General features: G+C 43.5%; 95 protein-coding genes, 1 tRNA gene and 3 pseudogenes (1 of these 99 running past the window's edge). 52 read left to right on the top strand and 47 right to left on the bottom strand.

The genetic code is table 11. From position 1 onward, the window contains the following. The 3 genes and pseudogenes from BQ8014_RS05585 to BQ8014_RS05575 form a co-directional block, all read left to right on the top strand. On the top strand, nucleotides 1–893 hold the 3' portion of the coding sequence (locus BQ8014_RS05585; RefSeq protein WP_080903508.1) for an acyl-CoA carboxylase subunit beta. The gene continues 661 nt to the left of window position 1, outside the view; only the last 893 of its 1,554 coding nucleotides appear in the window; its start codon lies beyond the left edge, outside the window; the stop codon is at nucleotides 891–893. Nucleotides 894–944: 51 nt separating this feature from the next. Then, nucleotides 945–1,103, top strand: a pseudogene (locus BQ8014_RS05580) (lamin tail domain-containing protein); the annotation flags it as partial. Nucleotides 1,104–1,132: 29 nt separating this feature from the next. Beyond that, the gene (locus tag BQ8014_RS05575; protein ID WP_080903506.1) at nucleotides 1,133–1,564 is read left to right on the top strand and encodes a biotin/lipoyl-containing protein; all 432 of its coding nucleotides are present in this window, start codon (nucleotides 1,133–1,135) and stop codon (nucleotides 1,562–1,564) included. Nucleotides 1,565–1,619: 55 nt separating this feature from the next. Here the strand turns inward: BQ8014_RS05575 and tsaB are convergent, their stop codons facing one another. Beyond that, a complete protein-coding gene (gene tsaB / locus BQ8014_RS05570) occupies nucleotides 1,620–2,315 on the bottom strand; it encodes a tRNA (adenosine(37)-N6)-threonylcarbamoyltransferase complex dimerization subunit type 1 TsaB (RefSeq protein ID WP_080903505.1) in 696 nt (231 codons plus the stop codon). A 161-nt stretch (nucleotides 2,316–2,476) separates the two neighbouring features. On the opposite strand from tsaB, the gene BQ8014_RS05565 reads away from it, so the two are divergent. From BQ8014_RS05565 to BQ8014_RS05510, 12 genes are all read left to right on the top strand, one after another. Next, nucleotides 2,477–3,349, top strand: coding sequence for a YicC/YloC family endoribonuclease (locus BQ8014_RS05565; protein ID WP_080903504.1), 873 nt, complete (start codon nucleotides 2,477–2,479; stop codon nucleotides 3,347–3,349). Nucleotides 3,350–3,352: 3 nt separating this feature from the next. Next, entirely contained in the window at nucleotides 3,353–3,919 is a 567-nt protein-coding gene (gmk, locus tag BQ8014_RS05560) for a guanylate kinase (protein ID WP_080903503.1), read from the top strand. Beyond that, complete coding sequence (gene nadD / locus BQ8014_RS05555; protein ID WP_080903502.1) at nucleotides 3,916–4,494, top strand: nicotinate (nicotinamide) nucleotide adenylyltransferase; 579 nt, start codon at nucleotides 3,916–3,918, stop codon at nucleotides 4,492–4,494. The genes gmk and nadD overlap by 4 nt, the downstream gene beginning before the upstream one ends. 134 nt (nucleotides 4,495–4,628) lie before the next feature. Then, nucleotides 4,629–7,217 carry an ATP-dependent chaperone ClpB gene (clpB, locus tag BQ8014_RS05550; RefSeq protein WP_080903501.1) on the top strand — a complete coding sequence of 863 codons (2,589 nt, stop codon included), beginning with the start codon at nucleotides 4,629–4,631 and terminating at the stop codon, nucleotides 7,215–7,217. Between the two features lie 137 nt (nucleotides 7,218–7,354). Beyond that, the gene (locus BQ8014_RS05545; protein WP_080903500.1) at nucleotides 7,355–7,702 is read left to right on the top strand and encodes an ArsR/SmtB family transcription factor; all 348 of its coding nucleotides are present in this window, start codon (nucleotides 7,355–7,357) and stop codon (nucleotides 7,700–7,702) included. A gap of 21 nt (nucleotides 7,703–7,723) precedes the next feature. Next, nucleotides 7,724–8,761 (top strand): ACR3 family arsenite efflux transporter, encoded by a 1,038-nt coding sequence (gene arsB, locus BQ8014_RS05540; protein WP_080903499.1) that lies wholly within the window; start codon nucleotides 7,724–7,726, stop codon nucleotides 8,759–8,761. Further along, complete coding sequence (locus BQ8014_RS05535; protein ID WP_080903498.1) at nucleotides 8,748–9,170, top strand: arsenate reductase ArsC; 423 nt, start codon at nucleotides 8,748–8,750, stop codon at nucleotides 9,168–9,170. The genes arsB and BQ8014_RS05535 overlap by 14 nt, the downstream gene beginning before the upstream one ends. A 12-nt stretch (nucleotides 9,171–9,182) precedes the next feature. Continuing rightward, on the top strand, nucleotides 9,183–9,869 hold the full coding sequence (locus tag BQ8014_RS05530) for a VIT1/CCC1 transporter family protein (protein WP_080903497.1): 687 nt from the start codon (nucleotides 9,183–9,185) through the stop codon (nucleotides 9,867–9,869). A 262-nt stretch (nucleotides 9,870–10,131) separates the two neighbouring features. Beyond that, a complete protein-coding gene (locus BQ8014_RS05525) occupies nucleotides 10,132–10,962 on the top strand; it encodes an ABC transporter ATP-binding protein (RefSeq protein WP_080903496.1) in 831 nt (276 codons plus the stop codon). Nucleotides 10,963–10,975: 13 nt separating this feature from the next. Continuing rightward, nucleotides 10,976–11,806: a hypothetical protein gene (locus BQ8014_RS05520; RefSeq protein ID WP_080903495.1), complete on the top strand. Its 831-nt coding sequence runs from the start codon at nucleotides 10,976–10,978 to the stop codon at nucleotides 11,804–11,806. 3 nt (nucleotides 11,807–11,809) lie between these two features. Beyond that, nucleotides 11,810–12,208, top strand: a complete 399-nt coding sequence (locus BQ8014_RS05515) for a GntR family transcriptional regulator (RefSeq protein ID WP_080903494.1) — start codon at nucleotides 11,810–11,812, stop codon at nucleotides 12,206–12,208. After that, entirely contained in the window at nucleotides 12,192–13,001 is an 810-nt protein-coding gene (locus BQ8014_RS05510; RefSeq protein ID WP_080903493.1) for a hypothetical protein, read from the top strand. The genes BQ8014_RS05515 and BQ8014_RS05510 overlap by 17 nt, the downstream gene beginning before the upstream one ends. Here the strand turns inward: BQ8014_RS05510 and BQ8014_RS05505 are convergent. The 3 genes from BQ8014_RS05505 to BQ8014_RS05495 all read right to left on the bottom strand — a co-directional run bounded on the left by BQ8014_RS05505 (nucleotide 12,991) and on the right by BQ8014_RS05495 (nucleotide 16,164). Beyond that, complete coding sequence (locus tag BQ8014_RS05505; RefSeq protein WP_080903492.1) at nucleotides 12,991–13,590, bottom strand: aminotransferase class IV; 600 nt, start codon at nucleotides 13,588–13,590, stop codon at nucleotides 12,991–12,993. The genes BQ8014_RS05510 and BQ8014_RS05505 overlap by 11 nt on opposite strands. Continuing rightward, on the bottom strand, nucleotides 13,587–14,570 hold the full coding sequence (locus tag BQ8014_RS05500) for an aminodeoxychorismate synthase component I (protein ID WP_080903491.1): 984 nt from the start codon (nucleotides 14,568–14,570) through the stop codon (nucleotides 13,587–13,589). The genes BQ8014_RS05505 and BQ8014_RS05500 overlap by 4 nt, the downstream gene beginning before the upstream one ends. A gap of 445 nt (nucleotides 14,571–15,015) precedes the next feature. After that, on the bottom strand, nucleotides 15,016–16,164 hold the full coding sequence (locus BQ8014_RS05495; RefSeq protein ID WP_080903490.1) for an aminodeoxychorismate synthase component I: 1,149 nt from the start codon (nucleotides 16,162–16,164) through the stop codon (nucleotides 15,016–15,018). 279 nt (nucleotides 16,165–16,443) lie between these two features. On the opposite strand from BQ8014_RS05495, the gene BQ8014_RS05490 reads away from it, so the two are divergent. Continuing rightward, on the top strand, nucleotides 16,444–17,535 hold the full coding sequence (locus BQ8014_RS05490) for a phosphotransferase enzyme family protein (RefSeq protein ID WP_080903489.1): 1,092 nt from the start codon (nucleotides 16,444–16,446) through the stop codon (nucleotides 17,533–17,535). A gap of 167 nt (nucleotides 17,536–17,702) precedes the next feature. Here BQ8014_RS05490 and BQ8014_RS05485 read toward each other — a convergent pair whose 3' ends face one another. From BQ8014_RS05485 to BQ8014_RS19115, 10 genes are all read right to left on the bottom strand, one after another. Beyond that, nucleotides 17,703–19,001, bottom strand: a complete 1,299-nt coding sequence (locus tag BQ8014_RS05485; protein ID WP_080903488.1) for a sensor histidine kinase — start codon at nucleotides 18,999–19,001, stop codon at nucleotides 17,703–17,705. A gap of 7 nt (nucleotides 19,002–19,008) precedes the next feature. Further along, nucleotides 19,009–20,382, bottom strand: coding sequence for a sigma-54-dependent transcriptional regulator (locus BQ8014_RS05480; RefSeq protein ID WP_080905834.1), 1,374 nt, complete (start codon nucleotides 20,380–20,382; stop codon nucleotides 19,009–19,011). A gap of 168 nt (nucleotides 20,383–20,550) precedes the next feature. Continuing rightward, complete coding sequence (locus BQ8014_RS05475) at nucleotides 20,551–21,036, bottom strand: hypothetical protein (protein ID WP_080903487.1); 486 nt, start codon at nucleotides 21,034–21,036, stop codon at nucleotides 20,551–20,553. An 11-nt stretch (nucleotides 21,037–21,047) separates the two neighbouring features. Further along, nucleotides 21,048–21,347: a peptidase associated/transthyretin-like domain-containing protein gene (locus BQ8014_RS05470; RefSeq protein ID WP_080903486.1), complete on the bottom strand. Its 300-nt coding sequence runs from the start codon at nucleotides 21,345–21,347 to the stop codon at nucleotides 21,048–21,050. Nucleotides 21,348–21,383: 36 nt separating this feature from the next. Further along, nucleotides 21,384–23,570 (bottom strand): peptidase domain-containing ABC transporter, encoded by a 2,187-nt coding sequence (locus BQ8014_RS05465; RefSeq protein WP_234997991.1) that lies wholly within the window; start codon nucleotides 23,568–23,570, stop codon nucleotides 21,384–21,386. Between the two features lie 51 nt (nucleotides 23,571–23,621). Continuing rightward, a complete protein-coding gene (locus BQ8014_RS05460) occupies nucleotides 23,622–25,922 on the bottom strand; it encodes an outer membrane beta-barrel family protein (protein WP_160150037.1) in 2,301 nt (766 codons plus the stop codon). Between the two features lie 122 nt (nucleotides 25,923–26,044). Beyond that, nucleotides 26,045–27,328 (bottom strand): radical SAM/SPASM domain-containing protein, encoded by a 1,284-nt coding sequence (locus BQ8014_RS05455; protein WP_080903483.1) that lies wholly within the window; start codon nucleotides 27,326–27,328, stop codon nucleotides 26,045–26,047. A 50-nt stretch (nucleotides 27,329–27,378) separates the two neighbouring features. Then, nucleotides 27,379–27,555, bottom strand: coding sequence for a hypothetical protein (locus tag BQ8014_RS19340; protein WP_160150036.1), 177 nt, complete (start codon nucleotides 27,553–27,555; stop codon nucleotides 27,379–27,381). A 94-nt stretch (nucleotides 27,556–27,649) separates the two neighbouring features. Further along, entirely contained in the window at nucleotides 27,650–27,817 is a 168-nt protein-coding gene (locus BQ8014_RS19335; RefSeq protein ID WP_160150035.1) for a hypothetical protein, read from the bottom strand. A gap of 120 nt (nucleotides 27,818–27,937) precedes the next feature. Beyond that, nucleotides 27,938–28,060 (bottom strand): TIGR04149 family rSAM-modified RiPP, encoded by a 123-nt coding sequence (locus BQ8014_RS19115; RefSeq protein ID WP_139785086.1) that lies wholly within the window; start codon nucleotides 28,058–28,060, stop codon nucleotides 27,938–27,940. 138 nt (nucleotides 28,061–28,198) lie between these two features. Between BQ8014_RS19115 and BQ8014_RS05450 the strand changes: the two genes are divergently transcribed. Further along, complete coding sequence (locus tag BQ8014_RS05450; RefSeq protein ID WP_080903482.1) at nucleotides 28,199–29,524, top strand: sensor histidine kinase; 1,326 nt, start codon at nucleotides 28,199–28,201, stop codon at nucleotides 29,522–29,524. Continuing rightward, the gene (locus BQ8014_RS05445) at nucleotides 29,502–30,194 is read left to right on the top strand and encodes a response regulator transcription factor (RefSeq protein ID WP_080903481.1); all 693 of its coding nucleotides are present in this window, start codon (nucleotides 29,502–29,504) and stop codon (nucleotides 30,192–30,194) included. Before BQ8014_RS05450 ends, BQ8014_RS05445 begins: the two co-directional genes overlap by 23 nt. Here BQ8014_RS05445 and BQ8014_RS05440 read toward each other — a convergent pair. Together BQ8014_RS05440 and BQ8014_RS05435 are read right to left on the bottom strand one after the other, a co-directional pair. Then, nucleotides 30,172–30,438, bottom strand: a complete 267-nt coding sequence (locus tag BQ8014_RS05440) for a hypothetical protein (protein WP_080903478.1) — start codon at nucleotides 30,436–30,438, stop codon at nucleotides 30,172–30,174. The two genes, BQ8014_RS05445 and BQ8014_RS05440, sit on opposite strands and share 23 nt — an antisense overlap. A gap of 364 nt (nucleotides 30,439–30,802) precedes the next feature. Beyond that, nucleotides 30,803–31,801: pseudogene (locus tag BQ8014_RS05435) on the bottom strand (TolC family protein); the annotation flags it as partial. Nucleotides 31,802–31,803: 2 nt separating this feature from the next. On the opposite strand from BQ8014_RS05435, the pseudogene BQ8014_RS05430 reads away from it, so the two are divergent. After that, a pseudogene (locus BQ8014_RS05430) lies at nucleotides 31,804–31,965 on the top strand (winged helix-turn-helix domain-containing protein); the annotation flags it as partial. Here the strand turns inward: BQ8014_RS05430 and BQ8014_RS05425 are convergent. Together BQ8014_RS05425 and BQ8014_RS05420 are read right to left on the bottom strand one after the other, a co-directional pair. Next, entirely contained in the window at nucleotides 31,943–32,209 is a 267-nt protein-coding gene (locus tag BQ8014_RS05425) for a hypothetical protein (RefSeq protein ID WP_080903478.1), read from the bottom strand. The pseudogene BQ8014_RS05430 and the gene BQ8014_RS05425 sit on opposite strands and share 23 nt — an antisense overlap. Nucleotides 32,210–32,573: 364 nt before the next feature. Next, nucleotides 32,574–34,061, bottom strand: coding sequence for a TolC family protein (locus BQ8014_RS05420; protein WP_080903477.1), 1,488 nt, complete (start codon nucleotides 34,059–34,061; stop codon nucleotides 32,574–32,576). A gap of 211 nt (nucleotides 34,062–34,272) precedes the next feature. Between BQ8014_RS05420 and BQ8014_RS05415 the strand changes: the two genes are divergently transcribed. The 15 genes from BQ8014_RS05415 (at nucleotide 34,273) to BQ8014_RS05345 (ending at nucleotide 49,359) form a co-directional block, all read left to right on the top strand. After that, the gene (locus BQ8014_RS05415; protein ID WP_080905833.1) at nucleotides 34,273–35,517 is read left to right on the top strand and encodes an HlyD family secretion protein; all 1,245 of its coding nucleotides are present in this window, start codon (nucleotides 34,273–34,275) and stop codon (nucleotides 35,515–35,517) included. Nucleotides 35,518–35,535: 18 nt separating this feature from the next. Beyond that, nucleotides 35,536–36,801, top strand: a complete 1,266-nt coding sequence (locus tag BQ8014_RS05410; protein WP_080903476.1) for an ABC transporter permease — start codon at nucleotides 35,536–35,538, stop codon at nucleotides 36,799–36,801. A gap of 22 nt (nucleotides 36,802–36,823) precedes the next feature. Then, nucleotides 36,824–38,086 (top strand): ADOP family protein, encoded by a 1,263-nt coding sequence (locus tag BQ8014_RS05405; RefSeq protein WP_080903475.1) that lies wholly within the window; start codon nucleotides 36,824–36,826, stop codon nucleotides 38,084–38,086. 25 nt (nucleotides 38,087–38,111) lie between these two features. After that, nucleotides 38,112–38,774 carry an ABC transporter ATP-binding protein gene (locus tag BQ8014_RS05400; protein WP_080905832.1) on the top strand — a complete coding sequence of 221 codons (663 nt, stop codon included), beginning with the start codon at nucleotides 38,112–38,114 and terminating at the stop codon, nucleotides 38,772–38,774. A gap of 27 nt (nucleotides 38,775–38,801) precedes the next feature. Further along, nucleotides 38,802–40,124 carry an ABC transporter permease gene (locus BQ8014_RS05395; RefSeq protein ID WP_080903474.1) on the top strand — a complete coding sequence of 441 codons (1,323 nt, stop codon included), beginning with the start codon at nucleotides 38,802–38,804 and terminating at the stop codon, nucleotides 40,122–40,124. Nucleotides 40,125–40,132: 8 nt separating this feature from the next. After that, complete coding sequence (locus BQ8014_RS05390; RefSeq protein ID WP_080903473.1) at nucleotides 40,133–41,398, top strand: ABC transporter permease; 1,266 nt, start codon at nucleotides 40,133–40,135, stop codon at nucleotides 41,396–41,398. Between the two features lie 15 nt (nucleotides 41,399–41,413). Next, nucleotides 41,414–42,703: an ABC transporter permease gene (locus BQ8014_RS05385; protein WP_080903472.1), complete on the top strand. Its 1,290-nt coding sequence runs from the start codon at nucleotides 41,414–41,416 to the stop codon at nucleotides 42,701–42,703. 1 nt (nucleotide 42,704) lies between these two features. Continuing rightward, nucleotides 42,705–43,973, top strand: coding sequence for an ABC transporter permease (locus BQ8014_RS05380; RefSeq protein ID WP_080905831.1), 1,269 nt, complete (start codon nucleotides 42,705–42,707; stop codon nucleotides 43,971–43,973). Between the two features lie 148 nt (nucleotides 43,974–44,121). Next, complete coding sequence (locus BQ8014_RS05375; protein WP_080903471.1) at nucleotides 44,122–44,499, top strand: diacylglycerol kinase family protein; 378 nt, start codon at nucleotides 44,122–44,124, stop codon at nucleotides 44,497–44,499. After that, nucleotides 44,496–45,050, top strand: coding sequence for a phosphatase PAP2 family protein (locus BQ8014_RS05370; protein WP_080903470.1), 555 nt, complete (start codon nucleotides 44,496–44,498; stop codon nucleotides 45,048–45,050). Before BQ8014_RS05375 ends, BQ8014_RS05370 begins: the two co-directional genes overlap by 4 nt. 271 nt (nucleotides 45,051–45,321) lie before the next feature. Further along, nucleotides 45,322–45,939 (top strand): outer membrane beta-barrel protein, encoded by a 618-nt coding sequence (locus tag BQ8014_RS05365; RefSeq protein ID WP_080903469.1) that lies wholly within the window; start codon nucleotides 45,322–45,324, stop codon nucleotides 45,937–45,939. A gap of 37 nt (nucleotides 45,940–45,976) precedes the next feature. Continuing rightward, the gene (locus tag BQ8014_RS05360) at nucleotides 45,977–46,324 is read left to right on the top strand and encodes a peptidase associated/transthyretin-like domain-containing protein (protein ID WP_080903468.1); all 348 of its coding nucleotides are present in this window, start codon (nucleotides 45,977–45,979) and stop codon (nucleotides 46,322–46,324) included. 5 nt (nucleotides 46,325–46,329) lie between these two features. Further along, nucleotides 46,330–46,788, top strand: coding sequence for a DUF4249 family protein (locus tag BQ8014_RS05355; RefSeq protein ID WP_080903467.1), 459 nt, complete (start codon nucleotides 46,330–46,332; stop codon nucleotides 46,786–46,788). A gap of 122 nt (nucleotides 46,789–46,910) precedes the next feature. Continuing rightward, nucleotides 46,911–47,744: a 4,5-DOPA-extradiol-dioxygenase gene (gene ygiD, locus BQ8014_RS05350; protein ID WP_080903466.1), complete on the top strand. Its 834-nt coding sequence runs from the start codon at nucleotides 46,911–46,913 to the stop codon at nucleotides 47,742–47,744. 229 nt (nucleotides 47,745–47,973) lie between these two features. After that, on the top strand, nucleotides 47,974–49,359 hold the full coding sequence (locus BQ8014_RS05345; RefSeq protein ID WP_080903465.1) for an NAD-dependent succinate-semialdehyde dehydrogenase: 1,386 nt from the start codon (nucleotides 47,974–47,976) through the stop codon (nucleotides 49,357–49,359). Nucleotides 49,360–49,448: 89 nt separating this feature from the next. On the opposite strand, the gene BQ8014_RS05340 is transcribed toward BQ8014_RS05345, so the two are convergent. Further along, nucleotides 49,449–50,882 carry a Gfo/Idh/MocA family oxidoreductase gene (locus BQ8014_RS05340; protein ID WP_080903464.1) on the bottom strand — a complete coding sequence of 478 codons (1,434 nt, stop codon included), beginning with the start codon at nucleotides 50,880–50,882 and terminating at the stop codon, nucleotides 49,449–49,451. Between the two features lie 312 nt (nucleotides 50,883–51,194). On the opposite strand from BQ8014_RS05340, the gene feoB reads away from it, so the two are divergent. Both feoB and BQ8014_RS05330 read left to right on the top strand, forming a co-directional pair. Next, the gene (feoB, locus tag BQ8014_RS05335; protein WP_080903463.1) at nucleotides 51,195–53,657 is read left to right on the top strand and encodes a ferrous iron transport protein B; all 2,463 of its coding nucleotides are present in this window, start codon (nucleotides 51,195–51,197) and stop codon (nucleotides 53,655–53,657) included. A gap of 12 nt (nucleotides 53,658–53,669) precedes the next feature. Then, nucleotides 53,670–53,936, top strand: coding sequence for a hypothetical protein (locus BQ8014_RS05330; RefSeq protein ID WP_139785085.1), 267 nt, complete (start codon nucleotides 53,670–53,672; stop codon nucleotides 53,934–53,936). Here the strand turns inward: BQ8014_RS05330 and BQ8014_RS05325 are convergent. Beyond that, nucleotides 53,911–55,224 (bottom strand): UDP-glucose dehydrogenase family protein, encoded by a 1,314-nt coding sequence (locus BQ8014_RS05325; protein ID WP_080903461.1) that lies wholly within the window; start codon nucleotides 55,222–55,224, stop codon nucleotides 53,911–53,913. The genes BQ8014_RS05330 and BQ8014_RS05325 overlap by 26 nt on opposite strands. 213 nt (nucleotides 55,225–55,437) lie before the next feature. Between BQ8014_RS05325 and BQ8014_RS05320 the strand changes: the two genes are divergently transcribed. From BQ8014_RS05320 to BQ8014_RS05305, 4 genes are read left to right on the top strand one after another with little or no spacing between them, the layout of a single operon-like run. Continuing rightward, nucleotides 55,438–56,280 carry a polysaccharide biosynthesis/export family protein gene (locus BQ8014_RS05320; RefSeq protein WP_087880545.1) on the top strand — a complete coding sequence of 281 codons (843 nt, stop codon included), beginning with the start codon at nucleotides 55,438–55,440 and terminating at the stop codon, nucleotides 56,278–56,280. A gap of 17 nt (nucleotides 56,281–56,297) precedes the next feature. Then, complete coding sequence (locus BQ8014_RS05315) at nucleotides 56,298–57,881, top strand: GumC family protein (protein ID WP_080903459.1); 1,584 nt, start codon at nucleotides 56,298–56,300, stop codon at nucleotides 57,879–57,881. Nucleotides 57,882–57,916: 35 nt separating this feature from the next. Then, complete coding sequence (locus BQ8014_RS05310; protein ID WP_234997989.1) at nucleotides 57,917–59,155, top strand: hypothetical protein; 1,239 nt, start codon at nucleotides 57,917–57,919, stop codon at nucleotides 59,153–59,155. After that, a complete protein-coding gene (locus tag BQ8014_RS05305) occupies nucleotides 59,142–59,900 on the top strand; it encodes a glycosyltransferase family 2 protein (protein ID WP_080903457.1) in 759 nt (252 codons plus the stop codon). The genes BQ8014_RS05310 and BQ8014_RS05305 overlap by 14 nt, the downstream gene beginning before the upstream one ends. 58 nt (nucleotides 59,901–59,958) lie before the next feature. On the opposite strand, the gene BQ8014_RS05300 is transcribed toward BQ8014_RS05305, so the two are convergent. The 9 genes from BQ8014_RS05300 to BQ8014_RS05260 all read right to left on the bottom strand — a co-directional run bounded on the left by BQ8014_RS05300 (nucleotide 59,959) and on the right by BQ8014_RS05260 (nucleotide 69,367). Then, nucleotides 59,959–60,825 (bottom strand): hypothetical protein, encoded by an 867-nt coding sequence (locus BQ8014_RS05300; RefSeq protein ID WP_200814355.1) that lies wholly within the window; start codon nucleotides 60,823–60,825, stop codon nucleotides 59,959–59,961. A 1-nt stretch (nucleotide 60,826) separates the two neighbouring features. Further along, nucleotides 60,827–61,843, bottom strand: a complete 1,017-nt coding sequence (locus tag BQ8014_RS05295) for a Gfo/Idh/MocA family protein (RefSeq protein WP_080903456.1) — start codon at nucleotides 61,841–61,843, stop codon at nucleotides 60,827–60,829. 7 nt (nucleotides 61,844–61,850) lie between these two features. Further along, complete coding sequence (locus BQ8014_RS05290) at nucleotides 61,851–62,924, bottom strand: DUF1972 domain-containing protein (RefSeq protein WP_080903455.1); 1,074 nt, start codon at nucleotides 62,922–62,924, stop codon at nucleotides 61,851–61,853. A gap of 11 nt (nucleotides 62,925–62,935) precedes the next feature. Then, complete coding sequence (locus BQ8014_RS05285; protein WP_080903454.1) at nucleotides 62,936–64,282, bottom strand: glycosyltransferase; 1,347 nt, start codon at nucleotides 64,280–64,282, stop codon at nucleotides 62,936–62,938. 230 nt (nucleotides 64,283–64,512) lie between these two features. Then, nucleotides 64,513–65,424: a glycosyltransferase family 2 protein gene (locus tag BQ8014_RS05280; protein ID WP_080903453.1), complete on the bottom strand. Its 912-nt coding sequence runs from the start codon at nucleotides 65,422–65,424 to the stop codon at nucleotides 64,513–64,515. Nucleotides 65,425–65,585: 161 nt separating this feature from the next. Beyond that, nucleotides 65,586–66,980 carry an O-unit flippase-like protein gene (wzx, locus tag BQ8014_RS05275; RefSeq protein WP_304528736.1) on the bottom strand — a complete coding sequence of 465 codons (1,395 nt, stop codon included), beginning with the start codon at nucleotides 66,978–66,980 and terminating at the stop codon, nucleotides 65,586–65,588. Between the two features lie 85 nt (nucleotides 66,981–67,065). Further along, nucleotides 67,066–67,713, bottom strand: a complete 648-nt coding sequence (locus BQ8014_RS05270; RefSeq protein ID WP_080903452.1) for a class I SAM-dependent methyltransferase — start codon at nucleotides 67,711–67,713, stop codon at nucleotides 67,066–67,068. Nucleotides 67,714–67,936: 223 nt separating this feature from the next. After that, complete coding sequence (locus BQ8014_RS05265) at nucleotides 67,937–68,923, bottom strand: glycosyltransferase family 2 protein (protein WP_080903451.1); 987 nt, start codon at nucleotides 68,921–68,923, stop codon at nucleotides 67,937–67,939. A 180-nt stretch (nucleotides 68,924–69,103) separates the two neighbouring features. Then, nucleotides 69,104–69,367: a hypothetical protein gene (locus BQ8014_RS05260; RefSeq protein WP_080903450.1), complete on the bottom strand. Its 264-nt coding sequence runs from the start codon at nucleotides 69,365–69,367 to the stop codon at nucleotides 69,104–69,106. Between the two features lie 661 nt (nucleotides 69,368–70,028). Here BQ8014_RS05260 and BQ8014_RS05255 point away from each other — a divergent pair. After that, a complete protein-coding gene (locus tag BQ8014_RS05255) occupies nucleotides 70,029–70,880 on the top strand; it encodes a hypothetical protein (RefSeq protein WP_080903449.1) in 852 nt (283 codons plus the stop codon). Between the two features lie 146 nt (nucleotides 70,881–71,026). On the opposite strand, the gene BQ8014_RS05250 is transcribed toward BQ8014_RS05255, so the two are convergent. Next, nucleotides 71,027–72,169: a glycosyltransferase family 4 protein gene (locus BQ8014_RS05250; RefSeq protein ID WP_080903448.1), complete on the bottom strand. Its 1,143-nt coding sequence runs from the start codon at nucleotides 72,167–72,169 to the stop codon at nucleotides 71,027–71,029. Nucleotides 72,170–72,263: 94 nt separating this feature from the next. Here BQ8014_RS05250 and BQ8014_RS05245 point away from each other — a divergent pair, with 94 nt between their 5' ends. Next, entirely contained in the window at nucleotides 72,264–73,094 is an 831-nt protein-coding gene (locus BQ8014_RS05245) for a CvfB family protein (RefSeq protein ID WP_080905828.1), read from the top strand. On the opposite strand, the gene BQ8014_RS05240 is transcribed toward BQ8014_RS05245, so the two are convergent. After that, nucleotides 73,091–75,235, bottom strand: a complete 2,145-nt coding sequence (locus tag BQ8014_RS05240) for a KamA family radical SAM protein (protein ID WP_080903447.1) — start codon at nucleotides 75,233–75,235, stop codon at nucleotides 73,091–73,093. The two genes, BQ8014_RS05245 and BQ8014_RS05240, sit on opposite strands and share 4 nt — an antisense overlap. Nucleotides 75,236–75,392: 157 nt before the next feature. After that, nucleotides 75,393–76,661, bottom strand: coding sequence for a hemolysin family protein (locus tag BQ8014_RS05235; RefSeq protein WP_080903446.1), 1,269 nt, complete (start codon nucleotides 76,659–76,661; stop codon nucleotides 75,393–75,395). A 283-nt stretch (nucleotides 76,662–76,944) separates the two neighbouring features. On the opposite strand from BQ8014_RS05235, the gene pheS reads away from it, so the two are divergent. Beyond that, nucleotides 76,945–77,964 (top strand): phenylalanine--tRNA ligase subunit alpha, encoded by a 1,020-nt coding sequence (gene pheS, locus BQ8014_RS05230; RefSeq protein WP_080903445.1) that lies wholly within the window; start codon nucleotides 76,945–76,947, stop codon nucleotides 77,962–77,964. A 74-nt stretch (nucleotides 77,965–78,038) separates the two neighbouring features. Beyond that, nucleotides 78,039–78,686, top strand: a complete 648-nt coding sequence (gene nth / locus BQ8014_RS05225) for an endonuclease III (RefSeq protein WP_080903444.1) — start codon at nucleotides 78,039–78,041, stop codon at nucleotides 78,684–78,686. On the opposite strand, the gene BQ8014_RS05220 is transcribed toward nth, so the two are convergent. Both BQ8014_RS05220 and murB read right to left on the bottom strand, forming a co-directional pair. Continuing rightward, nucleotides 78,676–79,431 carry an MBL fold metallo-hydrolase gene (locus BQ8014_RS05220; protein ID WP_080903443.1) on the bottom strand — a complete coding sequence of 252 codons (756 nt, stop codon included), beginning with the start codon at nucleotides 79,429–79,431 and terminating at the stop codon, nucleotides 78,676–78,678. The two genes, nth and BQ8014_RS05220, sit on opposite strands and share 11 nt — an antisense overlap. Continuing rightward, a complete protein-coding gene (gene murB / locus BQ8014_RS05215; RefSeq protein WP_080903442.1) occupies nucleotides 79,431–80,441 on the bottom strand; it encodes a UDP-N-acetylmuramate dehydrogenase in 1,011 nt (336 codons plus the stop codon). Before murB ends, BQ8014_RS05220 begins: the two co-directional genes overlap by 1 nt. Nucleotides 80,442–80,546: 105 nt before the next feature. Between murB and BQ8014_RS05210 the strand changes: the two genes are divergently transcribed. Genes BQ8014_RS05210 through BQ8014_RS05200 form a run of 3 tightly spaced genes read left to right on the top strand, consistent with a single transcriptional unit; the run spans nucleotide 80,547 to nucleotide 87,263 of the window. Beyond that, nucleotides 80,547–82,301 (top strand): DUF6057 family protein, encoded by a 1,755-nt coding sequence (locus BQ8014_RS05210; protein WP_080903441.1) that lies wholly within the window; start codon nucleotides 80,547–80,549, stop codon nucleotides 82,299–82,301. 9 nt (nucleotides 82,302–82,310) lie between these two features. After that, the gene (locus BQ8014_RS05205) at nucleotides 82,311–83,783 is read left to right on the top strand and encodes a TolB family protein (RefSeq protein WP_080903440.1); all 1,473 of its coding nucleotides are present in this window, start codon (nucleotides 82,311–82,313) and stop codon (nucleotides 83,781–83,783) included. 39 nt (nucleotides 83,784–83,822) lie between these two features. Beyond that, complete coding sequence (locus tag BQ8014_RS05200; RefSeq protein ID WP_080903439.1) at nucleotides 83,823–87,263, top strand: DUF3472 domain-containing protein; 3,441 nt, start codon at nucleotides 83,823–83,825, stop codon at nucleotides 87,261–87,263. A gap of 164 nt (nucleotides 87,264–87,427) precedes the next feature. Here BQ8014_RS05200 and BQ8014_RS05195 read toward each other — a convergent pair whose 3' ends face one another. From BQ8014_RS05195 to BQ8014_RS05175, 5 genes are all read right to left on the bottom strand, one after another. Further along, the gene (locus tag BQ8014_RS05195; protein ID WP_139785084.1) at nucleotides 87,428–88,660 is read right to left on the bottom strand and encodes a BACON domain-containing protein; all 1,233 of its coding nucleotides are present in this window, start codon (nucleotides 88,658–88,660) and stop codon (nucleotides 87,428–87,430) included. Nucleotides 88,661–88,674: 14 nt separating this feature from the next. Continuing rightward, nucleotides 88,675–90,243, bottom strand: coding sequence for a SusD/RagB family nutrient-binding outer membrane lipoprotein (locus tag BQ8014_RS05190; RefSeq protein WP_080903437.1), 1,569 nt, complete (start codon nucleotides 90,241–90,243; stop codon nucleotides 88,675–88,677). Between the two features lie 17 nt (nucleotides 90,244–90,260). Next, nucleotides 90,261–93,587 carry a SusC/RagA family TonB-linked outer membrane protein gene (locus tag BQ8014_RS05185; protein ID WP_080903436.1) on the bottom strand — a complete coding sequence of 1,109 codons (3,327 nt, stop codon included), beginning with the start codon at nucleotides 93,585–93,587 and terminating at the stop codon, nucleotides 90,261–90,263. 24 nt (nucleotides 93,588–93,611) lie between these two features. Further along, complete coding sequence (locus BQ8014_RS05180) at nucleotides 93,612–95,570, bottom strand: calcineurin-like phosphoesterase C-terminal domain-containing protein (protein WP_080903435.1); 1,959 nt, start codon at nucleotides 95,568–95,570, stop codon at nucleotides 93,612–93,614. A 200-nt stretch (nucleotides 95,571–95,770) separates the two neighbouring features. Then, complete coding sequence (locus BQ8014_RS05175; RefSeq protein WP_080903434.1) at nucleotides 95,771–96,694, bottom strand: helix-turn-helix domain-containing protein; 924 nt, start codon at nucleotides 96,692–96,694, stop codon at nucleotides 95,771–95,773. Nucleotides 96,695–96,838: 144 nt separating this feature from the next. Here BQ8014_RS05175 and BQ8014_RS05170 point away from each other — a divergent pair, with 144 nt between their 5' ends. The 3 genes from BQ8014_RS05170 to BQ8014_RS05160 are packed head-to-tail and all read left to right on the top strand — an operon-like array spanning nucleotide 96,839 to nucleotide 100,822. Further along, nucleotides 96,839–98,158, top strand: coding sequence for a TolC family protein (locus BQ8014_RS05170; protein ID WP_080903433.1), 1,320 nt, complete (start codon nucleotides 96,839–96,841; stop codon nucleotides 98,156–98,158). A 27-nt stretch (nucleotides 98,159–98,185) separates the two neighbouring features. Next, the gene (locus BQ8014_RS05165; RefSeq protein ID WP_080903432.1) at nucleotides 98,186–99,220 is read left to right on the top strand and encodes an HlyD family secretion protein; all 1,035 of its coding nucleotides are present in this window, start codon (nucleotides 98,186–98,188) and stop codon (nucleotides 99,218–99,220) included. Between the two features lie 3 nt (nucleotides 99,221–99,223). Further along, on the top strand, nucleotides 99,224–100,822 hold the full coding sequence (locus BQ8014_RS05160; protein WP_080903431.1) for an efflux MFS transporter permease: 1,599 nt from the start codon (nucleotides 99,224–99,226) through the stop codon (nucleotides 100,820–100,822). Nucleotides 100,823–101,341: 519 nt separating this feature from the next. Here BQ8014_RS05160 and BQ8014_RS05155 read toward each other — a convergent pair. Genes BQ8014_RS05155 through BQ8014_RS05140 form a run of 4 tightly spaced genes read right to left on the bottom strand, consistent with a single transcriptional unit; the run spans nucleotide 101,342 to nucleotide 108,233 of the window. Further along, entirely contained in the window at nucleotides 101,342–102,130 is a 789-nt protein-coding gene (locus tag BQ8014_RS05155) for a hypothetical protein (RefSeq protein ID WP_080903430.1), read from the bottom strand. A gap of 12 nt (nucleotides 102,131–102,142) precedes the next feature. Beyond that, nucleotides 102,143–103,627, bottom strand: coding sequence for a SusD/RagB family nutrient-binding outer membrane lipoprotein (locus tag BQ8014_RS05150; protein ID WP_200814353.1), 1,485 nt, complete (start codon nucleotides 103,625–103,627; stop codon nucleotides 102,143–102,145). 44 nt (nucleotides 103,628–103,671) lie between these two features. Next, nucleotides 103,672–107,115, bottom strand: a complete 3,444-nt coding sequence (locus BQ8014_RS05145) for a SusC/RagA family TonB-linked outer membrane protein (RefSeq protein ID WP_200814352.1) — start codon at nucleotides 107,113–107,115, stop codon at nucleotides 103,672–103,674. Between the two features lie 35 nt (nucleotides 107,116–107,150). Beyond that, nucleotides 107,151–108,233, bottom strand: coding sequence for a FecR family protein (locus tag BQ8014_RS05140; protein WP_080903429.1), 1,083 nt, complete (start codon nucleotides 108,231–108,233; stop codon nucleotides 107,151–107,153). A 300-nt stretch (nucleotides 108,234–108,533) separates the two neighbouring features. On the opposite strand from BQ8014_RS05140, the gene BQ8014_RS05135 reads away from it, so the two are divergent. Next, nucleotides 108,534–109,184, top strand: coding sequence for an RNA polymerase sigma factor (locus tag BQ8014_RS05135; protein ID WP_080903428.1), 651 nt, complete (start codon nucleotides 108,534–108,536; stop codon nucleotides 109,182–109,184). A 97-nt stretch (nucleotides 109,185–109,281) separates the two neighbouring features. Here BQ8014_RS05135 and BQ8014_RS05130 read toward each other — a convergent pair. From BQ8014_RS05130 to BQ8014_RS05115, 4 genes are all read right to left on the bottom strand, one after another. Then, a tRNA-Thr gene (locus BQ8014_RS05130) sits at nucleotides 109,282–109,354 on the bottom strand. A gap of 31 nt (nucleotides 109,355–109,385) precedes the next feature. After that, the gene (locus BQ8014_RS05125; protein WP_080903427.1) at nucleotides 109,386–109,844 is read right to left on the bottom strand and encodes a hypothetical protein; all 459 of its coding nucleotides are present in this window, start codon (nucleotides 109,842–109,844) and stop codon (nucleotides 109,386–109,388) included. A 68-nt stretch (nucleotides 109,845–109,912) separates the two neighbouring features. Continuing rightward, complete coding sequence (locus tag BQ8014_RS05120) at nucleotides 109,913–110,944, bottom strand: DUF6340 family protein (RefSeq protein WP_139785083.1); 1,032 nt, start codon at nucleotides 110,942–110,944, stop codon at nucleotides 109,913–109,915. A gap of 43 nt (nucleotides 110,945–110,987) precedes the next feature. Beyond that, the gene (locus tag BQ8014_RS05115; RefSeq protein ID WP_080903425.1) at nucleotides 110,988–113,612 is read right to left on the bottom strand and encodes a valine--tRNA ligase; all 2,625 of its coding nucleotides are present in this window, start codon (nucleotides 113,610–113,612) and stop codon (nucleotides 110,988–110,990) included. 261 nt (nucleotides 113,613–113,873) lie between these two features. Here BQ8014_RS05115 and BQ8014_RS05110 point away from each other — a divergent pair. Beyond that, nucleotides 113,874–115,343: protein-disulfide reductase DsbD family protein (locus tag BQ8014_RS05110; RefSeq protein ID WP_080903424.1), on the top strand; the 1,470-nt coding region annotated here is incomplete at its 3' end.

Genomic DNA, 115,343 nt, shown 5'->3' with positions numbered 1-115,343 from the left:
TGACGAAATCGGGCGTGGCTCATTTCGCCCTGGATTCGGAAGAAGAGGGATTGCAATTGATCCGTAAACTGATCAGCTATCTTCCCCAAAACAATCTGGAAGAAACGCCTTGGCTGGAATGTGACGATCCGACGGATCGCCTGGATGATTTCCTCAATGACATTATCCCCGATAACCCGAACAGATCCTATGATATGTACGAGGTCATCGGAACGATCGTCGACAAAAACGAATTCCTGGAAGTCCATGCGGACTATGCCAAAAACATTATCGTCGGTTTTGCCCGCTTTAACGGACAGGCTGTAGGGATTGTGGCGAACCAGCCGAAAGTGATGGCCGGATGCCTCGATTGCAATGCGTCCCGTAAGGCCGGACGTTTCGTCCGTTTCTGCGATGCATTCAATATTCCGCTGGTAACATTGGTAGACGTTCCGGGATTCCTTCCGGGAACGGGACAGGAGTACAACGGCGTGATCCTGCACGGTGCTAAGTTGCTGTACGCTTATGGCGAAGCGACTGTTCCGAAGATCACGGTCACCCTACGCAAGTCTTACGGAGGCGCCTATTGCGTCATGAGTTCCAAGCATCTTCGCGGAGACGTAAACTATGCCTGGCCTACGGCCGAAATCGCGGTCATGGGCGCCAGCGGAGCCGTTGAAGTGATTTTTGCCAAAGAGGTAGCCGCCAGTCCCGATCCGCAAGCCTGCGTCGCAGAAAAGGAAGCGGAGTACCAGAAAGCATTTGCCAATCCGTATAATGCCGCCCGCTACGGTTATATTGACGACGTGATCGAACCGCGCAACACGCGTTTCCGCATTATCCGGGCGCTACAACAACTGGAAACCAAGAAATTGATTAATCCGCCCAAGAAACACGACAACTTACCTCTTTAAAACAGAATGATTATGGCAGAAGAAAACAGAAAGAAAAAATTCGAAGAGGTTCCCAGTGAAGTGATGGCCGCGATCTCCATGGCGCTCTTCGAATTGGGAGAAGAAGCCCACGACATCGAAAATACGGTGCTCACCATCCGTAAGGTAGACCGCCGTTATTCTCCGTGGAGTTCCAAGATTTTCGGATTAAGGCAAATGCCCAGGAGGTAATTATAAATCCAGTAATCGCTAATACAGATATGAGACAATTTAAATATATAATCAATGGTCATGAGTACGAAGTACAGATTGACAATGTCGGCGAAACAGTTGCCGACGTAGAAGTAAACGGGGAACGCTATAAAGTTCAGATGGAAGCGACGGAGAAAAAGCCGGCGTTCAAGATCAGGCGGCCTGCCCAGCCGCCGACCACCGCCGGAGGCGATCCGATCGTTACCCGCCAGGCTGCGGCAATCACCCAGGGAGCAATCAAGACGCCACTTCCCGGCGTCATTATCCAAGTGAATTGCAAAGTGGGAGATTCCGTAAAAAGAGGACAGACGGTAATCGTACTGGAAGCCATGAAAATGGAAAACAACATTCCTTCCGACCGGGAAGGCAAGGTCCTTGAGATCAAAGTATCGCAAGGCGACTCGGTACTGGAAGGGGATGATCTGGTAATTATCGGATAAACAACGCAAAACCGACTTTTTCAGGATGAGGGTGGGCTTTATGCCTGCCCTTATTTCATTTTAGCACTTTGTTTTTTGCAATGGTGGCGATAAATTCCTTTAGGTAGAAAGGTTCGAAATAGACGGTATCGACAAACCGGGCATCCGCATAGGCCAGCTCTGCCAACGGTATCATCTCGACCGCCATAGGATGGATCCCATCCAGGAAAACGGACCGGTCCGAAGTGATCACGTCTTTGCATTTGTTCGCCCCGTTTCCGAAGAAACAGACTTTTCTTTGGGATAAATAAGGCGCATAGGTTGCCGCATCGACAACCTCGGCTTGCGTCTCACGGATGACTTGCCCGGTCGAATCATAGATTGCAGCATAGACCTCCATCCGGCGCGCGTCCAGCATGGCGCAATAGAAGAAATCGTCGGAAGCCTTGTTCAGCCGGATCGCTTTGGTGGCAAGGATATCGAGCGTAGGAATACTGATCAAAGGGATTCCGTAACCGAAACACAATCCCTTAGCTTCCGAAACGCCGATCCTCAAACCGGTATACGAACCAGGGCCGCTACTCACGGCAACCGCATCCAATGTCAGATGTTCTCCTTTGGCAACCTTCACCGCCTGCGCAGCATAGACGCCCAAGAGGGCAGCGTGCGAAGGTCCATCGAAAGATGCTTCTTCGAACAATATTTCCCCATCATTTGACAAAGCGACCGAACAAACGGAAGTCGCCGTTTCTATAGATAATATACAGGCCATAATTCTTTCCTCCTTACAAAAGTGCAAAATTAGGGAATTTCAGGTTACTCTGTTTCCCGAGCGGGAAGAAAAACAAGGGAAACGAACGGAAATACGCTTTTCTTCCTTTCGATTCATTCTTTTTCATTCGAATAATATACCTTTGCAAAAACAGAAAAACGATGATACAATCAATGACCGGCTTCGGTAAGGTTACCGTAGAGCTGCCTTCCAAGAAAATCACAGTTGAAATAAAAACACTCAACAGTAAACAGTTGGATCTGTCCATGCGCATTCCTTCCATCTATAAGGAAAAAGAGATGAACCTCCGCAGTCTTTTGCTCCAAACCCTCGAAAGAGGGAAAGTCGATTTTTCCATCTATGTTGAGAATATCGGGGCGGATACAAGCATTAAGATCAACGAAACCGCTGTCGAGAATTATTATCAACAGATCCGGGAGATTGCGTCTCATCTGAAAATCGACGTCCCTTCGAACTGGTTCGAAACGCTGCTCCACTTGCCGGACACCGTCAAGACGGAAATGGTCGAAGCCGACGAGGAAGAATGGACGGTTGTCAGCCAAGCGGTATCGGATGCCATCGAACATCTTCGCGCTTTCCGCACGCAGGAAGGGCAAATGTTATACGACCTGTTTTCCCAAAAGATAGTCAATATCACCCAATTGCTCTCCCAGATCGGAGTCTATGAAGGGGAACGGTTAGAGAGAATCAAAACCCGGATTACCGAAAACCTGCAGAAGATCGCCGGCTTGGATTACGACAAAAACCGTTTCGAACAGGAAATGATTTATTACATCGAAAAACTGGACATCAACGAAGAGAAGAACCGGTTGGACAACCATTTGAAGTACTTCATCCAGAGCATGGAAAACGGTAAGGGACAGGGTAAAAAACTCGGATTCATCGCCCAGGAAATGGGCCGTGAAATCAATACGCTCGGCTCGAAAAGCAATTTAGCTGAAATGCAGCAGATTGTCGTCCAGATGAAAGACGAATTGGAACAGATTAAAGAACAGGTATTAAACGTATTATAAACGATGAGCGGTAAACTTGTCATATTCTCCGCCCCCTCCGGCTCCGGTAAATCCACTATCATCAACTATTTGCTCGGACAAAACCTGAATCTCCGGTTTTCCATCTCAGCGACCAGCCGCCCTCCGCGGGGGCAGGAACGGGATGGCGTGGAATATTATTTCCTGACACCCGAAGCTTTCCGTGAAAAAATAGCCGCCGGCCTTTTCCTTGAATATGAAGAAGTATATAAAGACCGGTACTACGGCACACTGAAAAGCGAAGTTGACCGAATCTTCCATGCGGGCGGCCATGTGGTCTTCGACGTGGATGTCGTCGGCGGCTGCCACATCAAGGAATATTATGGAGACCGGGCCCTGTCTGTCTTTATCCAGCCTCCCAGCCTGGAGGTCTTGCGCCGGCGCCTGGAAAGCAGGGGAACCGACAGCCCGGAAGTGATTGAAAGCCGTCTGGCAAAAGCAGAATATGAATTGAGCTTCGCTCCGCGCTTCGATGTCGTCATCATCAACGACCGGCTGGAGAAGGCGCAAGCCGAAGCCCTCCGGATCGTACAAGATTTCCTTAAGAGATGAAGAAGACCGGCATCTATTCAGGTTCATTTAACCCGATCCATATCGGCCATCTGGCCATAGCAAACTGGATCTGCGAATATACGGACACGGAAGAAGTCTGGTTTTTGGTTTCGCCTCGGAATCCGTTGAAAGAAGCCGGTGAGCTTATGGAGGAAAAGCTCCGTCTGGCAATGGTAGAAGCGGCCATCGGTGACTATCCGAAGTTTAGCGTCAGCGACATTGAATTTTCGCTTCCCCGCCCCTCCTATACCATCGACACCCTGCGAACGCTCCGCAGTACCTATCCGGATCGTTCCTTCCAGTTGATTATCGGCTCCGACAGTTGGGCCCAGATCGATCGATGGAAGCAATACGACGAACTGATTCGCGAGTTTCCGCTCCTCATCTATCCCCGCAAGGATTACCCGATAGAAATACCGGAAGGCTGCCCGACAGTCCGCGGGGTCGATGCCCCTCTTTTAGAGATTTCTTCTACCCACATCCGCCAGGCTCTCCGGGCCGGAAAAGACATCCGTTTCTTCCTTCCTGAGCCCGTCCGTCCCTTCCTGATCGAACAACTCAGGTTGCCCGAATAACCGTCGGGCAACGAAGGTTAGCATAAAAATCACGTAATTTCATCCTCCCTTATACTGCCATCTTGTCTGAAACAAAGAATGGTATTGGTTTTGCATGGATATCCATAAAATAAGAATAAACAGAAAACGATATAATGAATTTAAACAATTTTACAATCAAATCACAGGAAGCAGTACAGCAAGCTGTACAATTGGCTTCCCAACGCAGCCAACAGGCAATTGAAACGGCCCACTTGCTGAAAGCGGTCATTATGACAGGCGAAAGCATTGTGAATTATCTGTTTCAGAAGTTGGGTGTGAATGTACAGAACCTGGACGCCCAATTGGAAAAGGAGTTGAATTCCTATCCCCGGGTGTCAGGAGGCGAGCCTTATCTGAGCCGGGAATCGAACGCCATCCTGCAAAAGGCGGTCGAAACGAGCGGGAAGATGGGCGATCAATATGTTTCGCTGGAACATATTATTCTGGCCTTATTAACTGAACCGAGCCCCGCTTCACAAATCCTGAAGGATGCCGGCGTAACCGAAAAGGAACTCCGGTTGGCAATCGAAGAACTGCGGAAAGGCAACAAGGTGACGAGCCAGTCGGCGGAAGACACCTACGACTCATTAAGCAAATATGCAATCAACCTGAACGAACGCGCCCGCTCCGGGAAATTGGATCCGGTGATTGGACGGGATGAAGAGATCCGGCGGGTCTTACAGATCCTGAGCCGGCGTACGAAAAACAACCCGATCCTGATCGGCGAACCGGGGGTAGGTAAGACGGCGATCGCCGAAGGCCTGGCACACCGTATTGTGCGGGGAGACGTACCGGAAAACCTGAAGAGCAAGCAGATCTACTCTTTGGATATGGGAGCCCTGATAGCCGGAGCCAAATACAAGGGAGAATTCGAAGAACGTCTGAAATCGGTAGTTAATGAAGTAACCAAAGCGGAAGGAGAAATCATCCTCTTTATCGATGAAATCCATACGCTGGTAGGAGCCGGAAAAGGCGAAGGTGCCATGGATGCAGCCAATATCCTGAAACCGGCCTTGGCCCGTGGGGAACTGCGCGCCATTGGTGCGACAACGTTGGATGAGTATCAAAAATATTTTGAAAAGGATAAGGCGCTCGAACGACGTTTCCAAATTGTGATGGTGAATGAGCCCGACGAGGCAGATACGATCTCGATCCTGCGTGGACTGAAGGAAAAGTACGAGAACCATCATAAGGTGCGGATTAAAGACGACGCCATCATTGCAGCGGTACAGTTGTCTACTCGGTACATCACCGACCGGTTCCTTCCGGACAAGGCCATCGACCTGATGGATGAGGCCGCCGCACGGTTAAGGTTACAGGTGGATTCCGTACCGGAATCGCTGGACGAGGTTTCCCGCCGGATCAAGCAATTGGAAATCGAACGGGAGGCAATCAAACGGGAAAATGATCCGGACAAACTGGGGCAATTGAATAAAGAAATAGCCGAACTGAAAGAAGAGGAAACCAAGCAGAAAGCACAATGGCAAAGCGAAAAAGAGCTGATCAACCAGATCCAACAGAATAAGATAGAGATCGAGAACATGAAGTTCGAGGCGGAAAAAGCCGAGCGGGAAGGCGACTATGGTAAAGTAGCCGAACTGCGCTACGGAAAGATCAAAGCCAAAGAAGAGGAGATCAACGAGATACAGGCAAAGTTACATAAAATGCAGGGAGCTTCCGCCATGATCAAGGAGGAAGTGGACAGCGAAGATATCGCCGACGTCGTTTCGCGTTGGACCGGGATTCCGGTTCAGAAAATGATGCAGAGCGAACGGGACAAACTCCTTCATTTGGAAGAAGAATTACATAAGCGGGTCATCGGGCAGGATGAAGCCATCCGCGCCATCGCCGACGCCGTACGCCGGAGCCGCGCCGGACTGCAAGATCCGAAACGACCGATCGGTTCTTTTATCTTCCTCGGCACGACCGGTGTGGGTAAGACGGAACTGGCCAAGGCATTGGCCGAATACCTGTTCGACGATGAGAATATGATGACGCGTATCGACATGAGCGAATACCAGGAGAAATTCAGCGCAACCCGTCTGATCGGGGCGCCTCCGGGATACGTCGGTTATGACGAAGGCGGCCAGTTGACGGAGGCCATCCGCCGGAAACCTTATTCGGTCGTCCTGTTCGACGAGATCGAGAAGGCGCATCCGGACGTATTTAACGTTCTGCTGCAAGTGTTGGACGATGGTCGGTTAACGGACAACAAAGGCCGGTTAGTCAATTTCAAGAACACGATCATCATCATGACCAGCAATATCGGTTCGTCCTTGATTCGTGAAGAATTTGAGAAGATGACTCCGGCCAATCACGACGAAGTAGTCGAAAAGACGAAACGGGAAGTGTTGGATTTGTTGAAAAAGACCATTCGTCCGGAATTCCTGAACCGTATCGACGATATCATCATGTTCACTCCGTTGAATGAAAATGAGATTCGCCAGATTGTCGCCCTGCAACTGAACGGCGTCAAAGCCATGTTGCAGAAGAACGGCATCACACTCGAGTTTAGCGATAAGGCGTTGGCCTTTATTGCCGACAAGGGATACGATCCTCAATTCGGTGCGCGTCCGGTCAAACGGGTCATCCAACACTACGTATTGAACGAACTGTCCAAGGAGATTCTGGGTGGTAAAATCGACCGGAGTCACCCGATTGTTATCGACCGCAGCAACGACGGTTTGGCCTTTAAAAACTAAATATTTTCTTTTTCATGATAGATAATTAATTGTTAAGTCCCCGAATTCCATCTTGGAGTTCGGGGATTTTTTATTTCCCGGATTATTTCCCGGATTCGATTATTTATCGTAATATTGCGATATTAAGATAAACAAGTATGGGAGCAACAAAAACAGAACATTTTACTGACAGTCAAAACAACATTGCTTTAATAGCTAAGGCTTTGGGGCATCCGGCAAGAGTTGCAATTATCGATTATCTACTGAAAGTGAACAGTTGCATAGGTGGTGATATTGTAAACGAGCTGCCATTGGCACAGCCAACAATTTCGCAACATTTGAAAGAATTGAAGAATGCAGGGTTAATAAAAGGGAGTATCGAAGGAACCTCAATTTGTTATTGCATCGATGAAAAATCGATCGTACAAATGCAAAATTATTTCACTCAAATTTCAGAACGATTAAAGCGGCAAAGCCATTGTTCGCCTGACTCGGGCTGTTGCTGATAAATATTAATAGATAATACGATGCAACCGAAATTAAAACTCTTAGACCGATATCTCACATTGTGGATTTTCCTCGCAATGGCTTTAGGGATTGCTTTAGGATATTTCTTTCCGAAAATTCCCCGCTTAACTCACTCGCTTTCTGTCGGCACAACCAACATCCCATTGGCTATCGGCTTAATACTGATGATGTACCCTCCGCTTGCAAAGGTGAATTACGCTTTGCTACCTAAGGTATTCCAGGACAAAAAGATGCTGTCCATTTCTCTGTTTCTGAATTGGATAGCGGGACCATTATTGATGTTTGCCTTGGCAATATTCTTCTTACGGGATAAACCCGACTACATGATTGGTTTAATCTTAATCGGCTTGGCAAGATGTATTGCGATGGTCATCGTTTGGAATGATTTAGCGAAAGGGAATAGAGAATATGGTGCCGCCTTAGTTGCCTTGAATAGCATTTTCCAAGTCTTATTTTATAGTTTTTATGCTTGGCTATTCATCCATTTTTTGCCGGCTAAATTAGGATTGGGTAATTTCGACATATCGGTGCCGATGAAAGATGTTACCGAAAGCGTTTTGATTTATTTGGGAATACCATTTTTTGCCGGCTTTTTAAGCCGTTATTTTTTAACCCTATTCAAAGGTATAGAATGGTATAATAGAAAGTTTATTCCGTTTATATCCCCCATTACCCTCTATGCTTTGCTATTCACAATCATACTGATGTTCAGCTTAAAAGGGGATAAAATAGTAGAACTGCCCGCAGATGTGATCAGAATAGCAGTTCCACTGATTATCTATTTTGTATTGATGTTTTTCTTAAGTTTTTTCATCAACAAATCGCTTAAAGTTCCTTACGATAAAAATGCGTCCATTTCTTTTACTGCCACAGGCAACAATTTTGAATTAGCAATTGCGGTTTCTATTTCCGTTTTCGGCATCCATTCGTCACAAGCCCTTGTCGGTGTAATAGGCCCTTTAATAGAAGTTCCGGTTTTAATATTATTGGTAAAGATAAGTTTATATTTCAAAACAAAGTTTTATGGAAAAGATTAAAGTATTGGTATTATGTTCCGGGAATAGTTGCCGAAGCCAAATAGCGGAAGGTTATTTACGACATTTTGCAAGTAATAAAGCGGAAATTTACAGTGCCGGCGTGGAAACTCACGGAGTAAATCCGAAAGTAATTGCCGTCATGAAAGAAGACGGCATCGATATTTCCAGCCATACCTCTAACAATATAGACGAATACAGCCATATAAACTTCGATTTTGTGATTACAGTTTGTGATAATGCACGTGAACGCTGTCCATTTTACCCTACGAAAGCAAAGAGATTCCATCAAAATTTTCCCGACCCGGCCAAAGCAACAGGAACAGAAGAAGAAGTCCTGGCCAAATTCCGAAAGGTTCGTGAGATGATTAAAGAATACTGTAAAAACTTTGCAAAAGAATATTTAGAATAAAACAAAGGCCCCATGCAAAACGAAAATCATTACATCCACCGGAACAATTGGTTAAGAGCTGCCGTATTAGGCGCAAATGACGGAATTATTTCAACGACAAGCCTTGTGATAGGGGTTGCTGCCGCAGGTTCGTCACGGCAAGTAATCCTGCTTGCCGCTTTGGCGAGCCTGGTAGCCGGAGCCGGCTCTATGGCCGCCGGAGAATATGTGTCGGTATGCTCCCAAACGGATCTGGAAAAAGCGGATCTGGAAAGAGAAAAAAACGAATTAGAGGCAACGCCAAAAGAAGAATTGGAGGAATTGGCGGATATATACGTAAAAAGAGGGCTTGATAAACAATTGGCAAGGCAAGTCGCAACCCAGCTAATGACACATAATGCCTTGGACGCACATGCCAAAGACGAGTTGGGAATCAATGAGATGACCACTCCGAGACCGTTGCAAGCTGCCATGGCATCAGCAGCTTCCTTTCTGATTGGAGGTTTGCTGCCATTGTTGTTTACCATTATAATATCCATTGAAAAAATGGTCGTTTCTCAATACCTCTCGGCAATCGTTTCCTTAGCCATATTGGGAGGGATTGCCGCTAAAATCGGCGGTTCCAATATCAAAAAATCGGCTATGAGAATCTGCTTCTGGGGAACGGTCGCTATGTTGTCATCCGCTCTTGTCGGTTCTATTTTCGGAATGAACTCATAAGAAGATCTATCAAAAGAAAATCCCCTGTAAAAATTCATAACTATAAATACACACAATCATAGTTATGGCTGCGTTCATTCATAGTTATCAATTTTTTAAGTTGATAAGCGATGACTTTTGACATATCCCCCTTCCTGCTTTTTTAGATTCCTAATAAAAAACGAGTTTTTTTATTGGTAATCTAAAAAGAATATCTACATTTGCGTGTAATAGGCAACTATTACACATATGATGTTATGTAATTAATAAAAAGAGGCGATTTATGATCAAACTGGAAGAAGTATCGTTCGGATACAAAAAGAAAAAGCAGATACTCCATGATTTCTCTTTGAGTCTGGAAAAAGGAAAGATCTATGGATTATTGGGAAAAAACGGAGCCGGAAAATCCACCCTGCTCTATCTGTTGGTCGGCTTGCTGGCCGCTCGCAAAGGAAAGGTGCTGTTCAGCGGAGAGGATGTCTCCAAGCGGCTTCCTTCCGTCTTAAAAGAGATGTTTATCGTTCCGGAGGAAATCGACTTCCCCCGCGTTTCCTTAAAGCGGTACATCGAATGCAATGCGCCCTTCTATCCGAAATTCAGCCGGGAATCGCTGGATAAATACCTGCAGGACTTTGACCTCGATCTTGACCTGCAACTGGATGCGCTTTCCATGGGCGAAAAAAAGAAGGTTTATATGAGTTTCGCCTTGGCAACCAATACCTCCCTTTTGCTTATGGATGAACCGACAAACGGGCTGGATATACCTGCCAAAAGCCAATTCCGCAAGTTTATTGTCTCCGGGATGAGCGACGACAAGATCATCCTGATCTCTACCCACCAGGTACGCGACGTGGATAAACTGCTGGAGCAGGTCATCATCCTTGACGAAAGCCGGATACTACTCAACCAAACGGTAGAACGCATTTGCGAAAAACTCTATTTTACCGAAACAAACGACAAGCCGGAAAAAGACGTGCTCTATTCCATGCCTTCCCTTCAGGGAAACAGCCTGATCCTTCCGAACAGGCAGCAGAAAGAGACCGTACTCAACCTGGAGTCGCTGTTTAACGCCGTTTTGTCCGAAAGAGAGAAAATCACTGGTTTATTCAATTAAATAGAAAGGATTTATGGAAAATAACACTTTTAGCTTCCAACGTTTTCTTCTGGTACTCCAAAAGGACATCATGGAGAATTGGAAAAAGAACCTGCTTCTTCTTATTACCGGTTACGGGATTTTTTCGATCACCCTTATCTGGAACTCCTATCTATATTATGATAACCAGCCTTCTACGGCGGAGGCACATAATATGCAACTCGTGCTAGTTTCCGGCCTTCTGTTCTTCATCTTGGGAAGCGTCTATGCCTCCACCCTGATGAATCCGATGAGTACGAAAACCAAACGGACGACTTTCCTGATGAATCCGGCTTCCTCTTTGGAAAAATATCTTTCACGCTGGATGCAGGTTGTCCTTCTCTACCTGATCGTCTACTTTATCTTATTTTTCCTGGCGGACGCCACCCGTGTCATCTACTGCTCGATCCGGTTTCCTCATGAAGATATCGATTTTATCCATTTAAGTGCATTGGTAAATTGGACAGGGGCGAAAGATTCAACCCATTTTTTCCCTTATTGGCAGGGGTTGTTCTTTGCTTTCTCTGTTTATCTTTTTATCCAATCCGTGTTTGTCCTTGGAAGCACTTTCTGGGAGAAGAATTCATTTGTCAAAACGTTTGCAGCCGGCATTGCCTTTCTATTGATTTATTATAGCATTTGCACCGGGGTTTTGACTCTCGTATTCGGTAACCTGAAAGAGGCGCAGATTCCTAATATTTTCAATGGTTTCGATGATAAGATCCTGCTTGTGGCGATCGGCGCACTACTCTATGCAGTCAGCCTGTTCGATTGGATTTTAGGCTATTTCAGATTTAAAGAGTCGGAAATAATAAAAAGATGGTAAACGATGAATTTTAAAGAAAATAAAGCCATCTATCTGCAAATAGCGGATAGATTATGCAACGAAATCCTGCTGGAGCAGTATAAGGAGGAAGAGCGCGTCCCCTCGGTTCGGGAATATGCCGCCGTCGTGGAAGTCAACTTCAACACGGTCATGCGCTCGTACGACTATCTGCAATCACAGGGAATCATTTACAACAAACGGGGTATCGGTTACTTTGTATCGACAGGTGCAAAGCAACACATCCATTCTTTCCAGAAAGAGAACTTCATGCAGAACGAGTTAACCGGCTTTTTCCGTCAGCTCGACCTGCTGCAAATACCTCTGTCGGAGATAACAGTATTATATAATGAATATAAGAAACAACAGTCTTTAAACAGTAGAAGCAATGAGACAGACAACTAAAATAACGATCGGAGTGTTGGCGGCATTTATATTACTTTCCATCCTGTATATCTTTTTCCTGTCCACCCTTGAACCGGAAGGTAAAGAGAAAATAAAGACAGAAATCAGGCAGACCTTCGGCCAAACAGAAGTGAAGCCCTATAAAGTCGCACTGATCAAAGCAAAAGCGATTGGAAAAGACGAACTTTCGGCTGTATTATACGGTGATCTCCATTTCATAAATGATACGTCGGGGCGCTATAAAATCGAATACCCGGAAGGAGTCCTCCCTTATCTGGCTTTCCAACCGGAGGGAGACACCTTGAAGGTCATCGTCGACCAGGTGGCCTTGGCAGAAGCCTTTCACTTGAAATCGAACGGAAGGTTCTCTCCGATGAGAGGGTTTAACCTGAAATTTACGACAGACTCTTCCCTGCAAGTCATCAATGAAATGCCTTGCCTCGAAATGAGATTCGACAAGCAAACCTTCGGAAATCTGGATATAAAGACCTCCAAGGGAGTAAAAATAGGCAGCTGTACGATCCGGGACCTGACCGTCCGGAGCGGCTGCCGTTCGTTTGAAGCAGCCGGCAGTACGATCCAAACTCTCAACCTGGATTTGGACGACAATGAAAAATGGAGGATCAAAGACTGCCAGGTGGAAACGGAAAACCTCACCGGAAGCCAGACCCATTACATCGAATTGTCGAAGGACGAATGCCGGCGGATGAACTGGATTCCTAAAAACGAAAAAGCCCGGTTATCCATCCAGTTGAAAAAGGGTGAAGCCTTCGGAATGGAATTCAAAGAGTAATGGCGCTTATAGGCAAGCAAACCCGGTCTTCCGGATCGATCAAAGCGTTGATGAGATAAATGCGGACAAAGCCTTTCAGATCTTCCACGGAGACAGGTATCTCCCTGATCCGGCCGGTCCGGAGCAAAGATTCGCGCTTTACGCCCGGAAGAAGACAGGTATCCGGCGTAAAGAGGCCGCCTTCGGAGGATTCGAGAACGACATTGGCATAGGACGTATCGGTGATCCTTCCTTGCTTGGCAATCAATACATCATCACAGTTCCCGCGCCGTTCCATGAGAGCGGCAATCGCGGAACGGTCAGCCGATTTATAGTCATAGGCTATCCGGTCGGCCGTCACCAGCGCTAAGCTCCGAACCGGCCGGAAAGTATAGGGTGCGAAACTGATTTCACGGATGGAAGCGTCATATACGACACGGCATTTGACCAACCCCGTCCGCAATTCCTCCGGGACCAGGGAAAGGGATAACTCCAACTCCGGGATGCGGCCGAAAAAGCGACGGGCCGTACGCTCCATCCGTTCCCGGTGCAACGGAAGGTTATAAAACCGGCCGTCCTTCACTTTGATCGTTTCGATAAATTCTTTCATCCGACCGGAATATATATTTTATCCAAGACCTCCTGATACTCATTCTCCCAACGGCTGTAAGCGGTAATTCCGCCCCCGCTCCGATAAAAATACTGTCCGTTTCTCTCCTCGATGAAACGGATCATCACGGCCGAATCGAGCGTACGGCCGTCAAAATAGCCGAAGACTCCCGTATAATATCCGCGCGGTTCGCTCTCCGCCTCTCGGATAATTTGCAGCGTTGAGTGCTTAGGAGCGCCGGAAACTGAACCGGCGGGAAGCAGTTTCAGGAAAAGGTCTCCCAGACGTCCTTCGTATTCGGGAAAGAGCCGGCCGGTAATTTCCGAACTAACCTGTAACAACGTCCGTTCCTTCGATTGAATACGGTCAAGATAACGGAAACGGCCGACCTGTACGTCTTTGGCAACGATGCTCAGGTCGTTGCGCAGCAAATCGACGATTGTACAGTGCTCCGCCGTCTCTTTCGGATCATTCAGGATGACTTCCGCCGCATCCGGCACGGAAGCGTCGATCGTTCCCTTCATGGGATTTGTAGAAATCCCTCCGCCTTTGATCCGGACAAATCGCTCCGGTGAAAAGCAGACGAACCGTCCGGGCAGATAAAGTTGATAAGGCGCGTCGGCACAGGAAAACACATCTGCCAAGGTCGCTTTCATCGCGACAGGCGTACAAACCGTAAGATTCGTCAGAAACGAATCGCCCTGTAAAAGCCCCCGCTGCACCCGGTCGAATTTAGCTTTGTATGCCTCAACGCTAAGCACAGAAGGGAAAAGTGTGGGCGGTTGAAGTATTTTTGCCGGTGGAAAAGCATTCTTATTCCCATTCTCTCCCACTTGAAACCAGCATCTGTTTTGCTCCAGAGGCGACTCGACAAACAAGGCTTCATTCATCTCAAAGCTGAAAGCAAACAAAAAAGGCGCCTGATCCCGCCCGGCCTCATTCATCCGTTTCCTTACTTCTTCTATTTCATTACCGCCCATTTTATCCTGTTTTGAGAGTCCAAAATTAAACTATATTTCGTTGTCCGCCCTGTTTTTTTTAGCTTGAAAAACTCATAGTTATGAACGAATCGAATCATAACTGTGAATTTATCCGTTCATAGTTATGAAATCATTCAATGATAGTTATGATTTTTCACCTGGATAAAGCCTTATAAAAGAGCTTAGTTTCTCCGGTTTAAAGCTTATTTAACGGGAAGAAATACAAAGTTGCCCGGATTCTTGTAAATTTGTAACCATAAATTTATATTAACCCATATCATGGCAACAAGCAAAGACTATCTGCAAATTCTGACAAATTTCAAAATCGACGAACCCCTTGCTTCCGCTGAACCTTTCGGCAACGGACATATCAATGATACGCTTAAAGTTAAAACGGCGCAGGGAGAAACAAAGTATATCCTGCAACGTATCAATCATTTGATATTTAAGAACGTGGATATGTTGCAACACAATATCCAAACCGTGACCGAACATATTCGCGAGAAATTGGAAGCCCGGAATACACCGGATATCGATCGCAAAGTCTTGACTTTTCTTCCGACCCGGGACGGGAAACCTTATTACTTCGATGGGGAGAACTATTGGCGGGTCNTCCGACCGGAATATATATTTTATCCAAGACCTCCTGATACTCATTCTCCCAACGGCTGTAAGCGGTAATTCCGCCCCCGCTCCGATAAAAATACTGTCCGTTTCTCTCCTCGATGAAACGGATCATCACGGCCGAATCGAGCGTACGGCCGTCAAAATAGCCGAAGACTCCCGTATAATATCCGCGCGGTTCGCTCTCCGCCTCTCGGATAATTTGCAGCGTTGAGTGCTTAGGAGCGCCGGAAACTGAACCGGCGGGAAGCAGTTTCAGGAAAAGGTCTCCCAGACGTCCTTCGTATTCGGGAAAGAGCCGGCCGGTAATTTCCGAACTAACCTGTAACAACGTCCGTTCCTTCGATTGAATACGGTCAAGATAACGGAAACGGCCGACCTGTACGTCTTTGGCAACGATGCTCAGGTCGTTGCGCAGCAAATCGACGATTGTACAGTGCTCCGCCGTCTCTTTCGGATCATTCAGGATGACTTCCGCCGCATCCGGCACGGAAGCGTCGATCGTTCCCTTCATGGGATTTGTAGAAATCCCTCCGCCTTTGATCCGGACAAATCGCTCCGGTGAAAAGCAGACGAACCGTCCGGGCAGATAAAGTTGATAAGGCGCGTCGGCACAGGAAAACACATCTGCCAAGGTCGCTTTCATCGCGACAGGCGTACAAACCGTAAGATTCGTCAGAAACGAATCGCCCTGTAAAAGCCCCCGCTGCACCCGGTCGAATTTAGCTTTGTATGCCTCAACGCTAAGCACAGAAGGGAAAAGTGTGGGCGGTTGAAGTATTTTTGCCGGTGGAAAAGCATTCTTATTCCCATTCTCTCCCACTTGAAACCAGCATCTGTTTTGCTCCAGAGGCGACTCGACAAACAAGGCTTCATTCATCTCAAAGCTGAAAGCAAACAAAAAAGGCGCCTGATCCCGCCCGGCCTCATTCATCCGTTTCCTTACTTCTTCTATTTCATTACCGCCCATTTTATCCTGTTTTGAGAGTCCAAAATTAAACTATATTTCGTTGTCCGCCCTGTTTTTTTTAGCTTGAAAAACTCATAGTTATGAACGAATCGAATCATAACTGTGAATTTATCCGTTCATAGTTATGAAATCATTCAATGATAGTTATGATTTTTCACCTGGATAAAGCCTTATAAAAGAGCTTAGTTTCTCCGGTTTAAAGCTTATTTAACGGGAAGAAATACAAAGTTGCCCGGATTCTTGTAAATTTGTAACCATAAATTTATATTAACCCATATCATGGCAACAAGCAAAGACTATCTGCAAATTCTGACAAATTTCAAAATCGACGAACCCCTTGCTTCCGCTGAACCTTTCGGCAACGGACATATCAATGATACGCTTAAAGTTAAAACGGCGCAGGGAGAAACAAAGTATATCCTGCAACGTATCAATCATTTGATATTTAAGAACGTGGATATGTTGCAACACAATATCCAAACCGTGACCGAACATATTCGCGAGAAATTGGAAGCCCGGAATACACCGGATATCGATCGCAAAGTCTTGACTTTTCTTCCGACCCGGGACGGGAAACCTTATTACTTCGATGGGGAGAACTATTGGCGGGTCTGCCTTTTCATTCCCCGCAGCCGGAGTTTCGACGAAGTGACTCCCGAACTGTCCTGCGAAGCGGGAAAAGCTTTCGGCGAGTTCCAGTCGATGCTTTCCGACCTGCCCGAGGGAGCGTTGGGCGAAACAATCCCAAATTTCCATAATATGGAATTCCGCCTGCAGGAATTTCACGAAGCCGTTGAAAAAAACGCAGCCGGCCGGGTGGACGAAGTAAAAGATTTGATCGGGGAAATTGAGAAGCGCGCAAAAGCGATGTGCATCCAGGAAGAACTCTACCGCGAAGGCAAACTGAAGAAGCGCACGAACCATTGCGATACGAAAGTGAATAACATCCTCTTCGATGAAGACGGTAAGGTACTTTGCGTCATCGACCTCGATACGGTCATGCCTGGATTTGTTCTTTCCGACATCGGCGACTTTATCCGCACGGCCGGCAACACCGGAGCGGAGGACGACGAGAATCTGGATAATATCAATGTCAACCTTCCGATTTTCCAAGCTTATACGCGCGGCTATATGGAAACAGCCAAGAAATTCCTGACGCCGCTTGAAATCAGTCTCCTTCCCTATGGCGGCCGGTTATTGACCTATATGCAAACCGTTCGCTTCCTAACGGATTACCTCAATGGCGACACCTATTACAAAATCCATCACCCGAAGCATAACCTGCAACGCACCCGCGCCCAGTTCCGTTTCCTTCAATGCCTCGAAGCCAAAGCGGAAGAAATGGACGCATTCATGAAAGAATGGTTATAAAATATAAGGTCAACGGCAAATGTCATGAGCAATATTGAACGCCTATATAATGAATGACAGTCTTTGCAAAAAATCCAGAACGCGATAAATGCAAAATAACCAGCCTGGCACCAGGGTTCATTGGGTAATTACGACCTGCATTCGATTGTCCGGTATATAACCATTTGTCAGAAAACAATACGGAAATGGGTCAATCCTTCAGCATCGGTATGCAATGAAAAAGTGCAATGGTGTTTCTGGAGCACTTCGCGGATAAAGATCAATCCGATGCCCTGACCGTTGGGTTTTGTGGAGAAAAAAGGAGTAAAAAGTTTGCCGGCCGTATCTTTGTCGATGCCTCGTCCGGTATCCGTAATCTGAATGGAAGGCGGATCGGCAAAAGTCCGGATTGTAACCGTACCGTTGCGGTCGATCGACTCGGCGGCATTTTTAATTATATTCAGCAACACCTGTTCGAAAAGGGAAGCATCGATCTGCACTTGCAAATCCGATTCGGAAAGCTCCGTCAATAACTTGATATTGCGGTTCCGGCAGATGGTTTCCATAAAGCGTTTGCTGGAAACGACTAAATTATTTAAAGAGACGTTCGTTAACTGCGGTTCGGGGATACGCACTACATCGGCATAGTCGGTAACAAAACGGCTCAGGCGGTAGCATCGCTCGATCAATACCCGCAGGATCCCGCCGACCTCCTTCTCCTGTTCCATGCCCGTTAGGCCGCTTTCCAAGGTATCGAGTGTGGATGTGATGCCGGCCGTCGTATTGTTTACTTCATGCGAAATCATGCGGATCACTTTCTCATATGCCTTCTTTTCCGCAATGGAAACCTCTTTTGTTAACGATTCTACTAGATAGAAAGAATGTTGGAAACCTTGGTTGACAAAGGAAGAATGGGTACATTTATAGATATTGGCGTCGCTGAGACGGATCGTCTGCGACTCATGCAAAGGAATCAAAGCCAACTCGGCAGCCAAAGGCGAAGTGATCTGTGTCAATGGCTTTCCGATAGCTTCTTCGGGAGAAGCCAATCCCAACATCTTATAGGAGGCCGCATTCAACGAAAGCACCTCCTTGTCGAGGTTCAGGATAATCACGCCCATCGGCGAAGCCTTGATCAGCAAGTCGAGGAAATGGTTCTGTTCGCGTAAGCGAAGCCTTTCGTTCTTGAGTTGTCCCATCATCCGGTTGAATACGTCGACAATTCGGTCGGCATCCGCCTGACCAACCGGCCGGAGGCGGGAACTGAAGTCCTGTTCTTTCAACAATTCCATCCCGCTGCCGATAAGGTAAATCGGTTTGATAATCCGATGGTAGAAAAAGATCAGATAGACCAAAGCCAAGAGGATCACTCCCTCCATTCCGAGGAAAAGAAGCAGAGAACTCCCACGAAAGACATAATAGGAAAACGCCGCCAGAATCGACAGCAATAGAATCGTCCAGATCCAAAACCAACCTCTTAACCGCATCGTTCCGTTATTTATCCGTCGTTATATGATATTTCTCCAACCGGCGGTACAAGGCGGCGCGACTGATGCCGAGGGCGGCGGCTACCTGTGATAAATTGCCGGCATATTTCTCGATCGCCCGAAGAATGCTTTGCTTCTCCAACTCATCCAAAGTCATTCCCTCAAAGGATGGGGATGCTGCTCTCGGATGCAAGGGAGAAGCAGTTTGTTGCGTCTCGAAATCGGAAGCATCCAACCGTTGTTTTCCGGAAACAAGGAGCGTCCGTTCGATCAGATTCTTCAACTCACGGATGTTTCCGGGATAAGGCAGGCGTTGCAGGAAAGTCAGGGCTTCCGAAGAAAACTCAACCGGCGGCATTCCGTTCTGCCCCGTTTGCCGGTCGGCGAAATGACGCGCCAGCAAGGGAATATCCTCTCTCCGTTCCCGTAAAGCCGGCAAATGGATCGTAATCAGATTGATCCGGTAAAACAGATCTTCACGAAAACAATGTTGCTGCACCCGCTCCGCCAGATTGGCATTCGTGGCGCTCACCACCCGCACATCGACTTTGACCGGCCGGCTGTCACCCAAGACTTCGAAGGTCTGATCCTGTAAAACACGTAACAATTTTACCTGACAGGATAGATCCAATTCACCGATCTCGTCCAGAAAAATGGTACCCTTATCGGCTATTTCAAAACGTCCCGTGCGATCCATATACGCATCTGTAAACGCGCCCTTCCGATGCCCGAACATCTCGCTTTCGAAAAGGCTCTGCGACAATCCACCCAGATTTACCTTGACAAACGGCTCTTTAGCGCGGCGGCTGTTGGCATGGATCGCCTCGGCAATCATCTCCTTCCCCGTACCACTTTCGCCGGTGATCAGGACGGAAGCATTGGTTGGCGCAATGCGCGACACTGTTCCGAGTAATTCCATCAACCGGGGACTCTGTCCGATAATCCGGTCGAAATGGAACTTCTGATCCGCTTCATTCCGGCTGATAGGTGTCACCGAATCTTTCTTCTGTTCCGTCAGGTCGAGTGCCGTACGAACGGTCTGAAGCAGTAATTGATTATTCCATGGTTTAGTGATAAAATCGAATGCACCGGCGCGCATCCCCTGCACCGCCAACTGGATACTTCCCCAGGCAGTCATCAAAATGACAGGCACGTCGGGTCGAAAAACCTTTACCTGCCTGAGGAGTTGTATTCCCTCCTCACCGGTAGTCGTCAACGTATAGTTCATATCCATCAGTATCAGCTGGGGAGCTGCTGACTGCCGAACCCGCTCGATCGCCTCTTGCGGAGTAGCGACGGCTTCCGTTTCATAACCAGCCCGTTTCAACAGGAACAGCAGCGACGAGCGAACAGAGGCATCATCATCAACAATTAAAATCATATCGACATTTGTATTTAAGTTCAAAGATAAGGATAAAAATGGCAGAGCAATACGGAAAAGGCTATTGCAAATAAGTCAATTAAGTATTTATTAGCAAATAAAATGGAAACGGCAAGGCATCCGAGTAGGAAATCTGAAGCTATTATCAGGCGGTAATTCACAAAGTAATTATTCCTTACTCAGGACATATTTGAGAAGATTGGTTGTTGGAAATAGAATTTCTCCAGAAACAGAAAATGTGTTTTTTATTTTGACCTTCGACTGTTTTGTCGTCAAAGGTTGTAAATAGACTATCTGGTAAGCCTCTTCGTTTGTTATCACAATAGTATCGGAAATTCTTTCAAACTTAAACATTGAAGGCAATGCATCTTGATAGTTATCATTGATTTTAAATAGAAGGCTTTGCACACTATCAAAAGGAATCCTGCAAGGAACATTAGCTTCAAAATATAATTTACCCGAAACATCTTGGTTGACTGTTATTTGTGTTGCTATAGATGGCTGATATGGGATTAACAATGAAGCTAAAATCATTACGATAAAGGCGATTACGATGATACTAAGGCCATAGCGTAATAATATTGGAGGAACCTGTCCGATAATGTTCCTCACTTTTTCACTGCGAAGTTCAATGGGTTTAACTGCTTTCTTCATAGCACAATTATTTATCTTAAACGGTTGATTTCATCTGTTGCCTGCTTATCCCTTGTATTTACCATAGCTCCGTTTTCACTTTTGAATATTCTTTGTGTGACCGGAATTACTACTTGATTAATGTGTTCCCCTTTTTCTTCAGTTACTGTTCCTGTAACAAAAGAAGAATCCGACAACGTATGAAGCATTACGTTGGCAAAAGAGATGGTTAGTTTGCTATCATCTATCACCTTTCCGGTAATTGTTCGAGCATAAACAGAGATACCGAGTGTTTCAATAAATAATACGAATAACCAAATTAGTTTTTTCATACGAATAATTTCATTATAAAGATTTATACTGTTATTTTAATTACCCAACTCAAGTTGGTTTTTTATCAATTCAAAATATTTTCCTTTTTGTTGTACTAATTCAGCATGTGTCCCAATTTCAGCAATTCTACCCATATCAAGAACCACAATCTGGTCTGCATTTTTCACCGTGCTTAGGCGATGCGCTACCACGACTACCGTTTTTCCGTTATAAAAATCTTCGAGATTTTCAACGATTGCCTTTTCATTTTTGGCATCTAATGCATTGGTTGCTTCATCAAAAAAAAGGAAACTCGGATCTTTGTACACAATACGAGCAATCAAAACACGCTGTCTTTGACCTTGACTTACACCTTGCCCATCTTGTCCGATTGTAGTATTATAGCCGAGAGGAAGTGCTTCAATATACTCCGCAATATTAGCAACTCTTGCTGCATTTCTAAGACGTTCCAAATCTACTTCGTCATCTGATACAGCGATATTCCGGGCAATGGTATCGGAAAACAAAAATCCGTCTTGCATTACTGCTCCACAAATTCCCCTCCACCAAGTTAGATCTGTCTGCTCCAAATTCATCGTCCCGATTCTAATTTCACCTTCATTCGGAGAATAAAACCCAAGTAGCAATTTTATGAGAGTAGTTTTTCCGCTTCCGCTCGCACCTACGATAGCTGTCACTTTTCCTTGCGGAATATGCAAGTCTATATCATTTAATATATAATTCGGACGAGCTCCATCATATTTGAAACTAACTTTGTCAATATGTATGGAGTGTTCCGAGGGCAATGAACGAATAAACCGGTTTTCATTTTCTTCATTTTTTTGACGATGTATCTCGTTCATACGATCAAGGCTTATGCTCACATCTTGCCATTGGTAAATAAAGTTCATCAGTTGTTCGACCGGGCTGTTCAGTTGGCCTATTATATACTGTATTGCCAGCATCATACCCAGTGTAAGTTGTCCATGAATTACAGCTGATGCAGCGAGAACTGTTATTAATACGTTTTTCAGTTCATTGATCAATATGCTGCCTGCCTCCTGGTTCTGCTGCAGGGAAAGGGATTGAAGATTCACATCGAACAAATCCGCCTGCACATCTTCCCATTCCCAACGTTTGCGTTGCTCACATCCTTGCAGTTTGATTTCCTGCATACCATTAATCAGTTGATAGGCAACATTCCGGTTGATTCCTTGTTGTTCGAAGTATTTGTAATCAAGAATCCGTCGCCTCTTTAAGAACAATTGTATCCAAACGCCATAGATCACGCTTCCTGCAAGAAAGACTAAGAAAACGGGTAGATTGTATACCAGCAATACAATACCAAAGACGATAAAGCTAAAGAGAGAAAATAAGAGGTTTAAAGATTGAGCCGTAAGAAATGCCTCGATACGGCGATGATCTTCAATTCTCTGCATGAGGTCTCCCGTTAGTTTTGTATCAAAAAACTGCATCGGCAACTTCATCAGCTTGATAAAAAAGTCTGAGATAAGAGATATATTGATCCGGGTACTGATGTGCAATAGAATTCTTTTTCGGATGAAATCAATAGCAGTCCGGCTGAAAATCAGCATAAGCTGGGCCAGCAATATCAACCATACAAAGCTGATATCTTTTCCATTAATTCCCCTGTCAACAATGGATTGCGTAAGAAACGGCAAGGCCAATTGAAGTATGCTACCCAAAAACAAACCGAATACCAGCTGCCCATAAAAATGTTTGTACTTAGCAAAATAACGGCCTAAAAATTGCAGCCGGTTTTCGGGTGATCCTTTTTCTTCAATTTGCTCATAAAACAACTTCGTCGGTTCCAGTAGTATAACAACCCCCTTTTCAGCCCCGTTTGTCTGGGTACTAATCCAGTGGGAGCAGAATTCGTCTTTGGTATAGGTCAGGATTCCCTTTCCCGGATCAGCAACAAATAAAATAATTTTACCTTTTCGACCTTTCTTTATATTATATAAAACAATGAAATGATTCTGATCCCAATGAACAATACATGGCAGGGGAGCTTTCTCACACAATTTGTCAAACGTGATACGTCCACCCATTGTATGGAATCCAATCTTCTCGGCAGCTTTGCTAATTCCGGATAGCGACACGCCGTCTCTGCCGATAAAAGAATTTTGCCTCAGGTTGTCTATTGCCAACTTCTTTCCATAATATTTCGCAATCATGCAAATACATGCCGGTCCACAATCCATGGCATCAAACTGTTTCATGAATGAAAATTTCATAAATTCTTGGAAGTTATATAGATTATTATCATATACCTATCTCAATCGGTTGATTTCATCTATTGCCTGGCGCCCTTTGTATTTACCTTTGCTTTGATTGAAGCGGTAAGTTAATGTCAGATAAATCTGGCGAGTATGCATATTAGAGTCATAGTCCATAGAAATATTTTGATAAATCATATTCCATTTAGTGCGGTTCGAATTGAAAACATCGTCGACTCCAAGCATGATGCTTAAATTTTTATCAAGCAATTCTTTTGTACATTTTATATCAACTCCCCAAAATCTTTTTGTATACACTGGTCCAAAATTACCGGATGATGCATAATAGATATTTGCGCGGAAGATATAATTCTTTACAAGTGCGAATGTATTATTCCATTTAGCCATCCATCTTCCATGCGAATATTGGTTATCCGTATCGGACAAATGCAACCATTGATTTGAAACAGCCATTTCAAAACGAGGATTCCACAAACCGATGGTTGGATTGTACGACAAACCTATGTTCATACTTTCGCTTGATGGAATGTTTTCCACTTTAAAGAGAATAATAGGACGATCTTCATACTGGGAAAACAAACGTTGTATTTCATCCTTTTTTCGAGAATAATTTGCAAAAAGAAGCCAGTTCCGCCAGGATACATTCCCTGTTAATTCATTGGAAATCGAGGGCTTTAAGTTGGGGTTACCTCCCTGATACAGAAAAGGAGATGAATATTGTATATTACTACTCAATTGGGAATAAGAGGGATAATTAATCTTACGTTCATATCCAAAATTCAGACGCAGTTTAGCCGAAGAATACGACAGAAACATGCTGGGAAAAAGCTCATTGTATTTTTTGGATTGTTCATCGTTGCGTATACCATTGCTATAATAATCGAAATCCACATGTTCATATCTCAAGCCGATCTTCATTCCATATTTGCCGAACTGATACTGATAAGATGCAAATAATGCGTTCTTGTTCTGATTCAATTTGGAATCCGAATCCGTTATGCCCAGATCGCTCTGATTAATCGTATAAGTTTGTTTGACCTCAGTCTTGGAGAAATCATTTCCGAAAGTGACATTTCCTCTTCCCAAATTATATGTAAAAATATCTTTGACTGCAAACAGATTGTTTTTCTGAATATTGAATGTGTTGATAACATCGACTTGGGTTGATGTCAGGGATGTATTCTGGTCCGTTGTATTTTTACTATTGAGATAGTCCAAACTAATATTCAAATAGAGCTTGGATTCAATTAATTCTCCGTCAAAATATCCATTCAATTGATTCAACTTGTTTTTGGTTTTAAGGTTTGCATCTTCATTCATCGATTCTATCGTAGAGGGAGTAATACTCTCAATAGGAGAATTTCTGTAAACGTGATATTTTCTCATGGAGCCATTATATTTAATCCCTGCTGATATTTTTTTTGTAGGATTGTAATTTACTCCAAATTCAGGTTCGAACGAATTTATATTCATCCGGCTTTGCACAAACATAGATTGAGTAATTGTGCTATCCTGAAGATTTATGTATTGCCTGGTGTTTGTTTCATTTTTACTTTTTCCTGATAAAAAGTCAAGTGTTCCGAAAATATCCCAAGCCCCTTGTCGATAGGTCAAGACTGCAGTTTCATTCCCCAAATAGCGATTCGAATAAGCTTGCTTGGTAAACAGTGTTCCTCCAAGCCCTTCTCCTACAGGTCTATCTGTTACGATTTTAATAACAGACTTCACTGAAGCATCATATTCTGATCCGGGCATAGTGATAATGCGAATAGATTTAATATCCTTAGGTGACAATTTATTAAGCTCATTATTATCTCTAACCAAGCGGCTATTGATATAAATTATTGGCGTCCCTTTCCCAAAAACAGTGAATGCCCCATTTTCTTCTGATATTAATGGCATTTGGGCTATCACCTCATTTGCTGTAGGCAAGGTTGCCAATACCGTGTTTTTTACATTAGCAACGATGGCTCCATTTTCACTTTTGAATATCTTTGGGCTAGTGGTGACCACCACTTGGGCAAGTTCGTTCCCACTGGGAAGAAGGATGATTCTTTGTTTATTGATTGCATCCGATGTATTCGTTTCATAACCGACAAAAGATGTTCTCAGGAAACATTTTGTATTTGAAATTCCATTTAAAGAGAATTCTCCTCTTTCATCAGTTACCGTTCCTGCCACAAAAGAAGAATCCGGTAATGAGTAAAGCATCACGTTGGCAAATGGAATTGCTTGTTGGTTAGCATTTGTCACGGTGCCCGTTATGACTTGGGAAAAACCTGTAATTATACTTACCATTGCAAATAATGCAGTTAATAAAATGTTCTTTTTCATATACATATATTTTTAGATAGATTTATAGAAAAAATGTTATCTTTTGTACGGAAATGGTCTCAAAACTGATAAATCCTTGTCAAGTACAAGCTTGCTTCATATGTAAAATCCGTTTAATGAAATTACTTGCAATATGCGATAATTAAATCTTTAAAGTTTGAGATCTTTTTGAGTTTACAACTAAATTCCGGTACGACGAGATTGTTTTTTTCAAAATTTTTATTGCATGGCCCCATGCAAATAGGCAGGTAAGCACATTTGCCGCATTTTTCATTTTTAAACAAGGGGGTATAATAACTTATATCGAAATCTGTTTTATTCCAAACAATATTGCCGTTAGACGTTAACCGGCCAAGATAGTCATCTTTCATATCAGCTTTTGCCGTACATTTAAAGACCTTGCCGTTATACGATATAGCATTATAGTACTTTTTATTAGCATAGCATGGAATAAAGTTCAACAACAAATCTGAGGGTGATTGGTATCCTTTATTTATAAGTAAATTTCTGGCTTCATTCAACTTATTCTGTTCATCCGCAAAGTGGCTTATTTGCCAGACTTTTCTAAAATAAATTTTGATCTTACTTTTGTTTTCCGGTAATATTTTCCCATCAATTTGTTCAATAATATCTATCGGATTGAGGTTGTGATCGTCATAGTTTACACGCATCAATATCTCTACATTAGCAATACTAAAGCATAGATTATTAATGTTATCTAAAATCACGTCAAAAGAGGATTCTCCTTTGGCCTGCCTGATATTGTTATGATAATTTCTATCTCCATCAAGCGTGATGTGAAAGACTTTAAAATTAAGATCTTTGGCTTTATCAATAATTTCTGGACTTATTAAATAACCATTCGTAGTTGTCGTTGATATAAACGGTATATTATGTTTACGACATATTTCCTTTGCATAATTTGATATTGGAATCATGACTTCATTAAAATATTTAAATGGTTCCCCTCCAAACCAATCTATATTTAAAGATTCGATATGCTTTTTTGTTATCATAAAATCGATATGCCTGCATATTCGATCTTGTACATCTTGGTTCATGCAACCGCTTATATGATCATGATCCTGCACGCAATACCAACATCTGAAATTGCACTCTAAAGTAGGTAACAAGACTAATTTATATGCCTTTTTATCAATATTCTCTTGAAATTTTCGAGAAATAATTTCAAGCTCGTCAAGCTCATCTTCAACAACAAAGCCCTGGTCTTTAATAGATCTACAAAACTGCGGTATTTGATTACTATAAATGTCTACATTGCTCAAGACATTCTTAACAAGATCTTTTTTGTTTTCTGACACCCTGAAATAGTTCCGGGTTAATGCATTAAAAAAAAGGACTTTAGAACCTTCAGATAAAATGACATTATATTTACTTGGTTTCATGAGATTGTGATTATTAAATTAGAGCAGGATTTCTCCTGCTCTAAGATTGATTAGCATAAGAATCCGCAAATGAAATTGTCCCATATCGGGCTTTCACCATTGACACTATCAGTGTTTCCCCCTCTCAATTCTACACCCTCAAGTTCATTCAGAGCTTCTAAGTCCTGGCTGGACAAGATTTGATTTTCCAATACATCCTTCTTTTTTTTCAATTCTTCCGGTTTCATAATACAATAATTTTAATAGTTTTAACTGCCTACTCTGTCTAAAGTTTTTCGGCCTCCCCTTCGTTATTTATTGATCAAAAAAATAATTTTCGTTTCAAGACAACAGCCTTTTACGCGTTGAATTCTGTTCACTTTCATCCAAGCTGTTATTTTTGTGAAATCCCTGGTAAGAGACATTGTAAATAATTCCTCCCTGGATCATGTATAATCCGGCCTCTTCCATCAATTCAAAATTATTTGTCGTAAGATTCGTTAGTTTCATCGTGATATTGTTTTTTAATGTTTAACTATTTGTTTCATTCTGATATTACAAATATCAGCACTCTTTTATTCCAACTTGGTTATTGAAATGCGATCTTTAGGTTAACAAAATGTTATTAGTTTAATCATCAAGCCAAACAAATGTACCATCGGGTAATTCTTTCCAATGTCCTCCACCTTTAATTTGTGACATCATTTCTTCACTCATTTCATACTCGCTAAATTTTTCAAATTTTGTTTTCATAATTATATTGAATTTGTTGTTAATAATTATCTATTGCAAAATAACAGAGATAAACGCCATTAATATGTTATTGAAAAATTATATAAGGTTATCAGAATGTTATTATATTTGTATTGTCTAATTCAATAAATACAAAAGATGAAAGTCGGTTATATAAAAAATATTACCTTGGTTGCTTTAATTTCAGTTTTAGCACTTCAAGCGATATGGCTATACAACACATATGCCCTCTTTCAAAAAGAGTTCAATGAAAAATTAGATGTAATATTTAGAGAATCTATTGAAAAAGAAATATATTACCGGTTAAATGATCCATTAAGGAAACCAACCGGCGGAGTTGTTGAAGGAGCAAAACCGGAATATGACTCTTATACAAATGCTTTAGCCTTCAATAAATATTTAGAGAAAACGGGAAGCCCGTTTTCAATATCTTATATAGATACAATATTTAAGAAAGAACTTACTAATAGAATCGGAAAATTGGATTATCTTCTTATCCACAAGGATGGTCAAGGAAAGGTTATTACCCAGTCAGGTAATTCTAAGGACAATCATCTACTAAGCAATAGTATTTACTTAATGCGTCCGTTAAACACCGATCACGCCGACAATATTGAACTATATGTTTCGTCTCCTTACCGGATCATTTTCGGGCGTATGTTCTTATTGCTTATTGCTTCCGCGATAATTGCTCTGGTAATTATCTATTGCCTTTACTGGCAGATGAAGATCATTGCACGTCAAGATAGAATTGCCGAAATACGCCGTGATTTTACCAATGCCATGATCCATGACATGAAAAATCCGATTATGACCATTCAAATGGGAATCAGTGCATTGAAAGGAGGAAAGCTTGATGATAAGGAACTAATGAAGCAGCAATACTTCGACATTGTTTCCAAAGAAAGCGAACATCTGTTGTCGTTGGCAAATAAGGTTTTGGCTATTGCAAAATTCGAAGAGAAGCGGATTACGTTGTCAAAGCAAAAGGTTGACCCTAAACTCATGTTTGAAGGTATTGCGGGAAAATACCGTGTAAATACAGATAAGCAACTTGAATTCGATTTGGATTTCGAAGGGCTTCCCAGCATTTATGCAGATCCGGAATATATCTACGAAGCTTTCAGTAATGTGATTGATAATGCGGTAAAGTATTCAGGAAAAGAGGTGAAGATTCGTGTTGTGGGTTCGTATGACGAAAACGGCAATAGCATCATTAGGATTCGCGATAATGGATTCGGCATTTCATTAAAGGACCAGAAAAGAATCTTTGAGAAATTCGAACGGGCAGGATTGAACAAAAAAAACTCCGGAATCAGCGGTTTCGGATTAGGGCTCAATTATGTCTATCAGACGGTGACAGCGCATAGGGGTATTGTAAAGGTGGACAGTGTCTTGAATGAGTACAGTGAGTTTACAATAATTTTACCGGATAAAGAAAATGATAAAACTACTCCTGATTGAAGACGATATAAACCTAGGCTATATCATAAAAAGCAGCCTGGAAGAAATTATAGGCGGCTATGAAGTGGTTACGGCTTCAAACGGTGAGGAAGGTTTGGAGGATTTGAAAGAATATTCTCCCGATTTGATTGTATCGGATATCGACATGCCGGTGTTGAATGGCTTGGAAATGGTTCGAAAAATACGACAAACCGATCAGCAGATCCCCATCGTTTTTGCAACGGGCAAAACATCTTCCAAAGACGTAACTATTGGTTATGAAGCCGGAGTCAACAATTACATCAAGAAACCATTTTTACCTGAGGAGTTGGATGCCCATATCAAAGCTCTATTGCAATATGCCCAAGGAAAGCGAACAAAACCGGTTCAGGAAGTTTACAACCTTGGCCGATTTGAATTCACTCCGAAACTTTATTTGCTTAAACACGATGATATGAAGCAAAATCTAACAGCCCGCGAATCGCAGATACTGGAAGAACTATGCAAGAGAAAAGGCGAAGTTGTCCTGCGGGAAGAATTGTTGAAAAAATTCTGGGGAACAGATGATTATTTCACTTCCAGAAGTTTGGATGTATTTATTTCCAAAATGAGGAAATATTTATCAGGGGACTCCACCGTGTCAATCAAGAATATCAAGGGAGTGGGACTTATTCTGGAATGTCTTTCATGAGAAGGCCTAATTCTGCTGATTTAGCACGGAGTTCTTCTTTGAGTGAAGCATTAACAAATGAATCAAAATAAAGTAATTTTGTCAACAGACGCATCCTTAAGAGTAAATTTTCACCCCAGAATTTTGCGCTCAACTCCTTCAATATAGTCTGAGTATCGTTATAATAGAAAAATTCAGCCTCTTTTTCCATTACCAACGAATAGATCGTTCTATAAAACTCTTTTTCCGACTTTTGAGTAATCATCTGTTTGACTTTTGGGGACAAAAGTATCCTTTATATACTCACAAGCTTATTTTTCTATGTTATCATAATGTTATAATTTATAATGAATACTCCATATTTTATCTAAATACAGGGCAACCATTTTGTTTTCGCTGTTATGCCACCTTCCCGTTTTCGCAGGTCCCATAGGTATGGAGGATACATCAAAAGTCATCGCTTATCCACTAAAAAAATTGATAACTATGAATGAACACAGTCATAACTATGAACGAACGCAATCATAACTGTGACTGTGCGCAGTCATAGTTATGAATTGTTAGGCATAATCTTGAGTAATCATTTTATTTATTTCCGAAAGGAAAATCCAGACTCAAAAAAATATATTTTACCGACGGATGATCCGTTCAAAATCGGCATCCAGCGTATCGTTACGGATAAAATCAAAAAGAGTCACACTGCGAATATTATAATAGTAATTCCAATAGAGGTATAATTCCTGGATATGCTTTTGCCGGGCATCATCCTTCGACTGTCGGGCATCATTCAGGTCGAGCACGGAGATTTTCCCGATCATAAATGTCTCGATAGAGGTCTCGTAGCGCTTTTGGGCGATCCGGTCGGCCTCGCCGGCAATCGCCAACTGTCCGGCCTGGTTATTAAAATTCTCTACCAACAAGAAAATATCCTGGTTGAAATTCATCTGCTCCTGCCGCGTCTTCGATAGGACTACCTCCCGGTTAGATTCCGCCACCTTCACCTGTCCCTTCCGTTTTCCCCAGTCCAAAAGGGGAATGCTAACCCCTATCTCCACGATCTGATTGCCTTTTAAATGATTGTAGGCAGCTCCCATCGCCAGGTCTTTCCCCGTAAAACCAACCGAAGCATAAAGATTAATGCTTCGCCGGTGACCTTTAGCCGTCGCCACGGCATAATCGGCTTCCAACTGGCGACGCAGTATATTTTTAGCAAAGGAATTATGCTCCTGTGCTTTTGCCAACACCGTTTGGTATTCCATCCGCAGCGAGGGTGCCGACTCCGGAACAACCGGTTCGATCTGTTCCTGCTCACTCAATCCCAAGAAAGCACGAAGGCGGAACATTTGTGCATTCAGGTTCGACTCCGCTTCCGTCAGTTTGCCTTTCATCTGCAAGGCGGCCAAATTCAACTGCATCAATTCGCTTTCGGAGATATGTCCGATCTTCCGCTTGGCTATCGCTATTTCGTACAATTTATCGGCATTTTCAAGATTCTGGCGGGCGATCGTCCGGTTCTCGCCGGCCAAAATCAAGTTGAAGAAATAGGAAATTGTAGAAAGCGTAACATCCTCGACCGCCTCGATGTAGGCGGCCTTTGCCTCCTGATAACGCACCGGTTCGATACGGCGNGCGGGAAGAATTGTTGAAAAAATTCTGGGGAACAGATGATTATTTCACTTCCAGAAGTTTGGATGTATTTATTTCCAAAATGAGGAAATATTTATCAGGGGACTCCACCGTGTCAATCAAGAATATCAAGGGAGTGGGACTTATTCTGGAATGTCTTTCATGAGAAGGCCTAATTCTGCTGATTTAGCACGGAGTTCTTCTTTGAGTGAAGCATTAACAAATGAATCAAAATAAAGTAATTTTGTCAACAGACGCATCCTTAAGAGTAAATTTTCACCCCAGAATTTTGCGCTCAACTCCTTCAATATAGTCTGAGTATCGTTATAATAGAAAAATTCAGCCTCTTTTTCCATTACCAACGAATAGATCGTTCTATAAAACTCTTTTTCCGACTTTTGAGTAATCATCTGTTTGACTTTTGGGGACAAAAGTATCCTTTATATACTCACAAGCTTATTTTTCTATGTTATCATAATGTTATAATTTATAATGAATACTCCATATTTTATCTAAATACAGGGCAACCATTTTGTTTTCGCTGTTATGCCACCTTCCCGTTTTCGCAGGTCCCATAGGTATGGAGGATACATCAAAAGTCATCGCTTATCCACTAAAAAAATTGATAACTATGAATGAACACAGTCATAACTATGAACGAACGCAATCATAACTGTGACTGTGCGCAGTCATAGTTATGAATTGTTAGGCATAATCTTGAGTAATCATTTTATTTATTTCCGAAAGGAAAATCCAGACTCAAAAAAATATATTTTACCGACGGATGATCCGTTCAAAATCGGCATCCAGCGTATCGTTACGGATAAAATCAAAAAGAGTCACACTGCGAATATTATAATAGTAATTCCAATAGAGGTATAATTCCTGGATATGCTTTTGCCGGGCATCATCCTTCGACTGTCGGGCATCATTCAGGTCGAGCACGGAGATTTTCCCGATCATAAATGTCTCGATAGAGGTCTCGTAGCGCTTTTGGGCGATCCGGTCGGCCTCGCCGGCAATCGCCAACTGTCCGGCCTGGTTATTAAAATTCTCTACCAACAAGAAAATATCCTGGTTGAAATTCATCTGCTCCTGCCGCGTCTTCGATAGGACTACCTCCCGGTTAGATTCCGCCACCTTCACCTGTCCCTTCCGTTTTCCCCAGTCCAAAAGGGGAATGCTAACCCCTATCTCCACGATCTGATTGCCTTTTAAATGATTGTAGGCAGCTCCCATCGCCAGGTCTTTCCCCGTAAAACCAACCGAAGCATAAAGATTAATGCTTCGCCGGTGACCTTTAGCCGTCGCCACGGCATAATCGGCTTCCAACTGGCGACGCAGTATATTTTTAGCAAAGGAATTATGCTCCTGTGCTTTTGCCAACACCGTTTGGTATTCCATCCGCAGCGAGGGTGCCGACTCCGGAACAACCGGTTCGATCTGTTCCTGCTCACTCAATCCCAAGAAAGCACGAAGGCGGAACATTTGTGCATTCAGGTTCGACTCCGCTTCCGTCAGTTTGCCTTTCATCTGCAAGGCGGCCAAATTCAACTGCATCAATTCGCTTTCGGAGATATGTCCGATCTTCCGCTTGGCTATCGCTATTTCGTACAATTTATCGGCATTTTCAAGATTCTGGCGGGCGATCGTCCGGTTCTCGCCGGCCAAAATCAAGTTGAAGAAATAGGAAATTGTAGAAAGCGTAACATCCTCGACCGCCTCGATGTAGGCGGCCTTTGCCTCCTGATAACGCACCGGTTCGATACGGCGTTTCCATTTTTGGTCATTCACGCCGAAAATCGGCTGTGTAAATGTAACGCCGACCGGCACGCTCATATATTCATTGAAAGCGCCGCTTCCCAACTGGCGGGTAAAGTCGAGGGAAGAGTTAAGGGCGATTGTACCCCCCGTCAAGGCAATACGCTGTTCGATGGAAAAGGATCCGGTCAGTCCCAGGGAATTATTGCGCACATAGGTATAAGAGCCGTCTCCCTGTTGGTATTTGGAATACTGGCGGTCATAGGCGGGCAAGGTCCCTGTGAAAGTCACTTCGGGCAGCTGGTCCGCCCGATACGTCCGATATTCCCAATAAGCAGTCTTCAGTTCATTGAGGGCTACGGCCGCATCTACCGACCGTAACTGGGCCAGTTCGATTGCCTCTTGCAAGGTCAGCCGCCGGATAATTTCCTCCTTTTCTTCCCCCGGAAGGGAAGCGCTCAGGAAAAACAGACAGACAAAGATAACATATCCTTTTTTCATGATTTTCAGTTTGCCAGCCCGGGAGCAAATGCCATGCCAAACAGACAGACGGCTATCATACAATAAAATAGCAAAACAATCCCTGTCCGATACCGGACAGCCTGTTCGATATCGGACACTCGGTTGCATGGATACAAATCGACAGATCAGCCTGTTAACTTTCTGGCACATCCTTTGCTTTGGGAAAAAGCATACGAAAAACGATTCAGAAATGGACAGGGAAATATCAAAAGAGGTTCGGAGAAAGGAACAACGGAAACAGATTATAAGATACGGAAGCATTGCCGGAGGAATCGTACTTTTGCTGGCAATCGGCCTTTCCTTTTTGCAAACCTCTCTGAAACGGAAGGATTTGAACTTTTCGACAATTGATACGGGCACGATCGAAGTCTCCGCTAATGCATCCGGAAAGGTTATCCCCGCTTTCGAAGAAATTATCAATTCGCCGATACCGTCCCGTATCATGGAAGTTTATAAAAAAGGGGGCGATCCGGTAGAAATGGGTACGCCGATTCTGAAGCTGGATCTGCAAAGCGCCGAAACGGAAGTAGGCAAGCTGGTGGATGAAGGGAGGATGAAACAATTACAGTTAGAGCAATTGCAGGTCACCAGCCGGAACAAACTGTCCGAAATGGAGATGAAACTGAAAGTCTCGCGTATGGAACTAAACCGCAAAGAGGTAGAGCTTCGTAACGAGCAATACCTGGATAGCCTGGGCGCCGGGACGACGGACAAGGTTCGCCAAGCGGAACTAAATTACCACGTAGGCCTGCTGCAGTTGACGGAAGACGAGCAGAGATACCGCAACGAACAAGCTTTGGTAGAGGCCGATCTGAAAGTGAAAGAATTGGAATTGAGTATTTTCAGGACAAGCCTGGCCGAAGCGAGGCGCACTTTGGAAGATGCACAGATCCGCTCTCCGCGCAAAGCGATCCTTACTTATGTAAATAACGAAATCGGCGCACAAGTTCCACAGGGTAGTAAAGTGGCGATCGTCTCCGACCTCTCCCATTTTAAGATTGAAGGTGAGATTGCCGATACCTACGGCGACCGGATCGCTGTCGGCAGCAAAGCCGTTGTGAAGATCGGTAACGACCAATTGAAAGGGACGGTGAGCGACGTAACACCCCTATCGAAAAACGGCGTGATCTCCTTCACCGTACAATTGGAAGAAGACAACCATCCCCGGCTGCGTTCGGGTTTAAAGACCGACGTCTATGTGATGAATGCGATCAAAGACGGAGTGATGCGGATTGCCAACGGTTCCTACTATATCGGCAAAGGGGAATACGAACTTTTTGTCGTCAAGGGAAATCAATTGCTGAAACGCAAGGTACGCCTGGGAGATAGTAATTTCGAATACGTGGAGGTCGTCAGCGGATTGCAACCCGGCGATGAAGTCGTCGTATCCGACATGAACGACTTTAAGCATAAACAGAAAATCAAACTGTTATGAACAATAAACAATGATAATATGTGGAAACAATATTTCAAACAAGCCATTCAGTCCATCCGGGAAAACCCGCTGGTAAGTACGATTTCTATAGCGGGAACCGCCCTTGCGATTGCAATGATAATGGTAGTAGTACTGCTCTTTCAGATTAAGAATGCCAATTACGAGCCGGAGACCAAGCGCGACCGGATGTTGTATGTTCAAGGGACGCGTGTATCTTCCATTTCTGGGAATAGCCATAATAATGGCTCCATGTCTTCGGAAGTAGTAAAAGAATGTTTCTACAACTTGAAAACACCGGAGGCAGTTACAGCCTCTCATACACGGGATCGTTCGGTATCCTTACCGGACAAACGTCTTTACAACAGGTATACTATCAGATATACCGATCCGGGATTCTGGAACGTCTTTGAATTCCGCTTTCTCAACGGGTATCCTTTCAGTCAGGAAGACTTTACCTCCGGATTATGCAAAGCCGTCGTTACCGAACGATTCGCCCGGGAAATTTTCGGCACGAAAGAAGCCTTGGGAAAAACCTTCGTTGTTGATTTTATCCCGTATACGATTACCGGCATCGTACGTCCGGTGAGCTTGGCCGCCAGGGATGCTTACGGAGATATCTGGGTGCCTTATACTTCCAACACGACGCTTACCAAACCTCTGCCGATTCTGGGAAATATGGCCGGTCCGTTTACCGTATCTATTCTCGCGAAAAACAAACGGGATTTTGATATAATTAAGGAAGAGTTGAAGAAACGGACGGAAATGTATAATGCGGGGAAAAAGGATTATAATGTCAATTTTATGGAAAATCCGATTACCAAATTCGATATCGCCATCGGTTCCACGGGATTTCAAAAAAAATCAGTAAAAAGCTATTTGATTTCCACCGGTTCACTACTACTTTTTCTCCTCCTCCTTCCGGCACTGAATCTGACCGGTGTCGTCCAATCCTCCGTTCAGAAACGAAGGGAAGAAATCGGTACGAGAAAAGCATTCGGCGCCAACCAAGGGCAATTGGTCCGGCAGATATTATATGAGAATCTGATATTGACACTGATTGGAGCGCTGTTCGGCTTACTCTTGTCCTTCGCCTTCTTGTTTATTTTCAAAAGCTTTTTGTTGAATAAAGAGACCTCGCTGACTTGGGATATGTTGTTTAAGCCGGAACTGTTTGCGACGGCTTTGCTGTTTACCATTTTGTTGAATTTTTTCAGCGCCGGGATTCCGGCCTGGCGGATTGCACGGCAATCGATTGTAGAGTCCTTGAACGGCCAGGAAAAATAAAACGAGTAAAAGAAGAATAGTTATGATTCGACATTTATTAAAAATCATTTGGGCCCAGCGAAAGACTAACGGCTGGATATTCGCAGAGTTAGCCATAGTAGTCGGTGCCGTTTGGTATATGATAGACAATCTTTATGTAGACACTTATACATACTACTCCCCGATGGGATTGGATATCGATAACGTTTGGCAATTCAAGCTGGACAACCTCAGCGAATCGGCACCCGGATATGTACCGGAAGAGCAGCGAACAACCGACGAAGCGGCCGATTTGCACCAATTGGAAGAACATATTCGCCGCCATCCGAAAGTAGAATCCCTTTGTGTGGCTTATTATTCCGCTCCCTATTCCTGGGGAAACTCCTGGAGGGGCATCCAGCCTATAGATGGAGATACGACCCTTTCTTCCAAACAATCGTTTCAGATGCGCCGCGTCACGCCGGACTATTTTACCGTATTCCGTATTAAAGATACGGAGGGAAAGCCAATCACTCCCCAAGTTACCGGCGTACACCAGCCTTTAGTCATTTCAGCGGAGATGGAGCGTGTCTTTTTTCCCGGACAGAAGGCTAAAGGGAAAAAGGTTACTTTTGGCGAGGAACAGGAATATCCGATTACTGCCGTTTGTGCTTCGGTACGTTCCAATGAATTTGAAAAACCCGAACCTTTCTTCTACCAATGTCTGGAGGGAGCGGGATATAACGAATGTGTCCTTTCCATGGGCGCCGCCAGCGCAGAACTCTGTGTGCGGATGCAAGAAAAACTGTCGATTCCTGAGATGAACAAATTGCTGGAAGAGATGGGGGAAAGCCTTACCGTTAATAATCTGTACGTGTATAGCGCCCGCCCTATCACAGAACAGCGGGGGGAAGCCTTAAAAGCAAAACAGGATGAAATGAAGATACAGACCTCCATGATGGCATTCGTTTTACTGAACGTATTGTTCGGAATCATCGGAACCTTCTGGCTGCGGACACAGTCGCGCCGTGGGGAAATCGGGCTCCGCATCGCCTTGGGAGCCGACAAACCATTGCTGAAAAGGTATTTGTATATCGAAGGGCTTTGCCTGCTGGCTCTGACTCTTCCGTTGACAATCTTCTTTGCGGTCAACTCTATCTATTTCGATTTGCTGGATTCCAATCGGTTACCGCTTTCCATCGGCCGCTTTCTACTTACTTTCGGCGGAACTTATCTGCTGATAGGCGGAATGATTTTGGCCGGCATTTCCTTGCCCGCACGGAAAGCGACGCAAATGGAACCGGCCGAGGCTTTGCACTATGAATAAATCAATAATTAATAACTATATAATCATGATTAAATTAACGGGTATTAATAAAGTGTATCGTACGAAGGAGATCGAAACACAGGCTTTGGAGAATGTAAATCTGGAAGTAAGAAAGGGTGAGTTCCTTTCCATCATGGGGCCTTCAGGTTGTGGCAAATCAACGTTGCTGAACATTATCGGATTGCTTGACAATCCGACCTCCGGTACAATTGAAATTAATGAGACACATACCGAAAAGATGAATGACAAAGAACTGGCCGCCTTTAGAAACCACAATCTCGGCTTTGTATTCCAAAGTTTCCATCTAATCAACTCACTGAATGTAATCGATAATGTGGAGCTTCCGCTGTTGTATCGTAAAACTTCCGCCGGCGAACGCCGCAAGGCTGCGGAAGCGGTATTGGAAAAGGTCGGGCTGAGTCATCGGATGCGCCATTTTCCGACGCAGCTCTCCGGCGGACAGTGCCAACGGGTTGCCATCGCCCGCGCTATTATCGGCAATCCTGAAATTATTCTCGCCGATGAACCGACCGGTAACCTGGACAGTAAGATGGGAGAGGAAGTCCTTGAGATCCTTCATACCCTCAACAAAGAAGGCCGTACAATCGTCATGGTGACCCACAACGAATCGCAGGCCAAAGAAACAAGCCGTACTATCCGCTTCTTCGACGGCCGACAGGTACAATAAAAAGAAAATGTAAAAAAGGAAGATGCGATGTTAAAACAATATCTAAAACAGGCTTGGCAATTAATAAAGCAGAACCGCTTCTATACGGCTGTTTACATTATCGGAACCGGACTTGCCATCGCCATGGTCATGGTGATGGCTATTGTCTACCATATCCGAACGGCCAACATCGCCCCGGAAGTCAACCGCGACCGGATGCTGATCGTCTCAAGAGCGACTGCGTCGAAAAAAGGGACAGAATATAACAGTAACTGGGGACTATCTTATGAAACATTAAAGGCATGTTATTATACCCTTGAAACTCCGGAAATGATTGCTGCAGCAGTAGACGGGGACAATTTAATATTTGGAGTAGGAGATTTTTATACCTGCCTACCGGGAGGCAAGGATCTATACAAAAGTTTTATCCAATGTACGGATGCCAACTTCTGGAAAATCTTTCGCTATGATTTTATCCAGGGGAAACCTTATACGGAAGAAGATTTCCAGAGCGGAATGCGCCAAGCGGTACTCTCCGAATCGCTTGCCCGCCGTCTGTTTCACTCGTCTGAGGCGGTAGGACGTTCCTTTATGTTGAACGATGTAGAATACCGGGTGTCGGGAGTCGTAAAAGACGTCTCTCCAGTGATGCCTCATTCCTATGCAGAACTATGGGTACCCTTCACTTCCATTTCCTCCGTAGCAGACTATGCGGGCGAAGAAAATATCGTCGGTATGTTTACCGCTTACCTGCTTTACAATAAACCGGAAGATATTCCTTTGATCGAGAGGGAAATCGAACAAAAGCGGATAGCATACAATCTCGGAAAAAAGGAATGGGAATATAGAACGGAATGGAAATATAAAACAGACAAGTATAGTACTATACTTACTTACAAACGATGGGTGTTCCGTCAATTGGATTTCAACACTGATTTCCATCGTTTGATCATACGCTACGGATTGATAGCTTTTATGTTCCTATTGATTCCCGACGTTAATCTATCGGGACTTACCTCTTCAAGGATGCAGGAACAAATAGGTGAATTAGGGATAAGAAAAGCATTCGGAGCGACACGTTCGACTTTGATGGGACAAGTCCTGACGGAAAACTTCCTGCTCACATTCTTCGGTGGGATAGCAGGTCTGCTCTTTTCTTATTTAATCGTATGGAGGGTGAAAGACACTCTATTAAGTCGGCCTTACAGTGTGATCGATTCAGGGATGGATGTCTCCGGGGGTATGTTGCTAAACCTACCGGTTTTCTTCTATGCTTTGGGATTCTGTTTTGTACTGAATTTCATTTCTTCCTATATCCCGGTCCGACACGCTGCAAGCCGGCCGATTGTCGATTCCATTCATGATAAATAAAGACAACTATGATGATAAAACATGCTCTCAAATTGATATGGACACAGCGGAAGAAAAACGGATGGATTTTACTGGAATTATTCCTTGTCTTTATCCTACTTTGGTATATTGTAGATTTCTTCGTTGTTTTAGCAGGAAATTCTTTAACTCCCCAAGGGACGGATATCCGTAATACTTATCTGGTTACATATAATATGAAAAGAGTGGACAATCCCGGTTATATCTCTTATGGCGAAGGGAGCGAAGAGCCGGGAAAGAACTTTTTGAGAATGGTCAGCCGCATCCGCCAACATCCGGATGTCGAAGCAGTCAGTATAGGAAAAAATGATTATCCTTATTGTCCATCCAGCCACTATTGGCCTTTCCAGAGGGACTCCTTCAAAACCGGATGCCAGGTATTAACCATTACTCCCGAGTATTTCCATGTATTTAAGGTGCGGCCGGAGAACGGAGGCAGTCCGGAAGAATTAAGAAAAAAGCCTTTTGAAAATAAGGATGAGGTCATCCTGACCAAAGAAGTAGAACGCAAATTATTTCCCCAAGGCTCTGCCATAGGCAGGTACATTATGGATAATGATAGTAGTCGCTACCGGGTAGTCGCCGTCACAACGGATATTAAACCACATGACTATACCCGCTCTCATACTTTTCTATATAAGCCGGTAGATATGGCCAATCTTCTGAAACAAGACGACTCCGGTCTATGGTACAGCATGGATATTTGTATCCGAACGAAGGCCGGTGTTTCCGCACGGGACTTTCCCGAACGTTTCAAGAAGGAAATGAAAGAATCCTTAGCTATCGGGAACTTCTTCCTGACCGATGTCATTCCTCTTTCCAAAATACGGGAATTTTATCTTAAATCGTATGGTATTATCAGTTCCCTGCAATATCACATCGGATTTGCCTGTTTCTTTCTCATCAATATTTTCCTCGGTGTTTTGGGAACCTTTTGGCTCCGCGTAGAAAGGCGGCGTTCGGAGATCGGTTTGCGGATGGCCGTCGGCTCCTCACGGAAAAGCGTTTTGGCATTGATGCAAACGGAAGGATTTTGCCTGTTGCTTTTGGCAAGCATTCCCGCCTTGATCGTCTGTATCAATCTGGCAGCCATGGATATCATGCCAACGGATGACATGGATTTCACCTCCCTGCGATTCTTGACGGATACATTACTCACCTATCTCCTGTTGGGCGTTGTCATTCTATTCTCCACCTGGTACCCAGCCCACCGTTCGGCCAAAACCGAACCGGCCGAGGCTTTGCATTACGAATAATAAAAAGATAAAACAATGTATAAACAGTACTTTAAACAAGCGGTTCAATTGCTGAAAGAAAAACCTTTTTTTAGTGTGATCTCTGTCTTGGGAACCGCACTGGCGATTACCTTGATTATGGTGGTGGTGTTGGTCTATCAGGTACAGAACAGCAACTATGAACCGGAAGTAAATCGCGGCCGGATGCTCTTCGTGAATACGCTTCTTTTGGAACGTTCAAATGGTTCCAGTTATTCTTGCTTATGGGCTCCGAGATTGGCAAAAGAATGTTTCTTCCCATTGAAAACACCGGAAGCCGTGACACTTATTTCTACCTATAAACAGATATTGGCAACGAATACGGATCAGACCAAGCGATTCAAATGTGATCAGGTACAGACAGACGAGGCATTCTGGAAAGCCTTTCGTTTCCGTTTTTTAGCCGGGAAACCTTTTACCCAAAGCGATGTAACCGGTAATATCAAGCAGGCCGTACTTGCGGAAACAACGGCACGTACGCTCTTTTCTTCTGCAAAAGAAGCCATTGGCCAAACGGTTGTACTCGCCCGCAAACCTTATACCGTCTGCGGTGTTGTCCGTGACGTCTCTCCGATAGCCCAAAACGCATATGCACAAGTATGGATCCCTTGTCCGGCATCAGCGCTGACAGAGGTGATCAACGAAGAAACGATGCAGGGTTTATCCGGCGCTTATCACGTGATGATTTTAGCCCGGTCTTCATCGGACTTCCCGACGATACGTACGGAGATCAACCGGCAGATCCAACGGGAGAACGCCGGGCTCCGGACATGGAAAATCAATCTACTCGGCCAACCGGATACCCAATTTACCCAAAGGTTGCGCATTTGGTCAAACATAGCCCTGGATGTTACCAAAGCAATCCGTCCCTATCTCATCGCCTTGCTCATTATTTTACTTGTACCGGCGATCAATCTGAGCGGATTGACTTCTTCCGGCATGCAGGCGCGGATGAGTGAGCTGGGGATTCGTAAAGCATTCGGCGCTACCCGGGGGATGTTGTTCCGCCAAGTGATTACGGAAAACCTGGTTCTGACACTCTTGGGAGGTATAACCGGATTAGGACTTTCCTATCTTGCGATCTACTATTTAAAGAACTGGCTCTTTAATTCATACGACTTGGCCTATACCAACAGTGCGCTTTCCCTGGAAAGCGGCATGCTGATCCAACCGCTGACTTTTTTCTATGCATTGCTGCTTTGTCTTCTGCTAAATCTATTGAGCGCCGGGATACCGGCTTGGTGGGCTTCCCGCCAATCGATTGTAAACTCCTTAAATGAAAAGTAAAATGATCAGACATCTTATAAAAATCATCTGGAACCAGCGGAAAAAAAACGGTTGGATTGCAGCCGAACTCTTGCTGGTCTTTGTCGTACTGTGGTTTCTGACCGACTTGCTATTTGTAACAGGCACCGTTTACTTTTCTCCTCAAGGATATTCAATAGATCATGTTTATCTGGTAAACATCGGAATGGAAGAGAATGAAAATGGCACCGGACCGGATACAACCGGAAATAAATTATCCGTAGGGGAAAGCACTTTGCTCCTTTTTGACCGTATCAAAACATGCCCCGGCGTAGAAGCGGTTTGTGCCGGAGAAGCCGCAATGCCTTATGACGGAAATAATAGGTATAACTCTTTATTCATAATATCCGACACCATCCAGAGCAAAAACTTTAAATCGGTAACCGTCACTCCGGAATACATGGATATTTTTGGTTTTAAACCGGGTAAGGAAGAGAAAAAGAGTTGGGACGAGATGCTTGCCGGAGGGCAGGTCATCCTATCGGGTGATTTATTCACAGAGATCAAGGAATTAGGAGGCAGCCGCAACAAACCCCTGTATAGAAGTTCTGAAGGAGGTGCTGAAAATGAGATCCGGGTGGGCGGCGTGACGGAACCTTTTCGTGGAACCCGCTTTAATAAAAAAGCACTCTGGATGTTTTCCGAACTTACGAGAGACGATATCATCCAGGCGAATAATCCTTATTATACCTCTATTAAGATAGCGATCCGCGTAAAACCGGAAGCCGACCGCGATTTCGAGTCGTTTTTCATTAAAAACATGGAGAAGCAGCTTTCCGTCGGGCCGTTCTATCTGATTGATCTCACTTCTTTCAAAGATAAACGGGATGCCTACGAACTTCTGACCGGAGAGAAAAGAGAAACACAAAATGCCATTGCCATTACCGTCTTTCTTTTCTTCAACATCTTTCTGGGTATCTTCGGGACATTTTGGTTTCGCACCGAACGGAGAAAAGAAGAGATGGGACTTCGTATTGCGGTCGGTTCCACTCCCGGAGGGTTAAAACGGTTGATGACAGGCGAAGGGCTTGTTTTATTGACACTCGTTGCGATCCCGGGGATCATCCTATGCCTGAACCTGCAATTACTTGAAGTCACGAATGGTTATTATATGGATTATACTGCCAGCCGATTCCTGATTGGTATAGCCTTGACCTATTTGCTCATCGCCGGAATGATCGTGCTCGGCATTTGGTATCCGGCTCATCAGACGATGAAAATGAAGCCCGCCGAGGCTTTGCATTACGAATAAATACTTTTTTCAAATACACACATGAATGCAACCGGCGAAGCAGTGATGCCTCGCCGGTTTTCTTTTCCCGACGGCTTCAGGAAAGAATGATTGTAAAAAGAAAGAATATTGTAACTTTGTCCGCAACGAACCTACGGACGCAAACGATATGCAAAAAGAACCTTTCTCCATCAAGAAACGACTGGCCAGCTTCCGGTATGCATTTAACGGAATCTCGTTGTTGATACGCAACGAACATAACGCCTGGATACACTGTGCCATTGCCGCAGGTGTCCTGCTGGCCGGCGTCTGGCTGGAGATTTCCGTTGTCGAATGGATTATCGTAGTCATACTGATTGGCGCCGTACTGGCGGCGGAAGCCATCAACACGGCCATCGAGGCATTGGCCGACAAAATTTCCCCCGGAGAGGATCCGCTTATCAAAAAAGCCAAAGACTTGGCTGCCGCGGCCGTTTTGCTGATGGCTATCGCCTCTGTTGTAATCGGATTAATTATTTTCATTCCCAAGATAATCGCTCTTTTATGAAACGACTTCTCTGTCTAATCCTTTGCCTGTTCAGTTTCTATGGGCAAACCCAAGAGATAGAAATCAGCGGCAGCCGGAAAACGGTACGCACTTCCGGAGACATTACGGCAGCTCTGATACCGGCAGCCTGCCTTGTTACGACACTCGCATTGGAGGATTATGAAGGTTTGAAACAAGGAGCCATCGCAGGCGTAACGACCCTCGGATTATCTTATGCCTTAAAGTATCTGGTAAAAAAGGAGCGACCGGATCATAGCGACCGGCATTCCTTTCCTTCTTCCCATAGCTCGGTGTCTTTTGCCGGCGCCACATTTTTGCAGCGGCGTTATGGATGGCAATGGGGCGTCCCGGCTTATGTCGTAGCCTCTTATACCGCCTGGAGCCGTGTATATGGAAAAAAACACGACGTATGGGACGTTGGCGCCGGAGCGCTTCTCGGCGTCGGTTGCGCCTATTTATTCACGACTCCCTACCTGAAAAACAGAAACTTGTCCCTCGCTCCCGTTTTCTCCGACAACTATGCGGGAATCGATATGGTGATGCGATTTTAATCCATCCCCTTTCAACAGAAAAAGCATTTCAACGCTAATCCCTGTTATAATCCTATTAATAAAATATTTACAAGGAGTCGGCATAAATTTATTTTTGACTATAGCAACACAACAGGTTTATTGTGATATGAATATAGATTTGAAATATGATAGCTATCTGTCAAAATAGTTTCGGATATGTTAAATATATCTTAAATGATGCGCGAATTGACTTAATTTATTTTTTATTTTGTTACGTTTACTAAATATGTCTCACCTAAATTTTGTAATTATGAAGCGTTATTTATCTTTATTGTTCCTTATTCTGCTGACAGGAGTGCTGTATGCTCAAGAAAACACCTCAAAGCATGAACTATTTGTTGGTTATGGTTTTGCACCGATAACATCTATTCCCGAGCCGGACCTTCCGATTGATGTAATGGTAAATGCCCCATATTCCACTAAGAACAAAAGATTCTCCGGCACAATCAATATAGGTTATCTGTTTCATGTTTCCGATCCTTTGGCGATAGGACTTTCATACTCTTACAGTACAGTGAAACGGGATGTTGTTTTGGGGTCGTCTATACCATTGGCTGAAATAAAGAACACATGCCATACTGTGATGGTTACCGGTAAGTATTCCTGGCTTCGTCTGCAGCGATTTTCTTTTTATTCACGCGTAGGTGTCGGAATCATGTCGGTGGAGAAAGGAAAGATGGATCTTTTTAAAGTTGCTCCTGAGTATATGGATTTATCCTCCGTTACTATGGAAAGCGATAAGTGCATCGCTTGGCAAGTAATGCCGATAGGCATAGAATGGAATTTTGTGAAACATTTGGCTCTCTTTACCGAAATTGGCGCGGGTAGTGCAGGTTGTGGTATAGCAGGCGTGAAGATACTGTTTTAAAAAAGAAATAAAGAGCAAGAACTGACTCTAAATAGCGATGAAACCGGGAATTTTAGCCGCATGGCTGTTTTTCTTGTGCAGTTTGTGGATCAGTGCACAAACAGTTACCGTCAGCGGATATGTGAAAGATGCAGCATCCGGTGCAGTTTTGCAGGGTTCCAACATCCATTCTAAATCCGGCAGATATGGGCAAACGACGGATGAAACAGGATTCTTTAGTTTTCGTTTTCCGGTACATAAGGCGGAGGGTTTGGAATCCGTTTCGGCAGAAACGATTGTCCCCAATGCTCAACGATTGGAAATACTGGGCTATGAGAAATATTATAAAAAAGGGTATGTAAGTGAAGGTTCTCTGTCTGATATGTCGCAAGACACTGTAGCGTAGCGTACATCACACTCCGCCTGACGGATCCGGGCGATGAACGTAATTACTATCGTTTAAAGGTGAGAAGCATTGCACACGATAAAAGGGCGGGTAGTTCCGAGACAATATTGCAATATAGTGATATTTATACTTCGTCCGATGTCATTTTTATGGACGAACAGTTGACACAGAGCTATGGTGGATGGGCTGCTCACTTTTCCAATATATTTGATGACCATTTGTTTGACGACAAAGAATATACTTTTTCGGTAGAGACTCATTTAAGGTATGGAGAGTGCCCTCATGAAGTCATTGGATTACAGCCCATTAAACGCGATCTGTGCTATTATCTCAAGTCCATGATGGTTTATCGGATAACAGATCAAGATGCTTATACAGAAGCCATACAGATATATTGTAATATAAATAATGGTTGGGGCATATTGGGTGGATTGAGTACGGAGAAACATATAGTATATTTTTGAGATATCCCTACCTTTATTTTTTCTTTTATGATTATCCGCATAATCTCCTATTGAAGTCTGAATCCATGAACAAAAAGTCGGTGAGAAGGTTTTTATTTTATCACATTATTATAATCCTAAAAATGACGCTTAAAGATTTACATAATAACATTTCACTCTTTGAGGATACAATTCCGATGCCGGTCATGTTCATCGGACACGGATCACCGATGAACGCAATCGAAGACAATGAATTTTCGAGGGAATGGAGTTCCATAGGACGTTCTTTACCAACCCCGCAGGCCATTGTTTGCATTTCGGCCCATTGGGAAACAAAAGGGACTTCCGTGACAACCAGTAAACATCCACAGACCATACACGATTTTTACGGCTTTCCCCGTGAGTTGTATAAAGAAGAGTATCCGGCGCCAGGCTCTCCCGAATTAGCGAAAGCTGTGATTAAAAATATACAGGATATTCCTATAAGCGAAGATAACAAATGGGGACTCGATCATGGGGCCTGGAGCATTTTGAAATATACTCATCCGAAAGCGGATATCCCGGTTATTCAGATAAGTCTCGATCACAACAAAGACGCAGAATGGCATTACCAATTAGGCCGGGAATTGGCTTTCCTCCGTACCAAAGGCGTGTTGGTCGTCGGTAGCGGGAACACAGTACATAATTTGCGAATGATGCGTGTCGCGGGAGATGATTTCAATGCCGAATACGGATACGATTGGGCATTTGAAATAAACGATATTATAAAAAGGAAAATTAAAGATGGAGATTCCAAATCGCTTATCGACTATCCGTCTTTGCATAAAGACGCCAGACTGGCGGTACCGACTCCGGAACATTATATTCCGATGTTATATGCCTTAGCCATGAAAAAACCGGACGAAGAAATAAAAATATTCAATGATAAAGTGATTGCCGGGTCATTAAATATGACCTCTTTCATAATTGGAGGCTAACAACCTGTTTAAATTTTACCGAATCACAAAACAAGCGAACTGATAACAAATGTCTATGATATAGATAAGAAACTTCTATGATGTAAATATTGTTTTATATATAACCCCTCGGATTTATTAATTCAGTCATATCCAAAAAGATTGGATTGAATCCAACGAAAAACAGGCAAAGGTTTACGATAAGATATAAAATCGCAAATTAATTTGAGGAATAATAAAACAAAAAATTATGTCAAGTATTAAAACAATTAATCCTACGACCAATCAGGTTGAAAAGGAATACGCTGAGATGAGCGATCAACAAATAGATGCTATACTTGCCGATGCCGACAAAGCATTTAAAACATGGAAGAAAACACCGTTTCCCAAAAGAGCCGAGCTGCTGCATAACGTTGCCCGGATATTGCGGGAACGTAAAGAGGAATTAGGGAAATTATGTTCTATTGAAATGGGAAAACTCCTTCGCGAAGGCATTGGAGAGGTCGAACTGTCAGCCGATATTTTCGATTATTATGCAGACAACGGGGAAAGGTTCTTGAAAGATGAGCCGCTCGACACTCCTCAAGGAAAAGCTTTTCTTAGCTACGAACCGATCGGCGTACTGTTAAGCGTACAACCGTGGAACTTTCCTTTTTATCAAATCACCCGTTCAGCTGCGCCTAATATCATGGCGGGCAATACCGTGGTACTGAAACATGCATCAAATGTACCGCAAGCAGCTGAGTTAATGGAGAAAATATTCACCGAAGCCGGAGCGCCGAAAGGAGTTTATACAAACTTGTTCGTACCCGGATCGAAAGTATCCGGATTGGTTGCCGATCCCCGGATAAAAGGCGCTTCACTGACAGGTAGCGAACCTGCCGGATCAAGTTTCGCTTCTATGGCCGGAAAATATTTGAAGAAATCGACGCTTGAACTTGGCGGTAGTGATCCTTTTGTTGTACTCGAGGATGCAGACATAGACAAAGCGGTGGAAACGGCTGCATTCGGAAGGCTTTGGAATGCCGGACAAGTATGTGTCTCTCCGAAACGTATTATTGTTTTAGAGTCGGTAGCCGATTCATTTATTGAAAAGGCAAAAGCAATCTATGATAAGGTGGTAGTCGGGGATCCGCTCGATCCGAAAACCCAACTGGCTCCGTTAAGTAGCGAAAAAGCATTACAAGACGTCATTAAACAAGTGGAAACGGCCGTACGACAAGGAGCTAAACTGATAAGGGGCGGAAAGCGTATCGATCGTCCGGGAGCATTTATGGAACCCACGATCCTGACCGGAATAAAAAAGGGCATGTCAGCCTATTCGGAAGAAATATTCGGCCCCGTACTTGCTATCTATGCCGTTAAAGACGTGGATGAAGCGGTGGAAGTGGCTAACGATACCGATTTCGGACTGGGAGGCACGGTGTTTGGTACGAATACAGACAAAGCGGTGGAAGTGGCCCGTCGCATTGATACCGGTATGGTATATATCAATCATGTTACCGGCATTGCTCCCGAATTACCTTTCGGAGGAACGAAAAGGTCCGGATATGGGCGCGAACAATCACCTGCCGGAATATATGAATTTGTGAATGCAAAACTGATCCGTGTAACTACGCCGGATGCGGCATACTAAATCCATCCTATAAAAGGTTAAGCCACATCGGAAAACCTCCGGTGTGGCTTATTTTTCATAGTCCCCTCCAAAGAAGAGAACCCTGATTATTATAATTTATAAAATTCTTCCCAACCCTTACGCGGTGGTATACCCGTCAACATGGCGTTGGCAAAAGGATTGTTGGTTATCTGCTTCGTTTTCGTATCGAACAATAATTTTGTATTTAATCGTTGCGCCATCACTCCCAAAGAGAATACCTGGCTCAACGGGCCATGAATTCCAAATGGAGAACGGGTCTTTTCCTCTCCTTTGCATCCCAACAAGAAGTTAGCATAGTGATTGGAAGGACTTTCCGGTACCGGAGGCAATTTCGATTTCATCTCTTTAGCCTTTTCTTCGGGGATAATAGACAGAGTACTTCCGTGCGACCCTCCCTTAAAGGTCAGGTTTTTCGAATAAATGATCTTTCCCGGATTCAATTTGGTCGGCTGGATTTTACCTCCGGCTACTGTCGGTATATTCGGATCCAGATCCGACGTTCCGTATCCGGCCGGGACCGGAGGCACATTGTCTACTCCGTCGTACCAGGTAATATCTAAGGCCGGCATGGACTTCCGGGCGGCAAATTTAAAATCGATCGTGGACGACATCGGGAAGAAATAATCATTATGCCCTTTCAACATCACCGGGTTGACCTCGTAAGGTAATCCCAGTTCCAAAAATTCATGAATGGTATCCAGGATATGCGCTCCCCAGTCGCCCAAGGCTCCCATACCGAAATCATACCAGCAACGCCAGTTCCCGTAATGATATTTCTCATTGTATTCATGATACTGGGCAGCCATTGTCCAGACATCCCAATCCAATGTTTCCGGAATAGGCTGCGCTTCGGGATACTTATATATATTGGTATCCCAACCATGCCAGCGGCGTGCCGAATTCATGTGGGCCGTCACAGCTGTTACATCCTTAATGATTCCGGCTTCTTTCCACGCTTTGAATTGAAAATAATTTGCTTCCGAATGGCCCTGGTTTCCTACCTGGGTAACCACCTTCGGATGTCTTTTCGCTGCATCCATCAGCAGTTCGGCTTCGAGGAACGTACGTCCCATCGGCTTCTCAACATAAACATGCTTGCCCAGGGAAATGGCCAGCATGGCAATCGGGAAATGGGCAAAATCGGGCACGCCTACGGAAACGGCATCGATCTCGTTCCCTATCTTATCAAACATTTCACGGAAGTCCTTGAATCGTTTGGCATTGGGAAACTTCGCCATATTTTCCTGGGTATGCTTCGCCCCCATATCCACATCGCAAAGAGCAACGATATTAGCTAAGCCGGTCTTGGCGAATTCATTCAGGATCTCACCTCCCCGGTTGCCGATCCCGATACAAGCCAGGTTGACTTTACCGTTTGCCCCTTTGACGCGTTGATAACTGGCTGCACTCAATTGATCGGCAGCGCTTAAGTTTAAACCACCTACTGCCAACCCGGCCGAAGCCATCGTCGCAGTCTTTAAAAAATTTCGTCTTGTTACCATGGTAGTAATTGTGTATTAGATTGAATACGAATCTTCACTCTATTTTTTTTGCATGAATAGAACTTACTCTTTTTCATTCGACAAATTAAATCAATATATTTCACAATGGCAACATGTGTGCGTACACAATTCGCGCTCGAAAGGTGAAAAGATGTTATAGTTTGGCAAGTTTCTGTTTGAAAACGGAAGCCTTCGGTAGCGGCAATGCCGGATTAAGCAGGTTATATCCTTCCGGAGGGCAATAATACCTACCAATAGGTATTTTTAATCCCTGGAAAATAGACTAATTTTGCGGACTTACTATGCAGTAATATGAAATTATCAGATCTCAAGACCGGTGAAGCCGGCGTAATCGTCAAGGTAATGGGGCGCGGAGCTTTCCGCAAACGGATTATCGAGATGGGGTTTATCAGAGGTAAAAAGGTAGAAGTCATACAAAACGCTCCGCTCAAAGACCCGATACATTACCGGATAATGGGGTACGATGTGTCCCTTCGCAGAAAAGACGCCGAACTTATCGAAGTCATCAGCCTTTCCGAAGCCACTGAACAAACGCTTTTACAAAAGAATAAGATCGAATCGAACGGAACGTTTCTTTCCGACGAGCTCCGTTCCATCGCAATAGACAAAGGAAGGACAATCAATGTCGCACTGGTAGGCAATCCGAACTGCGGAAAAACGTCCCTCTTCAATTTCGCTTCCGGCGCCCACGAACACGTAGGCAATTACAGCGGCGTCACAGTCGACGCCAAAGAGGCGGTATTCAAGCAAAACGGCTATACGTTCAAAATTGTCGACCTGCCGGGCACCTATTCGCTATCCGCCTACACGCCGGAAGAACTATATGTGCGTAGGCAGATCAACGAAGAGCATCCGGATGTCGTCATCAATGTGGTCGACGCCTCCAACCTGGAACGAAACCTCTACCTGACCTGCCAGTTAATCGACATGGATGTCCACATGGCAATCGCCCTCAACATGTATGACGAGTTGGAAAAGTCAGGAAGCATCTTCGACTACAAAGCGCTTTCCGGGATGATCGGCGCCCCGATCGTGCCGACTAACGGACGGACGGGAGCCGGCATAAAAGAACTGTTCGACCGGGTGATACAAGTCTATGAAGGGACGGATCCTGTGCTCCGCCATATCCATATCAATTACGGCGAAACATTGGAGAAGTCGATCGACGCGATGCGGGATATCCTGAGGAAATTCGGATATACGGAGGAGAGCATTTCCAAACGTTACCTGGCCATCAAGCTGTTGGAGAAGGATCTGGAAATAGAAGCGTATATCCGCCGCTCGCCGGGCACGATCCCCATCCTGCGCGAACGGGACCAGAATATCAAGTATATCGAACAGTTCCTCCGCGAGGATAGCGAAACCGCTTTCACCGACGCCCGTTACGGGTTTATCGCCGGCGCCCTGATGGAGACGCTAAAGCAAAACAAGGCCCCGGGGAGAACCAGGACGAGCGTCATCGATCAAATCGTCACTCATAAATATTGGGGATTCCCCGTCTTTATCCTCTTCCTGCTTATCATGTTCGAGGCAACTTTCCGCCTTGGGCAATATCCGATGGACTGGATAGAGAGCCTGGTTGCCTGGATCGGCAACCTGATACGAACACAGATGGGGGACGGTCCGTTGAAGGACTTGCTGGTAGACGGCGTGATCGGAGGCGTCGGAGGCGTGATCGTCTTCCTGCCGAACATCCTGATCCTTTATTTCTTTATCTCATTGATGGAAGATACCGGCTATATGGCGCGGGCTGCTTTCATTATGGATAAGATCATGCACAAGATGGGCTTACACGGAAAATCATTCATTTCCCTGGTCATGGGCTTCGGCTGCAATGTTCCGGCCATCATGTCGACCCGTACCATCGAAAGCCGCAACAGCCGGATGATCACGATGCTGGTCAATCCGTTGATGAGCTGCAGCGCCCGGCTTCCGGTCTATGTCCTGCTGGCAGGAGCCTTTTTCCCGGAACACGCCGGCTTAATACTCCTGTTGCTCTATGTTACCGGAATTGCACTGGCAGTCATCATGGCGCGCCTGTTCAAACGTTTCCTGTTCAAAACAGAGGATGTTCCTTTCGTCATGGAGCTTCCTCCTTACCGCAAACCGACCAGCCGTTCGGTCTTGATCCATATGTGGGAAAAAGCCAAACAGTACCTTCATAAGATGGGGGGAATTATTTTAGTCGCATCCATTATCATCTGGTTTTTAGGTTATTTTCCCATCCACTCAGTGAATGGGGATAAGTTCGACTCCCAAATCGCTTCGATAGAGAATGCCGGGCTGAATGATTCGGACAAGCAGGAGCAGATAACGGAACTGGAACGCCTGAAAGCCATCGACCATCAGGAGAGCTCCTATATCGGCCGGATCGGCAAGACGATACAGCCCATTTTAAGCCCATTGGGATTCGACTGGAAAATCAGCGTCAGCCTCCTTTCGGGAATGGCTGCCAAAGAGATTGTTGTCAGCACCTTGAGTGTGCTGTACACCGGAGATTCCGAAGAGACGGAAGCACTCTCCGACCGCCTGTTGCAGGACCGGAACGCAGCCGGGGAGTTGGTGATTACCCCTCTCGTTGCGCTATGCCTCATGCTTTTCGTCCTGATCTATTTCCCTTGCATAGCGACGGTAGCCGCCATTGTGCGCGAGTCCGGTTCATGGAAGTGGGGGGTTTTTATTGTCGTCTACACCTGCCTGCTCGCCTGGATAGTCGCCTTCATCGTCCATCAGGTGGGAGGATTATTCGTATAAGGACAAAAACATTTGGCGGACAAAACGGTTATTAAGAAAAAGGAAGAATATAATTTATATGTGGCAGGAAATAGCAATCATCCTCATCGGCATAGCCACCGTAGCATACGTGGCATGGAAGGTGTACGAAGCCGCCGCTGCCTCCAGGAGAGGGGAAACGACCTGTCCCGGATGCAACCAGTGCGCTCCGTCCAAGAAAAAGCCGGTTGTCAAAAAAGAGAAAAACTGCTGTTCCTGACGAACGGCAGAGGGGCTACCGCCCGATGCAATGGTAAGTAAATCCGAGTTCCTCCAGCTCGGCCGGTTCGTAGATATTCCGCCCATCGAGAATGACAGGCGTCTTCATCAGTTTTTTGACGGCTTGCCAGGAAGGCATCCGGAATTCTTTCCATTCGGTTACCAGCAACAAAGCATCCGCATCCACCACGGCGTCATAGATATCCTTGCCGAAAGAGATCCGGTCTCCGAGCCGGCGTTCGGCTTCGGGGATGCTGACAGGATCATAGGCGTAAACCCGGCATCCGGCTTCCAATAATTTATTTATAAGTACCAGGGAAGGGGCCTCGCGCATATCATCCGTTTCCGGCTTGAATGCTAAGCCCCAAACAGCGATGCGGCGCCCTTTCAGGTCCCCGGCGAAATGCGTTTCCAATTTCTTATACAGGATCGACTTTTGGTCTTCATTAATCTCTTCCACTGCTTCTAACAACCGCATCGTATAGTGATGGGACTGGGCCGTCTTAATCAATGCCTTCACGTCTTTAGGGAAACAAGAGCCGCCATATCCGCAGCCGGGATAAAGGAAACGGCTGCCGATCCGGGCATCCGTACCGATGCCTTTCCGCACCATATTCACGTCTGCGCCTACCACTTCACAAAGGTTGGCGATATCATTCATAAAGCTGATACGCGTCGCCAGCATCGCATTGGCCGCATATTTCGTCATTTCGGCCGAAGGGATATCCATAAAGATGACACGGAAATTATTCAAAAGGAAAGGACGGTACAACGCCGTCATCAATTTCTTCGCCCGTTCGGATTCCACGCCTACGACGACCCGGTCCGGGCTCATGAAGTCGTTTATCGCAGCGCCTTCCTTCAGGAATTCGGGATTGGAAGCGATATCGAAATCGATTTCCACTCCCCGTTTATCCAACTCCTCCCTGATAGCCTGCTTTATCTTGACGGCAGTGCCGACCGGAACCGTACTCTTGGTTACCACCAGCACATATTTTTCCATGTAACGTCCTACCGTACGCGCTACTTCGAGCACATAAGACAGATCGGCACTTCCGTCTTCATCGGGAGGCGTTCCTACCGCGCAGAACAGCACCTCGACTTCATTCAGCACTTTCCGCAAATCCGTGGTAAACTGAAGGCGTCCGGCCTCATGGTTCCGGTTTACCATCTCCTCCAATCCGGGTTCATAAATAGGGATAATCCCTTTCTTCAGGTTCTCGATCTTCTGCGCATCGATATCCACACAAAAGACCTCCGTCCCCATCTCAGCAAAGCATGTCCCCGATACTAACCCGACATACCCCGTACCAACAATTGCTATTTTCATGTTCTATAAAACTTCGATGGGTTGCAAATATAGATGTTTAATTATAAAGAAGTGATAAAAAACAGTTGTTTTTTCCTTCGGGATGCAGCAATATAACAGAAAAAGCATCGTTATAAACGTAGCTTTGCCTAAGTCATTCTTGACCCTATAGGTTAGCCTCGTGGATTAAAAAACGTATATTTGCAACTTATTTGAAAATTTATGCTGAAAGTAATGAAATTTGTTTTAATGGGAATATTGGCCTACTCGCTTATTGCCTGCTCGACTCCGAAAGACATCGCCTATTTCCAGGGAGGTAACGATTTAAGAGAAGAGCAAATTACACAGATGAAAAACTACATCGATCCTATGATAAAGGAAGGAGATGTATTAACGATCGCCGTTTCGTCTACCGACCCCTTAGCCGTCGCCCCTTTTAATTTACCTTTAGTTTCTTTTGTCAAAGAAGGGATTGTTATCGGAAGTTCCGGATCTGCAACAGGTACGGGCACAAAAGATATAGGCGCCTCACAAGCAATGCAAACTTATACGGTAAATGTATCCGGTTATATTAATTTCCCAATACTGGGAAACATCAAAATCTCGGGAATGCGTAAGCAAGACGCGATTCAACTCCTACAAGAGAAGCTAAAAGCATATGTGAAAGATCCGATTGTCAATTTAAATATTATCAATTATAAAATAACGGTTTTAGGTGAAGTGAGAATACCGGGAAGTTATACGATCGGAACGGATCGCGTCTCTATTCTAGATGCGCTGGGATATGCAGGCGATATGACCATATACGGAGACCGCACCAATGTAAAAGTGATTAGAGATCTTAACGGCAAAAAGCAAATCTTTGTCTTTGACTTAACCCGAAGCGATTTTTTGGTAGACCCCAATTTTTACCTGCAACAAAATGACGTCCTTTACATTGAACCGAACAATAAGCGCAAGAAAGGTTCCCAATATAGCGAAACCGAACAATTCAAATTATCGGTTGTTACCGCCACGGCAAGTATTATATCCGTCGTTGCGAGCGTTATAGTTTCTATAGTCTCAATTTCAAAATAATAAATAAGATAAATCCTATGGAAAATGCAGAGGTAAAAGAATCCTCCATCAATCTATTCAAGGAATTAAAAAATGCATTCGGGTATTGGAACTGGTTTCTGATATCAATCGTTATATGTGTATTAATATCCGTATTATATATTAATGTCACACAACCGGTATATCAGGTAGATGCAAACCTATTAATCAAGAATGAATCGGACAAGGGAGGAAGCGGTGCGATGAGTTCCATGCTGAAGGGCTTTTCTTTCGGCAGTTCGCTGAATGTAGGAAGCGCTTCCGTTGACGACGAGCTTTTGCTCATCAATTCGTATACATTGATCCGGAAAACGGTTGCCGAATTGGGATTAAACGTAGCCTATACAAGCGGGAACCTATTCACAAAAAAAGATTATTACAACAACAGCCCTTTCATCATCAAATCAAAAGAGAATCTGGCCGAGACGTTCAATAGTGCCATCAGTTTCAAATTGAAAACTGAAAAAGACGGAACGGTACATGTCAAAGCTAAAGACGGATGGTGGTCCACCGTAGGCAAAGTCTCCGGCAAAACCTTCCCACTCATATTGTCCACTACAGAATATGGCGATTTCATTATCGACAAGACTGAATATTTCTCAAAAAGGCCGATAGAATCCATGGATATCGTTTTCCTCGGTTATGATCTTACAGCTGAAATCTATTCCAAAAATATTGAAATAAGCATAAAGGAGAAAAAGGCAAACGGTATCAACCTAAGCATTGAAGAAACAAACGTCCAACGGGGAAAGGATCTTCTGAATACAATGGTTAAAATATACAACGAGGAAGGCATTGAAGATAAAAACACATCAGCCCAACGCTCCGTCGAATTCTTTGATCAAAGGATCGCGATTAATCAGGAGGAATTAAATGATATTGAAAAACGATTGGAAGAATTCAAAATAGCAAACAACCTGACAGATATTGAAACGGAAGCGGAGATTATGCTCACAAAAAATGGCGATTTTAAAGAGAAATTGATCGATTCCGAGATCCAATATGCGACAGTCGGCCTGATCGAAGACTTCCTGAAGGATCCTAAGAACAAATACGCCTTGGCCCCCTTTAATATGGGAGTTATAGAAAAAACGGCCTCGGAAGGCCTGCAGCAGTATAATAATTTCCTATTGGAGAGATACCGGCTTTTGCAAACGACTACAGAAGACAACCCGAATGTCCAATTACTGAATAAGCAAATTGAAATCATGAGGCAGAATGTATTGGAAACGTTTAAAAGCATCAAATCCGGATTTAATTTTGCAAGGATCGACTTGAAGAAACAAGAATCCGAATTTGTATCCCGTATCAAGAAAATGCCGACTCAGGAAAGGGAATTTTTGGATATAAAGCGTCAGCAAACAATCAAATCCGAACTTTATCTTTTCCTGTTGCAACAGAAGGAAGAAGCAGCGATGAAATTGGCAACGTCCATGGAAAAAGCGAAGATCATTGACTCCGCATACAGCCTAAGCAAACCGGTTAAACCCAATAAATTATTCATATTCTCTATCGCTATCCTTTTAGCATTGGCTATTCCGACAGTAATATTAACAGTTAAAAGGCTCTTGCAAGACTTATAAGATCAAAAAGAGAAAGCTCTTTCATGGGAAAAAATATGTTACAAAAAGTTGAATATTTCGGATTGGTTTTGTTCCTGTTTATACTTGCTATAGCCGGATACAGGAATCAAATCATATCGTTCGGTATTCCACTGATAGTAGTGACTTATTTTTTATGTAAAGATTTGACCGAAATAAGAAAGTTTACGATTCTGATTCCTCTGGCTTTATTGCTGGTATTAGGCACACGGATAGGAACCGGATACGGGATTATACATATTTTGCGGGATTATGCTTATTTCTCCTTTCCCATAGCGGCATTTATGATGGGATATTTCATCTACAGGTATATCCCGATGGAGAAATTGATCCTTATAGTCGTTTTATTCGGAACGCTCTATTCTTTTGTCTACTTATTCGAATTAACATTCCATTTTGACACCCTGTTTGTAGGAGATACGGAACGCACCCGTTATGGCGTAGGGACAGGAATGCCCCTTCCGGTGTTGGCAACTATCTTCATTTTATTCGGCCAACGCTATTTAAAAGAGTTCAAAATAGGGACTTTGTATTGGCTTGCCTTTTTGATTATAAATTTATTAGTTATCTATTACTTTGCCTCACGGGTCTATTATCTTACCTTGCTATTATACTTAATCCCTCTATTATATTATTCCTCTACAAGTAAATACAAAAAAATAGGCAATGTTATATTTATTTTCGTCATAGCTGGGATCATTGGAGTGATTGCCATTGCCTTAAGCGGGGACAACTTCCTTGCAGAGAAGCTCAAAAACTCTATTACGGAAATGTTCATGCAATCTTTTGAGGATTACGAGTCGGTTGTCCATAATTGGAGAGCCTATGAATTATACGAAGCAGTCAACACCTTTTTAAACGGAGGCAGTTTCCAGAAACTTTTCGGATTCGGATTCGGAAAAACCGTTATTTTAGAATATGAGCTAATTATGCCATTCTTATCCCTCTATGAAATCCCTATTTTTCACAATGGTTTTGCCTATTTGCTTGTAAAGACCGGTTTAGTCGGGATTGTCCTGGAATTGCTTTTCTCTTTTCTACTCCTATATAAAGGATTCAAGCTTTCAAAGCAAGGAGACAATGATTCGAAATTCTTCTTTTCCCTATTATTAGCTACTGTATTATCGTTTAATTTCTCCCTATTGGTAGTGAATGGTTTTTTTTCCGGAGAGTCTTGCTACTTAATTATTTTAGCAGGCTATTCGTACGCCCAGCTACAACGCAGAGCAAATCAAACAGTAGATGAAAAAATTTAGTATTATCATAGCGACCTATAATGCTTCTGCCACTTTGCAAAAATGTATAGACAGCATACGCCCGCAAAAAGATGAAAATGTTGAATTATTGGTCATCGATGGCGGATCTACCGATTCTACCATGGAAATAATTGAGTCAAATAAAGATCTTATCAATTACTATATCCATGAAAAAGATCGGGGAATTTATGATGCATGGAATAAAGGAATCAAAGCTTCCCAAGGGGAATGGATCCTATTTTTAGGGGCGGACGATACATTATGTCCTGACGCCATACAAAAATATACGAAGTTCTTATCCACTTTAAAAGATCCTTCAATAGAATATATCTCCGCCCGGGTGAACTATATGGATTCTTCAGGAAAAAAAATCAAAGTAATCGGAGAAACCTGGAGCTGGCCCTTGTTTTCAAAAGAAATGAAGATTGCCCATGTCGCCTCTTTGCATAGTAGAAAATTATTCCAGGAAATCGGAACTTTTGACTTAAAATACAAAATATGTGGCGACTATGAGCTATTGTTAAGAAAAAAAGAACGTTTAAAGACGGCTTACCTAAATGAAATAGTGGCAAATATGGGAGCAGGAGGAATGAGCATGAGTATAAAAGCAATAGACGAAGCATGTGCCATTCTCAATCTACATATAAACAGAAATTTTCTTACCCGCCTCTACCTTCGCTGGAATAAGTACATTCATTACTTTCTTTTTTTATTAAAAACGAAAATATTTCTTCTACGATTTTAACGGATTCTACACTTTAACCGAGGAACAGTCGCTCACTTTAGCCCGAAACAATCAACTATTATCTCGAAAACATAGAATCTATTAATTCTTTTGTTTCTTTAATATGTTCTTTAGAAGAAGCTCCGAACAGTACCGACTCAATACGAGGGAATTGTCCCAGGTATTCAATAGCTTCTTTAGGACGTAAAGCCCCCGAGGCAAGGACTTGCATCGCTATCGGACGGAATTCTTTTTCCTCAAGGTATTTTTCATAAAGTTCTTTTCCTCCCGACATTCTGAATCCGATCTTATTGATGGAAGAACAAATGATGGGATTTTTTATCCCTACCGCATTTAGCGCATCTAACAAAGCCGGCATATTCATTGTAATATATCCAGGTTCGGCGTTGTACTTTTTCCGGATGTATCGATCATATTCCAACAGGAAATCATACATTTTCAATCCTAAGATCATATCTGTAATCACATTCTGAATGAATATGACAGGGGTGTTGATCCCTTTGAACATTTTCATCTCTGCATCCACCAGTATTTCCATCAGTTTTCCGTAATCTTTACTGAAAAAGGCCAGTCCGCCTTTGGCAAAGGTACTGAAGATATTCCCCGGAACATATTGTTGGATAGTCCCCATAATACCGAGCTCGGTAACGGCATTAGCATATTTATGGGCATAAGGCATGCAAGGATAGATCTTGAAATCCGCATAATGCTCCGGATACTTCCTGATATGGTCGCAAATATTGGCGATCCGGTCATGGGTCGTACACATGAACGTATGAATGCCCATCTCTATGGCATTATCCAAAACATTGATAATGGATCTATCGTCTTTAAAGCGGATCGCTTGTTGCCTTGATTTCTCATCGGATAAATGGTTAACCGCAAAAAATTGATTATCCCCGAATAATACTCTTTCCATTTTCATCTCAATACTGTTTATTGTTTTGAATAATCATATTTACTACTTTGTCGGTATACAAACCCTGTTCGAAAGTATTAGTTTCCGTAAGAACATGTTCTTTAATGCAATGAACAAAATAATCTATCTGGGCAGAATATTCTTCACCCCGGAGATAGAAATTGACAGGGACGGCAAAATCCGTAATATACTTAATTGTCCATCCTTTATCATATCCAAGCACTGCATCCGCCTCTTTAAGAAAAACCTTCAATTCGGTAGCATCGCAGATAATTTTTCCTTTCTCTCCCTGAATGGTCAATGAGGTCGACATTTTACGGTAAGTTTCATCACTCCAATTTACCAAAAGCGTACCTGTCAGCCCATTCTTCAGTTCCAACAGGCTATAAACGGCATCTTCCACATCTGCCGAATACATTTTTTTCAATAATGTTCCTTTGACATTCGTAGGTCTGCCGATAACTTCCTGTATCAGATTTAAAACATGCGAGGCATAATCATATAAGCAGCCACCGCCCTCTTCCGGTTTGGACCTCCAGGTTCCTCCTTTCGATTTCACGACTACCGGGCCGTAAGCTTCCCCTGAAAAATGGAATAATTTGCCTAAAATATTTAACTGTAATAACCGCTTTAATTCCCTGAATGTGCCGATAAAATGATTATGGTATCCGATTTGGTTAACCAACCCTTTTTCATTTGCCAAACGAACCAACTCCTCCCCTTCTTCCGTATGAAGGACAAACGGCTTTTCACAAAATACATGGATCCCTTTTTCCAAAGCCATCCTGGCTACCGGATAATGAAATTTTGTAGGAAGAGCGACAACCACAAAGTCCAATGTTTCTTCGTTCAACAGCTTCACATAATCAGTGTAGGTTTTCACTTGCGTATATTTCCTGAACGCATCCAAGATGAGTGTCGATGCGTCACATACGGCAACCATCTCCACATCAGGATGTGCATTTACAATAACGGCATGGGAGAGCCCCATTTTACCTAATCCTATTACTGCAGCTTTAAGCATGTCTTTCTTATTTTAGTATAATTCTTTTGTATTTCAATGCGATTTCCGACCAACGATAGTATTCTCGGGCTGTTTTTTCGAGCTTTTCCCCGATCATCTTTAGATTAAAACTATCAATTTGATCAATTATTGCCGCTAATGTATCTTTATCTTTAAAATAAATAGCATCATTTTGTGTTGTATATTCATTGTAACCGGAAGCGTATGCGATGACAGGCAATCCCAGGTACATAGCCTCGCATAAAGAAGGATTTGTTCCTCCGGCCGAATGTCCGTGCAAATAGACAGCACAGTTGCTTCTCAATACATCTAAAATCTCCCTGTCGTAAATAGCATCCAGCAAAAATAAGTTTTTCTGTCCTGCATATTTATTTCTAAGGCTCCGCCCAAATGCAGATACATTCCAATTGCCCACAATAACAAATGGAAAGCCGGGAAACCGGCTAAAGGCCTCCAGCATCATTTCGATATTATTGTCCGGCTGTATCCGGGCAACAGAAAAAGCATACCGGCTATTTAAAAAAGGATAACGTTCTTTCATTCCATCCGTTACCGGCAAATGTTTTGCCTGGTCCCCCCCATAGGCGATCAAGGGGGCGTCTATCTGATATTCTTGCTTTATATATTGTTGTATGCCAATATTATCCGCGATGACAACCGAACTGTTTTTTACCAGGTTACGTTCCGCTATTTTTATCATCCGCTGTGCCGATGCAGACCACTTGTCACGCTTCCAATCCAAACCTCCGAAATTAAGAATGATCTTCGGCTTGAATTTCTTTAACAGAGGTATGACAAAACCACCCCCAAAGCCAAGGAACAAAATTTTATCATTGGAAAAACAGGCTCTACATAAGGCAATGCTATCGTAAATAATTCCCTGCGCTCCATGGGAACTTATGGGTATATATTCCAGTTTAGCGCCATTCCAGGTCGTTTGTTTCGTTTTAATATCTTTTGATGAACAATAAACGGTGATCTCAAAATCACGCGATAAATATTTTACCAGGTATTCCGTGAGCGTCTCAAACCCGCCGTAATTATTTGGAATACCCTGGATACCGACAATTGCTATCTTCATTTCATCTATATTTACGAGAAACTCTCATCCAGCAGTTTTTCATATAATTGATTTATACGGCCTACATGATGGAGGAAGTCGAAACTAAAATCCGAATTTAAAATTCGAGTGTTATAAGATTCAATCGATTGCGGGTCTTTCAATAATGAATCAAGAGAAGAAAAAAGAGTTTCCTTATTCATTTTAATGATTAAATCCGGAGTTATGCCTCCAATAATATCCTTGACTCCGCAACTATCCGACAAAAGAACCGGAACGCCAAAAGAAATAGCCTCCAGGGCAACAAAACCCAGCGTTTCATTACACAAACTCGGCATAATTATTATATCGAACTGACTGAAAATAGACTCCATATTCTCATAGTTGTAGGATTTCCTGAAGTCGACATGGCCTGCTATTTCCTTATCAATAGGGCAAAAATCACCAATGATGCATAACGTCCAATTATTTATCTTGTTTTCTTTGATTTTCTTTAGAACATCCAACAACAAGGGCAACCCTTTAAAAGGGGCGCTGCTTCCGATATATCCAATGCGGACGTTCTCTTTATTTATCTGTTTTTTCTTTCTGTTATCCCTTATATCCGCATGCAGGATGTTGATCACTTCACACTTCGCCGGAGATATGTATTTCAAGTAAACTTTTTTTGACACCGAACTATTAAAATGAAAGCAGTCAACCAATGACAATATTTGGATATAATATCTCCTAAGGGCAGCATATTTTTTTTCATCTTCATTGGAGAAACCGGTTCTTTTCTCTTTTGAAGAAACAGGAATGTATGACCTTATTTTTTTCAGAAGATCTTTGAACCTAAGCAGATAGGAAGAATTTCGTATCTGCCTTAAATAAAAAGTAGAAGGAGCGTTGAAATTACAGGGACTGCATAAACTATCGTTTTCACAATTGACGCCCCGTTCATTTATAAAATTGACCTTAGGACATAATCCAAAATAATCATGGGTCGTATAAATGATTTTCACTCCTTGTTTTTTCATCTCTTCTACAAAAGAGAATGGTAGACCCATCAAAGTATGAAGATGAAGAATATCCACTTTCTCCCGTTTTAAAAACGATAATACGGCTTCCCGAAATGACTTGCCCGTTTTTTCCATAAAATCCGAGGGAGTTTTGATCCCATCAAGCAAGGGAATTGGAATGTATGACCTTAACTTATAAACTTTTATATCAGACGTAGCCTTTTCAAAATAAATACCGGGTTTCATAGATGAAGAAACCGGATACAAAAGAAGGACATTATGTTGTTTCGTTTGTTCCATCATTAAATCGGTCGCATATTTTGTAAGGCCTCCTTTTCTGTAAGGCGGTAACCCCAATGTATAATGCAGAATGTTCATCTTCTATATTGGGTTACTATTTTCGCCGATTCGGCATATAATCCTTCCAAAGAGGAATTTAAATCCCCAGAAAGCTCAAAATCAAAACAATATATATCAATTAAAACCTTCATTCTATATTTTATCTCTTTGGATTTAATCTTACTTCCTTATCTTTTGTAACGTTGATGAAGACTTCTTTATTGCAAACAAATCCACCTTAATCACCAATCCGGCAATTAAAATCAACACTAATTATTATAAGATTTAGTGATCTCTTTCTGAAATTTCCAATAAGAATATCCTTTGCTCTTTAAGACAAAAGCAAGGAAGATCCTTATATCTAAAAAAATATTCTGCAAGAAAAAGCAAATCATCTTGTATTGTTTGGAATAACATAGATCAAAGAAAACATGTTTACTCCGGTAGAATAACTCGTACTTTTTACGGCTCATTCTATTCTCGAATGAACAACTGTCTAAATGCTGTATTTCAGCTTCGGGAACAGACATTATTTTATATTTGGCTTTATTAATCCTGAAACACAATTCGGTTTCCTCATAATACATAAAGAACAAGGGATTAAAGCCACCTATTTCTTCTATAACAGACCGCTTGGTCATTAAATCCGCCCCGCTTATAAAAGCAACCGGTTTCACCTTTTTACTATGGTTAAAAAGGGCATTACGACCGAATAAGATTTTACGGGGAATGTTAGACAAAAATATATTGATTTCAGCAAAGATTGAAGGGAAATATCTTTCATAAGACATATTGGGCTTCCCTTCCTCACCAAAAAGATTACCTCCGCATGCACCAACCTTGTCATGCTTATCCAAGAAATCACTTAAAATCTTGATAGCATCGTTAATAAGTTTGGTATCAGGATTTAGAAACAGGATATTCCTTCCTTCCGCTACCTTAAGGGCTTCGTTATTTGCTCTTCCGAATCCGATATTCTCGGTCAGAGGGATAAGGTTGATCCTATTTTTATATCTTTCTTTTATAGCATTCAAGTCACTTTCTGAAGAGTTATTGTCCACAACAATAACCTCATAAGAAAGACCTGTTGTCTTTTCGAATATAGAATCGATCGCATCAATTGCATACCTGCTCGTATTATAATTTACGATTATAATAGATGTATCTATTTTATAATCCATTTCTTATTTATTTTTTAGAAAGCTTATTTTTTAGCAAAAACGCCATTCCCTCAATCATAATTTCATTTTTAATAAATAGAATTTGGCCAACCATAAAGTATAAGCCGGAAATCACTATCGCTGCTAAGGTAGTAATAAATGCATAATCGGAATAGTATTTCTCATTGTATCGTTTTCGTAAGAACTTGTTTCATAAGCCGGATACTTTCCTTTGCACCTAATTTAAGAAAGGTTAAATAACTAATTCCGAATTCTTTTAGCACATCCATCGGCCATTTCCAATTATTATAAGCCAGTTGGACAAGTCCCGGACCGAGGACAAGTCCTAAGAGGCCCAAAGAGGTAAATGTTAATGATAGAAATTGAATCAGCAGTACGAATCCCCCGGAAATAAGAGAGATTTTAAAAAAAGGCACGCTATTATTAGATAAAATAATTCCGGCGAAATTTCCATGATTATTTTCCAAAAGACTTATAATGCAATATAAAACAAGAATAGGCAGGGCTGGGAGTATCGCATTTGAATGTATGAATATAAGTAATTTAGGTACTATAAATATCATAAAGAAAGAACCGCAGAAAAACAAGAAATAAAATACAACCATCGAGAAGGCAAATCTCTTGGTCAAGGACAACATGTCTTTTTTTACACGATAGGATGCAAATGTGGGGCCTTGTACGGAAACAAATGTGTTGGATATGGTTGAGATGACTCCCATCAGTTGTAACATTAAACCATAGGAGGCGACTTCTTCCATCGATAAATAGATACCGGATAAAAATAACCCTACCCGCGCAACAGCAAATCCGCCAAGTGATACCAAACCTATTCGTTTGGAGTTATACCATATGATTGAAAAGAGTTCTTTTATTTCTCTCTTTTCAATTTTAATGCCTGCTATTTTATGCTTTAAATCTTTTGTATAAAAATAGATATAGGAAATATACCGGCCAAGAAAAGGAGAAATCAGGTTGGCTACAGCTAATCCGATAAGCCCCCACCCGGCGTAAATTAATCCGATGGTTAATAAGAGATAAAGCGTTTTTGACGTAATGGTTGCGATTTGCGATTCCTTAATAAATCCTTTACCGATCAATAACGAATTATAATATGAAAAATAAATATTAAAAAACACGGATAAAGAATATAATACCCAAATGACTAAAGTATGTTTGACTGTCACAAAATGATCGGTAACTTCCCATATATAAACGGTACCTATTGTCAGAAGAAAGAAGAGGGCTATGCTCGCTATTCTTTTGTATACATACTTTGCCGTATAGATTAATGTCGTCAGTAAACGGTAATCCACTTCCCTGTCGTCATCAGAGAAGTCAACTCCTTCCTTTTTTAAGGTTTTGGCACCGCTAAAAACATAGGTAATATTCCTTCCAAACTGCGGGGAAAAGCCAAAATCAAACAGCATAACTAACGAAGAGATAGTTATCATTAAATAATTCAATCCGATTTCTGCGTTTGACAGCCTAAGAATAAAAGGGAGAACTAATAGGCCTGAACCGATTGATACCCCCTGAGCGAGATAGCTCCAAAACACATCTTTTTTAGTTATTAATATAGGATTGGTTCCCACAAAAAAGTTTTATTTAGATTACGCAAATATCCGTTTTTATTCCGGCAAACTACTCTTTTTCTTTATCAATCTTAGCGATATTAACAAACTGAAGATACTTCGTATCATTTAACAGCCCAAATGTGAGAAAGTTGAGTATCTTGAATTTTTTAGAGTCCGTTTCGTTTATACCTTTTTGATATAATAAAGTATATCCTGCATCTTCAAACATTCTTTTCATGCTTTTGCGAGTGAAAAAGCGGAAATGAGTTGAATCTAAAATGCCCCAATCTTTATATTCCCAGTCCTTGAGAACAAGTAATTCGTATAGATTATGGATATATCTCACATTAGGTATAGAGGTTACAATAACACCCTCTTTTGATAATTTAGGTTTTATTAATTGTAATACCATCGTCGGTTCGAGTAAATGTTCCAAGACGTCATTAAAGGTAATGCAATCAAAATAATTGTCCGGTATTGAATCAATTTGATCTTCAATCTTGCCAATCAAGACATGATCTATACACTCTTTTGCTTTTTCGGCAACCTCGCCTTGTACTTCAATGCCCCACGTCTCAGCTCCTATCTGTTGTTTGATAAACTTCAAGAATACTCCCTGGCCACATCCGATATCCAAAATGGTTTTAGTCTTTTGCGGTATATATACCGCAACTTCCGGCCTTGCTTGAGTATAATATTCAATGATTTTCTTCATCTCTTTTTGTTTTTATAGTTTATGTTCATAACATGAACATAGAATAAACAGGGTTGATTCATCTCTTTTTCTTTTAATGCCAGTATAATCCAGATCCTAATAGATGAACATAAATAGCAGGCAAAAGTATTCCAAATAATCCATATATGAAATATTTAATAATATTACGATTTCAATAAGAAATATTCAATTTAACGACCAAGTATACTCCGCAATAAACAATTCACTGAAAGTTCCTTTTTGTTTTACGGACAAGCCTTTTTAAAAATTGATTTAATAATAGTGCAGGCTTATGGCAAAATGTAAACCCCGAATTCGCTAAAAGGCAAAATACTTTTTTCCCAAAAGGAATCTTAGCTCTTATAATTTGCTCATTGGCAAGAGGTAATTCGTCCTTCCATTTTTTAGAATCGAACGTTTTTCCATAAAACAAATACTCGTTCTTGGATTGTAATTTTGTAAATACAATTCCATCATTAAACCTCTCATCATCCGATAATAAAATTGATATTTTTTGGGCCACAAGGATTTGTCCCTCGATTCTTCGATATGAAATCGAACTTACTAAAGAATCATCCCTTTCAACATAATGATAATAGGCTTTGTCCAAATAAGAAATTTCAGGATGTTGGCTGAAACAGCAGATGGAAAAATAAAGATCTTCCCATACATCAACGCCCGGAATGAAATTAATCCGGTTTTCTTTAAAAATAGAGGTTGCAATCAGTTTATTCCATAGGCTCCCATGCATCCGGTGCATTAGCATAGAATAGATGCATTCTACACTGGATTCTCCGAAATCCTGTTTTTCTATATGGGAATCCCCATTCTTTTCCATTATAAAATCACAATAGACAATTCCCGCCTTTGTCCTTTCTGCACAAGCATATAATTCGGAGAGCATATTGGCATCTATGTAGTCGTCGCTATCGGCATGTATCGTATATTGTCCGTTTACATTCTCTATTCCCACTTGCCGGGCCGAACCGACTCCTCCATTCTCTTTATGAAAAACAACCACCCGGTTGTCCTGCCGTGCATAATTCTCGCACATCTCCCCGCTCTGATCCTCGCTCCCGTCGTCTATTAAAAGCAGTTCAAAGTCACGGAAAGTTTGTACTAATATACTATCTATACAGCGGGATAGTGTTTTCTCTGCATTATATACCGGTATAATAATTGATATTTTAGGATTTGAGGAATAAGCCATTTCGGTTTTATTACGATCTTTTCTTACATTAACGCCAATCTATCCGGAAAATTATTTGAGAGCCTTTTTAATTACAGGAAGTCCGCTTTCTTTTAACCATAATTAAGCCGGTCTCATCCGTATTAATTTGACACTAAATATTACCCCTGACTCATTGGAAAAGGCCGGATAGAACAGTGATCAGTATACTAATAAATGGATAAATGAACTGCCAATCGAGTCCGCCAGCGGACTCGATCCTGTTTTCAGCATGCAGGCCAAACATTTAAACTCCTGTTTTGTTCGGCAGAAGCTCCAGCTTCTGTCGGTGATAAAAGCGAGGCTCCCGCCTCGCAATGATTCTCCTTTTTTAAGGATAGGCAAAGCAGAGGCTTTGCTTCCAACACGACGGAGTGAGGGCACTCCGCCCAACAAAGGAGTAAATTCGTTTGTTTCGTTCACCATACTCGTTTTTTTATTATACCATGATGGGCCTGGTGGCCCACCATGGTGAACCACCAGGCTTACCAAGGTTAACCTGGTGACTAACCTTGGTAAAATAATAAGTTGAATCTATCGTTGTACGGATATGAGTATTTATTGGGACTGTTTTCCAACTGTTGATTATAAAAATGCCCTATAATGAATATTTCTTACCAGTTGTTGATTCCCTATAATATATTTCTTAAAAAGTTTCCAGCGACAGGTAAAATAGCTAATTTAACAGTAAGAGAATATCAGGAACCATTTCTTCTTACTACATTTACAAGTGACATATTGATGTAGTTTCAGTTAACCTCAGGAATTCTGCTATATACCAAGAGGAATTGAATATGATTTTCTGAGGTATACTATATAACATAATTTGCGGTTTCCGCTCGATGTTATACGGTTCTTCTATCGCGGCCGGTACCAATTTTGATACATCCAGACCATACTCACATAATAAATCTATAAACATTTAAACACGAAATCATTTAGGATATTAAAAATTCTCCTTTTTATACTTCTATGTTTGTGTGTATTACAATAAAAATAGAGGTTATGTATGTGTATTATTCATAATTGGCACCTGTGAGAATAAAAGATATCAAATGATTGCAAAAACAATAAGCCCCATTAAGATATGATTTATGCCATTAACTATGCAAACGAGTTATATGAAACTGAGCGTAAATTCAATACCAAGACCGCCTATTCAAAAGGCCGGGTTGATGTTGTGATAGAATATTCTCCCAATGACATAGAGGAAGCGTTCAGAGAAAAAAACAAGAAGATACTTGCTTATAAACGGGGAGCAGGACTTTGGTTGTGGAAACCATATATTATCCTTAAAACTTTAAGACAAATAAACGAAGGCGATTACTTATTTTATTGCGATGCCGGAGCCTTTTATGTAAATAGAATCCAGCTTCTAATCGATTGCATGGAAAAAAATAATCAAACCGTCATGACATTTGAATTGCCTCTTTTAGCAAGGCAATTTACTAAAAAGGAAACCTTCCATTTGATGAACTATGCTAATTATGAACAAAACCAAGTATTAGCGAGCTACCTGCTTTTAAAAAAATGTGCATTCTCAGAACAACTTATTTGCGAATGGTTGGAGTACTGTTGTGATGAAAGGATTATCTCTCCGCGTTATTTCCGGCCTGACATTGCGGAGTTCGACGATTTTGTGGAACACCGTGAAGATCAGTCTATTCTTTCCATAGTCGTTAAGAAACACAATCTCCCCGTTTTCAGGGATCCGTCCAATTATGGGGACAGGCCCTGGGAATATGCGTCAAAGAATTGGTTGTATGTACCGAAAGAATATCCTAACTCTATTTATTGCAAAGTGCTCGTAAGCAATAGAAAGAACAATCCGCTGCTATATAGATACAAAGAAAAGTTTAAAACGGTTTTAAACAAACTGGGCCTTTATACCCAAAGTTATTATTTCAAGAAGCATGGGATAAATGAGAATTTAGAATAAATCATAGACAAAGCTATTTAAGGCGATGGGGTTAAGTGCCAAACTGGAGATAGGTAATTTAGGTAAAGTTGTTTTGTGTTAAGGCTCGAAGGGACCCATACCATCCAACTGGGCATTACTTCCGGGAGAGAAATCTGGTCTAATTTTTACGGGATAGAATTTGAGTGAATAAGGCGTTCGAAGTGTTCGCGCCATTTCCGCCAATTCAAACGATCGGCATAGGCCGTCCGGCAACCTTCGACCAAACGAGGAAGTTCTTTCTTTTCCATGACGGATTGAATCCGGGCGGCAAACTCTTCTCCCCCGGCACTCAGGGGTAGCCGGTAGCCGTTTACGCCATTCCCCACATAACTGGGGATACCTCCGGTGTCGTAGGTAATGATCGGCAATCCATAGGCTGAAGCTTCGCAAAAGGCGATGGCGGAACATTCCGCCCGTGTCGGTAACAAAAGTAGATCGGATTGGCGAATGACCGATATGAATTGCCGGTATTCCTCCGGATCACTTTTACGCAAAAAGCCGTGCGCTTGGATAAAGGCCTTCTTTTCATGCTTTTGGGGAACGTCCGTGCCCATCACATGAAGGACGGAAGGTATCCCCATCCGGTTTAAAGCCTCCACACAATCGACGGCTACGTCACCTCCTTTCCGGTCCCAATCGACTCCGAGAAACAGGAGATTCAGCTTGCCGCCCGAAAAATGTACTTTCTGTTCCGGGATATCTTTTTCTTCCACATTCGCCCCAAATTCTATCAGGACGACTTTCGACGGGTCGATCGAATAGTCCCTGACGACCGATTCTTTGCACCAGTCCGACGAAACAATGATCCGCCACGCTTTATCCAAGGCTTTCTGTTCGAGAAGATTGCCTTGCCTGACATTAAAAGGCAGAAAATTACTGACCAACGGATAGTAATTATAGAGAGAAGCAAAAGTTGCATCCGTCAAGTAAATAATGGGTTTATCCGTTTCCAATTCATACAGGATGCAGGAACCGCCGGGGAGAAACAACAGGTCTACGGACTCCAGCAGTTTCCGGTCGACCGAGCGGGAAATTTGCCGGGCAACGGGTATCGTATGGTAAAACGAGTATCGCTTCCCCGTTAATCTGGTGATTATAAACAAGAATACCTTATAACAATAAGATAGGAAATTCACTTTGAAAGGGATCCATACGACCTCCACATCGCATTGGAATATTTGCTCGTACAATTTATTGGTAGTCCCCGACCAGGCACTCTTATCGGTTGGCGCCGCTTCCGAAACAAAACCGATCTTTGTTTTTCCCATAAAGAAAGAATTATAACGTCATTGCAACAAAGGTAAGAAAAAATACAACATGCTTTTTTATTTTGATTATTCCTTACCTTTGCAAAAAATGGTTATGGCAGAGGTAGGAAAATATAATAGACTGAAGGTCGTCAAAGCGGTCGACTTCGGGTTGTATCTGGACGGCGGGGATGGACAGGAGATCTTATTGCCCACCCGTTACGTACCACAGAATACCGGAGTTGGGGACGAAATTGAAGTTTTTATTTATCACGATAATGAAGGACGGTTGATCGCGACTACTGCCCGCCCTAAAGCAACAGTCGGTGAATTTCAATTCCTGCAGGTGAGGGAGGTGAACGAAATCGGAGCTTTCCTCGATTGGGGAATCATGAAAGATTTGTTCGTTCCTTTCCGCGAACAGCGATCGACCATGCAGGCTGGCCGTTGGTACACGGTTTTCATCCGCATAGACGAGGTCACCGGACGTATCATGGGAACCGCCCGCATTGAGAAATACCTCAACAACACGCCTCCCCCCTATGAATACAACCAGGAGGTACAATTGCTGGTCTTCGAGGAAAATGAATTCGGCTATAAGGCCGTCATCAACAATCTCCATTCCGGGCTTATTTACCGCGACGATGTCTTCCGGAAGATAGAAATCGGGGAACATCTGAAAGGATACATCAAAGAGATCCGGGAGGATGGCAAAATCGACCTAAGCATCGTTCCGCTCGGCTACGCAAAAGTGGAAGGCATTGCCGGCATGATCCTCGAATCACTGCGGCTGCACGGCGGCTTCCTTCCGGTCGGCGACAAAAGCGATCCGGAAGAAATCCATGCACTCTTTCATTGCAGCAAGAAGGCGTTCAAGCAGGCGGTCGGCGCCCTCTATAAGCAAAAGAGAATCCTCCTGGAGGCGCAAGGCATCCGCTTGGCCTAAGCGCTGATGTCTTTGCACAAGTCCTTATCGCCGAGATCCAGGTTTGTCATCTCTTCGGTAGGGATAAAAGTATAACCCGGATATTCGAAAATCCGGAAACGCGGTTCGGTTTCTCCTTCCGAATAATTCCAGATGGAAGCATATTCGCGGACATCCTCTCCCATTGCCTGCAATTCCCTGAGATAAGCGGCAATGGATTTATTTTCCACAATATAAATATCCGCCATCCGGTCGATAATCGGACTATGCCGGCGGCTGTGGTCGTGGCTGAACTTCAGAATCCGCTTGCCGTCTTCCGTCAATCCGACGGTACGGAACGTCATACTTTTACCGATAGCCGGCAGGTTCAGGACGCTCCGGTCGGTTGAAGCAAAGAGCAGTCGGTTCTCTTTCAGGAAAGCTGTAAGGCTTTTGTCGAGCGACTCCGGTTGACGGATAATCCGGTTTAGTTCTTCCTTCTTCTCTTCCGGTACCCGTCCGAAAATCTTCTCTTCCCGCTGTTCCTGCAGCGAACGGCCAATCGGGGTAAACACTCTATAATTCTCCATGAAACCTTTCACCGAAAAAGTATAATAACAGACGACACCTTCCTTGTTCAGCGTCTGGCGCAATTTTGCCGTATGCCCCCTTCGGGAAGCGGAAACCGTATAGACCAACTGGTTCGTCAGGATCCAGCCCGCCGAACGGATCGCCCGGATCGCCCGCCGGGCTTCCGGTGTCACTTCCAGCGGAGACTGGAAATGCGTCTGCAGGAAAAACTGGGATACTCCGACAGCCGAAGCCTTTTCCTTGAATTCCCGCAGGATACCGACCAGCTCGTCCGTAACACGGAAAGGCAGGTAAGCCGGAAGGCGGGAGCCCAGCCGTACCCGCTGAAGTTCCGCATACTTCTCCCCGTCCGGGCGCTTCTCGTTGGCTTTCCGTTTGCGTACCGCCATCGTATAGACAGCCTCCAATATTTTTCGCAGCGTACTGTCCTGGCTCATCAAGGCGTCTCCGCCCGTAATGAGAATATCCCGTAGCTGGGTATCTTCCTCAAAATAATGCATCAGCCTCCGCAGCTTCTTATCCCATGTCTCTTTGGGCTCCAGCGCCTCGAAATCGAAGTTCAGGCGCTCGCTTTGGAAATCATACATCCGTTGGCAGGAAGCGCAAAGCCCTCCGCAGGCCCGCCCCATCGAATCCGGGATCAGGATAGCGACTTCCGGATAGCGACGGTGGATATTATGCCCTTCGGGCAACAACCAGCCGGCGGCATTCGGTTTTCCCGCTTCCACGACATCCTCCTTTTCCCAGGCCTTGATCCGGCCGTAGGTATCGACCAGTTTGTCGGAATAAAGGATATAGGTGCGGATTGTCGCATCGTCGTACCCCTCCTTTTCAATGTTCAACAGGGATAGGTAATAAGGTGTAACAAAGAAAGGCATACCCTTTCTTTTCGCCCTCATCAACGTCTCTATCACTTCGTCCGGAAGCGAATTGCCCAAGAAGGCGTCCAGTTCCGTCGGGCTTTTAATTGCCATTGCCAGGTGAAAACGGCTGGTTTCCCACCATTCGCGGACACGCGCCGTTTTTTCGTCTTCAGTCATATCCGGCTCGAATTGGTATTTCGAATGGCCGGAAGCCCTTCGTTCTATCTTGCGGATCAGTCCCTTTATAATCCTCTTTTTGTTTTTCTCCCGGACGGCAATCACCTCTTTATCCAATCCGGTAGGCCAGCGGCTCATCTGCTTTTTCACCGTCTCGCATTCCGGATGAACTGCATGGGGATGTTCCAACTCAACAAACTGATGATACAAATCAAGAAACAAATCGGGGGAAACAGGCGTTTCCAATTCGCCCCGCAGAAACTGCCAGAAATAAGTGAATGTATGGATCGGCAGGGATTCCCCGGTGGATAATTCGTCTACCGTCCGGTTGTCGTACCGAATCAGAAGGCGTATCCGCTCTTCCGCCGCTTTCCTTAATTCATAATCTTGCTCATTCGTCGAAACATAGGAGGATATATAAGAGGACAAGGCCTTTTTGAATGATACCGCATCTTCATTCTCAATGGCCAATGCTATCAATTGCGGGAAATCACAGTTGAATAATTCCCTGCAGAATGATAAATCGGACAATAGGTAATCTTTTTTTACCATAGTTATTCCTCTTGTTATGTTTAATGGTTAATAATGTATCCGTATGGACAAGTAGACAAATATAACAATTTTCCTCGGAAAACAAAGGTTTCCCAAGCCTATCCCTTACATTTTAACAGAAAAATAACAAAAAAACAAGAAAAACAGAGAGGGGAGGTCAATTCAGTTTACGAACCAAAACTTTATCTATACGGGCGCCGTCCATGTCCACGATCTCAAATTCGAAGCATAGCCAGGTTAGCTTTTCTCCGGTTTTGGGCACCCGTTCCAGGATCTCCAGGATCAATCCGCTCAACGTATTGTAATCATGCTCGTTGTACAGGTCTTCCATATCGAAGTATTCGAGGAAATCATAGAAGGAATATTGCCCGTCCACCAGCCAGGTACCGTCGCTACGCTGCACGATTTCTTGTTCTTCCCCGACTTCCTGCACCTGTCCGATCAAGGCCTCCATAATATCCTTCAGGGTAACGATCCCCTGTATGCCGCCGAATTCATCCGTCACCAGGCTATACTTCACCCGCGCCTTCTTAAACTGCTCCAACGCATTATAAACGCTCAGGTTCTCAGGTACGAACTGGGCCGGGCGAATTGCCTGCGTCAAGGAGAAATCACTTTCGTCTATCCTTCCGAAAAGGTCTTTCAGGTAGACGACCCCCACGATATTATCGAATCTTCCGGAAGCGACCGGATAGATATTATACAGGTTCTCCTTTACCTTATCCCGCACCGCATCCGTATTGTCGTTGAGATCCAGCCAGACCAGATCGCTGCGGTGCGTCATGATGGAACCGACATTCCGATCCCCCAGATAGAAAACACGCTCTACGAGATCCTGCTCGACCTCCTGCACTTCCCCGCCGTCGAATCCTTCCCTTACGATCGCCTTGATTTCTTCTTCCGTCACCTTGTTATCCACCGATTTTCCGATCCCCAGCAAATTGACGACCAGATTGGTACTCCTGGACAATAGCCAGACGAAAGGCGAGCCGATCAGGGAAAGAATCGACATCGGCTTGGCCATCAACATGGCGACCTGTTCCGCACGTCCCATCCCGATCCGTTTGGGCACCAGCTCTCCGAGGATCAACGTAAGATAAGTGACCAGCACGACGATCGTTATTTTTGAAATACCCAAGGCATATTCCTGCAAAAAAGAAACCTGCCCGATCAGAAAAGCCAAATCGCCGGCAAAAGCCTCCCCCGAATACAATCCGGTCAAAATCCCGATCAAGGTGATTCCTATCTGGATCGTCGATAAGAAACGATCCGGTTCATTGGATAATTTCAAGGCCATCTGAGCAGACTTATTCCCTTTTTTGGCATCCATTTCCAAGCGGGACTTTCGAGCAGAAACTAAGGCTATTTCAGACATGGAGAAGACTCCATTTAATAAAATAAGGCCGATAACAATCAATATTTCCATTCAGAGACTCTTTCTTACATCTAATATGAGTGAACGAAGATAATAATAAAAATAGAAACGAAGGCTTTAATGCAGATTGAAAAGAGAAAAAGCAAGTCCTGGCCTCGTTATTACACTGCCCAATGCAGGTCGTAAGGTAAAAGATCGGGGCACTCCCCCCATTGAATAATCCGATCGGCATAGCGCCTATCGTTCATAGTTCATAGTTAAAAGAAAGCATTTATGTTTCTTGTTTAAAAAAAATATCTAACTTTGAAGGCTGAATTAAAAACAGGAACGAGAGATGATCGATAAGATAAAATCTCTGCTTCGTGAAGTGGAGAATTTGAAGGCAGCGAATGCAGAGGAACTGGAGTCCTTACGGATTAAATATTTAAGCAAAAAAGGCGAAATATCGCAGCTTATGAATGATTTCCGTAACGTAACGGCAGACCAGAAAAGAGAAGTCGGCATACTTTTGAACCAGCTGAAAGAGGAAGCGCAGCAACGGATCGGCGAACTGAGGGAGAAATTCGAAAATGCGTCTGCCCATGACCGGAAAATCGATTTGACCCGCACCGCTTACCCGGTTCCATTGGGAACACGCCACCCGCTTTCGATCGTAAAAAAAGAGATCTGTGACATATTCGCCCGTCTGGGTTTCAGTATAGCCGAAGGACCGGAAATAGAAGATGACTGGCACGTATTTACCTCGTTGAATTTCGCGGAAGATCATCCGGCGCGAGACATGCAGGATACCTTCTTCGTCCAGCATTCGCCGGACATCCTGTTACGTACCCACACCTCTTCCGTACAGACGCGGGTGATGGAACGGCAGCAGCCGCCCATCCGCATTATCTGCCCGGGACGCGTCTATCGCAACGAGGCCATCTCTTATCGCGCGCACTGCTTCTTCCATCAGGTGGAAGCTCTGTATGTCGACAAGAACGTATCCTTTGCGGATTTGAAACAAACGCTTCTCTACATGGCGAAAGAATTATTCGGGACGGAGACGAAAATCCGCCTGCGCCCGTCTTACTTCCCTTTCACCGAACCTTCCGCTGAAATGGATATCTCCTGTAACCTGTGCGGAGGAAAGGGATGCGCCTTCTGCAAACATACCGGTTGGGTGGAGATCCTCGGTTGCGGAATGGTAGATCCGAATGTGTTGGAGAATTGCGGCATCGATAGCAAGATATATTCCGGATATGCTTTGGGCATGGGAATAGAAAGAATAACGAACCTTAAATATCAAGTGAAAGACTTGCGCATGTTTTCGGAAAATGATATCCGTTTTCTGAAGCAGTTTGAGTCGGCCAATTAAGTTGTATACCTAAAATCCATTACCATCTCCCCGGATGACTCCCCCCGAGCCATCCGGGGAAAAACACAGAGGGAATGAGAAAAGAAGAACGGTATAAAGGAGTGATTGGATGGTTTACCGAGCATATGCCGGTAGTGGGGACGGAACTGCATTACAAAGATCCTTTTCAATTATTAATCGCGGTCATCTTATCGGCGCAATGTACCGATAAGCGGGTGAATATGATTACGCCAGCGCTTTATGAAACGTTCCCTACCCCCGAAGTATTGGCGGCAACAACTCCCGAAGTAGTCTACGAATATATCAAGAGCGTTTCCTATCCTAATAATAAGGCAAAACATCTGGTCGGAATGGCCCGGAAACTGTTGAGCGAATTCAACGGCATTGTCCCGTCGGATGTGGATGAATTGCAGAAACTACCCGGTGTGGGAAGAAAAACGGCGAATGTCATAGCCTCCGTAGTATATGATAAGCCGGCAATGGCCGTCGATACGCATGTTTTCCGTGTATCGAACCGAATCGGGTTGACCACCGGCAGCAAAACGCCTCTGGCGACCGAAAAAGAACTGGTAAAATATATCCCGAAAAAACTGATACCGAGAGCGCATCATTGGCTGATTCTGCATGGACGGTATGTCTGCCTGGCGCGCCGCCCGAAGTGTGCGGAATGCGGTCTGACTCCCTGGTGCAGGTATTATACGGAAGTATTCCTTAAAAAGTAACCGACAACCCGTCGTAGGCAAAGTAGACGTTGGAGGGAAGTTCCTTCTCGGCATCCGCCTGTAGCCCGATCTTATGGCTCATGTGAATCAGGTAAGCCCGCTTCGGACGAATCCTGCCGATCTGCTCCAGCGCCGTATATAACCCCTCATGCGTCGGATGCTTTTCATCCCGCCGCAAAGCATTCAGAACCAACACATCCAACCCTTCCAACTTCGCATATTCTTCTTCCGGCAGGTATTTGAGGTCGGTCAGATAAGCCAATTGCCCGATGCGGTAACCGAAAATCGGCAGCCGCCCATGCATCACCCGGATGGGAATCACTTCCACGCCCGCCGCCTCAAAAGGTTGGTGGATGGCATGAAGTTCAAGGTTCGGTATGCCGGGATATTTGTTTGAACGGAAGCAATAGGGAATCCGGCAAATGATGGCGTCCGTCACATAGTCCTCCGCGTAAATGCCGATGGCCGACTCCCGGCAAAACGGGCGTAAATCGTCCAGGCCTCCCACATGATCATAATGCTCGTGCGTAATCAGCACGGAATCGATCCGGTCGATTCCATTGGAAAGCGCCTGCCAGCGGAAATCCGGCCCGCAGTCGATCAGCAATTTCTTGCCGCCGGTCTCCACCAGGGCGGACGAACGCAGCCGCCGGTCGTGGGGATCTTTGCTGGTACAAACTTCACACCGGCAGCCGATTTCCGGCACGCCGGTAGAAGTACCAGTCCCCAAGAAAGTTATTTTCATTATCCTATATATTTTACCTCCGGCATCAATAAAATGCCGAAACGTTCTTCCACGGCCAGGCGGATGCTCTCCGCAACCATTGCAATTTCGTATCCCCGGGCATTGCCCAGATTTACCAAAACCAAAGCCTGGCGATCATATACGCCGACTTCCCCATGCTTCTTTCCCTTAAAGCCACATTGCTCGATCAACCATCCGGCCGGCACTTTCACCCGCCCGTCGGGCAACGGATAAGACGGTATCTCCGGATAACGCTCTTTCAACCGTTGGTATTTTTCGGCCGGAAGGATCGGATTCTTAAAGAAACTGCCCGCGTTACCCAGCTTTGCCGGGTCGGGCAACTTGCGGCTACGTACCGTAAGGACGGCTTGCCGGACTTGGGAGGGCGTAATCTCCTTTCCTTCCAATTCCTCCTCCAACCCCTTGTAGCAGACGGTGCAAACCGGATGCTTCTGCAAACGGAGCGTGATGGCCGTAATGATTTGGGGATCCTTTTGCTCATCTTTGAAAAGGCTGTCCCGGTAGCCATAAAGGCATTCTTCGTTGGTGATCGTTTTCTTTTCGAAAGTCAATTGATTGTAGGCGTCGACCGACTCCAGTACGTCTTTCAGTTCGGTCCCGTAGGCGCCGATGTTTTGCACTGCTGCCGCTCCGGTCTCACCGGGTATGCCGGAAAGATTCTCCAGCCCCCCCCAGCCTTCCGCAACCGTATAAGCGACGACGTCATCCCAAATTTCGGCGGCGCCGATGCGTAGGAACACTTCCTCCGGCGTTTCCTTCACCACCTTGATACCCTTTATGGCGGAATGAAGGATAATCCCATTGTAATCATCGATGAAAAGCAGATTGCTCCCGCTCCCGATATGCAAGGAAAGGCATTCCTGGAAGTACTCATCCCGCAAGATACGCAATAACTCTTCTTCATCCCCGTATTCCATGAACCAGCGGCTCTTCACCGGCAAATGAAACGTATTATGCTTTTCCAACGGATAGTTTTCTTCTATTCTCATATTCGCTATTTTCCGGCAAAGGTACATAAATCGCCCGATTGCAGAGGATTGATTGATTATCTTTTCTATCTTTGCCGGAGCGTTATCTTTGCATAATTACTAAAAATGAAATATAAAATCGCACTCTATTGCCTATTGCTGTTCACCCTGTTATTCGCTTTCCTGCAATTACATAGCGAGTATCATTATTATTATGTCGAACAGAACCAGCTTTTTCTCAACACATGGCCTTACCTCATGGAACGATTGGCCTTGCCGGGAGGAGGCGCCCTTATCCTGTCCGAATTTCTTGTACAGTTTTTCGCCTATCCTTATGCAGGCGCCCTTATTTCAGCCGCCCTCCTGACCGGGATAGTTATGCTGACGGCTTCCGTCCTGTACAAGATTGCTCCGCTTGCGGTGGAATGGCCTATTTTGGCTTTCCTACCGGCGCTTTCGCTTCTGCTGATCCAGTTTGATTTCAACTACTTCTTGCAAGGGACCGTCGCTTTCCTGTTGATGTTACTATTCATCGAAGGATATTCCTTGCTGAAATCGCCGACCGGACAATTCTGTTATACGTTCATGGCGACCCTCTTGTTGTTCTGGTTCGCCGGCCCGGTCGCCCTTCTTTTTGCCGTCAGCATCCTGTTGTATCAAGCGGTCAGGCGGTCTAAACAGGTATACTGGTACTTTATCCCCATTGCACTCAGCCTGCTGTGCGGCCTGATATGCATAGAGACAGGCGTTACCGGAGATTATCGCCTGGCGTTTCTCCCCGACCTCTACTACCATCATCAGTTAAAGCCGGAGACGGTCCTCTATTTTTCCTGGATTGCCTTGCTCCTGGCGATAGTTTTCCTTTTCCTGCTTCGGAAAGGAAAAACGTCAGGAAAAAAGCGGCTGATTATCCAAGGTCTTTTGCAACTACTTCTTCTGGCCGTATTATTCCATTTCGGACTGGAGAAATACGACGATAGGAAATCCGAGAAATTCAAACGGTTCGACTACTACGCCCGCACCGGACAATGGGACGCCATTATCGACCAATCCAAGGACAAACAGACGAATTACCTTTATCTTTCCCTGTTGAACCTTGCGCTAGCGGAAAAAGGAGAACTCGCCGACCGGGCCTTCACGTTCGACCAGAAGGGTGTGAATGGTATCTTTCCCCAATGGAACAAAACTACAAACCTCTCTATTCTCCTCAGCGATCTGTTCTTCGCCATGGGAAATATAGCGAATGCGCAAGAGATGGCATTTGAAGCCTATATCTCCGCTCCGGGTTACGGCAATCCGAGGATGTTGAAACGCCTTATCCAAACGAACTTGATCTATGGGCATTGGGCGGTAGCCGAAAAATATATTACCCTGCTGGAACAGACCGTGTATTATAGGAACTGGGCGCATGACCAGCGCCGATTCCTCCGCAACAAAGCGGCGGTCGAACAGGATCCGCTATTAGGCGGTAAACGGGAATGCCTGCCTACCAGCCGGCAAAACGTCCTCGTCCTGCCGGATATCCTGGACTTGCCCTTATCGAAAATTGCCGAAGCCAATCCATCCGATCGCACCGCAATAGAATATCTCGGAACTACTTATCTGGTATGCAAAGAAATGAATCTCTTCCAGCAGTTTCTCGACCAGTATTACGGAACCGATATCCTGCCGGCCTTACCCCGTAGTTTTCAGGAGGCGGTCATCATCCTTCATGAAAAAGATCCGGAACAATGGAAGAAATACGGAATCGGGGATCAGATCATCCGGCGGTTTACCGGCTATAAGCAGCAGGTGTTGGCCTATAAGAATGATCCCGCCGCACCGGGATTGCTGCATCGCTCTTTCGGGGATACGTATTGGTTCTATTTCATGTTTAAATAAGATACGGCTATGAAACGCAAATACATTCTATATTTCCTTTTCCTTAGCAGCTTGTTTGTTTCCTGCTCGAATGAAACAAAGACGGGACGACCGGTAGACGCTCTCCCCGGGATTTTCCCGGACTATGCCGGAGTAACGATTCCTCCCAATGTAGCGCCGCTTAATTTCCATCTTACCCAACCGGCAGAGAAAGCACAACTGACGCTTTCATTCAACAAAATAAAATTAATCGTCAATGCCCGTAACGGGGCTTTCCGGATTCCTCCTTCGGAATGGAAAGCGTTGCTCACGACAGCAACCGGCGAATCCATCCGTGCCACGATTTCCGTCCGGAAGGACAAAGAATGGCTGACTTACGCGCCCTTTGTCTTCCATGTCAGCCATGAGCCGATGGATTCCTATCTGGCCTACCGGCTGATCGAACCCGGCTATGAGTTATGGGACAAAATGGGAATCTACCAACGAAACTTGGAGGATTACAGCGAAACGCCCATTATGGAAAATAAGCTGACGGAATTTAATTGCATGAATTGCCATTCATTCTGTATGCAGAATCCCGACAAGATGCTGTTCCACATGCGGCAGAAGAATGCCGGTACTTACTTGATCGACGGCGACCGGATCGAGAAACTGAACACCAAAACCGACCAAACGATTTCCGCATTGGTCTATCCTTCCTGGCATCCTTCGGGCAAGTATGTGGCCTTCTCCGTCAATGAAACCAACCAGGCTTTCCACATGAACCACCGCAATAGGATCGAGGTATTCGACCGCTCTTCCGACGTTGTCGTTTATGACGTTGAGAAACATGAAATCGTTACCGCTCCCTCCCTTTTTTCCAAAGATCGGTTCGAGACGTTCCCGACTTTCTCTCCCGATGGCAAGACGCTCTTCTTTTGCTCCGCCGAAGCACAACCCATGCCGGAGGAATTTGAAAAGGTACGCTATAGCCTTTGCCGCATTGCTTTCGATCCCGACTCGCGCACCTTCGGACATCAGGTGGACACACTCTATAACGCTACGGCCGACAGCGCCCGCAGCGTTTCCTTCCCCCGGGTTTCACCCGATGGGAATTATCTGCTTTTCACCCTTTCCGAATACGGCAATTTCTCTATCTGGCACCGGGATGCCGACCTTTATATCGCCGACCTGAAAACCAACCGGATACACCCGCTTAGCGCCGCCAACAGCAATGAGACCGAAAGCTATCACTCCTGGAGTAGCAACAGCCGCTGGATTGCCTTCAGCAGCCGCCGCATCGACGGACTCTATACCCGTCCCTACTTTGTCTACGTCGACACGGCCGGACAAGCATCCAAACCCTTCCTCCTGCCCCAACAGGACAGCCGTTTCTACGACCGCTTCATGAAATCCTACAACATCCCGGAATTCATTACCGGCCCCGTCAAACCGCAAGCCCGCCGTCTGGCCTCCTTCGCCCGCAAAGACAAAGGAACCGATATCCGCTTTGCCGGAAAATAATCCGTTTCTTTTTTATAAAACAGTATTAATTTTCGAACCATGAAAAATTTTCTTTTATCTCTCGTACTGTTATTTCCGGTGATGATCGTACAAGCCCAACAAACGTATGAGACATTGGACTTTGATAATTCCTATTACATAGAGCCCTGGACAGGGTCCGAAGAGACAACATCCCCGGATCAATCGCTGGCGTGGTTCGTCCATTTGTCAACCGGTGAATATCGTTTGAGAATGACAGGAAAGCCTAATCAAAAGGGTACTGAGTTCCAATTAATCGCACACATAAAACCTGTTGAAAACAATGGATTCAAAACCATTTCAAAAGAATTTACAATAAACAAAGATGAGGTTCAAGATTTTATTGTCAACAACATCCTTATTGAGAAAGAGGCCTTTTATAAAATTGAAATAGGAGGTAAGGAACTGAAAGGATCAGGAGGTTTAAATCTACAAACGATCGCTTTGGAAACACCCGAAGGAAAGGGAGGAAAAGCTCGTTTTGCCAAATGGAAAACATCCCCTTCGGTACATCTGAGCTATCTGCCCGATGACGAGAAAAAGCAAGAATACGACTGGTTATACGGTGAGATCCTGGTTCCGGCCGGATATGACCCGATGTATACATTCTGGATGTGCATCGGTTTTTACAGGGGCTATTTCGGCATCCAGGTAAACTCGGATACTGAACGACGCGTACTATTTTCCGTATGGGACAGTTCTGACGAAACGATCGATCGCAGGAAAGTCAAACAGGAAAGTCAAGTGGTTTTGCTGGAAAAAAATCCGGAAGTAGAAGCCGGAAGCTTCGGCAATGAAGGTACCGGAGGACAGTCTTACCTGATATATAACTGGAAAACAGGAATTCCCGTAAAGTTCCTAATGAACATGAGAAAACTTGATAACGGTTTTGTGGCTTATTCCGCTTGGTTTATGGACAAAGAGCCAGATGGATGGAAATATATAGCAACCTGGCAGGCCCCGAAAGAATCACGTTATTTTGATGGTTTTTACTCATTCATTGAAAACTTTGGGAAAGGTACCGGTCAAATGGTACGCAAGGGTAATTTTTATAATATGTGGGGCAGGCGTGTGAAAGACGCCCAATGGATAGCCTTCAACAAAGCAAAACTGACCCATACGGACGGCGAACCCGACAGTCGTAGCGATTATGCTGGAGGTATATCGGAATCCGACCCAACGGCTTTCTATATGAGATCGGGCGGATATACTGCTCCAATAGACAAAGAGAAGATTCTTGTAGCCCCAAAAAGGGCCGATCCCCCGGTAATAAATACAGACACGTTGGCAATAAAGGTTGACAAAGCCATTGAGCGAAAGGCTTATCTGGATCAGAGTGGCATAGTTCCCGATCAAAAAGTAAATGTTATAAAGACGGAAGCTTCGGAAGCGCAACCGGGCGAAGATATCGGCAAGTCCGTCGACGGTAATACGGCAACCTTATATCATTCCCGATGGGTTGGAACTTCTTTTCCGGTAACATTAACTTACTTTTTTGGTCCAACGGAACAAATCGACTATCTTACCTATTTTCCACGAACGGAAGGATCGAATGGAAATTTCAAGGAAGTCGAAGTGTGGGTATCAACGGAAGCAAATCCGTCGTTTGTCAAAACAGGAGATTATGATTTCGGAGGAGCCTCATCTCCCTCTAAAATTTCATTTAACGGAGGACTCAAAAAGCCGCGGGCGATAAAGTTTCTGGTTAAGTCTGGCATGGGTGATAGCCGCGGATCGTACGCAAGTTGTGCAGAGATGTCGTTCTACATTAAAAGCCGACAAACAAACATACCTCCGATTTTTTCCGACGAGACTTGTTCGGAACTCAAAAAAGATATCGACCATGAAAGCTTGGACACGATAAAGAATAGGTTCTTCAAACGCTTGGCACTCGCTCTTTATGAGAATCAATATGAAAAAGAATTTCGTATACAGGAATATAACCCCTACCCTCATCCGGAAGAAAATGCACAAAAGAATAAATCTTCCGCTTATAGTTTATTAGACAATCCTACAGGCATTTGTATAAATAAAGGAGAAGAGCTCATCGTTTTTGTTGGAAATACCGGTGGGGAAAATTTATCACTTCGCGTAATTGATTTTGACAAAGGAATCGAAAATAATAATTGGGAATTGAAAAGTAGCACCTTTTTGCTAAATGAAGGTGCCAACAAGATTGTGTCTGACCGTAAAGGACTGCTTTACGTGATGTATCATACCGGTAATGCCAAAGCAAAACCGGTAAAAATCCATATTGCCACGGGACAAGTAAACGGATATTATAATGTAGCAAAACATAAACCGGAAGACTGGATACGTTTACTCGATAAAGCTCAGGACAAATACTTCGATCTCTTGGGGCATTATGCACATCTGACGTTTCCCGTCTCCTCCTTCCGGTCTTATTGCAAGGACGGCAACAGACTTATCCAAGTATACGACTCTATCTCATGGCTGGAACAAAAGTTTACCGGGCTTTACAAATACGAACGAAGTAATACCAATAGGATGTATTTCCATGTAGATCACGATATGCCGGATGCTTGGGGAGCTTACGCGACCACCTATAGAACGGCATATCCGGCAAGCAGTTTGCGCGAATTATGTGATGCCGAAAAACTCCGGTCAACCGATATTTGGGGACCTGCCCATGAGGTAGGACATCTTAATCAATTACATCCCGGATTTTGTTGGGGCGGTATGGGGGAGGTATCTAATAATGTATATGCAATGTATGTTCAGTCCGCTTTCGGAAATCGTTCGCGGCTTGCCGAAGAAAAACTGGGAATCGAAGACAGTATTTATCGGAATCGTTACGAAAAAGGCTTTACGGAAATACTCGCCGCTCATGCGCTACATTCTACGCACAAAGATGTGTTCTGTAAATTAATCCCGTTTTGGCAACTGGAGCTGTATTATGCACAGGTCAAAGGACAAACGGATTTTTATGCCGACGTACATGAACAGCTCCGCCAGTATCCCAATCCGACAAGCGATAGCGAAGCTATCTTGGCCTTTATCAGGATTTGCTGCGATGTATCAGGTGAAGATCTGACGGATTTTTTTAAGTCGTGGGGATTATTAAGAGCCGTAGAATATCAAGGTAACTACGAAGGATATGGATCGGGTAGCCTGGTCCTATCCTGTACGCCGGAGCAAGTGGAAAAACTCGTTTCATATGCTAAAAAGTACCCCAAGCCGGCGGCAAACCTGCAATATATCCATGATGATTGCGTAAATCTGTTCCAAAAAGGAGCAACTCTATCCAAAGGTTCCGTTAAAATAGAAAAGAATAAAGTAACCTTGACGGATTGGAAAAATGCAGTTGTTTTTGAAGTGTACGATAAAAAACAATTCATATTCGTAAGTACCAAAAACGAATTTACGATCCCTGCTTCCGTTAGCAAACCGGTCATTTACGCTGTCCCGGCAAAAGGGAAAAAATTAAAAATAACAATCTGAATTGGAATGCTGCGCTAACGATGAATCCTTTTTTTGAGTATTTTGAATTGTTTTAATGATTGACTATATATACAAAAATTGAGTGCACTCATTGTAATTAATGAGTGCACTCAATTTTACAAGAAAGACAGGCGATTTTTATGTTCCGACTATCACATTCTGAATCAATCCACTATCTCAACTTTTATATCATCCAGGAAAATACGGTTTGTCGTAACTTCCTCCTTCGTCAAATCATAATCCTTTCCTAAGAATTTAATCTGTGTTTCCGAGGTAGCCCCGGTAATTTCAAAGCTGAATGCCCTGTCATCCGCCCAGATATCATTCTGGACCCCGGCTTCATCCTCTTTCTGGATATTCGGTACATTCTCCACCATGATTACATCGGTGCTCGGAATTCCTGCTCCGAGAATAATAATCTTCAATACCCTGGTGTCAACCACCGTCCCTGCGGCAGAAACATAAGCCGCCGCTTTGAACGTAACCTTCAATTTCCTGGTTCCTTCGATATCGGAAAGTTTGGGAGAAATAAGGTCGCCGCCGTAACCCGTTTTACCCAGCTTGACAAATCCCTGGCGTGCATAACACATGGGCGTATTTCCGCTTCCGGCCGCCGTATTAACGGTGCTGGTCCATCCCCTGTCTCTTTGCGCCTGTGTCCAGGCATCATATCGCGTTTCTCCCGTAGTTACATAAGGAACCGGGCTGCCATAAGCCAGCCAGCTGAAATCTTCTTCAAGTACGATCGTTCCCGGGGACTGTTCGACCGTTACTACCTGGGAGACTTCGGGATGTCCTACAGCCTTAAAGGTCAGTTTAACAGAGCGTTTTTTCCCGTTATTCCGTTCGGCATTCAGTACCAGTTTAGATGCTTCTGCCGTTTTCTCGGTAAGCCAGCTATTCTCTTCCATCGTATAAGTCCAGTCGATATTCGCTTTAACAGCAATATTTACCTCTCCTCCGGCAGCAGGAACCGATACCGGGTCTACCTTAATAGAAGGAGTATTGGCCTCTTGCTCGACTCGAAATAACACGGGCTGCTCTTCGCCATCTACAATAAAAGCAAAATTCTGTATACGCCGTACAAAAGTATTATTCACCTCTACAATGATAGTGAATTTCCCATCCTGGTCTCCTTCGCTGGGAAAACTTCTCACCCATTGGACATCGCCTTCTTCTTTAGCTACGATTTTCCATGGTCGGTTCGACCGGACGACGAATTTTTCGGTTTTACCATCCATGCCTGCAGTCAATCCCGCCGGATTATTTTCAATCGTAAAATAGGGTTCTCCCTCCGCTTCATCCTCTTTACAGGAGGAAACAAAAGCCATGGAAGCAACTATCAACATAAACAGGATGGCTCCCGTAAACTTTTCAAATATCATATCAGTTTTCATAAAGTCTTTATTAATCATTTATTAATCGCTTGCTTGCTCCACCATACGGGAGTTTTCATATTGTTTTCCCCTCCCATTTGTTCCAAGGCGATTTTTGCGTTTGCCCCGTTGGTAGACATGGTAACGCTTGGATAAGCAAACCGAGTCGGAAGTACCCGATCGTTATAAACCGCCCCTTCCCCGATGGTTAACACCGGATAACCCGTACGGCGATATTCATGGTAAGCCTCCATTCCGATCCAGAAAAGCGCCAGGTACTTCTGATTTCCCAGGAATTCTTCTTTATTCGATGCCGAATCCCAGGAACCGAGAGGAGATTGAAGGTAAGTATCGATATCTGTAGCCGTGATAGTTGCCGCAGGAACGGAATAAGCGCCTTGCTCGGACCACTTTTCCATAGACGCCTTTACGCCTGCTTCATAATACTGTTTAGCCTTCGCTTCCCCGCCGCTGATAGATCCCTTCAAAGCCGCTTCGGCGAAGATGAATTGGATTTCCGCATAATCCATGTAAATAGCCGGGGCATCTCTCCGGCAAAAGACTTTAAAGTTAAGCCAGGAGGTTCCTCTATCCACAGTGCTTCGTTCCTGGTCCGTACATCCGGACTTGGTTCCGATCCAAATGTCATTCGGATTGACTTCTTTGATATTGTTTTTCTTCCCTATGATCTTCAATCTCGGATCCTCATAGATTTGATTGCCATTCACATCTGTCTGGACAGTCATGCCGATAAGTTGTCTTGTCAGCTTTCTTCCGCTGGATGTGAATTCACTTTCGGATGTGATTCCGAAATTGCTGATATAAGGATCATTTCCTGAAAACTTGACGGTCGCATTGTCGGCATTCGAAGTAAAAACAGGATACTTGCCGGGATTGCCGAGGATCTCTGCAATCTTTTTACCGGATTCCATCTCCGGACGGCCGCTGACCCGGCAAAGAAGCCTCAGGTATAAAGAATTATTAAACTTGCGCCATGCCGTCATATCTCCTCCGTACATCCCGTCCATTGTCGGGATCTCAAAGACCGGATTAGTCGCATAAATCTCATTCGCTTTCTCCAAATCCTCAAACATAAACCGATAGACCTCCTGTTGGCTGTTAAACTTAGGAGTAATCGTTCCGTCTGCATCCACACCGGTAAAAGCCTCTTCATAAGGAACGCTTCCGAACATATCGGTCATATTGGAAAAAAACAAGACCTTGAAGGTAAGGGCGATCGCTTCCAACGACTTATCCCCATCCTTTTGCGCCAATTGATACATATGGTTCGTGTTTTTACCGTAGGTGGCATAATGGTTCCAGAATCCGTACCAGTCACGGGAATCTTCCAAAAAATACTGGTGTTCCCTGCGGGTCACTCCGCCGGTGAAAGCGGTAAATTGGATCAGCTCATTATTGTAATACCAGGTACGTTGCAACCATTGGTTTGCCGAATTATATAAGATAGGTTCGAACATATTGGATGCCTTAACCATTCCGACCGTCGGTTTATTGGGGTTCGTATTTATCTCTTCGAAATCATAGGTACAAGAACTTAATAAACCTATAACCAAACCCATCAGGATATATTTATACTTGTTCATCTCTTATGTATTTTCTATTAAAATGCTAATTTTAGATTCACACCGAAGGTTCTGGTCATAGGATAAGAACCCGCTTCAATACCGTTAAATACATTCGTTCCGGTCATCATACCGCCTTCAGGATCAAACTGAGGCCAGTTGTCCCAAGAGAACAGGTTCGTTGCAAATAAAGAAAGGCTGCCTCCTTGAAGGAATCCTGTTTTCCGGCATAATTTATCTGATAGACTATAAGATAACCTCACCTCTTTCATCTTCAGAAACGAAGTGTTGAATGTGTGGGCTTCCCCATTGTATCTATCCAAAGCAAGAGCCTGGTAATAGGTATATATATTATCCGTGACCACATTGTTTTTCTGATAAACGCCTTCCGAGATTTCATTGACTCCGTCCACTACAATCCCATCATAACGTCCCTCCAAGGAATTCTTCAGTTTTCCCTGATATGACAGAATACCATTTGTCACTGAAAACCGGTGACCTCCCCATTGATAAGAAAAGAACATACTTAACGAAACGTTTTTATATCTGAAATCGGTGCTGAATCCTCCTTTCCATTCAGGGTTTACATTCCCCAGAAAGACATCCGGTTCTGCCGTCATTGAAGGTAACCCGGTGGTTGCATTCAGTATGACTTTCCCGGAAACATCTACTTTATTTCCATTTTCATCTGTATAAGACGAACCCTCCGGAGCTCTTTTAAGTCCGAATCCGTAAAGTTTGTGCATTTCCTCTCCCACATAGGAATAAACATGAAGCCTTCCCCCGATGGTCGTTCCCATATCCGTTTCCAAAGGGATGGAAGGATCCCAGCCGTCTTGCAGGCTAACAAGCTTATTTATATTTTTCGACCAGTTTACGTTTACATTCCAGGTAATATCCCTTGTCTTTACTGGAGTTGCCGATAAAGCGATCTCAATTCCTTTGTTATTAATTTCTCCTGCATTGATCTTCATGGAAGAAGCCCCTACGATCGGATCGATATCTACCGACACGATCTGGTTGGTTGCCGAAGCATTATATAAAGCCACATCCAGCCCTAATCTATTATTAAGAAATCTTGTATCCAAACCTAATTCCCAACTCTCTACATTTTCAGGTTTTATCAAGGGATTAGGTATGTCATTAGGCAATGTATGTCCTCCGCTGATGGAAGAAGTCGAGTAATATTGATCCAGGGAATAAGGATCCGTATCACTTCCCACATTTGCCCATGATAGACGTAGTTTTGCAAAGTTCACCGCAGGAAGATTCGATTGGAAATCTAATAATTCGTTAAGTAAGACACTTCCCGCGACCGAAGGATAAAAATAGCTCCAATTACCTCTTGACAACGTACTGGACCAGTCATTCCGCCCGGTGACATCAAGAAAGTATGTATTATCCCATCCGAGAGACCAGAATCCATAAAGACTGTTTATCACTTTTTCACTTCTGTAATTGGTCGGTATCGGATTCACCCCTGTAGGAACATTGGATGTGTTGTAAACGCCATCGATATCCAACTCATTCAGTTGTATTTTGTTTGTATTATATTTATAGGTCATATTATTCCCTCCAAATGCAACGGTGGATGATAACCGATTGTCTACAAAGTCTTTTTGGTACTTTAGTAAAAAGTCGGAATTAAATTCGTAATTAACAAGCGTTTGCTCTCTGTAGAAACCATTTTCCCAACCGAATGTCATTTTGGGTTTACGCTGGGTTCTGAATTCTACCCCCATATCCATACCGGTTTTTATATCCAAAGTAAGCCCTTTGGTTACCGGAGATAAATCAATCGAAAATCCCGCATTTCCGAACACGCGATCCTTATCCGTACTGTTTAATTCTTCATACAAAACACGGTATGGGTTATATGAACCCGTTCCGGCAAACACCAAGCTATTTCCGTTTTCAGAGATCGTCGCATTCCGGTTCGTAGCATTGAATCGTCCTCCGAAATACTCGCTCTTCCAATCATTCATGGAGTTTGAGTTGTATCCCCACATAAGGTCATACATAACGGTTGTCTGATGATAACCTGCCATCGGCATATTTTCACTGTCCGTCTTATAATAATTGATCTTCGTATTAAACTTTATATATTTGTTCACAGGCGCTTCCAATGCAAAAGACAACGATTGCTTGGTGAAACCCGTATTAGGTAAAATCCATTCATTCCTTGTATCATTTATTGAGAAACGGACGTTCGTTCCCTGGCCATTGCTTCCGGAAATTGAAATGCCGTTATTGTAAGTAACCCCCGTTCTGAAAACTCCTGTAAACCAATCATCCTGATAAACAAAAGGAGTGCGCTTAATTTCACCGGTTTCCCAGTTCTTTCCGGCATATTGGTAACGAAGCTTATTCGGATCGAACTTTTCTCCCCAGGCATACCTTGATAGATTCCGGGGAGGATAATCATTTGATCCTACAATATCCGGATTTAATGTCCAGAAGTTGTATTCATTAAGCCCCATATCGGCTCCAGAACCATATTCCGTCTGAAAATCGGGCCAATATCCCGCTTTCTCAAGTACAACAGAGGAATTAACCGTGACGCCAACGCCCTTGTTTTTACGTCCCGATTTAGTCGTGATCAGTATAACGCCATTGGCTGCACGTGATCCGTACAAAGCCGTCGCGGCCGGGCCTTTCAATACGCTCACCGTTTCGATATCGTCCGGATTGATATCGCTTGCCCCGTTACCATAGTCTACCGGAAAATCCGAGCCTGAATTTGTATAGCTACTACTTGAAGAAGTTGCTGTTGTTCCTGATCTTACCGGAATTCCATCCACAACAAAAAGCGCTTCATTCTTTCCATAATTAAGCGACTTATCGCCTCTCAGCGTTACACGTAAAGAATTTATAGGTCCGGTACTCGCCCCATTCATCGTAATACCAGCCACTTTCCCCGCCATTCCGTTAAGCCAGTTGTTCGATACGGATTGGGTGAGATCATCGTTATCAAGTTTGCTTACCGAATACCCGAGAGACTTTTCCTGGCGTGTCAACCCCAATGCGGTGACCACAACTTCTTCCAGAAGCACCGGGTCTTCTTTCATTATAACATTTATTTCGGATTTGGGCCCTACGGGAATTTCCTGGTCAAGATATTGTAAAAACTGAAAAACCAATACCGGCTTTTCTCCCGAGACCTCAATGCTATACCGACCGTCAAGATCGGAAATAGCTCTTAAGGAAGTCCCTTTTACAGAAATATTCGTTCCTGTCAACGGCGTTTTCCCGTCTGCCTCAAAAACGGTACCTCTTACCACTTTGGTTTGTGCCATAATATGTAGCGTTGAGCCCAAGAATAACCCTACAATAAGCAATGCCTTAAAAGCTGTTTTTAATCTCATTTTAATTAACTGTTATTTATAAACTTATTTCATTGAATAATTAAATGCTTTCGGTCGTTCCATCGTTTCAGAATATGTATTCCCGAAGCGATCCTTTACTATGATTTTAAGAGTAGAAGTCGCACTGGAAGCTTTGGTTAAAAACATATGCGCGGTTTCTGACGTAATAAACGAGCTTGTCGGCTCGGCTCCTACGTTCAAGCGCTTAGCCTCATAGGATATGATATGAAGGGGATCCGGTTTAGAGACCCGTTCAACAAGAAGCTCCTTATCTCCTTCTTTCACTTCAATAGACCACCCGGGCCCATATCCCCATACATTAATAAGAACTTCATTGCCTTTATTCGGAGCGGAATAATCTCCTGCATATTTTGCCAATGCCTCCTCGGTAGAATTCGGGGCATATTCCTTACTCGTAATATGTATAGTATTCAAGTCATAGGTTCTGAACTGATAATCCTTTTCACTACCGATGCTTTTATAATACCATTTAACCTCTTTCCCGTCGATTTCCCAGATTCCATAGCCGCCGGGAGTTCCATCTTTACAAATCTGGTTTCCGGAATAACCGCTTTTACCGGTCCACCACCATGTGGCGCAAACAGCGCCTATATTCTGTTCTACCACATTCCCCGATTCTATGCTATAATTTATATGGATATGCCCGCTCATGACATAGATTTTTGAAAAATCCTTCACCGCTTCCAAAAACTGCTTCCCGTTATTTAAGGAGAGAGCAGAACTTTGTTCATTGCCAACCAGTATGGGATTACTGAAGAGCGGCGCATGCATCGCGATGATAACGGGAGTATTTTTATCCTTGACGGTTGCCAGGTCTTTCTTCAGCCATTCCATTTGGACCGAAGTAATGATATCATTATAGTTCCGTTGGCCTATAACAGCCAAAGCGCCTCCGGAATTAATGTATTCTATATTATCCAGGACAACATAATGTATCTCTCCTAAATTGAAGGAATAATAAGTCGGTCCGATAATGTCCCTGTAAGCCTTTTCCGCCTCGACATCTCCTTGAATATACGGATCATTATCATGATTTCCCATCACATGGAACATGGAACATTTTATCCTGTCCATTTCGCGGATATATTCATTAAGGGCAAAATTGTTCGAATACCAATAATTATCCCAAGTCATATCGCCAAGGGGAATTCCATAAACTTTTACTCCCGCATCGGAATATTTACTAATGGTAGCATTCACATCCGGAATAAAGCCGCTGTTGAACTGTAACAAATCATCGTTTCTGTTCGCCAGATGCCAATCTGCAGCAACAATCAAAATATGCTTTTTATTATTTACGGGAATAAGGCCGAAATCTTTACGTTCCGTCGAAGAACCTCCAACCAGCTTTTGGTAAAATAAGGGCAAATTCCCATTTGTATTTACTTCATAGTTCCCGGGAATAGAGATGAAGACATATCCGTTCTTTTTAGCCGACGGAAGATAGTAAATCCCTTTCTCATTTGTAATTGTTACTTCATATCCATCCGAAACGACCACCCCGGGTATGCCTTTTCCGTCATTATGGACGATTCCTTTTATGGTCATCCCCTCTAAATCGGGAATTTCGGTTTGAATGGTAATGTTTATCCTGGTCGATCCCAGCCGGAAATTTTCCTTATTCCGAACAAGAATCAGGTTATAAGTTCCGGAAACAATCTCATCAGGCAAAATAAAAGATCCCGAGTTATCCGATATGGAATCTATATCTGCAATAGAAAGTTTACCGGCATCACTAACCGATTCTAATATTATCTTATCATCTGTTTTAAATCCTTTAGCCGAAATAGTAATCCTTCCATTAGCCGGAGTATTTATTTCGGAAAGGATGGAAACCTCTTTAACAAAAGGTTCTGTTATATTCTCTGGTCCTTCTTTTGAACTGCAACTCAATAAAACAAGAGAAGAAAACAGAAGTATATTTAATAATTTTGATCTGAAAAATGTAAACTTAGCCTTCATTTTGCCCTTTTTAAAAACAAAGACAAAATAAAAGACTTTATGTTAAGGAAATGTTACTCTAAAATTACATTGTGATTAATAATAAAAATTTATACTGAATTATTAAATAAAGTTCTATTTTACAAATATTTACAATACAGGAAACGCGTTTTCGCGATAAAACAGGACGAAAAACGCCGGTTTAACTGCTAAAAGCCTGTTTAAATTTTGCTCGTTAAAGGCTTCCTATCTCTCCCTCTAAAATCTATTGGAGAAATTCCTGCTTTTCGCTTAAAAAACTTGCCAAAGGAAGATTGATCTGAAAAATTAAGCAAAGAAGCTATTTCTTGTATTGATAATCTGGAATGCATCAATAGGCTGCGGGCATCACTATACAGCATTTCAAAAATAAAATCAGTGACGGTTTGACCTGTTATACGTTTTACAATCAATGTTAAATAGTGTGGAGTGATATTTAGCAGGGAAGAATAAAAATCAACCTTATGTTCTTTCCTATAATTAGAAACCAGTAATTCAATGAAAGATTTGATAATATTCTCATAATGGGATAAATTCGCATCGTTATAAGAATCATTTGATTTATGTTCTATGATATTGCTTAAATCAAGGTAAAAAGCAAACAGATTATTCAGTATCATATACTTATGGAAGTAATGATCCTCATTGTCAATTGCTTTATCTACCGCTTTTATTCTTTCATTCAATAAGAAAGTATCAGGATCGTTAAGTTCCAGAACCGGATGATTATATAATCTGGCTCCATATTTTATTCGCCTGTATATCATATCCGTAGCATCCATCTCTTCCATAAAGTCCTTACTCACCAGCAAACACCTACATTGAAAATCGGGGCTGCAATCCTTGAAATGAAATAAATGGGATACAGTTAAAAGTATAATTATTTCAGCCTGAATCGAATAGTTTTTATAATTGATATTTACAATACCTGTTCCGGATAAAACCAATATTGCAACAAAGGCATTCAAATATGCCGGATGTAAGAATAGTGAATCAATAGCATTATTATCCAGGACTATGCATGTAATTTCATCCCTCACATTGCCGATTGTAGTATTATTGGAGAATATTTCTCTAATATTTTTTATGTAAACTTTGTCTGCCATTTTATTATTTATATTACTCTTCGGCAAAAGTACAAAACATTCAAATTAAACCAATTTTGTGTATTTTAGAATTCTATCCTGAAAGGTAGATTTCACGACCTTTGCACCTGCATTTCAAGGATGCGTTAAAGTATCAATATACAAATGAGAATAATAAAGAATATTATGGTTATCACCTCCTTGGTGGTTAGCCCGATTATGTCATGGGGGCAAAGTCCGCAAGTTAGAAAAATGAATATTGAAAATATGTTCGATATGGCAGAATCGAATAGCCGCAACATACATGTTTCCGATATGGCAGAAAAAGAAGCGGAGCAAGCGGTCAAAGTAGCCCGGAATGCAAAACTGCCGGCCATAGACGCCTCATTATCAGGAAGCTTTTTAGGAAATGGATGGATTGCAGATCGTGACTTCTCAAACGGACAGAAAGCGGCAATACCACATTGGGGAAATAATTTTGCACTGGAAGCTTCGCAGGTTATCTATGCTGGAGGTGCAATATCAAGTAGTATAGAAATAGCCAAATTGCAATATCAGTCGGCCCGGTTGGATAAAGAAAAGAACAGACAGGATGTCCGATTCTTATTGGTCGGTAATTATCTGGAAATGTATAAGCTTTATAACCAAAAGGAAGTGTATCTGAAGAATATTGAGCAGACTGAGAAATTATTATCCGACATCAAAGCCAAACAAGCCGAAGGTTTAGCCCTGAAAAATGACATTACACGTTATGAGTTAGAATTAAAGTCATTAGAATTGGCATTGACTCAAGTGGAAAATAGTATAATTATTATCAACAATCAACTTGTAACAATATTACATCTGCCTCCGGAAACAATCATAGAAATAGATACAAGCTTGTTGGATAACCTACCGGCAGCGCAGAACAATTCAGACTGGCAGGATATTGCGGAAAACAGTTTACCGTCATTGCAGCAGGCCAAAATCGGGATAGAGCAATCGAAAAAGAGTGAAACATTGGTAAAATCCGAACGCCTGCCATCTGTAGCCTTGTTTGCCGCAAACCACTTTGACGGGCCTATTATAATAGAAGTGCCTCCAATCAATAAAAACATGAACTACTGGTATATGGGCGTGTCAATAAAATTCAACCTCGCTTCTATTTATAAATCGGACAAAAAAGAGAAATTGGCTAAACTGTCAACTCAAAAAGCGATTGAAAGTGAATTATTACTCAAAGAGAACATACAGACAGATGTTAAAGCAGCTCATATCCGTTTTATAGAGTCATTCACCATATATGATACACAAATGAAAAGCCTTGAACTGGCAACACAGAATTACAATACCGTAAACAACCGCTATCTGAATGATTTGGCCTTGATAACTGATATGTTGGATGCCAGTAATTCGAAGCTAAGTGCAGAATTGCAAGTTGCCAATGCAAGGATCAATATATTATTCAATTATTACAGATTGAAAAAAGCTGCCGGAGATTTATAAAACAAAACACGATTAATCATTAAAGAAATGAAACATCAAACGAAAAAGCTGATTTATAACATAGTTGTAGGAACATTGATAACTGCAGGAATCATTTGGGTATGCATGCGGTTTGTCCATTTAGGTAATGTGGAATATACCGATAATGCACAGGTCAAACAGTTGATTGTACCCGCGAATTCCCGTGTACAAGGATTTATTTCACATATATATTTTCACGAATATCAGCAAGTAAAAAAAGGGGATACTCTGGTTATAGTCGAAGATACGGAGTTCAGATTCCGGTTGGCACAGGCAGAAGCCGATTATCAGAATGCTTTATCGGGAAATCGAGCGATGGTTACAACGGTTTCCACTACACAAAATAATATTATAGTCTCGGATGCTGCAATAAGAGAAGCAAAAGTTCGCTTGGACAATGCCGAGCGTGAACACAACCGTTACAAGAATTTGTTGGATCAGGACGCTGTTACCAAACAGCAATATGATGGCGTTAAAACCAATTATGAAGCTTCAAAAGCGCGTTATGATTTACTGCTCCACCAAAAGCAATCTACAGCACTTGTCAAGCAAGAACAAACACAACGATTAGGGCAGACCGATGCCGGAATAAAATTAGCAGAAGCAGCCTTAGAATTAGCCAGGCTTAATCTGTCTTATACAGTCATTGTAGCTCCTTGCGATGGAACTACCGGACGAAAAAATGTACAGGAAGGGCAACTTATCCAACCGGGACAAACAGTCGTAGATATTGTAGATGAAAACGACAAATGGATAATAGCTAATTACAAGGAAACGCAAGCAGTTAATATCAAAGAAGGACAGTCTGTTGATATTGAAGCGGATGCTATTTCCAATGTTGTGTTTAAAGGAACTGTAAAAACCATATCCAGAGCAACAGGATCAAGTTTTTCGCTTATTCCGCAAGATAACTCGGCTGGTAATTTTGTGAAGATAGAACAAAGAATTCCTGTACATATTGAGCTCTCTAAAGAAAACAACAGTGAAGACTTGAAACGTTTGCATACAGGAATGAATGTAGAGTGTACGGTAAATTATTAAGTTATGCACGGAACAGCTTCTTTCTCTATCCCTTCGATCCGTGATTTTGTGCCGGAAAAACTGAAGCCCTGGATAATTGTCTTATTTGTCATCATTTTTCAACTATCTTCCGGTGGAGTATATCTGGCTGCTGCCAGCGAGATGGTAGGGTCCCTGTCATTGATGCAGGAAGATATCATGATGGCAGGTTATGCTTCGATGGTCGGCATGGCTCTGACTTTTACGATCATGTTCAGGCTGAAGTTCAGGTTTTGCTCCAGAACTTCTTTGATTACATGTGGTGTAGTTTTAATTGTAAGTAACCTGATATCTATGCATACACATAGTGTGCCCCTACTGGTTGCCGTATCTTTTATTGCAGGTATATTTCGAATGTGGGCGACATTTGAATGCAATTCAACCATCCAGTTATGGCTTACCCCTAAACGCGATTTATCTGTTTTCTTTTGTTTCATCTATTTGTTGGTACAGGGCTGTATTCAGTTGTCGGGATTGGTTACAATATATATGTCTTTCCTTGCCAAATGGGAATATATGCACTGGCTGGTTATCGCTTTGCTTGGGTTGGTGATACTGTTGACCCATATATTATTCCGCAACTACCGTTCTATGAGAAAAATTCCTCTTTATGGAATCGATTGGCTGGGAGCTTTACTTTGGGGATCAACTATTATGTGCGTCATTTTCGTGTGTAATTATGGAGACCATTATGATTGGTTCCAATCCGCATATATAAGAATGGCGACAGTAGCAGCTATTATTATGCTAATCCTCAATATATGGCGTGCCGGCTTTATCCGTCATCCGTATATCGATAACCAAACATGGACATTCAAGGAAGTATATATGACATTAATCTTATATATTATGATTAATTTCTTGTTAGCTCCTTCTCATTTGTTGGAACACATTTATGCAGAATCCATACTTGGTTATGATTCACTGAATACAATTTCACTTAATTGGATTGTATTATTTGGGATTGTTGCCGCATGTCTGTTTACATACAATACATTTGCACTTCGCAAATGGAGTTATAAAAACATGACGGTGATAGGCTTCTCTGCAATCATCCTATCCTTAATGATATTCTATTTTACGGTCGATTACAACCAAAGTAAATCATCTCTGATATTACCAATCTTTTTGCGGAGTTTCGGCTATATCATTATTGGCATTTGTTTCCTTACGGTACTGTCCCGCGTTCCGTTCCAGAATTTCGTTCAAGCGCTTTCCATTCAGGCCTTTTTCAGTGCGGGTATTAGTGGTGTTTTAGGAACGGCTGTATTGACACGTATCTTTAAAATACTGGTAAAAAAGAATAGCATGCTATTAAGTTCTGAATTGGATAATGTGGATACCGTTGCCACATCTTTGCCAAATAACGAATTATACGGGATTGTGCAAATGCAATCCTTCATGGTTTCCATGAAAGAAATATACGGTTGGTTAATCATATTGGGTTTAGCTTGTTTGCTTGTGTTTATGATAAAAGAAAGTTCAATCAATGCTAAATCTGCCATACATCCTCCTTACCGGACCATACGCAGGTTTATAAAGCACCAGTTGAGAATGTATAAAAAAGGAGAAGAGTTAATATAGCTAACGTATGGATTTCTATTGTACCTTCATTTTAGGATTGAAAGCGATCAAACACCCTGAAGGAAACGAGAGCAAGTCCACGCTATGCAAATATAGCATGAGTTTGCTGCGGGCATAGTTGTAAACAATTCCAAGGATCTTAATGCTTTAGATTTGTAACAAATCACTTCAATTGTTGCATTCGCGGTTTACAAGCTGGTTTACAAGCTCAGTTACTGTAAAAAAAGGACTTGTAAATAGAATCATTTTACCAGCATAATCAGATACTATGTCAAATTTACAAACCTGACTGGAAGGTATAATTAGAGACTCTCTAACTTTGTCCCATCCACATAGAGCTCGATATAACCCATATCCACCAGAATGAATACGATCTGAACAAACAACTGATGAATGTCTTTGACCTATAACTTAAATAGAACCAATTTATATCAATAAAAAAAGAGTATCCAAAACTTTTTGGATACCCTCGGATAAGCGATGACTTTTAGGACGGCTCCGCCCAAGCGAATATTTCAGCTATTCTTCAATTGTAAACCGAATTACCTGACCTTTTTTTCTGTCAATTCCATAATATACATAAGGTATCCTTGATTTATCTACCGCAATTCCTTGTCCTGTGATCGGTACCATAACTGTTTTTTCCCAAATTAATACCGATCCCATTTGAGGAAGCCGGATTTGATAAAATTCTTGGAGATCGTGTCCTGTTATATACATATAATCATCCTTAACCCAGAATCCTCCCGAGCAACTCATATTTCCAAACTTCTCTATTAGATCAGTCGGAAATATCCATGATTGAAGTTGCTTCCATTTATCGGAAAATTGAACTAAGATCGTCCATGTATTCGGAAAAGGATATCCTTCTTTATTATAGTTGGCAAATACGGCCCACCATGAATTATCCTTGTAATCGAGCCAGGTAAGTGAACCGTAAGCAATGCCGAAACTATGTGTCCCTATATGTTCCAATGTTTCCGGATCAAAAATTTCGACAGAGCTAACCATCGGCAAGGCCGGATAGTTTGAATGTACGCAATAAAGTTTACCATCGATAACAATCCCCGAATTAAGATGTTTTAACCCGAATTGTTCACCGCTCCAGTCTGCAACCTTCTTCCCCGAAGATTTTGCATGTTTTGTTATTGTAAAGTTATTGATAACATAAAAATGATCGGAATCGACAGCAACTCCTTGCTGTGCTTTCTCAACCGGTATTATCTCCATATTTTTAAACTGCGCATCGATTTGCGCAGTTGCAAATAGCAAAAGGATGATGCCCTTGTAAATCCTGTTTATATTCATAATTATTCCGTTTTATTGTTTTTCCCACCAACACTTAATCGTGCTAACATCTGCTCCTCCCAAGCTTTCGATCGCCTGCTGCAAACCGGAAGGGTTGAGAGATTGCAAATAAGTCGGATACATTAAACGTGAAGGAAATTTGTTTTCAACAGGAATACCTTTGCCCCGCGGCAATACAGGATATCCGGTCCTTCTTTTTTCAAACCACGACTGCATGTCTACAAAATAGTAAGCATAATACTTTTGAGTGATAATTTGTTCGAACTGCTGTTCAAAATTACCCCCTTCGTTAAAACGGATATCCTCTTGCATCAGATACGAATCATCTATCGCTACCCCCCATTGAGTCATCGAAGCCTTGATTCCTTTATCATAATGATCCTTCGGAGCAGACCCGGTTTTAAACCCTCTTAAGGCTAATTCGGCTTTGATAAATTCTAATTCAGCATAAGTCATGATTATGCCCAATATAGGGGTAGTTTTCAGATTATCATTATAACTCGAATTTTTGTCTGTAACATAGACTACGTCCGATTCGTATCCGCTTTCTATGCCACTATATACTTCTTTTCCGTCTACTTTCACCGTAGTAGCCCAAACCTTCAAACGCGGATCATTGTGTTGGATCATCGGGTTTATAAAATAAGTAGTATAATAATCGCCCTGCCTCCAATCAAGTGTGCGTGCATTATAATAAGGATTGTAGTAGGGATAAGCACCTGTATATTTTAATATTGCCTCATCCGAGTTGGATTCGAACAGTGGATATTTTACCGGATCTGCCAGTATCGCCTCAATTTGGCTTTTTACATTCAGTTCTCCGTCCCGATGCATAATACGCAGTAATAATCTCAATCGCAAAGAATTCATCAATTTTTGCCATTTGATCATTGCGGCTTCATCGGTACCGTAGATCAAGTCGCCGCCTAATACCAACCCACTTTTAGTATCCACTAACGAGTTGGCTAATTCCAATTGATCTAACAATTCTATATAAATATCTTTTTGTTGATCAAACTTTGGCGTAATAATACCTTCCCGGGCTTTTCCTGCCTCAGAAAACGGAACCGGCCCGAAAACATCCGTAAGAATGGAAAATGCCCAGGCTTTCAAGGTGAGGGCAATCGCCTGATAATTCGGTTGTGATGTTTTAGATATATTTTCTATATCATTCAGGTCTGTCAGGCGGTTATACACATTGTCCCAGATGGTGGCTCCTGTCTTAGGAAGAATTTCATAACGATGAAGACCTCCGCTCGCACTTTCGCGAGGCGCCGTAACCTGCATTAATTCATGCGTAATCTGCTTCGATGTTGAAATCGTCGAATTTACCAACTGGTATTCTGCCTGGCCTAACAGACTCCCCTGATTAACTTCAGAGGGTCTGATCGGATCTTTGTTTATCTCTTCAAAGTCGTTTGTACAAGAGGAAAGCAAGCACAAGACGAGGAAATAGAAGGAAAAGCGTATTCTTATGAGTCGTTGCATTGTATTCATCTGTGGATCTTTTATTATTTTATGAAACCTTATTCTCATTTTTATTAGAAATTACAAGTAATATTTATTCCCATATTCCGTGTGGAGGGATATTGTCCCAGTTCCACTCCTTGTACCAAAGTACCGTTGTCTAAGTTTCCTCCTTCGGGATCAAAGGCCGGGAAGTTGGTAAAGTTGTATAAATCTCTTCCGTATATTGCAAATGTTGCATTTTTGATCACGGAGTTTTTGAGTAAGTCCTTCGGCAGTTTATACTCTAAACGCACCTCTCTAATTTTCAAAAAAGAAGCATCGAAAATATTAGTTTCAGCATTCGCTCTTGCATAATATTGTTCGTAGTAAGGACGGGCCTCGACTCTCTTTGTATTAGGCACATAGGTACCGTCCTCTAACTTCACAACTCCTACACCGACGATGCCTTCTTCGCGTCCCGGGAGAGTTACTTTGGTATTTCCGAATTCATTATTTTTGTGATTCGTCAAAGAGTAAATCTTACCACCTTTCTGGCCGTCTAATTGGAAAGAGAACTTAAATCCTTTATATTCAAATGCATTCACCATACCTGCTTTCCAATCAGGAAATACATTACCCCATTTTTTAGCAACAGGATCTAACAATGACGGAATTCCTTCCGAAGAAAAGACGATTTGTCCGTCAGGAGACCTTTCGAAACCTTTACCATAAATATCTCCCATCCGGCCGCCGACTCGCGCCTCAATGGTTACGTCATCCCGATTGGCAAACATAATCTGGCTCTCTACGCCCGGAGCCAACTCTCGTACATAACTACGATTTGTCGACCAAGTTAAAGTAGTTTCCCATTTAAAAACTCCGACCAGAGGTTTTAAGGTTAGGCTTGCTTCCAAACCTCTGCTATTAATCAATCCGGCGTTGATCATCTTACTGGAATATCCGGATGTAGGGTCGACAGGTGTTGCTATAATTTGGTTCTTGCTGTCATTATTATAAACAGCGACATCCACCATTACACGACTTTTAAGAAAACGCGCATCAACCCCGATCTCATAACTTGTTGTTATTTCAGGTTTAAGATCAGCATTAAATAAGACGGTCGGATTTGTTAATCCATTACCATAAATGCTATTATAATATTGGTTTGTCTGATACGGATCCGTATCATTTCCAACTTGCGCCCATGACAATCTCATCTTAAGATAATCGATCTTTTTCATTTTGAATATATCGCTCAAGATCCAGCTTGTATTTATTGAAGGATAAAAAAACGAATTGTTGTTTTTGGGCAGTGTACTCGACCAATCATTCCGGCCCGTCACATCAACAAATATCTGATTCTTATAGGATATTTGCGCCATTCCATACAAACTGTTTATTGCTTTTTCGCTTCTTTGCGGATCGGCGACAGCCGGGTCAAGACTATTTGATATTTGATAAATACCCGGCTGGTTCAATTGGTCGGCGTACATACCATTGAAGTCATAGGTTTGCTTCATGATGTTACCTCCCAAAGATCCCCCGTAATTCCAATTCTCATTTCCATTTTTATACGACAAAAGAAAATCGTAATTGCCTTCAAATAAGAAAACATCTTGTGTACGATACATCCCACGGGGATATTTAGTCATGCTGAAAGGCCGTTGTTGGGACCGTTTTTCGTATGACATATCCACTGCCCCTTTAACTGTCAGATCAAGCTGTTCATTGAATTTATAGTTCGTGGCGATATTACCAAAAGCGCCGTTCTTAGTCAATTTATTCAATGCTTCATACATAACCAGATACGGATTGTCAGGACCTTGATAAAACGGGCGCTTCTGCTGAATGTTCTCCAGCCCATTTTCCCAATAATTCCGAAGCCATTTAGGGTTAACATTCGTAGTCGTCCCTATGATGAGATAATACATAAGCGTCTGATTATTATATCCGGCTGTCGGCAAGTTATCGCTGGTCTTGTTCACATAGTTTATATTGGTAGATACGGTTAATTTGTCTGACATTTTATGGGAAGCGACCAAAGAGACATTGTATCTTTCAAAGCCGGTATTTTCAATGATCCAATCGTTTTTTAAATAGTTTAGAGATGCGCGCATACTGCTTTTATCATTCCCGTTTACGATAGAAATATTATGCCCCATGTTGCGTCCCAACCTGAAATAGCCGCTATAGGCATTCTTGTAGGGTTTCCATAGCGTTCTCTGGGATGGAATCCCATCCGAAGAGTTCGGATCATATTGGTAATACATTTGTCCGGCATATTTAGGTCCCCATGAGCGTCCCCCACCGGCACTTGTACTTGTGTTCGGGCCATCCTCACTGTCACCGTACGAGTAGTATTCCTGGGTACGCCCTTCCCCGTATTCAAATTGATAATCAGGCCATCGGTTTACCTGATCGAGGCTTGCATCCAAACTATATGTAATATTTAAACCTTTTGCCTTATCTCCCTTCTTCGTCGTTATTATTAAAGCGCCTGCAGCGGCTCTGCTACCATATAACGCAGTAGCGGCCGGACCTTTCAGGACACTAATGCTTTCAATATCTTCCGGATTTATATCGGAAGCATGCGAACCATAATCAACCGGATTATCGGCAGAGAGGTGAGAGCTGAATCCCGTACTGACAATCCTGGAACTGATAGGAATCCCGTCAACTACAATAAGAGCTTGGTTACTATTCATATTTAATGAGTTTTCTCCTCTAAGTGTTATACGTGATGAGCCCATAGCACCTGAACCAACGCCTGTAATATTTAATCCTGCAACTTTTCCGCTTAATGCATTTGCCCAGTTGTTTGTCTTAGAATTTGTCACATCCTCTCCATTCAGGGTCGTCGTTGCATAGCCTAATGATTTTTCCGCTCTTTTGATACCTAAGGCTGTTACGACGACTTCATCCAATTGAAAGCCACCCGATTCTTTGAGCGCCACATTCAATCGGATTGTTTTATTGGGAGTAATTTCAAGATTTTTAAATAGTCTTGTTTCATAAGATAAAAAACTAACCTGAACATTCACCAACCCTTTAGGAACCTGGGATAAGGTAAATTTACCATCAATATCAGTCATCGCACCGATTGTCGTTTCCGATATAGCGACAGAGGCTCCGGCTATAGGTTGTCCTTCTTCGTCAACAACAGTTCCGGATATAGCACCTTTCCCTTCGTTTGATTCTACAGGTTTCGCAACGTCCTTCGCCGTAATTACATAAGAGCCGTTTGCTAATTTCTTATAAGAAAAAGGAGTTCCTTTCAATGAAATGTTTAGTATTTCATCTACCTCTTTGCTTTTAAAATCAAAGGAGGAGACTGAATAGCCCTCTAAACTGTTCATATCAAAGGCAATCGTTTTTTTCGAATCGGAGGCTATCCGGGAAATCCGTTTTACTAACTTTTCAGAAGGATAACTGCCATTTATCCTTTGTGCGCAAAGATCCGTGGAATTTGCCCAAAAGAAGAAAAAGAGGAATAATATTCCCACATTTACTTTAAGAAGTGTTTTAATTTTTTCCATTTTGTGTCCTAAAAATTGAGTTTTTAATTCTTTCTTTATTCATTTATAATTAGGGTATTATCTTTTATCCGGTAATTGATCCCATAAAGAGTATTTAGGATTTCCATTACATCCTCCAAGCTGGCATCCGCCCTGAACGATGCTGTAAAGCGGACATCCTCAAGGACATCTTGTGCGATCTGTATTTGTATGTCAAATTGTTGTTGCAAACGAAGTTTTAACTCATTGATACCGGCATCATACAACACAAGCCTATTGTCCATCCAGCCTACAGCATTTTGCCAATCAATTTTGCCGCTTGTAAATTGTTCCGTGCTTTTATTTATAATAATCTGCCGGTTCACAGTTAGCTGTTCAAGCATTTTTTCTTCCGCAGTAACATCCACAATACCCGTTCGGACACTGATAACAATATCCTCCAGCATGCTATATGCTTTAATGTTGAAAGAGGTACCTCTTACTGTGGTTGCAATATCTCCGCTATGAACGATAAATGGCTTCTTATCATTCTTAGCCACCTCAAAGAATGCTTCACCTTCCTCGAGAGTTACTTCTCTTTCCTTTTTATTAAACTCATCAGAATAATAAGAGAGGCGGGTATTATTATTCAGGTAAATCGTTGTTCCGTCGGGAAGAATCACCTTTTTCATCTCGGTCTCTCCGGTTTGAAGCAGTATCGTCTTGGCTTGAAGCAGCTCTGTGCCTTCGCTCTTCAGAAAAGGAAGCTTGTTAAAAATAAAATAGGATGTCACAATTACGGCTACAAGTAACGCGGCCACGGCGGCATATTTTCTAAAGGACGAAACAGTAGTAGCCCAGATCGGTTTGGGAGGGACAGACGTACGTCTTTCCGTTTCTTTTTCCGGATCCTCTAAACCCAACCGAAGAAGAATCTGCTTCCTGATTCGTTCATCACTTTCATTCAATTGTTTTTCTGTCAGGCTATTTTCCCGCTCTGCCCGCCGGTCTATCACCTTCAGCTGTTCCTCTACAATTTCTTTTTCCCGCTCTTTCAGCTTACCGTCAAAATAACGTTTCAGAACCCCTGTAACCCAATTGAGAGAGTGCAAGAGTTTTTTATGTTCCTTATCCATGTTTATCTGTTTCTTCTGCTTCATAACGCATCGTTAATCTTTTAAATAACCTCAAAGAGACTTTAGCCCCTTTATATACTAATCGTAGATTTTTCAGAAGAAAGGGGCAACGAAAATGTTACATTTTTGTTCCGAATCTGTTACGCCAAATGAGTGGAGGATGCGTCGAAAGGAAATCCTGTAAAAAAATCATAACTATGACTGTGTTCGTTTATAGTTATCAATTTTATCAGGGAAGATGATTTACTTAACAATAAAGAAACAAGACTTAAACACTACTGTAATACGCTTGATGTATTTTTGTCTCGGATTATAATTCGAACAATGAATAATGAAGTAGTGTCTGATCAGGAATTGCTTGAAGCAATAGCTCGTAAAGATGCGAATGCTTTTAACTACCTGTATCGCAAATACAATAAATCATTACTGAGTAAAGCCCGTTTCCGCATTCAAGATACTGAACTGGCGGAAGGGATTATGCAGGATTTTTGGATTGAGGTATGGATACAACCTTCAAAGATCAAATGCAATGCTGACGGTGATGCAAAAGGATTCCTTTCCAACTATTTATTATTCCGTGTGCTTGATTTCTACCGCAAGGAAAGTATGAATGTGATTGCTTTGGCAAAACATGAAACATTGGACAGTGTTGAGAATAAATTTTCTTATACGCATGTATCGGAAGAATACGATATAAAAGAACTGGGGTCCGTAATTGATAGCATATTGAAAGATCTTCCTGATAAGATGGGAGAAATCTTTATGATGCTCCATCGGGATGGTTATACCATCAAAGAAACAGCAAAAATACTGAATCTGAACGAAAGGACGGTCAAATACAAATCGAAACAAGCCATTGCCTCTTTAAAAAAAATGATAAAGGAGGAAGGCATAGATGCCACGTCCTTCAAAGTTATCAGAGACATTTCTTCTTCCGCTATATACATTGTATTTATTGTCGATAAGCTGATTTAATCATACCACCCCAGGCTGCAACCGCAGTAACGATAAACCCTACGACTTTCCGCATAAAAAAAAGCAGCTACTGTTTTAGTAACTGCTTAATTCTGTGAGCCGAAAGCCGGACTCGAACCGGCGACCTATTCATTACGAATGAATTGCTCTACCAACTGAGCCATTTCGGCCTTTGTTTTTCGAGGGGCAAAGGTAGCAACTCTATTTCACATCTGAAAGAAGTTTGTCTAAAAAATCATCCAAATCTTCATCCAAGTTTTTCAATAAGGGATCATCCAGGCGTAAAAGTTCATCGTCAAGGAACAAGAGTTCTTCCAAAATAGTGAAATCTTCATCTACCAGGCTGACGGAAAATGGTTTCAAAACACAAGGATGTTCAAATAGTCCTTTTGAAGAAAGATTGGCTAAAGCGACTTTAATGGCTGCAATCGCTTCGTTATTGAAGGCCTCCTCATCTTCAAAGGAAGCGTTTAACCAATCGAAAACAACGATTTTTTCCAATAGGAGATTATCGTCGCCATAGATTTGCAATTCTCCGGTTTCGAAATCGAGCTGTACATACAAATCACTGACGACATTCGCAACCCCGTCCTTCCCTAACTTTTCTATCGCCAGGGAAAAGACCGACTCAATGACTGATTGTACCTTTGCATTATTCATTTTTCTCTTTTTTTATATCTTTTCAAATAACTGCCAAATGTAGTAAATATTTTATTACCGGCAGGGGATTAATCCCTTAATTGAAGATTAAGCTTTTTATCCGCCTCGACCCTGATCCTCATTCTCTCCGCATAGGCCTTCTGATAGAGGGCGTATTGGTTTTCTTCACCCGCCTCGCTACCCAACAGCCCGGTCGCCTCTTCCGCCCACTTCAAAGCCTCCTCCAAATTCCCTTGAAGCTCCCGGCAAACAGCGATATTGGCGGCAGCCTTGGCTTTGCGAACCGCATCGGAAGTCTTCTCAAACAGATCCGCCCAGATACCGGCCGCTTTATCCAATTTGCCATCCTTGGCATAGGCATACGCCTCCTTCCAACGGGAATTCGCTTCCTTATAATACCAACGGGTCTCGCTTTCCCAGAAAGGCACGAAATGGACATACGACTTTTCACCTTCATAACGGCCAGCCGCACGTAAACATTCTTCGGTAGGCGGAAGAACTATTTCCATCTCTTCCTTGCTAAGGGCTGCTTCTTCCCATCTCAAGCTGTCTCCCAGCAAGATAGTTCCCCATATTTTCTCTTGCCCGGGCAGATAAATCCTTAGTATGCCGGCAAGGTCTACGTCGACTGCTCCTTCCAAGTATCCGGACCCGACCGCCCGGATCGTCCGTTTCGTTTTGAATAAAAGACGGTCCAGCGAAACGACGGCATCCACCCCATTGGCTTCGCAAAGTTCTTCCACCCTTTCCGGTGGCAGCCTTTCGTCCGAAAGATAGGATTTATCCTGCCTGTAAATACCGTCATAAAGCAATACATCCTCGTAATAAGGAGATGCCACAATCGTTTCCCCCAACGTACGGCAGAGATCGAAAGCCGCACTGTCGGCGCTTGCCTTCGCCGTATCCTGCACCATTCCCAACAGTTTATACTCATAGCCGGAGGTGGAAGGCTGCGGATTCGCATTATTGACGATGAGCAGCTTCTTCACCGTCGAAGGGAACGTCAGGGTTGCCGGATTGAATGTATCAATCGAAAAATAAGAAGTAGAGGCACAGGAAGTCAACAACCCGAGTAAGAACAGACAGATCCACTTTTTCATATTTTCCCTTTTTTTATTCAAACAACCCGCATGGCGGAATGGTTTACTTTTTACGTAATGCAATGATACTCTCTTCGATCGACTTGATTTTGCTTTCGGCATCCGCCTGTTTTTTGCGTTCGTTCTCAATGACGGAGGCGGGGGCTTTGCCGACAAAATTCTCATTTCCCAACTTCTTCAAGACTGACTTCAAAAAGCCCTCCTGGTATTTTAATTCCTCTTTCAGCTTTGCTAATTCCTCTTCCACATTGATCAGATTCCCCATCGGAACAGCGTATTCGGTCGTCCGGACAAGAAACGGGATCGCTCCCTCCGATTTTTCCTTTACGGTGCGGATCGCAGAAAGGTTACACATCTTTTCTATGACCGGATTGAAATGGCTGTCATGCTCGCCGATGACTTCCAAATCGAGGGCTTCCTTGTTGGGGATATTCTTCTGCAAACGCAAGGTGCGTACCCCGCTGACAATCTCCTTTACGATCTCGAAAGAGCCGAGATATGCCGTATCGACGGCCTGCGCTTCCGCCATCGCCGAGATCATGATGCTTTCTCCCTTTTGGCGGGGTTCCAGCAACTGCCAGAGTTCTTCCGTAATAAAAGGCATAAAAGGATGCAACAAGCGCAGAAGATCGTCGAAAAACCCGAGGGTCGCCCGGTAAGTCGTCCGGTCGATCGGCTGTTCGTATCCCGGCTTCACCATCTCCAGGTACCAGGAAGAGAATTCATCCCAAAACAATTTATAGATATCCATCAAGGCCTCGCTCAGGCGGTATTTGTCGAAGGAATCGTTGACCTCCTCGATCGTCCGGCTGATCCGTTGCTTAAACCAGCGGATGGCCACGGCGGAAGCTTCCGGCTGTGCGATCGTTTCGTCGACCGTCCACCCCTTGATCAGGCGGAAAGCGTTCCATACCTTATTATTGAAATTACGTCCTTGTTCGCAAAGGCTTTCGTCAAAAGGAAGATCGTTTCCGGCAGGCGCCGTCAACATAAGCCCCATCCGCACGCCGTCCGCACCGTATTGTTCGATCAGCGCCAAAGGATCCGGCGAATTACCGAGGGATTTGGACATCTTCCGCCCCAGCTTGTCGCGGACTATTCCGGTAAAATAGACATTCTTAAAAGGTTTTTCCTTTTTATATTCATATCCCGCCATGATCATTCTTGCCACCCAGAAGAAGATAATATCCGGGCCCGTCACCAGATCATTCGTCGGGTAATAATACCGGATCTCCTCATTTTCCGGTTCCAAGATCCCGTTGAAAAGGGAAATAGGCCACAGCCAGGAAGAGAACCAGGTATCGAGGCAATCTTCATCCTGCCGGAGATCGGCCGCCGTCAGCTCCGGATGGCCTGTCTTTTCCTTTGCAAGCGTCAACGCTTTTTCTTCCGTTTCGGCAACGACAAAGCCGCCTTCCGGCAGGAAGTAGGCCGGAATCCGGTGCCCCCACCATAATTGGCGGCTGATGCACCAGTCCTTCACATTCTCCATCCAGTAGCGATAGGTATTCTTAAACTTCGCCGGATAAAACCGGATATCATCCTCCATCACCGCCTTGAGAGCCGGTTTGGCCAATTCTTCCATTTTCAGGAACCATTGCATGGACAGCTTCGGTTCGATCACCACGTTCGTACGCTCGGAGTATCCCACCTTGTTATTATAGGCCTCCTCCTTCTCCAACAGCCCGGCGGCAGCCAAGTCCTTGGCAATCTGCGTCCGCACCTCAAAACGATCCTGCCCTATGTACAAGCCGCCGGCTTCGCTGATCGTCCCGTTGTCATTAAAGATATCGATGACCGGCAAGTTATATTTTTCGCCCAGCATATAGTCGTTGACGTCATGCGCCGGCGTAACCTTCAGGCAGCCGGTTCCGAAGTCGATATCCACGTATTCATCCCGGATAACCGGTACGGCGCGATTGACCAAGGGGACAATCACCTTCTTCCCTGTCAGATAAGTATACCTCGGATCGTTCGGATTTACACAAACGGCCGTATCCCCCAGGATTGTCTCCGGACGAGTAGTCGCTACCACAATATACCCGTCTTCGCCTTCAATCCGGTAACGCAGGTAGTATAACTTGCTGTGTTCCTCCTTATAAATGACTTCTTCGTCCGAAAGAGCCGTCAGTGCCTTCGGATCCCAGTTGACCATGCGCACGCCCCGGTAGATCAACCCTTTGTCATACAGATCGACAAAAACGCGGATCACGCTCTCCGAACGGATCTCATCCATCGTAAACGCAGTGCGATCCCAGTCGCACGACGCCCCCAGCTTGCGCAACTGCCGCAGGATAATACCTCCGTGCTCTTCCTTCCATTCCCAGGCATATTTCAGGAAATCCTCCCGTGAAAGATCCGTTTTCTTTATCCCCCGGGCGGCCAGGCGGCCCACCACCTTGGCTTCGGTAGCGATAGAAGCATGATCCGTACCCGGCACCCAGCAAGCGTTCTTGCCCAACATCCGCGCACGTCGCACCAGGATGTCCTGAATGGTATTATTAAGCATATGTCCCATGTGAAGCACTCCGGTAACATTCGGCGGAGGGATAACGATTGTATACGGTTCACGTCCGTCCGGCTTGGAGGAGAAATAACCGTTCTCCACCCAATATCGGTACCATTTTTCTTCTACATTCGAAGGATCATACTTGCTTGCAATTTCCATAATTCTATTTTTCTACAACTTTTTATTATCATCCGCGCGGCTCCCGGGAACCGGGTTTCGCTTTTTCCGTTGCAAAAATAGGAAAAATAGCGACTATAATCCCTGCTTTCCAGCGATTAAGTTCAGCCGGCCGGATGCAGGAACTCCAATCCGCCGTTTTCCACCTGCTTTCCACCGTTTTTTAAGCATTGTTTCAAATACGGAATACTTGTAGTCTCATATAAATCCGCTACATTTGTCTCTCTTTTAAGGAATAAATATATGAGAAGGATTGTTTTAAGTTTACTGGCCACTTTTATCGTTCTCGCCGGGCAAGCGCAAATCTTGACTCCGGTCAAATGGACAATTAAGCTGATTGATTCGGAGACACTTGATAAAGAGATTGTTTTTACCGCCAATGCCAATAAAGGCTGGCATATCTATGATATGAACCTGCCGGAAGGGGGCCCGATTTCCACTAGCTTTACATTCGAGACCCTGCGTGGAGCGGAACTCGTCGGGAAGCCGACGCCTTCAGTCAAGCCGGTGACCGTACATGACGAAATGTTCAACATGGATCTCCGCTGGTTTCCCGGCTCGGTCTCTTTCTCCCAGAAACTGAAAGTAACCGACCCGAAGAAATTCAAAATCTCCGGGGAAGTCGAATATATGGCTTGCAACGACGAAACCTGCCTGCCCCCGGAAAGGGAAAGTTTTACTTTCGACCGGAAACACATTACCCGGACGAAGGCGATAGCCGCCCTCCTGCCCGCGGAAGGAGAGGTAACGGCAGGCGAACCGGCCGATACGGCCACCATTTCGGGAGAGACGGATTCCACCCAGGCAATAGCCGGTGAAAAGGATTCTTCGGCGGAAGGCACGGAATACACCTCCGCCAACATCACCGGAGAACTGACGAATCAGGTTTCCTTATGGGATCCGGTCGTCGACGAGTTGAAGGCATTCGGGGACACTTCGCTGAACGCAAGCGGCATGGCCTGGCTCTATATCTTCCTGGCCGGCTTTGCCGGCGGCTTGCTCGCTTTGCTGACGCCCTGCGTATGGCCGATGATCCCTATGACGGTCAGCTTCTTCCTGAAACGAAACAAACAAAGACGGAAAGCGATCCAAAGCGCTTTGGCCTATGGGTTGTCCATCATCGTAATCTACCTGATCCTCGGACTGCTTATCACGGGTATATTCGGAGCATCGGCATTGAACGACTTGTCGACCAACGCCATCTTCAACATACTGTTTTTCCTGTTGTTAGTGCTGTTCGCCGTCTCGTTTTTCGGCGCCTTCGAACTGGTATTGCCTTCTTCATGGACGAATAAACTGGACAGCAAGGCCGACTCGACCACCGGCATTATCAGCATCTTCTTCATGGCATTCACGCTGGTTCTGGTGTCTTTCTCCTGCACCGGCCCGATTATCGGGACATTGTTGGTAGAGGCCGCCTCCCAAGGGTCGGTCACCGGCCCGGCTATCGGGATGTTCGGGTTTGCCCTGGCGCTCTCCATTCCATTCAGCCTCTTCGCCATCTTCCCCACCTGGTTGCAGAGCATGCCTAAGTCGGGAGGCTGGCTCAATTCGGTCAAAGTGACGCTGGGCTTCCTCGAACTGGCGCTGGCATTGAAATTCTTATCGGTGGCCGACCTGGCCTACGGTTGGCGCATTTTGGACCGCGAGGTCTTCCTGGTGCTGTGGATCGTTATTTTCGCTTTGCTCGGGATCTACCTGCTTGGAAAGCTG

Origin of the sequence: Parabacteroides sp. Marseille-P3160, assembly GCF_900162725.1 — a bacterium.
GTDB lineage: Bacteria > Bacteroidota > Bacteroidia > Bacteroidales > Tannerellaceae > Marseille-P3160.
Note: the sequence above shows the minus strand (reverse complement) of the source record. Positions and strands in the feature narration are given on the sequence as shown.

Coding starts and splice junctions, on each gene's coding strand:
- BQ8014_RS05575 (WP_080903506.1), top strand. CDS start 1,133: ATGAGACAATTTAAATATATAATCAATGGTCATGAGTACGAAGTACAG.
- tsaB (WP_080903505.1), bottom strand. CDS start 2,315: ATGGCCTGTATATTATCTATAGAAACGGCGACTTCCGTTTGTTCGGTC.
- BQ8014_RS05565 (WP_080903504.1), top strand. CDS start 2,477: ATGATACAATCAATGACCGGCTTCGGTAAGGTTACCGTAGAGCTGCCT.
- gmk (WP_080903503.1), top strand. CDS start 3,353: ATGAGCGGTAAACTTGTCATATTCTCCGCCCCCTCCGGCTCCGGTAAA.
- nadD (WP_080903502.1), top strand. CDS start 3,916: ATGAAGAAGACCGGCATCTATTCAGGTTCATTTAACCCGATCCATATC.
- clpB (WP_080903501.1), top strand. CDS start 4,629: ATGAATTTAAACAATTTTACAATCAAATCACAGGAAGCAGTACAGCAA.
- BQ8014_RS05545 (WP_080903500.1), top strand. CDS start 7,355: ATGGGAGCAACAAAAACAGAACATTTTACTGACAGTCAAAACAACATT.
- arsB (WP_080903499.1), top strand. CDS start 7,724: ATGCAACCGAAATTAAAACTCTTAGACCGATATCTCACATTGTGGATT.
- BQ8014_RS05535 (WP_080903498.1), top strand. CDS start 8,748: ATGGAAAAGATTAAAGTATTGGTATTATGTTCCGGGAATAGTTGCCGA.
- BQ8014_RS05530 (WP_080903497.1), top strand. CDS start 9,183: ATGCAAAACGAAAATCATTACATCCACCGGAACAATTGGTTAAGAGCT.
- BQ8014_RS05525 (WP_080903496.1), top strand. CDS start 10,132: ATGATCAAACTGGAAGAAGTATCGTTCGGATACAAAAAGAAAAAGCAG.
- BQ8014_RS05520 (WP_080903495.1), top strand. CDS start 10,976: ATGGAAAATAACACTTTTAGCTTCCAACGTTTTCTTCTGGTACTCCAA.
- BQ8014_RS05515 (WP_080903494.1), top strand. CDS start 11,810: ATGAATTTTAAAGAAAATAAAGCCATCTATCTGCAAATAGCGGATAGA.
- BQ8014_RS05510 (WP_080903493.1), top strand. CDS start 12,192: ATGAGACAGACAACTAAAATAACGATCGGAGTGTTGGCGGCATTTATA.
- BQ8014_RS05505 (WP_080903492.1), bottom strand. CDS start 13,590: ATGAAAGAATTTATCGAAACGATCAAAGTGAAGGACGGCCGGTTTTAT.
- BQ8014_RS05500 (WP_080903491.1), bottom strand. CDS start 14,570: ATGGGCGGTAATGAAATAGAAGAAGTAAGGAAACGGATGAATGAGGCC.
- BQ8014_RS05490 (WP_080903489.1), top strand. CDS start 16,444: ATGGCAACAAGCAAAGACTATCTGCAAATTCTGACAAATTTCAAAATC.
- BQ8014_RS05485 (WP_080903488.1), bottom strand. CDS start 19,001: ATGCGGTTAAGAGGTTGGTTTTGGATCTGGACGATTCTATTGCTGTCG.
- BQ8014_RS05480 (WP_080905834.1), bottom strand. CDS start 20,382: ATGATTTTAATTGTTGATGATGATGCCTCTGTTCGCTCGTCGCTGCTG.
- BQ8014_RS05475 (WP_080903487.1), bottom strand. CDS start 21,036: ATGAAGAAAGCAGTTAAACCCATTGAACTTCGCAGTGAAAAAGTGAGG.
- BQ8014_RS05470 (WP_080903486.1), bottom strand. CDS start 21,347: ATGAAAAAACTAATTTGGTTATTCGTATTATTTATTGAAACACTCGGT.
- BQ8014_RS05465 (WP_234997991.1), bottom strand. CDS start 23,570: ATGAAACAGTTTGATGCCATGGATTGTGGACCGGCATGTATTTGCATG.
- BQ8014_RS05460 (WP_160150037.1), bottom strand. CDS start 25,922: ATGAAAAAGAACATTTTATTAACTGCATTATTTGCAATGGTAAGTATA.
- BQ8014_RS05455 (WP_080903483.1), bottom strand. CDS start 27,328: ATGAAACCAAGTAAATATAATGTCATTTTATCTGAAGGTTCTAAAGTC.
- BQ8014_RS19340 (WP_160150036.1), bottom strand. CDS start 27,555: ATGAAACCGGAAGAATTGAAAAAAAAGAAGGATGTATTGGAAAATCAA.
- BQ8014_RS19335 (WP_160150035.1), bottom strand. CDS start 27,817: ATGAAACTAACGAATCTTACGACAAATAATTTTGAATTGATGGAAGAG.
- BQ8014_RS19115 (WP_139785086.1), bottom strand. CDS start 28,060: ATGAAAACAAAATTTGAAAAATTTAGCGAGTATGAAATGAGTGAAGAA.
- BQ8014_RS05450 (WP_080903482.1), top strand. CDS start 28,199: ATGAAAGTCGGTTATATAAAAAATATTACCTTGGTTGCTTTAATTTCA.
- BQ8014_RS05445 (WP_080903481.1), top strand. CDS start 29,502: ATGATAAAACTACTCCTGATTGAAGACGATATAAACCTAGGCTATATC.
- BQ8014_RS05440 (WP_080903478.1), bottom strand. CDS start 30,438: ATGATTACTCAAAAGTCGGAAAAAGAGTTTTATAGAACGATCTATTCG.
- BQ8014_RS05425 (WP_080903478.1), bottom strand. CDS start 32,209: ATGATTACTCAAAAGTCGGAAAAAGAGTTTTATAGAACGATCTATTCG.
- BQ8014_RS05420 (WP_080903477.1), bottom strand. CDS start 34,061: ATGAAAAAAGGATATGTTATCTTTGTCTGTCTGTTTTTCCTGAGCGCT.
- BQ8014_RS05415 (WP_080905833.1), top strand. CDS start 34,273: ATGGACAGGGAAATATCAAAAGAGGTTCGGAGAAAGGAACAACGGAAA.
- BQ8014_RS05410 (WP_080903476.1), top strand. CDS start 35,536: ATGTGGAAACAATATTTCAAACAAGCCATTCAGTCCATCCGGGAAAAC.
- BQ8014_RS05405 (WP_080903475.1), top strand. CDS start 36,824: ATGATTCGACATTTATTAAAAATCATTTGGGCCCAGCGAAAGACTAAC.
- BQ8014_RS05400 (WP_080905832.1), top strand. CDS start 38,112: ATGATTAAATTAACGGGTATTAATAAAGTGTATCGTACGAAGGAGATC.
- BQ8014_RS05395 (WP_080903474.1), top strand. CDS start 38,802: ATGTTAAAACAATATCTAAAACAGGCTTGGCAATTAATAAAGCAGAAC.
- BQ8014_RS05390 (WP_080903473.1), top strand. CDS start 40,133: ATGATGATAAAACATGCTCTCAAATTGATATGGACACAGCGGAAGAAA.
- BQ8014_RS05385 (WP_080903472.1), top strand. CDS start 41,414: ATGTATAAACAGTACTTTAAACAAGCGGTTCAATTGCTGAAAGAAAAA.
- BQ8014_RS05380 (WP_080905831.1), top strand. CDS start 42,705: ATGATCAGACATCTTATAAAAATCATCTGGAACCAGCGGAAAAAAAAC.
- BQ8014_RS05375 (WP_080903471.1), top strand. CDS start 44,122: ATGCAAAAAGAACCTTTCTCCATCAAGAAACGACTGGCCAGCTTCCGG.
- BQ8014_RS05370 (WP_080903470.1), top strand. CDS start 44,496: ATGAAACGACTTCTCTGTCTAATCCTTTGCCTGTTCAGTTTCTATGGG.
- BQ8014_RS05365 (WP_080903469.1), top strand. CDS start 45,322: ATGAAGCGTTATTTATCTTTATTGTTCCTTATTCTGCTGACAGGAGTG.
- BQ8014_RS05360 (WP_080903468.1), top strand. CDS start 45,977: ATGAAACCGGGAATTTTAGCCGCATGGCTGTTTTTCTTGTGCAGTTTG.
- ygiD (WP_080903466.1), top strand. CDS start 46,911: ATGACGCTTAAAGATTTACATAATAACATTTCACTCTTTGAGGATACA.
- BQ8014_RS05345 (WP_080903465.1), top strand. CDS start 47,974: ATGTCAAGTATTAAAACAATTAATCCTACGACCAATCAGGTTGAAAAG.
- BQ8014_RS05340 (WP_080903464.1), bottom strand. CDS start 50,882: ATGGTAACAAGACGAAATTTTTTAAAGACTGCGACGATGGCTTCGGCC.
- feoB (WP_080903463.1), top strand. CDS start 51,195: ATGAAATTATCAGATCTCAAGACCGGTGAAGCCGGCGTAATCGTCAAG.
- BQ8014_RS05325 (WP_080903461.1), bottom strand. CDS start 55,224: ATGAAAATAGCAATTGTTGGTACGGGGTATGTCGGGTTAGTATCGGGG.
- BQ8014_RS05320 (WP_087880545.1), top strand. CDS start 55,438: ATGAAATTTGTTTTAATGGGAATATTGGCCTACTCGCTTATTGCCTGC.
- BQ8014_RS05315 (WP_080903459.1), top strand. CDS start 56,298: ATGGAAAATGCAGAGGTAAAAGAATCCTCCATCAATCTATTCAAGGAA.
- BQ8014_RS05310 (WP_234997989.1), top strand. CDS start 57,917: ATGTTACAAAAAGTTGAATATTTCGGATTGGTTTTGTTCCTGTTTATA.
- BQ8014_RS05305 (WP_080903457.1), top strand. CDS start 59,142: ATGAAAAAATTTAGTATTATCATAGCGACCTATAATGCTTCTGCCACT.
- BQ8014_RS05300 (WP_200814355.1), bottom strand. CDS start 60,825: ATGAAAATGGAAAGAGTATTATTCGGGGATAATCAATTTTTTGCGGTT.
- BQ8014_RS05295 (WP_080903456.1), bottom strand. CDS start 61,843: ATGCTTAAAGCTGCAGTAATAGGATTAGGTAAAATGGGGCTCTCCCAT.
- BQ8014_RS05290 (WP_080903455.1), bottom strand. CDS start 62,924: ATGAAGATAGCAATTGTCGGTATCCAGGGTATTCCAAATAATTACGGC.
- BQ8014_RS05285 (WP_080903454.1), bottom strand. CDS start 64,282: ATGAACATTCTGCATTATACATTGGGGTTACCGCCTTACAGAAAAGGA.
- BQ8014_RS05280 (WP_080903453.1), bottom strand. CDS start 65,424: ATGGATTATAAAATAGATACATCTATTATAATCGTAAATTATAATACG.
- BQ8014_RS05270 (WP_080903452.1), bottom strand. CDS start 67,713: ATGAAGAAAATCATTGAATATTATACTCAAGCAAGGCCGGAAGTTGCG.
- BQ8014_RS05265 (WP_080903451.1), bottom strand. CDS start 68,923: ATGGCTTATTCCTCAAATCCTAAAATATCAATTATTATACCGGTATAT.
- BQ8014_RS05260 (WP_080903450.1), bottom strand. CDS start 69,367: ATGGTGAACGAAACAAACGAATTTACTCCTTTGTTGGGCGGAGTGCCC.
- BQ8014_RS05255 (WP_080903449.1), top strand. CDS start 70,029: ATGATTTATGCCATTAACTATGCAAACGAGTTATATGAAACTGAGCGT.
- BQ8014_RS05250 (WP_080903448.1), bottom strand. CDS start 72,169: ATGGGAAAAACAAAGATCGGTTTTGTTTCGGAAGCGGCGCCAACCGAT.
- BQ8014_RS05245 (WP_080905828.1), top strand. CDS start 72,264: ATGGCAGAGGTAGGAAAATATAATAGACTGAAGGTCGTCAAAGCGGTC.
- BQ8014_RS05240 (WP_080903447.1), bottom strand. CDS start 75,235: ATGGTAAAAAAAGATTACCTATTGTCCGATTTATCATTCTGCAGGGAA.
- BQ8014_RS05235 (WP_080903446.1), bottom strand. CDS start 76,661: ATGGAAATATTGATTGTTATCGGCCTTATTTTATTAAATGGAGTCTTC.
- pheS (WP_080903445.1), top strand. CDS start 76,945: ATGATCGATAAGATAAAATCTCTGCTTCGTGAAGTGGAGAATTTGAAG.
- nth (WP_080903444.1), top strand. CDS start 78,039: ATGAGAAAAGAAGAACGGTATAAAGGAGTGATTGGATGGTTTACCGAG.
- BQ8014_RS05220 (WP_080903443.1), bottom strand. CDS start 79,431: ATGAAAATAACTTTCTTGGGGACTGGTACTTCTACCGGCGTGCCGGAA.
- murB (WP_080903442.1), bottom strand. CDS start 80,441: ATGAGAATAGAAGAAAACTATCCGTTGGAAAAGCATAATACGTTTCAT.
- BQ8014_RS05210 (WP_080903441.1), top strand. CDS start 80,547: ATGAAATATAAAATCGCACTCTATTGCCTATTGCTGTTCACCCTGTTA.
- BQ8014_RS05205 (WP_080903440.1), top strand. CDS start 82,311: ATGAAACGCAAATACATTCTATATTTCCTTTTCCTTAGCAGCTTGTTT.
- BQ8014_RS05200 (WP_080903439.1), top strand. CDS start 83,823: ATGAAAAATTTTCTTTTATCTCTCGTACTGTTATTTCCGGTGATGATC.
- BQ8014_RS05195 (WP_139785084.1), bottom strand. CDS start 88,660: ATGAAAACTGATATGATATTTGAAAAGTTTACGGGAGCCATCCTGTTT.
- BQ8014_RS05190 (WP_080903437.1), bottom strand. CDS start 90,243: ATGAACAAGTATAAATATATCCTGATGGGTTTGGTTATAGGTTTATTA.
- BQ8014_RS05185 (WP_080903436.1), bottom strand. CDS start 93,587: ATGAGATTAAAAACAGCTTTTAAGGCATTGCTTATTGTAGGGTTATTC.
- BQ8014_RS05180 (WP_080903435.1), bottom strand. CDS start 95,570: ATGAAGGCTAAGTTTACATTTTTCAGATCAAAATTATTAAATATACTT.
- BQ8014_RS05175 (WP_080903434.1), bottom strand. CDS start 96,694: ATGGCAGACAAAGTTTACATAAAAAATATTAGAGAAATATTCTCCAAT.
- BQ8014_RS05170 (WP_080903433.1), top strand. CDS start 96,839: ATGAGAATAATAAAGAATATTATGGTTATCACCTCCTTGGTGGTTAGC.
- BQ8014_RS05165 (WP_080903432.1), top strand. CDS start 98,186: ATGAAACATCAAACGAAAAAGCTGATTTATAACATAGTTGTAGGAACA.
- BQ8014_RS05160 (WP_080903431.1), top strand. CDS start 99,224: ATGCACGGAACAGCTTCTTTCTCTATCCCTTCGATCCGTGATTTTGTG.
- BQ8014_RS05155 (WP_080903430.1), bottom strand. CDS start 102,130: ATGAATATAAACAGGATTTACAAGGGCATCATCCTTTTGCTATTTGCA.
- BQ8014_RS05150 (WP_200814353.1), bottom strand. CDS start 103,627: ATGAATACAATGCAACGACTCATAAGAATACGCTTTTCCTTCTATTTC.
- BQ8014_RS05145 (WP_200814352.1), bottom strand. CDS start 107,115: ATGGAAAAAATTAAAACACTTCTTAAAGTAAATGTGGGAATATTATTC.
- BQ8014_RS05140 (WP_080903429.1), bottom strand. CDS start 108,233: ATGAAGCAGAAGAAACAGATAAACATGGATAAGGAACATAAAAAACTC.
- BQ8014_RS05135 (WP_080903428.1), top strand. CDS start 108,534: ATGAATAATGAAGTAGTGTCTGATCAGGAATTGCTTGAAGCAATAGCT.
- BQ8014_RS05125 (WP_080903427.1), bottom strand. CDS start 109,844: ATGAATAATGCAAAGGTACAATCAGTCATTGAGTCGGTCTTTTCCCTG.
- BQ8014_RS05120 (WP_139785083.1), bottom strand. CDS start 110,944: ATGAAAAAGTGGATCTGTCTGTTCTTACTCGGGTTGTTGACTTCCTGT.
- BQ8014_RS05115 (WP_080903425.1), bottom strand. CDS start 113,612: ATGGAAATTGCAAGCAAGTATGATCCTTCGAATGTAGAAGAAAAATGG.